Source organism: Mesorhizobium australicum (assembly GCF_900177325.1).
Classification (GTDB): domain Bacteria; phylum Pseudomonadota; class Alphaproteobacteria; order Rhizobiales; family Rhizobiaceae; genus Mesorhizobium_A; species Mesorhizobium_A australicum_A.
On the sequence record NZ_FXBL01000004.1, the window covers coordinates 333,630 to 444,188 of the forward strand.

Here is a 110,559-nt window from a genome sequence, read left to right on the forward strand (position 1 = left end):
TCACGGCCTTCGGCTTCCCCGACCAGCAGTCGCGCACGACGCACTTCGCCGTGCATATCCCCTGGGCCATGGGTCTGATCGGCACGCGCTCGCTGACCACCGAGATCCCCGGCATCGAGGAGCTGGTCGAACATGCCGAGGTTCGCATCCGCCAGGGCATCGTTGCCTACGACGCGCTGCAGAAAATCCGCGAGGCGGGCAGCACCACGGCGATCCCCGACGACGTGCGGACCGCCTTCGAGGACAACGGCATGGACCTCGGCTATGCGCTGCTGCTGAAGCGTTATGTCGACGATCCCCGCCAGGCGAGCGACGACCAGGTCGCGCAGGCGGCATGGGATACGGTACCGAATGTGCCGACCCTGTTCTGGACCTTCCGCATCATGGTCGGCCTCGGCTTCAGCTTCATCCTGCTGATGGCGGTCTTCTTCTATCTTTCGGCCCGCCACCGCCTGGACCGCTACCCATGGCTTTTGTGGGTCGCCGTTCTTGCGATCCCGCTGCCGTGGATCGCGGCCGAGTGCGGCTGGATCGTCGCCGAGGTCGGACGACAGCCCTGGATCATCGAGGGCGTGCTGCCGACAGCGGCCGCCGTGTCGAGCCTCGGCGCCACGACGGTGCTGATCACCATCCTCGGCTTCGCGGCGATCTACACGGTCCTGTTCATCATCGAGATGTCGCTGATGATCGCGGCGATCCGCAAGGGACCCGAAGATGACCACCAGCCGGAGCCGGCGATCGCCCCTCCCTCCCTTGTTCCCGCGGAGTGACCAGCCATGATCCTGCATGATCTCATCGACTATCCGACGCTCCGCGTCATCTGGTGGGTGCTGCTCGGCGTTCTCTTGATCGGCTTCGCCGTGATGGACGGCTTCGACCTCGGCACCGGCACGCTTCTTCCCTTCGTCGCGCACAACGATCTCGAGCGCCGCGTCGTCATCAACGCGGTCGGGCCGGTCTGGGAAGGGAACCAGGTCTGGCTGATCCTCGGCGGCGGGGCGATCTTCGCCGCCTGGCCGCCGCTCTACGCAGTGTCCTTCTCGGGTTTCTATCTGGCGATGTTCGCGATCCTCTTCGCACTCATCCTGCGACCGGTCGCCTTCAAATATCGGTCGAAGCGCGAGAGTGCTGCGTGGCGTTCGCGCTGGGACTGGGCGCTGTTCATCGGCGGCTTCGTTCCTGCGCTCGTCATGGGCGTCGCTGTGGGCAATGTCCTGCAGGGTGTGCCGTTCCACTTCGGGTCCGACCTGCGCATCTTCTACGATGGCACGACACTGTTCGAACTGCTCAACCCGTTCGGCCTGCTCTGCGGCCTGCTGTCCGTCGCCATGCTGGTCATGCACGGCGCGGCGTGGCTGGTGCTGAAGACGACGGACGAGGTGGCCGCCAGGGCGCGCGCCTATGGCAGCATCGCCGCGCTCGTGACGATCGCTCTGTTCGCGATCGGCGGGCTGTGGCTCTGGGCCGGTATCGACGGCTACCGCCTCACGAGCGCGGTCTTCACGGATGGACCGTCAAACCCGCTCGCCAAGACAGTGGAGCAGGGGCCCGGCATCTGGTTCGAGAATTACGCGGCCCATCCGTGGATGATGGTCGCCCCGGCGCTTGGATTCGGCGGCGCGGCGCTCGCGCTTCTGCTGCTGCGCCTGCGACGCGAGGTGCTGACGCTCATTGCGAGCGCGCTGTCGATCCTCGGCATCATCTCGACCGTCGGCCTGTCGATGTTCCCGTTCATCCTGCCGTCCTCGGTCGATCCGCGGTCGAGCCTGACGGTCTGGGACGCCTCGTCGAGCCATCTCACGTTGTTCATCATGCTCGTCGTCACGGTGATCTTCGTACCGATCATCGTCGCCTATACGAGCTGGGTCTATCGCGTCCTGTGGGGCAAGGTCGACGCGGACGGGATCCGTGACGGCACCGGCCACGCCTACTGAGGGAAAGGAGTTCGTCATGTGGTATTTCGCCTGGCTGCTCGGCCTGCCGCTTGCTGCCGCCTTCGCTGTGCTCAATGCGATGTGGTACGAGCTGATGGAAGACGAGGCGCAGAAACGCGCCTCCGCCGACAAGCCGAACTGAGATTTCGCCCTGGGATACCCGGCTGGCGCGGACGAGCTTGCCGTCCGCGCTACCGCGCCGGTTCGATATGCTGGATCAGCAGCTTCTCCAGCCAGTCGACAAAGACCTGCATGCGCCGAGAGATGTGCTGTCTGTGAGGATAGAGCAGCGTCATCGGCATCGGCTCGGCGCGAAAGCCGGGCATGACCTCGACCAGTTCGCCGCTGCGCAGATGCTGCCTCACGTCATAGGCCGGGATCTGGATCAGTCCGAGGCCGGCGAGGCAGGCGGAGATGTAGGCCTCGGCGCTGTTGACGGTGACGCGGCCGCGCACTGGCCGGCTGCGCGGCATGCCGTCCTCCTGCCATCCCCAGTCCTCAAGCCGGCCCGTCGAGGGTGAGGCGTAGTTCACCGCGAGGTGCGAATCGAGATCGTCCGGCGAGCGCGGCACGCCATGCCGGTCAAGATACGTGGGGGCTGCGACATTGATCAGCTCCAGAATGCCCAGCGGCCGCGCGATCAGCCCGGAATCGGAGAGCGGCCCGACCCGTAGCACGCAGTCGACGCGCTCTTCCACCAGGTCGACGGACCGGTCGGTCACGCCCAGGTCGACGTCGATGTCCGGATAGTCGTCCAGAAAGGCCGGCAGGGCGGGCGCGATGATCAGCCGGCCGATCCGGCCGGGCACGTCGATCTTCAGCCTGCCGGAGGGCTTGGAACTCGTCTGCCGGAAGAGATTCTCCGTTTCCTCTACGTCGCCGATAACCCGCAGGCAGCGCTCGTAGAAGGCGGTGCCATCCAGCGTCGGCGACACCCGGCGCGTCGTGCGGTGCAGCAGGCGCGCGCCGACGCGCCCCTCCAGTTCGAGGATCGCGGCGGAGACCGACGACCGCGGCAGGCCGAGCGTGTCGGCCGCGCGGGTGAAGCTCGAACACTCGACCACTCGGGCGAAAACGCGAAAAAGGTCGATGCGGTCCATGGATTGTTCGTTCCTGCTGTCAAGTCATTTCAAAATGAACGTCTTTATAAAGAAAAGCTAGACGATAGCTTATCGACGGAAAGCTTGAAGGCAAGCTTGAGAAACGGAGAATGCCATGACGGACCACGCCATCAAGGACAAGACAGTCATCATCGCCGGCGGCGCCAAGAATCTTGGAGGTCTGATCGCCCGCGATCTTGCCGCCAACGGCGCCGCGGCGATCGCGATCCATTACAACAGCGCAGCGACCAAGGCCGACGCGGAAGCGACGGTGGACGCGGTGAAGAAACACGGCGCCAAAGCCGTTGCGCTGCAGGCCGATCTGACGACGGCGGCGGCAGTGGAGAAGCTGTTCGCCGATGCGGTCTCCGCAGTCGGACGCCCGGACATCGCCATCAACACCGTCGGCAAGGTGCTGAAGAAGCCGATCGTCGACATTTCCGAGGCCGAGTATGACGAGATGAGCGCGGTCAACGCCAAGTCGGCATTCTTCTTCATCAAGGAAGCCGGCAAGAGCCTGAATGACAATGGCAAGATCTGCACGCTCGTGACCTCGCTGCTGGGCGCGTTCACGCCGTTCTATGCCTCCTATGCCGGCACCAAGGCCCCGGTAGAGCATTTCACCCGTGCGGCCGCCAAGGAGTTCGGCGAGCGTGGCATCTCCGTCACGGCCATCGGGCCCGGTCCGATGGACACCCCGTTCTTCTACGGCCAGGAGACGCCGGAGGCACAGGCCTACCACAAAACGGCCGCGGCGCTCTCCGGATTCTCCAAGACGGGCCTGACGGACATCGAGGACATCGTTCCCTACATCCGTTTCCTCGTCTCGGACGGCTGGTGGATGACCGGCCAGACGATCCTGGTCAATGGCGGCTACACGACGAAATAAGAGTGGCCGCCGCGATTGGTCGTGATTTCTGACAACTGATGTCAGCATGGCCGACTTTATCGTCCGGTTTGCGCATCTGATAACTCCAAGCATTGCAATCGCCGCTCTACCCCGGTCTCGTCCAGGTGGAGCGGCGCCGCACATGGCCATTCCCGGTCGTGGATGCGTGAATAAGAGGTTTGAAATGCGTCGATTGATCATAGCTCTGTTTGCCGGCCTGTTGAGCCTTCAGCCCGTCGCGCCCGCGCTTGCGCAGACTGCTGCCGAGGTGGACAATTCGCTCGACGGACTGTTCGGTGAGCATAAATCCTATCGCGCCTTCTTTGAGAAGTTGCAGTCGGCGGTCGCGGCCGGCGACAAGCAGGCCATCGCTGGAATGGTCGACTATCCGTTCCACGGCAGGATTGCCGGCAAGGCGGTGAGGATCCGCGACGCGGCGCATTTCGTCGCCGACTACGACAAGATCGTCACGGACAAGGTGAAGAAAGCGGTCGCGAACCAGACCTATGCGACGCTGTTCGCCAACTGGCAGGGCGTATGTATAGGGGACGGCGAAGTCTGGTTTTCCGGGGTCGGCGATGCGAATGTCATCCGGATCACGGCGATCAACGACTGATCCCGCGATCCGCAATCAGGAGAACATGACATGATACGCGTCCTAACCGCCGCCGGCGCTCTAATCGCACTCGGTTACATGGCCTTGCCTGCACAGGCGCAGTCGACGGTCAAATGCGTGTCGCGCAACTATCAGTACGGCGAGTGCTGGGCCGGTCCGCTCAAGCAGCCGCAGCTGATCCACCAGGTCTCAAGCAGCGCGTGCATCCTGAACCGGAGCTGGGGATACAATCCGCAGTCCGGCTATATCTGGGTGGCCAACGGCTGTGCCGGCGTCTTCGCTGATGTCGGCGGATACCACTATGGCCGCGGCGGCAAGGTCGATCCCGGCGCCCGCACCTATGACGAGCATGGTCACGACGTAGGCGCTGCGGTTGGCGCCGCAGTCATCGGTGCGATCGTCGGTGGCATCGTGGCGGGCAATCATCATGGCCATCAGCACACCACCAGCAATGTGCGCGAGGACGACGGCTACAATGGCTGCCACGGGATCGGCTGCATGGTCACCCCGCCGGACGACAACGACACCATCGACACCAGGCCGCAGTTCGACGCGCAGGGCGAGCCGAACTTCGACACTCACGGCAACTATCAGGGCTGCCACGGCGTCGGATGTCTTGTCGACGACCCGGACAGCACCGACGACAGCGACCAGTAACGCCTGCGCCCAGCTGGGTGACAAGCCTTGCCGGGGCCGCGTTGCGGCCCGGCGCAGCGGGGACAGGAGCCCGGCGACGCATCATGCATACGCTGACGATGATCCTCGCCGGTCTTGCGCTGCTCGGCGTTTTCATGCTGCTGGGTCGCCGGAGAGGGCCGGGTGGCGCCGCGGCGGCGGCCTGGATTTTCCTGCCGGTCTGGCTTGTGGTCGCCTGCGTCAACATGTGGGTTGGCGTCTCCCGCGCCGGCTACACGTTTGCCGAGGAACTGCCGATCCTGTTGCTGATCTTCCTCCTCCCGGCGTGCCTGGCGATCTTCATCGCGTCCTATCTGCCCAGGGAATAAGTTTCGTCACCCAAGGTCCAGCAGGAGATATGTTCATGCCCTTGCCGTCCGTACTCCAGGCCGCGATCGATGCGATCAACGCGGCCGACACAGACGCGTTCGTCGCGGCCTTCGCCGCGAACGGCGTCATCAACGACTGGGGCCGCGTCCTCAGGGGGCACGAGGGCGTGCGGTCCTGGGCCCGTTCCGATGCGATCGGCGCCGGTGCGAAGATGACCGTGGTAGAGGCGACCACCACCGGCAACACCACCCACATCGTCTTCGACTGGAAGAGTCGCGTCTTCAACGGTCGCAGCCAGGCCTATGTCACGATCGTCGACGGCCTGATCACCGAGTTCCGCATTCCGGCGAATTGACCTCATAGGGCCTGCCGGTTCACAAATCCCTGTCTTCCACCAACAGCCAGTCCACACATGAGCAGTTCCGGCACTTCAAGTCATCATCCGCTTCTACGTCGCCGCGATGGCCATCACGCCCGCGTGCGGTTCGAAGAGCTGTTCTTCGATCTCGTTTACGTCTTCGCGGTGACGCAGCTCAGCCACGAACTGCTGCACAATCTGACGTTCACCGGCGTGGTCGAGACGCTGATCCTCTGGTTCGCCGTATGGCTCGGTTGGCAATACACCTGCTGGGTCACAAACTGGTTCGATCCGGCGACGCCACGGATTCGCGGGCTGCTGTTTGTCGTGATGCTCGCGGGTCTTGTGATGTCGGCCTCGCTCGATGGCGCCTATGCCGAGCGCGGGCTGATCTTCGCGTGCGCCTATGTTGCCATACAGGTCGGCCGGACCGCCTATATCGCGTGGGAACTTGGCCCGGACCATCCGCTCTCGGCCAACTATCGACGCATGCTCGGATGGCTCGTCATCTCCGCCGTGTTCTGGATCGCCGGCGGTCTGACGGAGCATTGGACGAGGGTGGGTCTGTGGGCGATCGCCGTCGCGTGCGAATATTTCTCCCCGATGTTCGGCTTCGCGTTGCCGGGGCTCGGACGCTCGTCCACCCGCGACTGGACGATCGAGGGCGGCCACCTCGCAGAACGATGCCAGCTTTTCGTGATCGTGGCCCTCGGAGAGACGTTGTTGGCGACCGGCGTGACGCTGACTGGCACCGAGGTTTGGGATGTCCCGATCCTGTCGGCGATGCTCGCCACGTTTCTTGGCACCTTGGCGATGTGGTGGCTGTATTTCGGCACATCGAGCGAGGATGCCACCGAGACGATTACGCACTCCGAGGATCCCGGCCGGATCGGCGCCTACTTCCACTACGCTCACGCCATCCTGGTCGCGGGCATTATCGCGACGGCGGTTGGAAACGATCTCGTGCTTTCCCACCCGCATGAGCATCCGAAACTGGCCTATGCACTGGTTCTTTCGGCAGGGCCGGTGATCTATCTGCTCGGCGGTGCGGTCTACAAGAAGGTGGTCTACGGTGTCTTGCCCCTCTCGCACATTGCGGGGGTCGCGGTGCTGGCGGCGCTCGTTCCCGTCGCGCAGACGGTCGATCTTCTGACGATGGGATGGCTCACCACGCTCGTCATGCTTGCCGTCGGCATTTGGGACAGTCGTTCGAGGCGCGCCAGACAGTCCGGGATCTGACGGTCACGGATCCGAGGCGATGAGGTCTCCGAGCGCCTTCACGGCGACCTCGTAGCCGCGCGGCCCTAACCCCGCGATCACCGCCGTCGCGACCTTCGACACCAGCGAGGTGTGATAGATCTCCTCGCGGCGGTGGATGTTCGAGATGTGCAGCTCGATGATCGGGCGGGGAAACATCTTGAGCGCGTCGAGCAGCGGGATCGAGCGGAAGCTGAGGCCCGCCGGGTTGATCACGATGCCCGCTCCCTCATCGATCGCCTCGTGCACCCAGTCGACGAGTTGATGCTCCGCATTGGTCTGGTGGAAGCGGAGCGGCCGATCTCCCGCAGCGTGCCGGCACATCGCCTCGATTTCGGCGAGCGTCGTCGTCCCGTAGATTTCCGGTTCGCGCTTGCCGAGGCGGTTCAGGTTCGGGCCGTTCAGGACGTAGATCGGCTTCATTGGCTTATCCCTGATATCCAAAGAGCCGCGGCAGCCACAGCACCGCGTCTGGCACGAAGGTAATGACAGCGAGAACGAAGATCATCGCGAACAGGAACGGTATCGTATCGCGTACGATGTCGCGCAACGGCACTTCGGCGATGCGGGTCATGATGAAGAGAAGCAGTCCGTAGGGCGGTGTGATCAGCCCGAGCATGATGTTGAGCACCACCATCACCCCAAAGTGCACCATGTCGATCCCCAGCGCCTGAGCCGTCGGGATAAGAACCGGCACGATCACCAAAAGTATCGTTGTTCCTTCGAGAATGCATCCGAGCAGAAGGAGCAGGACATTGACGAGAATCAGAAAACCGGTCGGCGACAGGTTCCAGGCAAGCAGCAGGGCCGAAAGAGACTGCGGAATGTTCTCGATGGTGACAACATAGTTGAACACCATGGCCCCTGCGAGCAGCATGCCGATCGAGGCCGTGGTACGGGCGCTGTTCAGCAGCGCGCGATAGAACTCCTGCGGCGAGACGCTGCGATAGATCGCAACCGAAATGAGGAGCGCATACCCGGCCGCGACGCCCGCTGCTTCGGTAGGCGTCATCACGCCGCCGCGGATGCCGACGAGCAGAACGACCGGCAACAGGAGTGCCGGGAACGCTCGAAGTGTGATTCCCGGTATCTCGCGCAATGGCACCGGCTTTTCCACTGGGAAGTTCTTGCGACGGGCATCTACCGCGACGATTGCCATCTGTGCGAGGGCGAGCAGCAGGCCTGGAATGATGCCTGCGATAAAAAGGAAGCCGATCGAGGCATCGGAAACAAGCGCATAGATGACGAGCGGGATCGACGGCGGGATAATCGGCCCGATCACCGAGGTTACGGCTGTCAGCGCGGCGGCGTAGCTCGCGGGGTATTTGCCGTCCTTGGTCATCAATTGCTGCATCATCTTGCCGGTTCCGGCCGCGTCGGCGATCGCTGATCCGGACATGCCCGCGAAGATGATCGACTGCAGCACGTTCACCTGCGCCAGGCCGCCGCGGAACCGGCCGACCACGGCGTTGCAGAAGTTCAGCAGGCGATCCGTCATCGATCCGGCATTCATGATCTCGGCGGCGAGGATGAACATCGGCACCGCCAGCAAAAGGTAGCTGGTGTAGAGGCCGTTGAGCAGCTGCTCGGCCGCGGTGCCCATGTCCAGTCCGGCCAGCCAGAGATAGAGGATCGAGCCGGCGATCATCGCATGGCCGATCGGCAGGCCGAGGAAGGCGAGCGCCGTGATCGCTACGAGCGACAGCGAGAAGGGACTGGTGAAGTTCATACGCCGGAGCTCGCCTTGGTGGGATCGAATTCGTCCGGCGCGTCGCCCTTGAGCGCGTGGAAGCCTAGCCAGAGATAGCGCGCTATCACGGCGAGAACGAAAACGATGTAGATCGAGAACAGCCAGTCGAAGCGGATCTTGAGATAGGCGGTGTGTTCCACCTTCATGAAGGTCACGTAATCGAAGACCGCCGGAAACGAGCAGCCGTAAAGCCCGATCAGGGCGGCAGCCGAAGCCAGTGTCATGAACCGACGTGCCCGTGGGCCCACGGCGCTATAGATCAGATCGAACCTTATCTCCTCTTCCTCGCGAACGACGAACGCGGCGCCGAAGAGCACGACCCAGATCCACAGGACGACGGTGAGTTCATTGCTCCATCCAGTCGGCCAGTTGAGCACGTACCGAAACACCACCTGCAGAAGAAAGGCGATGAACATGACGCCGATCATCAGCGCGATGAAGTTCTCGCCGCGCCGATAAAGCCACGCGCCCCAAGACGCCCATCCCTTGGCCATCAATCCGTTCTCCCGAGAATGAGGCCGCCAGGGACATCCTTGGCGGCCTCGTGATCGACCTTCACAGAGCGTTGATCTTGTCCACCATGCCGGCCGGCCATTCCTTCGCCTGCTCGGACGCCAGATACTGCTCTTGGACATGCTTGCGGAAGGCGGCGACGTCGGGCTCGTAGATCTTCAGCCCCTTCGCCTTGAAGCTCTCGGCGAGTTCCTTCTCGCGGGCCAGATGCTTCTCGGTCGAGAAGTCGATCGCCTTGTCGGCCGCCGCCTGGAACTTCGCCTGCTTCTCCGCGCCCATCTCGTCCCACACCTTTTTCGAGACCGTAAGCAGGTCGTATCCGACGAGGTGCGAGGTCAGGACGATCTGCGTCATCACCTCATAGAACTTCATGTTCTCTACGTTCGGCAACGGGTTGTCCTGCCCGTCGATCGCACCGGTCTGGAGGCCGGTATAGACCTCGGCATAGGCCATCGGCGTCGGGTTGGCGCCGAGCGCTGTGCCAAGGAACTGCCAGGCGTCGCCACCGGGCATGCGCAGCTTGATACCGGCCATGTCGGCAGGCGTCTTGATCTCCTTGTCGACCTTGAGCCCCACCTGGCGCACGCCGAAATAGGTCGGGCCCAGCACCTTCACGCCGAGCTGGTCCTCGGTCAGTTTCTTCATCTCGGCGCCGGCCTCGCTGGCGAAGAACGCCTTGAGGTGGGCCGCGTCGCGGAACAGGTAGCCTGCCGTGAGGATCGACCAGGCGGGGATCTGCTTCGAGATGTCCTGCGGCGCGATGTTGCCCATCTCGAGATTGCCGCGCTGCAGGGCGACGAGCTCGGTGCCCTGCTTGAACAGGTTGCCGCCGTAGTAGCCTTCGAAGGTGAAGTCCTCCGCGATCGCCTCCGCGAACATCTTCATCATCTCGGCGCGGATGTCCTGCTCCGAGAAGACGGCCGAGAAGCGCAGCTTCGGCTTGTCCTGCGCCCAGGCGGGCAATGCCGTCGCGGTGGCCGCCAGGCCGGCGCCGATGATGAACCGGCGGCGTGTGGTCTGAAATGTCATGTTTCTTCCTCCCTTTCTGCTGGTTAAGTGCTAGAGTGCATTGATGCGGTCGATCATTCCTTCCGGCCAATCCTTGGACAGTGTCGATCCGAGGTATTTTTTGTTCGAGTAGGCCCGGAAGGCCTCGATGTCGGGCGTGTAGACGTCCAGTCCGGCGCCCTTGAAGAAGTCGATCAGTTCGGCCTCCTGCTTGACGTATTCCTGGTCGCTCCACGCGAAGGCTTCGTCCGCCGCGGCCTGCATCGCCTTTTGCTGCTCGGGCGTGAGCGAATCGAACAGTTTTGCGTTGATCATCAGCAGGCCGAAGCCGACATTGTGCCCGGTCAGCACGATCTGGTCGGTCACCTCGTAGAACTTCATCAGCTTGTCGTTCGGCAGCGGATTGTCCTGCGCGTCGATCGCTCCGGTCTGCAGCGCGGTGTAGACTTCCGCATAGTCGACCGCGACGGGATTTGCGCCGATCGATTCGCCCAGGAACTGCCATGCTTCGCCGCCCGGCATGCGCAGCTTGATGCCCGCCAGATCCTCGGGCTTCGAAATCTTCTTGTCGCCCTTGAGGTTGAGATGGCGCGTGCCGTAGTAAGCCGGCGCCAGCACCACCACGCCCATCTCTTCGCGCGCCATCTTCTTGAACTCGGCGCCGATCTCGCTGTCGAAGATCGCCTTCAGGTGCTTGGCGTCGCGAACGAGATAGGCGGCAGTCAGGATCGAGAAGGCGGGAACCTGCTTGGCGAAGTCAGAGGGCGGCATCAGCGCCATTTCGAGGTTGCCGCGCTGCACGGCCACGATCTCGGTGCCTTGCTTGTAGAGCGTCGAGCCGAAGTAAGGCTCGAAGACAAAATCAGTCCCAAGCTTCTTCGCGAAGATCTCGACCAGGGCCTTCGAGCGCGGCGCATCCGCCGTGGTCGAATCGGCGAAGCGCAGCTTGATCGGCTCGGCCATCGCGGCCCCGGCCGTTGCAAGCATGCCGATCGCCGTTGCGGCCCCCAGAAGAGCGCGGCGCGTGAATGTGGATGTCATCAAGATCCTCCCTCGTATGTCTCAGCCGAAGCGATGCTCCGGAATGCCTTGTCCCACGCCCTCGATCGCGAACAGGCCGCCGGCCATCGGCTCGGAGGCAAGCTGCGCCGCGTCGAGGAATTTCCATGCGCTCGTGACATAGAGCGTCTTCAGATCCCGCCCGCCGAAGCAGAGGCAGGTCGGATTGGTGACCGGCATCGGAATGACGCGGTCGATCGCCCCATCCGGCCGATAGCGCACCACGCGACCGCCTGCGAAAAAGGCGGCCCACAGGCAGCCGTCCACGTCGACGCAGGCGCCGTCCGGACGATCGCCGGTTGCCGTGTAGTCGGCAAAGATGCGCCGGTTGGTCACGATGCCGTCGTCCAGGTCGAGATCGTAGGCGTAACTCGTATAGCGGCGGGTATCGGTGAAGTAGAGCGTGCGGCCGTCCGGCGAAAAGGCAATGCCGTTCGCGACGATCACGTCGCCCGCCATCCTTGCAACCGCGCCGTCGGGATCGATGCGATAGAGCGAGCCGTTCGGCCGGTGCAGCTGGTTGTCCATCGTGCCGACCCAGAAACGGCCGCGCGCATCCACCCGCCCGTCGTTGAGGCGATTGTCCAGACCAGCTTCCACGCTCGCCAGCGTGCTGCCCCGGCCGGTGGCGTCGTCCCAGAGATAGAGGGTCAGATCCTTGGCAAGGAGCCTGTCGCCCGATTTCGCAAGCGCCTGCGTGCCCGCGAACGTGCCGGGCAGCTCCGTCACCCGATGGTCCCCGGTCGCGGGATCATAGGACTGGAGCCGCGGCTGCTCGATGTCGATCCACCACAGCCTGTTCGTGCGATCGCACCATAACGGCGTCTCGCCGAGCCGGTCGCGGCTTTCGACGACGCATTCGACCTTGGGCTGGCGGACGGCAACCGTCATGCGGCGGCTCCGAAATGTTCGGCCATCGCCGACCGGTCCGCCGCGCGGCCGGTGAACAGCTCGAAGGCGCGGACCGCCTGGTAGACGGCCATCCCGGCTCCAGGCAGCACGCGGCAGCCGAGCGCGCGGGCCGCCCTGAGCAATTCAGTCTCCGCCGGGAAGTAGATGATGTCGGCAACCCACTGACGCTGCGCAAGCAGGCTCACTGCGAAGGGCGTGCCCGGATATTTCGCCATGCCCACCGGCGTGCAGTTCACGATCCCCTCGACGGACTGAACGGCCACGGCATGATCCGTCTCGGTGCGTATGCGCGTGGTTCCATTGGCACTCATCCGCTCGGCAAGTGCGCTTGCGCGTGCGCGGTCATTATCGACGACGATCAGCTCCCCTACACCCAGGTCGATCAGTGCGCGGGCGACCGCGACGCCGGCTCCGCCCGCGCCGAACTGCGCGACGCGGCTCACCGCCGCCCCGGGCAAGCCGTCGCGGAAGCTCTCGGCGAACCCCCAGCAATCCGTATTGTGACCCTTCACACGCCCGGCGCTGAAAACCAGCGTGTTCACCGCGCCGATCGACGCCGCATTGATCGAGAGTTCGTCGACGAAAGGCAGCACAGCCTGCTTGAACGGATGGGTAACGTTCACCCCCGCGAACCCGGCTGTAGCCGCGGCCTGAACAACCTCGCCAAGCGCACTGTCGGGCAGGCCAAAGCGGTCGAAGTCGAGCAGATGATAAACGCAGTCGAGGCCCAGCCGCCTCGCCTCGAGTTCGTGCATGATCGGCGAGCGGGAGAGCTGGATGCCCCTGCCGATAAGACCGATGGTAATGGACCCGTCACGACGAACGCCGCGCGGCCCGGCAAGGGCCCTCAGCATCCCGGCGATGGCGTCGGCGACCGTCGTCACGTCTCTCTCCCTGGACGGATGATGAATCCGCCGGCGGCGCGGCGCCGCTCTTGTCTTTGCCGGACGCGGACCGGTAAATGGCCCGCATCGGATATTGGCGACAATGTACGAACTGGTTAGTTTAGTCAACAACGTCGAAGGAAAGGCGTTCGCACGCATGGAGGGCAAGGCCGCGGGCAGCCGGCGCAGGATCGAAAACGGTCCGACGCGCACGCAGGATCCGGAGGGAACCCGGCGCAACATCCTTGAGATCGCGTCCGAGGAGTTCGCGCTGAACGGGCTGTCCGGGGCGCGGATCGACGAGATCGCAGCGCGGACGCGATCCTCCAAACGAATGATCTATTACTACTTTGGCGACAAGGAAGGCCTCTATCTCGCCGCGCTGGAGAACGCCTACCGCCGCGTGCGCGAGGGCGAGTCCAAGCTCGATACCGAGGGCCTTCCGCCCGTCGAGGCGTTGCGCAGGCTGGTCGAATTCACCTTCGACCATCACCACGAGCATGAGGATTTCATCCGCATGGTGATGATCGAGAACATCCATCACGGAGAGTATCTCGCCGGTTCGGAGGTCATCCGTGGCCTCAACGTAACCGCCATCGACCACATCGCCCGCATCTACCAGCGGGGTCTGGCTGAGGGCGTCTTCCGCCCGGGCATCGACGCGATCGAGCTGCACTGGCAGGTCAGCGCGCTGTGCTTCTTCAACGTATCGAACCGCGCGACGTTCTCGAAGATCTTCGGGCGCGACACAGGTGCCCCGGAGGAGCAGGCCCGCCTCCGCGAGAACACGGTGCAGATGATCCTTCGCTTCGTCGCGGCCTGAATCATCTCTGCAGTTCGCCGTCTTGGCGCTGCAGGCCATTTCTCAGGATGTGAGTGATAGGAAAATTGGTGGAGCCAATCGGAATCGAACCGACGACCTCTTGAATGCCATTCAAGCGCTCTCCCAACTGAGCTATGGCCCCACGCTCCGGCCTTTCGGACCGCGCCGTCTCCGGCGGAGAGCTCGGCAGGATGGGATCCCTGCCGAAGATCGAGGCGGCTTCTAACCCCGCCGCCTCGCAAGATCAAGGCCTCCGCGACACGAATGCCGACTTTGTCGGAATCCGGCCTCCAGGCCTGTAAAATCAGATCTCGTCGTCGTCCTCGCCGCCGACGCCGATGATGTCGGCGACATCGTCGTCCTCTTCCTCCTCGTCCGGCAGGAAGGTGTCGTCGTCCTCGTCGTCGATTTCGACGTCGTCATCGTCGCCAAGATCGGGCAGGTCGTCCGTGCCGCCCTTGGCCTCGTCGTCGGCCTCCTCGAGCGACACCATGTCGGGGGCGTCGTCCTCGGCGTCGAGCTCCTTGTCGGCGACCTCCTCTTCCTCCTCGACCGGGCTCAGCACGGTCGATTCGAAATAGGACCGCGGATAGCTCTTGCCGGTATAAGGCGAGACAATCGGATCGCGGTTCAGGTCATAGAATTTCTTGCCCGTTTCCGGGTCGATGCGCTTGGTACCAAGTTCAGGTTTCGCCACTGTGTCCGCCTCGTGGAAACAGGCCCGGGATTACCCGGACCGCGCCGTGCGGAACTTCGCCCGCAGGATACGCGCCGTAAAAATGAGTTCGGTCCCATATCCACAAGTCGAGCCCCTGTCAAAGCTTATTGAAGGCCGGAATTGCCACAGCCGGCGCCGGAGGGGAACCAGGCCCGGCGCCGCGGGGATGACCGTTTCGCTGGCCCGTGCTAGACAGCCGCCGCGCGGGCCCGTGCCTGCGAAGGGGACAGGAACCGCCCATGACCGACCAACCGTCGCCGCAGCCCGCGACCGCGCGCCGTTCCCAGGCGCTGAAAGGCAGTGTGCGGGTACCGGGCGACAAGTCGATCTCGCACCGTGCGCTGCTGCTCGGCGGGCTCGCCGCCGGCACGACCCGCATTTCCGGCCTGCTCGAAGGCGACGACGTGCTGCGCACCGCCGCCGCGATGCGAGCCTTCGGCGCGAGCGTGGAAGGCGGAAATGGCGAATGGATTCTGCGCGGCGTCGGCAATGGCTGCCTGCTTGAACCGCGGGAACCGCTCGATTTCGGCAATTCGGGCACGGGAGCACGGCTCGTCATGGGACTGGCGGGCGTCTACGACATGCCGACCGCCTTCAAGGGCGATGCCTCGCTGTCGAAAAGGCCGATGGGCCGCGTGCTCGATCCGCTGCGGCTGATGGGTGTTCAGGTCGAGGCGACGCCGGGCGACCGGCTGCCGCTCACCCTGCGCGGGCCGAAGACGGCCGCTCCGATCACCTATCGCGTGCCTGTTCCGTCGGCGCAGGTGAAGTCCGGCGTGCTGCTGGCCGGCCTTAACGCGCCCGGCGTGACGACGGTCATCGAGGCGGCGCCCACTCGCGACCACACGGAAAAGATGCTGCGCGCCTTTGGCGCGAGCCTGGAGGTCGAGACGGATGCCGCCGGACTGCGCCACATCCGCATCGGCGGGCAGGGGCGGCTGACAGGCCAGGCGATCACGGTGCCGGGCGATCCGTCCTCTGCCGCCTTCGTGGTGATCGCAGCGCTTCTCGTGCCCGGGTCCGACGTGCTGGTCGAGAACGTGATGATGAACCCAACGCGAACCGGCCTGATCGACACGCTGCGGGAGATGGGCGCCTCGATCGAGGTCCTCAATGGTCGGGTGGCCGGCGGCGAGGACGTGGCGGACCTGCGTGTCCGCTCTTCCGAGCTGAGGGGCGTCACGGTGCCGCCCGAGCGCGCGCCGTCGATGATCGACGAATATCCGGTGCTCGCCGTCGCGGCCGCCTTCGCCGAGGGTGAGACGTTGATGCAAGGGCTGGAGGAGCTGCGCATCAAGGAATCCGACCGGCTCGCCGCCGTCTCCGCGGGACTGAAGGCCAACGGCGCGGACTGCGAGGAGGGCAAGGACTGGCTGCTCGTGCGCGGTTCGCCCGAGGGACGCGGCCTGGGCGGCGGCATCGTCGAGACCAGCCTCGACCACCGTATCGCCATGAGCTTCCTCGTCATGGGGCTGGCGGCGGAGCAAGCGGTCACCGTTGACGACACAGGCATGATTGCGACCAGTTTCCCGCACTTTCTGGATGTGATGCGGAGCGTCGGGGCGCAGATCGAGTAGACTCGGACAATTTCTCGTCCCGAAATCAAAGGAACAGGTCACGTGAGCACGCAGAAGGTTGCACTGGTGGTCGGCGGTGGATCGGGCATGGGCGCCGCGGCGGCCCGCCGGCTCGCGGCCGACGGATTCGCGGTTGGCATCCTGTCTTCTTCCGGCAAGGGCGAGGCGCTGGCGGAGGAGCTCGGCGGGCTCGGCGTCACCGGCTCGAACCAGTCGAATGACGATCTGAGGCTCTTCGTCGACCTCGCGGTCGCACGCTGGGGCCGCATCGACGCGATGGTCAACAGCGCCGGGCACGGCCCGCGCGCACCGCTGCTCGATATTACCGACGAGCAGTGGCACACGGGTTTCGACGTCTATTTCATGAATGTCGTGCGTTCCGTGCGGCTCGTCGCGCCGGTCATGGTGCGGCAGGGCGGCGGCGCGATCGTCAACATCTCGACCGCCTGGGTGGCGGAGCCGAGCCCGATGTTCCCGACCTCGGCCGTGGCGCGGGCGGGGCTTGCCGCCTATACCAAGCTGTTCGCCGACGAATACGCGGCGAAGAAGGTGCGCATGAACAATGTCCTTCCCGGCTGGATCGACAGCCTGCCGGCCACCGAGGAACGCCGCGCCGGCGTGCCGATGCAGCGCTACGGCACCAGCGAGGAAATCGCCGCCACCATCGCCTTCCTCGTCTCGGACGGTGCGGCATATATCACCGGGCAGAATCTGAGAGTCGACGGCGGCCTGATGCGATCGGTAGGATGACCGGGCAGGGAGACCGGGGCGGTCTCCTCCGCCAGCCCGATCAAGAATGCTGACATGCGGGAAATAGAGCTCAAATTCCTGCTCGAAGAGCCGCCGGCGGCCATTTGGGCGCGCGCAAGGCGCATCGATCCGACCTTCACCCGACCGCGCACGCTGGTCTCTGTTTATTACGACACGCCGGACCGGCGGCTTCGCGAAGCCGGAATCGTGCTGCGGATACGCCGGGACGGCAGGCGGTGGTTCCAGACGGTCAAGGCAGGGCGCAGCACGGTCGGCGGCTTCACCGATGTCCAGGAGGCCGAGACGGCCGCCAGGAGCGAGCGGCCCGACCTGCAATCCATCCCCGACGACAAGCTCAGGGAGAAAGTGATCGAGCTTTGCGAGGGGCGGGAACTGGCGGCGGTCAGCGCCATGCAGTTCAGGCGTTCGAGCGGCGTCGTCGTCCTTCCGGACGCGGCGAAGGTGGAAATATCGACCGATGTCGGCACGATCTCTGCCTCGGATCTCACTGCGCCGTGGCGCGAACTGGAGATCGAACGGATCGAAGGCAGCCCCCGCGCCCTGTTCGACGTCGCAGCCGCGCTTCACCCCGATGGCGGCCTGCACTTTTCCCGATTGAGCAAGTCCGCGCGCGCAAACTTGCTGGCCGAGGAAGGCCGGGTGGAGCCGCCTCCCATTCCGTGTTGCGCGGCAAAGGTTCCGCTGGCTCCGGCGATGTCCGCCGAGCAGGCGGCGCGCAACGTGATGCGGGAGTGCGCCGGCCAGATCGTCGCCAATATCGATGTCGTCCGCGAAACCGACGATCCCGAAGGCCCGCACCAGTTGCGGATCGGGCTGCGGCGGCTGCGCAGCTGGCTGTCGATCTTCCAGCCGCTGGCGCTGAGCGCCGAACTGGCGAGGCTGAGCGACGAGGCGCGCTGGCTCGCCGGCGAGGTCGGGAGCCTGCGCGACCTCGACGTGACTGGGTCGGACATCGTGGGTCCCGAGGCTGAACGCCATCCCGACGAGCCGGCGCTCGCCGCATTGGCGCAACTGGCGGCCTCGCGCGCGGCGTCCCGGCGCGAGGCGTTGAGACGGACGTTGCGGGACCGCCGCGTGCAGGCCTTCGAGCTCGACCTCATCCGATTTGTCGAGCTGCGCGGCTGGATCGAGGAAGGCGACCTCGACCAGTCCGGACGGCTGTCGACGCCCGTCGGAACCTTCGCGTCCGAAGCGCTTGCCCGACGCTGGAAGAAGGTCCTGAAATGCGGCCGTGGGCTGAACAAGCTCGACACCGCGCATCGTCACGAGCTGCGCAAGCAGCTAAAGAAACTGCGCTACGCGATCGAGTTCTTCGCGCCGCCCCACGAGACGAAGCGCTGCGCGAAGATGATGGAGCGGCTGAAGGCGCTGCAGGACGTCTTTGGCGAACTGAATGATACCGTGGTGGCCCATGGCATCCTCGACGATCCCGACTTCGCGACCGCCGCCGACGCGCAAATGCAGCGCGCGATCGGCTGGACGCTCGGAGCGAGTGCCGCGCGCGCCGACCAGGCCTGGACGAGGGCGTCGAAGCTGTGGCGAAAGCTGAGGCGGTCCAGGCCGTTCTGGGATTGAGCGCCGATCCGCTCTTGCGCCCGGCTGCGAGACAGGCTTGATGCCGCTCATGACCAGTCTCCTCATCGCCATCGACGGACCCGCCGCCTCCGGCAAGGGAACGCTCGCCCGCCGCCTGGCGGACTACTATCATCTGCCGCATCTCGACACCGGACTGACTTACCGGGCCGTGGCGTGGGACCTTCTCCGCAACGGCCAGTCGCTCGACGACGAGGCGTCTGCGATCGAGGCGGGCCGGCATGTCGATCTCTCCAATCTCGACAAGCACGCGCTGTCGGCGCACGGCGTCGGCGAGGCGGCGTCGCGCGTGGCGGTGATTCCCGAGCTGCGGCGCATCCTGGTCGACAAGCAGCGCGATTTCGCCCGCCAGCCGGGCGGCGCCGTGCTCGATGGCCGAGACATCGGCACCGTCGTCGCGCCGGAGGCCGACGTGAAGCTCTACATCACAGCTAGCCCCGAAGTGCGCGCCCAGCGGCGCCTGCGCGACATCGAAGGCCGCGGCGGATCGGCGGACGTATCGGAAATCCTCGCCGACATCCGCCGCCGCGATGAGCGCGACATGGGCCGCGCCGACTCGCCGCTGAAGCCCGCGGCCGACGCGCACTTGCTCGATACGTCCGATATGTCTATAGAGGCCGCGTTCCGCGCGGCCCGGGCCATCGTCGATGGCATGCTGGCCAAGCGGAACGGGGCCTGATCCGGCGGCGAGCCTTCCAAAGCGGAAGCCCGACACCCATATCAGGCCGCTGAACCAGCCTGCCAGCATTCTCATGCGCCGGAAACTTGCCGCTCGATGCGGCACAAGGGCTTTGATGCCCGGAACGCCGGCAGGCCATCGCAACACGAACCACGGCGCCTGTCCCGCATCGTCGGGACGTCCAGGAGATCATATGTCAGTTGCAAACCCCTCTCGCGATGATTTCGCGAGCATGCTCGAGGAGAGCTTCTCCGAGAGCCATTCCGCCGAAGGATCCGTCGTCCGCGGCGTTATCACGTCCATCGAGAAGGACATGGCCATCATCGACGTCGGCCTGAAGGTCGAAGGTCGCGTGCCCCTCAAGGAATTCGGTTCCAAGGCCAAGGAACTCAAGGCCGGTGACACGGTCGAGGTCATGGTCGACCGCATCGAGAACGCGCTTGGCGAAGCCGTCCTGTCGCGCGAGAAGGCTCGCCGCGAGGAGAGCTGGGTCAAGCTCGAAGAGAAGTTCAACCGCAACGAGCGCGTCGAAGGCGTCATCTTCAACCAGGTCAAGGGCGGCTTCACCGTCGACCTCGACGGCGCTGTCGCCTTCCTGCCGCGTTCGCAGGTCGACATCCGCCCGATCCGCGACGTCACCCCGCTCATGCACACGCCGCAGCCCTTCGAAATCCTCAAGATGGATCGCCGTCGCGGCAACATCGTCGTGTCGCGCCGCACCGTGCTCGAAGAGAGCCGGGCCGAGCAGCGCTCCGAGATCGTCCAGAACCTCGAAGAGGGTCAGGTGGTCGAGGGCGTGGTCAAGAACATCACCGACTACGGTGCGTTCGTCGACCTCGGCGGCATCGACGGCCTGCTGCACGTTACCGACATGGCCTGGCGCCGCGTCAACCATCCGACCGAGATCCTCAACATCGGTCAGACGGTCAAGGTGCAGATCATCCGCATCAACCAGGAAACCCACCGTATCTCGCTCGGCATGAAGCAGCTCGAGAGCGACCCGTGGGGCGACATCGGCACCAAGTTCCCGATCGGCAAGAAGATCAAGGGAACCGTTACGAACATCACCGACTACGGTGCGTTCGTCGAGCTGGAGCCGGGCATCGAAGGCCTCATCCATGTGTCCGAGATGTCGTGGACCAAGAAGAACGTCCACCCCGGCAAGATCCTGTCCACCAGCCAGGACGTCGACGTGGTGGTGCTCGAGGTCGATCCGGCCAAGCGCCGCATCTCGCTCGGCCTCAAGCAGACGCTCGAGAATCCGTGGGAAGCCTTCGTTCGCAACCACCCGGTCGGCTCGACCGTGGAGGGCGAGGTCAAGAACAAGACCGAGTTCGGCCTGTTCATCGGCCTCGACGGCGACGTGGACGGCATGGTGCACCTCTCCGACCTCGACTGGACCCGTCCGGGCGAGCAGGTCATCGAGGAATACCAGCGCGGCCAGATGGTGCAGGCGCAGGTGCTCGACATCGACGTCGACAAGGAGCGCATCTCGCTCGGCATCAAGCAGCTGGGCCGCGACACCGTCGCGGACTCGGGCGAGATCCGCAAGAATGCGGTGGTCACCTGCGAGGTCATCGGCGTGAAGGATGGCGGCATCGAGGTCCGGCTCGTCGAGAGCGGTCTCGAGAGCTTCATCAAGCGTTCCGACCTGTCCCGCGATCGCGACGAGCAGCGCCCCGAGCGCTTCTCGATCGGCCAGAAGCTCGACGCCCGCGTCATCGCCTATGACAAGAAGACCCGCAAGCTGCAGGTCTCGATCAAGGCGCTGGAAATCGCCGAGGAGAAGGAGGCCGTGGCTCAGTACGGCTCGACCGACTCCGGCGCGTCGCTCGGCGACATCCTGGGTGCAGCACTCAAGGGCCGCAACAACTGATCAGCCGACAAGGCTCGAAACGACAACCCCGCCGGAGCGATCCGGCGGGGTTTTTCTTTGGCGTTGGAAGTTTTCGTCAGAACGTCTTCGCCAGCCGCGCATCGACCGAGTGCGCCCCGCCGCCGCGCACGGCCAGGAAGGCGAAGATCGCGGCCCAGATGATCGACTTCTCGGCGCCCTCGTAGCCTTGGCCGAGCGTCACCCAGTGGAACCACACCGTTACCAGGAGCACGATCATCGCCGCGAAGGCGGCCGCGCGGGTGAACAGGCCGAGCACGATCAGGATGCCGCCGAAGAACTCCGTGGCGGCGAGCAGAGGCGACCAGAACATACCCGGATAGAAGCCGAGGCTCTCGACCATGCCGACCGTTCCGAACGGGTCGACGATCTTGCCGGCGCCGTGGACGATCAGGGTTCCGCCCGCCACGACCCGCAGCAATGTGAAGGCGAGATCGTGCAGCGAGGAATAGACCGGCGCGAGGAAGGGGAGGATCAGGCGGTTGCGCTGCGGGCTCGCGGCATCGGTTATCTCTGTCATGCGGTTCTCCTTGTGTTGCGGTGCACAAATCGCCGCGCCTGTCTGTTGGGTCAAATCAACCGGCCTCAACAGCGCGTGAAAGATGCGTGTGCATCCGACATGGAACCAGGATGTCAGGAGTTGCGTTCCCAAACAGACCGGCGCTTTCGCCGGGACATAGCAAGATCAAGGAGATGCGACATGAATTGGAACCAGGTCGAAGGCAATTGGGAGCAGTTCAAGGGCAAGGTCCAGCAGCAGTGGGGCAAGCTGACGGATGACGATCTCGACGTGATCAAGGGCAAGCGCAAGGAGCTCGCCGGCCGCATCCAGGAGCGCTACGGCAAGGCGCAGGACCAGGCTGAACAGGACATCGATTCCTGGCTCTCGCGCCACTGATCGATCGCATCGAGCGCTTCGGAGCCCCGTCGTCGACGGGGCTCTTTTGCGTCAGGGGAGCTTGGAGCGAATGCGGCGAAGCGTATCGACAGAGACCTCCAGCCCCCGTTTCTCAGCCTTCAGCCGCGCCTTGGCCTTGGTCCTGCCCGGCACATAGAGACCGAAATCGGCCGATAGCCGGTCGATATGCCGGCCGGTTCGTCTCGCAAATCCGTCCGTGAAAAGCTTCGGATCGATCGCAGCCACGAACAGTCCGCTGCCCGGCGAGCGCGCGCCCTGCGTGAATGACGGCGCGTCGAGCGACCAGTTCGAGCCGGACAGTCCAGCCGCCAGCACCTCGACCATCAGCGCGATATTGGCGCCCCGTTCGCCGCCGAACGCCAGAAGCGCGCCCTTCATCGCTTGAGACGGGTCCGAGGTAGGTTTTCCGTCGGGCCCCAGCGCCCACCCTTCGGGGATCGTGTCGCCACGTTCCGCCGCTGCCCGGATGTTGACGAAGGCGGTCGCGCTCGACGCCTGGTCTATCACCAGCAGGCCGGTGCCTTCCAGGGGTGCGGCGAAGGCGATCGGATTGGTGCAGAACACCGGTTTGGTCGTGCCGGAGCCGGCCAGCAAGGCCGGCCCGCTGGTCGCGGCAAGTCCCACCAGCCCGCGTTCGGCCAGGCGTCCGACGAAATAGCCGAGCGCGCCCGCAGTGTAGGCGTTCCTCTGGCTGAAGATAGCGACGCCGAAACTCTCGGCTGCCGCCACCAGATCGTCGAACGCCATGTCGAAGCCGAGATGTGCGGTGCCGCCACCTGCGTCGGACAGGATGACGGCCGGCGCCGGCCGAGAGATCAATGGCGCCGCCGTTCCGTCGATCCGGCCCGCTTCCAGCGCGTCGAGATAGTCGATGAAATGCGCGAGCCCGACCGATAGCTGGCCTTCCGCTTCCGCCGCCACCGCTGCGCGCGCGATCGACTCGGCCGCCGGGGCCGACGCGCCGGCTGCGATCGCCGCATCGATGCAAAGCCGCTCGGCCTCGGCAGGCGAGATACGTTCTGTGATTGGTATATTCATCCGATCCGGACCGGAATTCGCGCTTCCAGCCTTCTGAACAGGAAGATGATGATGCCGGAGATGACGAGATAGACCAGCGCCAGCAGGAGCAGCGGCTCGTAGACGATGAACGTGTCCTGCCGCACTCGCGACGCGACGGCGTAGATATCGACCACGGTGATTGTCGCCACAAGCGGCGTCGCCTTGAGCTGGAGGACGGTTTCCCCGGCAAGCGTCGGCAGCGCGCGATGCATCGCCTGTGGCAGCCAGATGCGGCGGAAGATGGTGAACGGCCGCATGCCATAGGCGCGCGCGGCTTCGAGCTGGCCCTTGGGCACCCCGGCGAAGGCGCCGCGCATCACCTCGCCCTCATAGGCGGCATAGGAGATGGTTAGCGCCAGCACCGCATAGGGCCACGCCTGCCGGAGATACGGCCACAGGTCCGATTGCCGGATCCATGGGAACTGCGGAAAGAGCGAGCCCAGCCCGTAGTAGAGCAGCCACAACTGCAACAGCAGCGGCGTACCGCGGATCACCGTGCAGAAGGCATTGGCCGGCATCGCCAGCCACCACGGCCCGGCGGCTTGAGCGAGGCCGAGCGGGATCGCCAGCAGGATGCCGAGCACGCAGGTGACGGCCAGTATCCAGACGGTGCGCCAGATGCCCTGGATCGCGAGGTCGAAATAGTTCGGCAGCCAGTCCCAGCGCATGAACACCGCCGCTGCCACGACCAGCGCCGCCGCGATGGCCAGGAGCAGGATCCGGTGCGGCTGCAGCCAGGGGCTGCGCGCCGCGAATTCGGCAAAGCTGGCCGCGCGGTCCGTCATCGGGTGCTTCCCGAGATGGACGGCATGCCGCGCCGCGACCAGCGCTCGATCCGGGCGATGATCCGGTTCGAGACCAGCGTCAGCAGCAGGTAGAGGACGCCCGCGGCGACGAAGAAGGTGAAATAGGCCTTGGTCTGGCCCGCAGCCGTGCGCGTCTCCTGCGTCAGCTCGTTGAAGCCGACGATGGCCAGCAGCGCCGTGTCCTTGGTCGCGATCAGCCACAGATTGGCGAGGCCGGGAATGGCGAAGGGCAGCATCGCCGGCAACGTGATCCGCCGCAGCATCAGCAGCGGCGACATGCCGTAGGCGCGCGCCGCCTCGATCTGCCCCTGCGGGATCGACAGGATCGCGCCGCGCAGCACTTCGGTCGAATAGGCGCCCTGCACGACCGCCAGCACCCAGATGCCGGCCACCAGCCCGTTGATGTCGATGCGCTCGTGGCCGACCGCCACGAGAACGCGGTTGATGAGGTCCGTCCCGGCGAAATACAGGATCAGGATCAGCACCAGTTCCGGCACGGCGCGCACGACCGTGGTGTAGACCTCCAGAAGGTCGCGCAGGATCGGCCCGCCATAGAGCTTGCCATAGGCGCCGCCGATGCCGATCGCGAGGCCGAAGCCATAGGCGCCGACGGCGATGATGACCGAGTTCACCAGCCCGCGCAGCAGGTTGCCGCCCCAGCCCGGGGGCTCGAGCGCAAGCAGGTCCAGCGTCGAGACCTGGAGGAGCGGCGTGAAAAGGGTCGCGATCACGGGAGGCCGATCAGGAAAACCGCCCTCTCAGTCAGCTCACCCGCCATACATGTCGAAGTCGAAATACTTCTTCGTGATCTCGGCGTATTTGCCGTTGTCCCGGATCGCCTTGATCGCGGCGTTCAGCTTGTCCTTGAGCTCAGCGTCCTCCTTGCGCAGGCCGGCGCCGACGCCCGGACCGAGGATTTCCAGGTCTTCGGCGACATTGCCCTTGAGGTCGCAGCAGGCCATGCCTTGCTCGGACTTGAGGAAGGCGTCCAGCGCGATGGCGTCGGCCTGGGTGGCGTCGATGCGGCCGGCGGCGAGATCCTGGTTGGCCTCGTCCTGGGTCTGGTATTCCTTGATCTCGGCAGCCTCGGTGAAGTGCTTCTTCACATAGGCCGAATGGGTGGTCGACACCTGCACGCCGATGATCTTGCCCTTGAGCCCGGCCGGATCGGCCGTAAAGCTCTCGCCCTTCGGCCCGATCACCGCCGTCGGCGTGTTGTAGTATTTATCCGAAAAGTCGATCGTCTTCTTGCGCTCTTCGGTGATCGACATCGAGTTCATGATCGCGTCGATCTTCTTGGTCGTGAGCGCCGGGATCAGACCGTCCCACGGAATCGGCGTCAGCTCGCAGGTGAGCTTCGCCTCGGTGCAGATGGCGTCGATGATCTCGACCTCCCATCCGCCCCACTTGCCCGAGGCATCAGCGGACCAGAAGGGCGGATAGGCCTCTGGCGAAAAGCCGACCTTCACCGTCTGCGCCGAGGCAAAGCCCGCCGAGGCTGCGAGCAGGGCCGCTGCGGCGGCCAGTCTGGCGATCATCTTCATGTCATTCTCCCATTCTTTCTGGTTCCCGAAGAGACATCCGCCGGTCCTTCTCAGCCGACCGTCCGGATGAATTGCTTGAGCCGCTCGGATCTCGGCGCGCCGAACACCTGGTCCGGCGGGCCTTCCTCCTCGACGACGCCGTTGTGGAGGAACACCACGTGGGTCGCCACGTCGCGGGCGAATTTCATTTCATGCGTGACGAGGATCATGGTTCGTCCTTCACGCGCGAGGTCGGCGATAACCTTCAGCACTTCGCCGACCAGTTCCGGGTCTAGCGCCGACGTCGGCTCGTCAAACAGCATCACGCGTGGCTGGATGGCGAGCGCACGGGCGATTGCGCCGCGCTGCTGCTGGCCGCCGGAGAGGAAGGCGGGATAGACGTCGCGTTTCTCGGCGAGGCCGACGCGCGCGAGCAGCCGCTCCGCCGTTGCGATCGCCTCCGCGCGTGGCACGCCGAGCACGTGGACGGGCACCTCGACGACGTTCTCCAGCAGCGTCATATGGCTCCAGAGATTGAAGTTCTGGAACACCATGCCGAGCTTCGAGCGGATGCGCTCGATCTGCCGCCGGTCCGCGGGCACGGTGTTGCCGTAGCTGTCGGCCTTGAGGCGGATCTCCTCGGCATTGACGCGGATCGTGCCGCTGGTCGGATTCTCGAGGCAGTTGATGCAGCGCAGCAGCGTCGACTTTCCGGAGCCGCTGCCGCCGATGATCGCCACCACATCGCCGTCGCGCGCCGACAGCGACACGCCCTTGAGCACGTGCAGTTCCCCGAATTTCTTGTGCAGGTTCTCGACGTGAATCGCCTCGGCGGCCGTCTGGCCGGCACCCGTGTGCTCGGCCGAGGCGAGGCTCATCCGCGACGCCCTTTCCCGGGCATCGGGCGTTGCTTGCGTGGGTTTTGCCGTCCCGTCACGCCGACCAACTCTCCGTCCGCAACGCAGCATGGACCGGCGGTCGCGGCTCCGTCAACCGGGGATTGCCCGCCCTTGCGGCATGCATGGGGGCCTGTGTAGAGATTGGGCACGACAGGCGGGAGGTGGTTCCGGTGCAGGAATACGGATCTCAGTCGATGGCGGCCCCGCTGAAACGGGTGCTGATGCGCCGGGCATCGAGCGCGATGCGCCGCGCAGACCCGGCCGAATGGCACTATGGACCGAAGTTCGACCCAACCCGCGCCGCCGCCGAGCACTACGGACTGGTCGACCTCGTGGCGAAGTCGGGCGCGGCGATCGAGTTCCTGCCCGATGACGACGACGGTCTCGCCGATTCCGTCTTCACGCACGACCCCTCGCTGATGACCGACCACGGCGCAGTGATCCTCTCCATGGGCAAGGCGTTGCGAGGCCCGGAGCCTGCGCTTCACGAAGCCGCCTACCGCCGGCTCGGCATCCCGATCCTTGGCCGGGTCGAGGCGCCCGGCACTGTCGAGGGCGGCGATTGCGTCTGGATCGACAGGACGACGCTCGCCATCGGTCGCGGCGTACGGACCAACCAGGAGGGCATTCAGCAGGTCGCGAACCTGCTTGGGCCAAAAGGCATCAGGGTCTACGGCTTCGACCTGCCGTTCTGGCAGGGCGAGGAGGCGTGCCTGCACCTGATGTCGGTGATCAGCCCGCTCGCCGACGACCTCGCTCTGGTCCATTCGCCGCTTTTGCCTGCGCCCTTCTGGCAGATGCTCAAGGCTCGCGGGATCAGGCTGGTCAAGGGCGATCCGGACGAGTTCCGCGACAGCTTCGGCCTCAGCCTCAACGTGCTGCCGACCGCGCCGCGCGAGGTGATCGCCGTCGCCGGTTTCCCGAAGACCAAGGCGGCGATGGAGGCGGCGGGCTGCACCGTCGCCACCTTCGAGGCTACGGCGCTGTGCATCTCCTGTGAGGGAGGCCCGACCTGCCTGACGAGGCCGATATGGCGAGAATGACCGTCGGTCAGGCCCTTATCCACCTGCTGGAAGCTCACGGCGTCGATACCGTCTTCGGCATCCCCGGCGTGCACACGATCGAACTCTACCGCGGCCTCGCCGCCTCGCGCATCCGCCACGTCACCCCACGCCACGAGCAGGGCGCGGCCTTCATGGCCGACGGTTATGCCCGCGCGTCGGGCAGACCCGGCGTCGCCTTTGTCATCACCGGGCCGGGCCTCACCAACGCCATCACGCCGATGGCGCAGGCGCGGGCGGATTCGATCCCCATGCTGGTCGTTTCAGGCGTTAACCGGCTGGACACGCTGGGCAAGGGGCTCGGCCACCTGCACGAACTGCCTGACCAGCGCGGGCTCGCCGAGAAGGTCGCGCTGCTCTCCTTCCGCATCGAGGACGGGGCGGAATTGCCGGCCGTGCTCGCGACCGCCTTCGAGCTTTTCACGACCGCCCGGCCTGGCCCGGTCCATATCGAAATTCCGCTGGACGTCATGGGCCTCCCGGCGCCGGACTTCACCGCGCTTCCGGTCGCCGCGCGGCCGGCGCCGCCCGATCCGGCCGCCGTGGCGCGGATCGCGGCCGGGCTCGCCGGCGCGAAGCGTCCGCTGATCCTGGCCGGGGGCGGCGCGAAGGCCGCCGACGCGGAGCTTCGGCTGCTCGCCGAGCGGCTGGATGCGCCGGTCGTCACCACGGTCAATACCCGCGGCCTTCTGCACCGACACCCGCTCGCCGTGCACGCCAGTCCCAGCCTCAAGTCGATCCGAGCCCTGCTCGCCACGGCCGATGCCGTGCTTGCGGTTGGCACCGAATTCGGCCCGACCGACTACGACATGTATGCCGACGGCGGCTTCGTCATGCCTGAGACGCTGTTCCGCATCGACATCGACCCTGCGCAGCTGTCCCGCCAACCGGCGACGATCATGGCGTTGGGCGATTCTGCCGAGGCGTTGTCGCGCCTCGTGCTGGAGCTCGGCAACGGCCGCTCCCCCGGCGGCGGTGCCGCAAGGGCCGCCGCGGCCCGCGCTGCCGCCTGGGGCGAGATCGGCCCGAAGATGCAGGCGCAGGTCCGCGCCGTCGAGGCGATCCGCGACGCGCTGCCGGGTGCGCTGATCGTCGGCGATTCCACCCAGCCCATCTATGCGGCGAACCTGTTCTACGACCACGACAGGCCGGCTGGCTGGTTCAATGCGGCCACGGGCTATGGCGCGCTGGGATACGGCCCCGCCGCCGCGATCGGCGCGGCGATCGCGCGGCCTGATCTCCCGGTCGTCTGCCTCACCGGCGATGGCGGTTTCCAGTTCACGCTGCCGGAAATCGCCGTCGCCGCGGAAACGGGCGCGGCGGTCGTCTTCGTCGTCTGGAACAATCGCGGCTACCGCGAGATCGAGACCTCGATGCGCGACGCCGGTGTCGAGCCTGTCGGCGTTTCGCCCGCCCCGCCCGATTTCCTCAAGCTCGCCGACGCCTATGGCATTCCGGCCGAGCGGATCGTGTCCGTCGATGGACTTGGGCCCGCATTGCGCCGGGCGCGGGAGGCCGGTGGGCCGAGACTGGTGGAGATCGCGGTGGAATGATGCCGGGATCGGCCGGCCGGCTGGCATTCACGTGCCCCGAGCACCACGGCATTCCGCCGCGCCTTCCTTGTCTTGGCGAGGCCGGCAAAACGGACTAAGACGGCAGCGAATTCGATCCGCTCGCCGCTGCCCGGAGCCTGACATGACCCTGATCACGGAAACGTCGAAACTCGTCACCGTTTTCGGCGGCTCTGGCTTCATCGGCCGGCATACGGTTCGCGCGCTTGCCCGCCGCGGCTATCGCGTCCGCGTCGCGGTGCGCCGGCCCGATCTCGCAGGCCATCTCCAGCCGCTCGGCAATGTCGGTCAGATCCAGGCGGTCCAGGCCAATCTGCGCGTGCGCTGGTCGGTCGACCGGGCGGTCGAGGGCGCCGACCATGTCATCAACCTCGTCGGCATCCTGCATGAGTCCGGTCGCCAGTCGTTCAATGCGGTGCAGGCGTTCGGCGCGCGCGCCGTGGCGGAGGCCGCCCGCTCGGTCGGCGCCAAGATGACGCAGATGTCGGCGATCGGTGCCGACAGCGCGTCCGAATCAGACTATGCGCGGACCAAGGCGCTCGGCGAGGAAGCGGTCCTGTCGACGCTGCCCGATGCCAACGTCATCCGTTCCTCCATCGTCTTCGGGCCGGAAGATGCGTTCTTCAACCGCTTCGCCGCCATGGCCCGCTTTTCCCCGGTCCTGCCGCTGATCGGCGGTGGCACCACGCGCTACCAGCCGGTCTATGTGGTCGACGTCGCCGAGGCGCTGACGCTCACGGTCGACGGAAAGGCAAGTCCGGGCACGACATACGAGCTCGGCGGTCCGGAAGTGCTTACCTTCCGGGAGTGCATGGAGCACATGCTGAAGGTGATCGATCGCAGGCGGATGCTGGTGTCCGTGCCGTGGCCGGTCGCGAGGCTCCAGGGCGCCATCCTCGGCATGCTGCCCAATCCGCTGCTGACGTCGGATCAGGTGAGGCTGCTCCGGAACGACAATGTCGTCTCCGATGCCGCCAATGCCGAGGGCCGCACGCTCTCCGGTCTCGGCGTGGCGCCGGAATCGGTCGATGCGATCCTGTCTTCCTACCTCTGGCGCTATCGCGTGGCCGGCCAGTACACCAAGACGAACCTGGCCTGATCGGAGCCGGAAATCGGCAACGCGCCGACTGTCACCCTCGAATGTCGCCGCATGCGACGGAATTGATCACGGTCGCGTGAAAAACGCTGCATCTGCGCGCTTGCGACTCCAAACACCGTTCTTATATACACCCCAACCCGAGAAGCCGGCGCAGCGATGCGGCGGATCGAGGGAAATCCAGAACTGAGAAGGGGTTGCCTCCTGGAACGCCTCAATGGGTCCTGGCAGCCTGCTAAGCGGAGAAGACACAATGGCTAAAGTCATCGGTATCGACCTCGGCACCACCAATTCCTGCGTGGCCGTCATGGACGGCAAGGAGCCGAAGGTCATTGAAAACGCGGAAGGCGCGCGCACCACGCCTTCGATCGTCGCCTTTACCGGCGATGGAGAACGTCTCGTCGGCCAGCCGGCCAAGCGCCAGGCGGTCACGAACCCCGAAAATACCATCTTTGCGGTCAAGCGCCTGATCGGCCGTCGCTTCGACGATCCGGTCACCGAGAAGGACAAGGGCCTCGTCCCCTACAAGATAGTCAAGGGCGACAATGGCGACGCCTGGGTGGAGGCAGACGGCAAGAAGCAGTCGCCGTCCCAGATTTCCGCCATGACGCTGCAGAAGATGAAGGAGACGGCGGAAGCCTATCTCGGCGAGAAGGTCGAGAAGGCGGTCATCACCGTTCCGGCCTACTTCAACGACGCCCAGCGCCAGGCCACCAAGGACGCCGGCCGGATCGCCGGCCTCGAAGTCCTGCGCATCATCAACGAGCCGACGGCGGCAGCCCTCGCCTACGGCCTCGACAAGAAGAAGTCCGGCACGATCGCGGTCTATGACCTCGGCGGCGGCACCTTCGACATCTCGATCCTCGAGATCGGCGACGGCGTCTTCGAGGTGAAGTCGACCAATGGCGACACCTTCCTCGGCGGCGAGGACTTCGACATGCGCCTGGTCGAATACCTGGCGGCGGAGTTCAAGAAGGAGCAGGGCATCGACCTGAAGAACGACAAGCTCGCTCTGCAGCGCCTCAAGGAGGCAGCGGAAAAGGCGAAGATCGAGCTCTCCTCGTCGGCCCAGACCGAGATCAACCTGCCGTTCATCACGGCGGACGCCTCCGGTCCCAAGCACCTGACGATGAAGCTGACCCGCGCCAAGTTCGAGCAGCTGGTCGACGATCTCGTCCAGCGGACGATCGAGCCTTGCAAGGCGGCGCTCAAGGATGCTGGCATCCGTGCCGGCGAGGTCGACGAGGTCGTCCTGGTCGGCGGCATGACCCGCATGCCCAAGATCCAGGAGATCGTGAAGCAGTTCTTCGGCAAGGACCCGCACAAGGGCGTCAACCCCGATGAGGTGGTGGCACTCGGCGCGGCCATCCAGGCCGGCGTGCTGCAGGGCGACGTCAAGGACGTGCTGCTGCTCGACGTTACCCCGCTGTCGCTGGGCATCGAGACGCTGGGCGGCGTGTTCACCCGCCTGATCGACCGCAACACGACGATCCCGACCAAGAAGAGCCAGGTGTTCTCCACGGCCGAGGATTCGCAGTCGGCGGTGACGATCCGCGTCTTCCAGGGCGAGCGCGAAATGGCGGCGGACAACAAGTTGCTCGGCCAGTTCGACCTGGTCGGCATCCCGCCGGCGCCGCGCGGCGTGCCGCAGATCGAGGTCACCTTCGACATCGACGCCAACGGCATCGTCAACGTCTCGGCCAAGGACAAGGGCACCGGCAAGGAGCACCAGATCCGCATCCAGGCGTCGGGCGGTCTGTCGGACGCCGACATCGAGAAGATGGTCAAGGACGCCGAGGCGAATGCCGAGGCCGACAAGAAGCGCCGTGCGCTGGTCGAGGCGCGTAACCAGGCCGAGGCTTTGGTCCACTCGTCCGAGAAGTCGCTGAAGGAATATGGCGACAAGGTCACGGAGGCTGACCGCACCGCGATCTCCGATGCCATCTCGGCGCTGAAGACCGCGTCGGAAGGCGACGACGTCGAGGACATCAAGGCCAAGACCAATGCGCTGGCCGAGGCGGCAATGAAGCTCGGTCAGGCGATGTACGAGGCTTCGCAGGCCGAAGCGGCTGAGGCCGACGCCCGGGCCGATGCCGAAAAGGCCGGCGACGACGTCGTCGACGCCGACTTCGAGGACCTCGACGACGACAAGAAGAAGTCCGCCTGATCCATTGGGATAGGACGACACGAGCGGCCGGCATCGATTGCCGGCCGCTTTCGTTTGCGACAGGTCTCTTAACGTTAACAGAAGGTTAAGGTCGACCCACCATCCCGGCAGCGCTTATGTTCGGCGCCGAGGCAAGAGGCGGGACGGATGCAGCAGCATTTCAGGATATTCGAGGCCTGGCGCCTGATGGCGGCGCTGCTCATCATGACATGGCATTTTCTCCGCTATGCCCCGCCTGGCCACGAGGCGGTGAGCGCGAGTCTCTATCGGCTGATGCCGCTGATGGAGATGTTCTTCATGATCTCCGGCTTCCTGATCATGCTGCGCTACGGCGACGTGCTGAGGTTCGAGCGCAATGGCTACATGCGCTTCATCATCCGCCGCATCGCCCGCTTCTACCCGCTCTATCTCGTCACGCTCGCCTTCTTCGCCGTGGTGGCGCTCGCCGTGCATTTCGGCCTCGTGCACACGGACTCGCCGGAACGCTATTCGTTCGGCGCGCTCATTCCCAACATCCTGCTGATCCAGGCCTGGGGCGTCACCGACACGCTGACCTACAATTACGTCGCCTGGTCCATGTCGGCGGAGTGGTTCTGCTACCTGCTGCTTCCCGTCATCGTCACGGCCTACAGGGTCGCCGGCAAGACCGGCCTCGCCGTGGTGGCGCTCTTGTCCATTGCCGCGCTCGAATGGGCGGTGGCCGCGGGCCTCATACCGTTCCCCAGCTGGCTGAGGGCCGACACCTGGGGCGCCTACCGCGCCTTTGCGGATTTCGCCATGGGCGCGCTGGTTGCCATTGCCGCGCGCGACAGCCGCTGGAGGCTCATGAGCCACGCGCCGGCATGGATCTGCTTCGGACTGTCGGTGGCCGCCATGGCGATGCTCTTGTCCTCCTACATGATCGTCGGGCTGCTCGGCCTTTCGCTGTTTCTCGCTGCGGTGGCCGAGCGCAACAATCCCGATGGGTCGCGGTTCCTTGCGCCTCTCCATCCGGTCGGCAAGGTGTCGCTCGGCATTTACCTCATCCATCCGGTGATCGAGGCGATCCTGTTCGCCATCGTCTGGCGCAAATTGGTCGAGCCGCTCGGCGTCGTCGATTTCTACACCTTCTGGCTTCTGCCCATGCTCACCGTGATCGCGGTCGCGCTCGCGTCGGAGCGCTGGTTCGAGACGCCGCTCGCCAACCTGATCGGCGCCTGGGCCAAGCGTCGATATCCGCCCACGGGGCAGGTCGGCTCCGAAAAGGTGGCCGTGCAGCCCGGCGCGGCCTGATTCTCCCGCAGAAAACGTGAGAAAACGCCGCGGCCGTGCATCAGGCCTATGGCATCCGCGCGTAGGGCTTACTAAATGCGGGGCCAACACCTCGATTCTTCTGGCCGAATGACGCTCGAACACGGGACACCATGAAAGCGGACTTCTACGAGACTCTCGGCGTCGCCAAAGGAGCCGACGAGAAAGAGCTGAAGGCTGCCTTCCGCAAGCTCGCGATGCAGTTCCATCCCGACCGCAATCCGGGGGATGATGCCTGCGAGGCGAAATTCAAGGAAATCAACGAAGCCTACGAGACGCTGAAGGATCCGCAGAAGCGCGCGGCCTATGACCGTTTCGGCCATGCCGCATTCGAGAATGGTGCCGGCGGGATGAACGGCGGCTTCTCCGGTGCCGGCGGCTTCGCGGACATCTTCGAGGACATTTTCGGCGACATGATGGGTGGCCGCCGCCGCTCCTCCGGCGGGCGCGAGCGCGGAGCAGACCTGCGCTACAACATGGAGATCAGCCTCGAGGAGGCGTTCACCGGCAAGACTGCGCAGATCCGAGTGCCGACGTCGATCCAGTGCTCCGAATGCTCGGGCTCGGGCGCCAAGCCAGGCACTCAGCCGGTCACCTGCGCAATGTGCGGCGGCTCGGGCCGCGTCCGCGCCAGCCAGGGCTTCTTCTCGATCGAGCGCACCTGCCCCACCTGCCAGGGCCGCGGCCAGACGATCAAGGATCCGTGCGGCAAATGTGGCGGCCAGGGCCGCGTCACCGAGGAGCGTTCGCTCTCCGTCAACATTCCGGCGGGCATCGAGGACGGTACCCGCATCCGTCTCGCCAACGAGGGCGAGGCTGGCGCACGCGGTGGGCCCGCGGGCGACCTCTACATCTTCCTGTCGGTGAAGCCGCACGAGTTCTTCCAGCGCGACGGCGCCGATCTCTATTGTAAGGTGCCGATCTCGATGACGACCGCCGCGCTCGGCGGAACCTTCGAGGTGGCGACGCTCGACGGCACGCAGACCCGCGTCAAGGTCACCGAGGGCACCCAGAACGGCAAGCAGTTCCGCCTCAAGGGCAAGGGCATGCCGGTGCTGCGTCAGCCGGCGGTCGGCGATCTCTACATCCAGGTCGCCGTCGAAACGCCCCAGAGCCTGACTAAGCGCCAGCGCGAGCTGTTGGAGGAGTTCGAGCAGATCTCGTCCACCGAGAATTCGCCGCAGTCGAACGGCTTTTTCTCGCGCATGAAGGACTTCTTCGAGTCCTTCGGCCAGTGACACGTCGCTTCATGCGGGCCTGTCCGGCAACTTGTGCATTGCAAGAAAAACGGTCTTTCTTTTGGCGGGTTATGGTCGCATAACCCTGCGTTACGACGACCATGGAGCGGATGCTGATGCGATCGGGCAGCCTGAAGAAGACCATCGGGCAGAAATTCGATGAGGAGCTGAAGTTCTTCCGCGGATGGATCGACAAGCCCCGCGCGGTCGGGTCCATCGTTCCCACCAGCACGGTCACGGCGCGCCGCATGGCGTCCGTCATCAATCCCGACTCCGGCCTTCCGGTGCTCGAGCTTGGGCCTGGCACCGGCGTCATTACGCGCGCCATCCTTGCCCGCGGCGTCAAGCCCGAGAACCTCTGGTCGGTTGAGTATTCCGCCGATTTCGTCGAGCATCTGAAGGAAAAGCTGCCCGGCGTGAATGTGATCCAGGGCGACGCCTTCAACCTCGACGATACCTTGCCGCAAAAGGGAATGGTGTTCGATTCGGTCATCTCCGGCGTGCCGCTGCTCAACTTTCCCGTCGAGCAGCGCGTGCGCTACGTCGAAGATCTTCTCGATCGGCTTCCTCCCGGTCGCCCGATCGTCCAGCTCACCTATGGCCCGCTTTCGCCGGTGCCGCCGCGGCGCGGCAACTATACCGTCGAGCATTTCGATTTCGTGGTCCGCAACATCCCGCCGACGCAGCTTTGGATCTACCGACGCGGGGCACGGGCGTAGAGACTTGATTCCGGTCGCCGTGCCGTTTAGCGGAAGGCGGGCCGGGAGCATGTCATGACGCCGAAAATCCTCGTCTTCGCCGGATCGATCCGCACGGGCGCCTATAGCGGCAAGACGGCCGACGTGGCGCAGGCAGAGCTTGCCCGGCAGGGCGCCGAGGTCACGCGCATTTCGCTCGCCGACTATCCGCTGCCGATCATGGATCAGGATCTCGAAGCGGAGAAAGGCATCCCCGAGAATGCCTACAAGCTCGGCCGCATGATCGCCGCGCATGACGCGGTGCTGATCTGCACGCCTGAATACAACGGCTCGATGCCGCCGCTGCTCAAGAATGCGATCGACTGGGTGAGCCGGATCCGTCGCGACAACGGCAAGCCGATCTCGATTTATCCGGGCAAGGTCGTCGCTATCTGCTCGTCCTCGGACGGGCATTTCGCCGGCATCCGCAGCGCCAACCATCTGCGCGCGGTGCTGTCGCATATCCAGATGGACGTTATCGCGCCGCAAGTCTCGGTGCCCAATGCGGGCGAGGCCTTCGATGCGGACGGCAATTTCAAGGAAGAGCGTCTGAGCAAGGGCATGACGCGACTCTGCGCGGCGCTGATCACCCATGCCCGCCTGCACTCGTCGAGGATGGAGCCATGAACGCGATCGTTCGCACCTCGGTCCGCGACCGGCTGATCGTCGGGCTGGACGTTCCGACCGTGTCCGACGCGGAAAAGGTCGTCGCCGAACTCGGCGACGCCGTATCGTTCTACAAGATTGGCTACCAGCTCGCCTTCGCCGGCGGGCTCGAATTCGCCCGAGACCTTGCCGCCGAGGGCAAGAAGGTCTTCCTCGACATGAAGCTCCTCGACATTGACAACACGGTGGCGAAGGGCGTCGAGAACATCGCCCGCATGGGCATGTCGATGCTCACCCTGCACGCCTATCCAAAGGCCATGCGCGCGGCAGTGGAGGCAGCCAGGGGGTCCGGGCTGTGCCTGTTGGGCGTGACCGTGCTCACTTCAATGGATGAGCAGGACATGATCGAGGCCGGCTACGAATATGATCCGCACACCCTCGTGCTGCGGCGCGCCGAACAGGCGCTGGCGGCGGGCATGGGCGGCATCGTCTGCTCGGCCGAGGAGGCGGCCGCGGTGCGCCGGATCGTCGGCCCGAAGCTTGCGGTCGTGACCCCCGGCATACGTCCCGCCGGCGCGGATCCCGGCGACCAGAAGCGCGTGATGACGCCGGCCGATGCGCTCAGGGCCGGTGCGAGCCATCTCGTGGTGGCCCGGCCTATCGTCGGCGCGCCGGACCGGCGCTCGGCGGCGGAGGCCATCCTGCGGGAGATGGAAAGCCAGGGAGGGATCTGATCATGGCCAAGGGATACTGGATCGCGCGCGTCGATGTGCACGACCCCGAGGGCTACAAGGACTACGTTGCAACCGCCAAGCCCGCTTTCGAGCGCTTCGGCGCCAAGTTCCTGGCCCGGGGCGGCGCCTATACGGCGCTGGAAGGCCAGGCGCGTGGGCGTAACGTCGTCATCGAGTTCGAATCGGTCGATGTCGCGAAGGCGTGCTACAATTCGCCCGAATACCAGGCGGCCAAGGCCATCCGGCAGAAATACGCTACCGCCGAAATGGTCATCGTTGAGGGCGCTTGAACATCCTGCCGAGTGGTCTCGCGATACGGCGCGCCGCCGCGGAGGACATCGACGCGATGCTGACGATCGGCGAGCGGGCCGACCGGCTCTTTGCCGAGCACGGCTTTCCGCAGATCGCCGCGCTGCCGCCGACACCGCGCAGCGAGTTCCACCGCTTCGTCACGGACAATGACGCGTGGCTTGCGCTCTGGCACGACGTGCCGGCGGGTTTCGCAGTGGCTGGCCAAGCCGCCGGCGAATACTGGCTCAAGGAGATCGCCGTGGATCCCGCGCGTGGACGGCGAGGTGTCGGCGGAGCTCTGCTGTCGACGGTGATCGACCATGCGCGAGCCGGAGGCGCCAGCCGGGTCTTCCTCTCCACCTTTCTCGACGTGCCTTTCAACCGGCCTTTTTACGAACGTCGCGGCTTCACGGTGATCGAGCCCGAATCGGCGTCTGCTGGGTTGCGCGAGCAGTTCATGCGCGAGGTGCCGCCGGGCGTCGATCCGGCCACGAGGACCCTCATGGTTTGGCACTCGTGACTATTCGTTAGGCAGTTAACGGCAAAATCCCGCATAAATCGCGCGCAAACTGACCAAAGGTCGTACTTCCACCAGTTGCCTTGGAACGTTTTGCTGCTAGCTTTGTTGCAAGGCAGCATAGCCGCTCCCGGGCCGATTGCGGCGCAGCAAGGGGTTCCATGTTCTATCACCTCTACGAAATGAACCATGCCGCGGTGCAGCCGATGCGCGCCATGGCCGATGCGACCCGGATCCTTTACTCCCATCCGCTCAACCCGTTTGCCCAGACGCCTTGGGGTCGATCTATCGCCGGGCTGGCGGAACTCTTCGAACGCACGACCCGCCGCTATGGCAAGCCGGAGTTCGGCTTGACCTCGACCATTGTCGACTGGAAGCCGGTGGCGGTGACCGAGGAGGTCGTCTGGTCGAGCCCGTTCTGCCGCCTGCTGCATTTCAAGCGTGACCTGCCGAAGGGCCGCAAGCCCGACCGCAAGCTTCTGATGGTCGCGCCGATGTCGGGCCACTATGCCACGCTGCTGCGCGGCACTGTCGAATCCATGCTTCCTTATGCCGAGGTCTACATCACCGACTGGGTGGATGCGCGCACCATCCCGCTCTCGGCGGGGCGGTTCGATCTCGACGACTATGTCGACCACGTCATCGACATGCTGCACGAACTCGGGCCCGACACGCATGTCATGGCCGTGTGCCAGCCCTCGGTTCCGGTGCTCATGGCCGCCGCCGTGATGGAATCGCGCGGTGATCCGATGGCGCCGTCCACCATGGTCCTGATGGGCGGCCCGATCGACACCCGGATCAATCCGACGGCGGTGAACCGGCTTGCGGAAGAGCGCGGCATCGACTGGTTCCGCGAGAATGTCGTCATGACGGTGCCGTGGCCGAACAACGGCTTCATGCGCCAGGTCTATCCGGGCTTCCTCCAGCTCGGCGGCTTCATGGGCATGAACCTCGACCGCCACATAAGCGCACACAAGGACTTCTTCTTCCATCTGGTGAAAAACGACGGCGACAGCGCCGAGAAGCATCGCGAGTTCTACGACGAGTATCTCGCCGTGATGGACCTGACCGCGGAATTCTACCTGCAGACCGTCGACAGCGTGTTCGTGAAGCACCTGCTTCCGAAGGGTGAGATGAAGCATCGGGGCGAGCTGATCGACTGTTCGAAGATCCGCAACGTCGCGCTGATGACGGTCGAGGGCGAGAACGACGACATTTCCGGCGTCGGCCAGACCCAGGCCGCGCACACGCTCTGCCGCAATATCCCCGACGACATGCGGGTACACTATGTCCAGCCGGCCGTCGGACACTACGGCGTGTTCAACGGCTCGCGCTACCGTTCGGAGATCCTGCCGCGCATCGTCGATTTCCAGGCAAGCTTCGGTCGATCGGCGCGCGAGGCCGGCAAGAAGCGCCTAAAGCGCCCGGATATGGCCTGACAGGTGTTGCAACCTGCTCACAGGCTCACGCCAAAGTGACCCTCGAAGGCGTCCGCCCGCTAACCATGGCGGGAAGTGGGCGGGCCGGTCGATTGACTTTGCCAGATTAACGCCCTTAACGTTTCGTTAGTAACTAACGGGCGTACGGGGTTCTCCATGACTGCCTTCCGGGCTGCCGCGACGACGCGCCTGCGCCTCGCAACGGTCGCCCTGTGCATGCTCGCGGCGCCTTCGCTCGCGTCGGCCGCGGCACCGATGGCGACCGGCGGCCTTACCTCGCAGCCGATCGGCCACTACGAGTTCTGCAAGGCCAACCCGGCGGAGTGTTCCATCCGGCCGCGGGACGAAGGTCCGCTGGCGCTGACGCCGGCCCTGATGCGCCAGCTCAAGTCGGTCAATGCCTTCGTCAACCACTCCATCAAGCCGATGAACGACTTCGACATCTATGGCAAGGACGAGGTCTGGGCATATCCGGACCAGATCGGCGCCGGCGATTGCGAGGATTACGTCCTCGAGAAGCGCCGGATGCTGGCCGCGAAAGGCATCTCCCTGTCGAATCTTCTGATCACGGTGGTTCGCAAGCCAGACGGCGAAGGCCATGCGGTGCTTTCCGTCCGCACCAGCCAGGGCGACTACATCCTCGACAATCTCTCCGAGAGCGTGAAGCTTTGGACCGAGACGCCCTATCGCTTTCTCAAGCGCCAGGCCAGCGAGCATACCGGTCGCTGGGTGACCATCCGCGGTGAATCCGCGCCGCTGGTCGGCTCGGTCAAGTAGCGCCCATCTCCTGACGGCGTATTCGAGCGGCGAATTGCGTAAATCAGCGAATTGATCGATAGATTTGCGCGGCGCGATGTCTGTCAGCGCTGGGCGGATCGGGGGGAGACATGAGCGACACGTTTACCGTGACGACGCGACGGGGCTGGTTCAGCCGCATCGCGAGTTCCTTCGTGGGTGTCCTCATCGGCTTCCTGCTGGTGCTGGCGATGATCGTCCTTCTGTTCTGGAACGAGGGCCGGGCGGTTCAGACGGCGCGCTCTCTCGCGGAGGGCGCAGGCGCCGTCATCGACGTTTCCGCGGACACGATCGATCCCGCCAATGAAGGCCGCCTCGTCCATGCCTCCGGTACGGTGGCGACGAGCGAGACGCTTGCCGATCCCGATTTCGGCATCACGGCGACCGGCGTCAGCCTCATCCGTCGCGCCGAGATGTTCCAATGGAAGGAGCAGAGCCGCTCCGAGACGAAGAAGACGCTCGGCGGCGGCGAGGAGACCGTAACCACCTACAGCTACACGAAGGACTGGGTCGACAGCCCGCAGGATTCTTCGAACTTCAAGCAGCCGGACGGTCACCGCAATCCGGAAATGCGCTGGCTGGACAGGACGTTCTCCCTCTCGGAAGCGCAGATGGGCGCCTGGCGGCTCGACGTCCAGACGCTGAGCCGCATGGGCGGGGAGGAGGACCGTCCCGTCACCGCCGCGGACGCGCAGAAGGTGAAGGATACTTTCGGCTGGGGTGACGCCAAGATCGTCCAGTCGCGCATCTATCTCGGCGAGGATCCGAACGCGCCGCAGGTTGGCGACCAGCGCATCTCCTACGAACTCGTTCCTCTCGGGCCGATCAGCGTGGTCGCCAAACAACGGGGCAACGGCTTCGCGCACTACCAGACCTACGCAGGCGATGCGCTCTTCATGGTCGACCGCGGCGTCGTGGCCGCCGGACAGATGTTTGACGAGGCGGTGGCCGAGAATACGTTCATCACCTGGCTGCTGCGCGCGATCGGGCTCCTGCTGCTCGCCGTCGGCTTCGCCCTGGTCATGGGCCCCATCGGCGTCATCTTCGACGTCATCCCCTTCCTCGGCTCTCTGGCGCGGCTCGGCACCGGGCTCGTCGCCTTCGTGCTGGCCATCGCGGTCGGCACCGTGGTGATCGCCGTCGCCTGGTTCTGGTATCGCCCGCTTCTCTCGCTCGGCATCATCGTCATCGGCGCGTTGATCTCATGGCTGCTGGTGCGATACGGCAAGTCGCGCGCGCCCCAGCCTGCGACACCGTCGCCGGCCTGAACCGCAAAGACCAGAAGGCATCCGCATGAGCATTTCCGGCCTGCTTCAGCTCGGGCTCTCCACCATGGTCTTCCTCGCCGCCGCCACCGTGGCCAAGCAGTGGGCGCTGGCGCCGGGTCTGGGCAAGCTTGCAATCACCCTGGTGCTCTATTCGCTCGGCAACCTGATCATGCTGAGGCTGGTACGCGAATTCGGCATGGCATCGTCCTTCAGCCTGTCGGCGGTGATCCAGCTCGTCGCGGTGAACCTGATCGCGCTGGTCTATTTCGGCGAGAAGCTGGCGCCCATCCAGAGCATTGGCGTCGTGCTTGCGATCGTCGCCGTCGCGCTGATCACGCTCGGTCCACAGCTCACCAATCGATAGGCTAGTTCCACATATCACAGATGATGCTTGAAACATCACTTGGTATGCGCTAGATATCATCACGATGGAACCTGATCGACCATGATCACGTCTGCCCAGATGCGCGCCGCGCGTGCGCTCGCCGGTATCGACCAGAAGGCTCTAGCCGAGAAGGCGGGGCTCTCGGTGCCGACCATCCAGCGGATGGAAGCCAGCGAAGGCACGGTGCGCGGTGTCGTGGACAGCCTGACAAAGGTCATCCAGGCCTTCGCCGACCTCGGCGTCGAGATCATAGGCGAAGGGCAGGCGAGTGCGGTCGGCGGCCGTGGTGTGCGGCTCAAGGCGCCCGGCTCGGAAGGCTAGGTTCCCTCCCGGCGGCGATGTCGCCCCGGAACGAAGCGTCGCGACGGCGACCGCCGACCTCCGGCACGGCTTTGACCGCGCCGCCGCCGACGATCCCGTTGCCAGGAGCGAACGGCGGGCGGGACGAAGACATGGCATTCCTGAGCGGTCAGCGGGCGAGCCGCGAGGATCAGCGGCCGAAGGCGACCTTCGCCGAACTGTTCACGCCGAAGCTGGTGACGGTGCTGCGCGAGGGCTACGGCCTGCCGCAACTGCGCGCCGACGCCATCGCCGGCCTCACCGTCGCGATCGTCGCCTTGCCGCTGTCGATGGCGATCGCAATCGCTTCCGGCGTCAATCCGGCCCAGGGCCTCTTCACCGCGATCGTGGGTGGCTTCCTGATCTCGGCCTTCGGCGGCAGCCGGTTCCAGATCGGCGGCCCTGCCGGCGCCTTCATCGTGCTCGTCGCCGCGACCGTTCATGAGCACGGCGTCGACGGCCTGCTGCTCGCCACCTTCATGGCGGGGATCATGCTGGTCGTCATCGGCTACCTGCGCATCGGCGCCTATATCAAATACATTCCCTATCCCGTGACGGTCGGGTTCACCGCGGGCATCGCAGTGATCATCTTCGCCAGCCAGTTGCGCGACATGTTCGGCATCAGCCTTCCCGGCGGCGAACCGGGTGAGATCATTCCCAAGGTCACAGCGCTGTGGGGCGCCAGGGTGTCGGTCACTCCGGCCGCGATCGGTGTCGCCCTGCTCACCGTCATCGTGATCCTTGGCCTCAAGAGGGTGCGCCCGTCCTGGCCCGGAATGCTGATCGCGATCGCGGCCGCTTCCGCGGTGACCGCGTTCTTCGCGTTGCCGGTCGAGACCATCGCGACGCGCTACGGCGGCATTCCGCGCACGCTGCCCTTCCCGCAGCTTCCGGTCTTCAGCACCGATCTCGCGCTGGCGGTGCTGCCCGATGCCGTCTCCTTCGCCCTTCTCGGCGCCATCGAGTCGCTGTTGTCCGCCGTTGTCGCCGACGGCATGACGGGACGCCGGCACCGTTCCAACTGTGAGCTCGTGGCCCAGGGCTTCGCCAATATCGGCAGCGCGATCTTCGGCGGCATGACCGCGACCGGCACCATCGCCCGCACCGCGACGAACGTCCGCGCCGGCGCACACGGCCCGGTCTCGGGAATGCTGCATGCGCTGTTCCTTCTGCTCTTCATGCTCGTGGCCGCGCCGCTCGCCGGCTACATCCCGCTTGCCGCGCTCGCCGGCCTGCTTGCCGTCGTCGCCTGGAACATGGTGGAGAAAGATGCATTCCGCGCGCTGCTGCGCTCCTCCGGCGGCGACGCGCTGGTGCTCTTGGTAACCTTCGCGCTGGTCGTCTTCCGCGACCTCACCGAAGGCATCGTCGTCGGCTTCCTGCTGGGATCGGTCCTGTTCATCGACCGTATGGCCAAGGCGGTCGCGATCGAAGCCCAGGTGCCGGCGGTTGTCGAGGATGTCGCCGACAGTACGGACCGCGCGCTGTACCAGCCTTCCGAGGCAGCGGATCCGGACGTCGTGATCTACCGCATCTCCGGCGCCTTCTTCTTCGGCGCGGCCTCGACCGTGGGGGCTGTGCTCGACCGTATCGCCGACCAGCGCAAAGCCTTCATCCTCGACTGCTCGGCGGTGCCCTTCATCGATTCGACCGCGGCCAACGCGCTCGAAATGGCTGCGGCGAAATCGGCGCGGGCCGGCGTGCGCTTCGTGATCGCCGGCGCGAGCCCACAGGTGCGCCGCATGCTCTACGCGCACCATGTCCGGCCGCCGCAGGTCCGCTTCCGTTCCAGCGTGGAGAAGGCTGTCGAGCAGGTTCACCGGGAGGTGGCTGCGCGGAAGGCCGAGGCCGCCTGACCTCTTGCCTCGTTTCCCCGCACGCCGCTTGAATGCGATCGTCCACTCGTGCGACATCGGTGGCAGCCCGCACGGACACTGTTTGTTTCCGGCGCGGTAGCCACCAAGGAGCGTCATGGACGCCGCCGACTTCGACTGCACCTCCTGCGGCGCATGCTGTGCGACCTCTTCGGAATGGCCGCGCTTCACGCTGGAGGACGACGCGCAGATCGCGCTGATCCCGCCGGAACTGATCTCCGCGGACGAGGGCGGCATGCGTTGCGTGGGCGCGCGCTGCAGCGCTCTTTCCGGAGAGATAGGCAAGACCACCGCATGCACCATCTACGCGGTGCGGCCGGATGTCTGCCACGCCTGTATGCCGGGCGACCCCGAATGTCTGTTTGCGCGGCGCGCCTGGGGCCTGCCGCCGCTTGTCTTGCCCGGCTCCGCCTGAGCGGAACTCTCTTTGCGGCATGGCTTGACATTTAATCAATCGTTTGATTAAATTCTCTGATGTCGCAGCGTCTTGAAAAACCGGAGCCCACCCAGCTGTCGAGCGCGGAGCAGACACGCCTTGCACTCATCCGGGCGGCCCTCACGCTGTTCGGGCGACATGGCTATGATGCGACGACGACGCGCGAGATCGCGGCCGCGGCGCGCGCCAACATCGGCTCGATTGCCTATCATTTTGGCGGCAAGGACGGCTTGCACGCCGCGTGCGCTCAACACATCGTCGAAACGATCCGCAGCGTCGCCGGCGACGCGCTGGAGGTCCCCGAAGTGGCGCCCGACATTTCCCCCGAACAGGCCGGCATGATCCTCGAGGGCGCCCTTTCGCGCATGGTGGCCTTCATCGTGGCGCGCCCGGAAGGTGGCGAGATCGTCCAGTTCATCCTGCGCGAGCTCAATCGCCCGACATCGGCGCTCAACACGATCTACTTCGGTGTCTTCGAACCCGTGCATAAGCGCCTGTGCGCCATCTGGTCCGCCGCGACCGGCGAGGCGCCTGACAGCCAGCGCACGCTGCTCACCGTCTTCACGCTCCTCGGACAGGTCGTCTATTTCCGCATCGGACGCGAGGCCGTCTCCCGGCGCATGAGTTGGAAGGCGATCGGCCCGGCGGAAGCGGACGCGATCGCGGACGTCACGCGCGCCAACCTGCGCGCGATCCTTGCGGCTCGGAGGGCCGAACAGGCATGAGCTTCCTCTGCACAGTCCCGATCCTCGCCTCGCTCCTGCCCGGCTGCGCCGCCGAAGCGCCGCTCGCGGTCGGCTATGTCGAAGGCGAATACGTGCTCCTGGCGCCCAACGATGTGGCGGATGTGCTCACGGTGGCCGTGCGGCGCGGCGAACGCGTCGCCACGGGGCAGGTCGTGGCCGAGCTGGAGAGCGACGACGCCCGCATCTCGGTCGCCCAGGCGACGGCGGCGCTCGATCAGGCCCGAGCCCAGCTTGCGGACTTGAAGCTCGGCAAGCGGCCCGAGGAGATCGCCGTCATAGAGGCGACGTTGGCGTCTGCCGAGGCCCAGGCGCGCGCAGCCTCGCGCGATCTCGCGCGCACTGCCGATCTCGTCAAGCGCGGCGCTGCCACGCCCGCTGCTCTCGACACCGCCCAGACCGCGCTCGAACTCGCCGATGCCTCCGTCGAGCAGGCCAGGGCCAATGTCGCCGTCGCCCGCCTGCCGGCCCGCGAAGAAACCATCCGCGCGGCAGAGAACCAGGTGCGGCAGGCGGAGGCTGCGCTGGAAACAGCGAAATGGCGGCTCTCGAAGCGCCGCATCGTCGCGCAGGCGCCCGGTCGCATCGGCGACGTGATCCGCAATCCCGGCGATGTGGCCGGTCCATCCGCCCCGGTCCTGTCCCTGCTGCCCGACGGGGCGGTCAAGCTCAAGCTCTATGTCGGCGAGGGCCAGTTCTCCGCGCTCGCGGTCGGGCGCAAGCTTGCCGTGCATTGCGACGGATGTCCGGACGACCTAACCGCGACCGTCAGCTACATCTCGCCGGAGCCGGAGTTCACGCCGCCGGTGATCTACTCGCTCGAGCGCCGCCAGAAGCTGGTCTATCTGATCGAGGCACGGCCAGATGCGGGCGCGGAGGCGCTCCAGCCGGGGCAACTGGTCGACGTCGTGTTGCAGGCGCCATGAACGCGATCGAGGTCAGCGGGCTCGTCAAGCGCTTCGGCGACCGGACCGTGGTCGACCACGTATCGATGAGCGTGGCGCAGGGCGAGATCGTCGGCTTCCTCGGCCCCAACGGCTCGGGCAAGACCACGACCATCCGCATGATGTGCGGCCTGCTGACGCCCGACGAGGGCGAGGGTCAGGTGCTCGGCTACGACATCCGCCGCCAGAGCCTGCTGATCAAGCGCGAGGTCGGCTACATGACTCAGAAGTTCTCCTTCTATGAGGACCTGACGATCGCGGAGAACCTCGAATTCGTGGCGCGGCTCTACCGGCTCAAGCCGGTGTCGAAGTTCGTCGACGAGACGCTCGACGATCTTGGCCTCGCAACGCGCCGCGGCCAGCTCGCCGGCACGCTGTCCGGCGGCTGGAAGCAGAGGCTGGCGCTCGCCGCCTGCATCATGCACCGGCCGAAACTGCTGCTCCTCGACGAGCCGACGGCTGGCGTCGATCCGAAGGCGCGGCGGGAGTTCTGGGACGAGATCCACCGGCTGGCCGCGCGCGGCCTCACCGTCCTGGTCTCGACCCACTACATGGACGAAGCGGAGCGCTGCCACCGCATCAGCTACATCTCCTACGGCAAGCTGCTCGCCACCGGCACGGTGGACGAGGTGGTGCGCAAGGCAGGGCTCCTCACCTATGTCGTGCGAGGCCCTGGGCTCGGAGAGATCACCGCCAGGCTGCGCGACGCGCCGGGCGTGGAACAGGTCGCAGCCTTTGGCACCACGCTGCACGTGGTGGGCCTCGACCGGGAAAAGCTCGAAGCCGCGCTCGATACGGTGAAGGCCGACGGTGTCGCGATCGAAGCCGGGGAGACCAGCCTGGAGGACGTGTTCATCCAGTTCATGGCGCGGTCGAAGGACAATATGGCGTAATGATGAGCTTCTTCTCCCTCGGCCGGCTGGGTGCGATGCTCATCAAGGAGTTCATCCAGATGCGGCGCGACCGCATCACCTTCGGCATGATGCTCGGCGTGCCGCTGATCCAGCTCGTCCTGTTCGGCTACGCGATCAACACCGATCCGAAGCAGCTTCCGGCCGCCCTCGTCGCGCTCGGCAGCGACCGCTACACCCGGGCGATCGTGTCCTCGCTGGAGATGACCGGCTACTACCGTTTCGACTACATCGTCGGCTCGGCCGCCGAGGCGGAGGAACTGATGGCCTCCGGCGAAGTCGCCTTCGTGGTGACGATCCCTTCGGACCTTGCGCGCCGGGTCGACCGCAAGGAGCACCCGTCGATCCTGATCGAGGCCGACGCGACCGACCCCGCCGTCGCTTCGGGCGCGATCTCCACCGTCTCGACGGTCGCCTCGCGGGCTCTGCTGCGCGAGCAGGGGCAGGAGCAGGCGGCGGCCGAAGCCGCGCAAGGCCAGCTCGATGTCGTCGTCCACCGCCGCTACAACCCCGAGAGCATCTCGCAGTACAATATCGTGCCTGGGCTGCTCGGCGTCATCCTGCAGATGACCATGGTGATGATGACCTCGATCGCGCTGACGCGCGAGACCGAGCGCGGCACCATGGAAAACCTGCTCGCCATGCCCACCAGCCCGGCGGAGGTGATGCTGGGCAAGGTGCTGCCCTACCTCGTCGTCGGCGCGGTACAGGTCGCCGTCGTGCTGGTCGCGGCCAAGCTGCTTTTCGCCATCCCCTTCGTCGGCAGCGTCTGGCTCCTTCTGCTCGCAGTGCTGTCCTTCGTCTTTGCCCTGGTACTGCTCGGCTACACGATTTCGACCATGGCCAACACGCAGATGCAGGCACTGCAGCTGACCTTCTTCTTCTTCCTGCCGTCGCTGATGCTGTCCGGCTTCATGTTCCCTTTCCGGGGCATGCCGCAATGGGCGCAGACGCTCGGCGAGTTCTTCCCGCTCACCCATTTCCTGCGGGTTGTCCGCGCGATCATGCTCAAGGGCGCCGAGTTCCCGGCCGTGGCCTTCGAGATCGGCATATTGGGCGTGTTCATCGTCGCCTATGCGGGCTTTGCGCTCATGCGCTTCCGGCGCACACTCGACTGAGCGGCCATTCCGCCGCAGCCAACCGCGTTGCAACTCGCTGAACGGTCCATTAGATTAGAATAATTCTAAACTAGACGGTTGCCCTCATGCTTTCCCGTGTCTTCGGCTTCGGCCGCCGGTCGTTCGATTCCCTCAGCGAGCAGGAGATTCTCGCGCTGGCGATCTCGTCCGAAGAGGACGATGCCCGCATCTACCGCGCTTATGCCGACGGCCTGGCGGACGCCTATCCGAACTCGGCGAAAGTGTTCGAGGAGATGGCGGCCGAGGAGGACGGCCACCGCGCATCCCTGATCGAACTGCACCGGGCGCGCTTCGGCGAGCGGATCCCGCTTATTCGCCGGGAACACGTCCGCGGCTATTACGAACGCAAGCCGGACTGGCTGGTGCGGCCGCTCGGCCTCGAGAAAGTGCGCTCCATGGCCGAGGAGATGGAGGCGCAGGCCGAGCGCTTCTACATCGAGGCCGCCAAGCGCACCTCCGACGCCTCGACACGCAAACTGCTCGGCTCGCTCGCGGCGGCCGAGAAGTCGCACGAGACACTCGCCCATCGCCTCGGAGAGGAATACCTGACGGGCGACGCCCGCAAGGAGGAGGATTTCGCCGAGCGGCGCCACTTCATCCTGACCTATGTGCAGCCCGGCCTCGCCGGCCTGATGGACGGTTCGGTCTCCACGCTCGCGCCAATCTTCGCCGCTGCCTTTGCCACCGGCGACACCTGGCAGACCTTCCTCGTCGGCCTGTCGGCTTCCGTCGGCGCCGGCATCTCGATGGGCTTCACCGAGGCCGCGCATGACGACGGCAAGCTCTCCGGCCGCGGCTCACCGATCAAGCGAGGTCTGGCGTCCGGCATCATGACCGCCCTCGGCGGCCTCGGACACGCGCTGCCCTATCTCATCCCCGACTTCTGGACGGCTACGACGGTGGCCGCTGCGGTCGTGTTCGTCGAGCTCTGGGCGATTGCTTTCATCCAGAACCGCTATATGGACACGCCGTTCCTGCGCGCAGCCCTCCAGGTGGTGCTGGGTGGCGGCCTCGTCTTCGCCGCCGGCGTCCTCATCGGCAGCGCATAGAAAAGGGGCCGGCGGCGGCCGGCCCCTGAGATTTGAGACGTGACGCCGGAGCCTATTCAGCCGCCAGCAGGTTGATCTTGCGCTCGGCAAGGCCGGTGAGCTTCTTGTCGGTGGCGATCTCTTCCTTGAGGGTCTTTTCCAGCACGGAGGCGCAGTCGCTGCGGCCGAGCTTGTTCGCCCATTCGACCAGCGTGCCGTAGCGCGTGATCTCGTAGTGCTCCACGGCCTGCGCGGCGGCGATCAGCGCTGCGTCGAGCACCTGCTCGTCGGCCACGTCGCCGGCGATTTCATCGGCTTCCTCGAGGATGCCGTCGATGGCCGGGCAGTTGACCGCGTTGGCCTTCGCCCCGTGCATCTCGAACACCTGCTCAAGCCGCTCGATATGGACCTTCGATTCCTCGAGGTGCTTTTCGAACCCCTGCTTCAGCTCGGTGTTCGTCGCCTTCTTCGCCATCTTCGGCAGGTTCTTCACGATCTGCTTTTCGGCGTAGTAGATGTCTTGCAGCGTGTGGACGAAGAGGTCGTCCATCGTCTTGATGTCTTTCGAAAACAGACCCATTTTCCTGGCCCTTCCTGTTCGTGTTGTTGTGGAGGCAAGGACTGAACGTCCTTTCGAACCGGAGTCTCTCCGGCCTGGCGGAAGAACGTCCGGCAGCCCACCCGGTTCCGGTCAGGATTGTTGCCTTTTCGCAACGCGGTCCATCGGTGTGATGGGATTCGCAGACCTGGCCTCGAAAGGCCGTAATTTTTCCTCTCCGGCGACACGAACGGACGGTTTCTGTCTATTCGTTAAAGGCCGGATTCACCGGGTGTTCACGATCGTTTGCTAAAGTTTGCGGCGTCGGAAGGGACATTCCGAGGACAGGGTTAGGTAAGATGTCTTTCTGGTCAGCCATTGGCCACTACGTGGTGGCCATACGCGAATTCGTTGCGCCCAGCTATCGCCCGGAGCGGCACTATATGCGCGGCCCCGGTCCAGCCTGCGCGCGCCGCATGGGCGGCACCTCGCTCCAGGCACGCGTCACGTTTCACTGAGCATCGGCGGGCAGCGCCTCGCCGTCGGCGCAGGCTCTGATCTCGGCCGGGGGTCCGGCAGTCTCCCCCACACGCACGCATTTGCCGTCGGCGCAGATCTCCCAGCCTCCAGCCGTCGCCCCTGACTGCGCGAGAAGCAGCGCTTCGCGGGGCGCGAGCGTCGGCGTATAGCGCCAGGCGCCGTCCCGCAGAACGGCGCCGTCCGGTATCTCCATCCCCGCGCCGGAGCCCTTCACGCGCGCCTCGACGATCCTGAGGCCGGCGTCAGAGAGCACCCAGTCCTCTTCCCATCGAACCTTCTCGACCGAATGCGTCCAGGCGAGCGTGAAGGCGGAAAGGGCGACCATCACAGTCTTACCGCCCGCGACGAGGCAGACCGGCATCAGGCGGCGCTGGCGGCAGCAGCGCGGCTGCGCCACCAATGCTGCGCAAAGAACACGATCGCCAGGACAAAACCGATCTCGTCGGTCACAGGCAGGGCTGCGACCAGCGTGAAGGCGGCCGCGGCGGCGAGCGCGCGTTCCCACAAGGCCAGCCGCATCCGCAGGAAGCCGATCACGGCGACACCCCAGAGCGCAATGGCGAGCGCCGTCTTGATCACGACATAGCCGACCGCTGGCCAGTAGCCGATTGCGCCCGCCAGCGCGCCTCCCTCCTGCAGCATCAGCGCCGGCGTGTAGACCGCCATGAACGGGATGACGAAGCCGGCCGCCGCGACCTTGATCGCCTCCAGCGAGATCCGGAAGCCGCTTTCCTTGGCGATCGGCGAGGCCGCGAAACAGGCGAGCGCTACGGGAGGCGTCAGGTCGGCAAGGATGCCGAAATAGAAGACGAACATATGGCTGACGATCAGCGGCACGCCGAGGTCGAGCAGCGCCGGTCCGGCGATCGACGAGGTGATGATGTAGTTGGGGATCGTCGGAATGCCCATGCCGAGGAAGATGCAGGTGACCATCGTCAGCAGCAGCGACAGGAACAGCGAATTCTGGCCAACCGAGACGATGAACTGGCCGAACGTATTCGCGACGCCCGTCAGCGTCATCGTGCCGACGATGACGCCGACCACCGCGCAGGCGACGCCGACCGGCAGCGCATTTCGTGCGCCGTCGGCGAGGCTGTCGCGGCAGGCGGCGAGCGTATCGCGCCCTCCCGCCACGACGAGATTGACGAGGATCAGGATCGCCACCGCGCCGACGATCGCGCCGATGCCGAACCGGAAGAAGCTCGCCGCTACGAGGCCGAGCCCGATCCAGAACACGGTCCGCACAGCGGCATTTGGCAATCCGAGCGCGACCGTTGCGCCGAGGATCAGCAGGACCGTCAGCGCCAGGCCCACCGTGCCCGCAAACAGCGGCGTATATCCGGAGAACAGCAGCCAGACGAGCACCGCCAGCGGCAGGATCAGATACCAGCCGTTTTTGAGAGCGGCAGTGGCAGAGGGGAGTTCGGAACGCTTCAGCCCCAGCAGCCCATGCTTGCCGGCTTCGAGATGGACCATCCAGAAGGCCGAGGCGAAGTAAAGGAGAGCCGGGATGATCGCCGCTTTGACGACCTCGTAATACTCGACACCCAGCGTTTCGGCCATGATGAAGGCCACCGCGCCCATCACCGGCGGCATGATCTGGCCGCCCATCGATGCGGTTGCCTCCACACCCCCCGCGAAGGCGGCCCGGTAGCCGAACTTCTTCATCAGGGGGATTGTAAATTGCCCTGTGGTGACCACGTTGGCCACGCCCGAGCCCGAGATCGTGCCCATCAGCGCGGACGAGATCACCGACACCTTCGCCGCGCCGCCGCGCGCGTGGCCGACGAGCCCAAGCGACACGTCCGTGAACAGCTTGATCATGCCCGCCTTTTCAAGGAACGAGCCGAACAGGATGAACAGGAAGATGTAGGTCGCCGACACATAGATCGGGATGCCGTAGATGCCCTCCGTCCCATAGGCCATGTGATCGATAACCTGGGAGAGGTCGTAGCCGCGATGGTCGAATGGCCGGGGCAGGTATTCGCCGAACAGGCAGTAGGCGAGGAACAGGCCGGAGATGATCGGCAGCGCCGGACCCATGACCAGCCAGGCTGCCGCGAACACCGTGGCAAGCGCAACGCATCCGACGACGATGTCGCGTGTCAGGAGGTCGCCTGAGCGCAGGATCAGGCCGTTATATTCCCACCACTGGTAAAGCGCCACGAATACGCCCACGGCGGCGAGGCCCCAAGCCGCCGCGCGCCAGGCGGGCGTTGCATTGCGCGCGGCTGCCGCGAGCGGAAAGGCGAGCAGCAGCAGGAAGCCGACATGCGCGGCGCGCAGGACCTGGCTCGACAGGCTGATCAGATGCGCCGCCGTCGCGATCTGGTACACGGAGAAAACGACTGCGATCCAGAACAGGATCCGGCCCTCCCGCGTCGCCGGAAAGCCGGCGCCGAGAGGATCGTGCATGTCGACCGCCGGCGGGGCGGCGCCTTGGGAAGCTGCAGTGGTCATCGGATGGGCCCCGCGCGTGACGTGGACATGCAGATTGCGGGACCGGCAGCCGTTGATGCTGCCGGTCCGCGCCGGGGCTTACATCAGGCCCTTTTCCTTATAGTAGCGCTCGGCGCCCGGATGCAGTGGCACGGGCATTCCATCCAACGCCTTCTTGATGTCGATCGCCTTGGCTGCGTTGTGCGCGGCGACCATGTCGGGAAGGTTCTCGAACAGCTGCTTGGTCATCTGGTAAGCTGTCTCGTCCGACACGCCGTCATGGGTGATCAGGAAGTTGCCGACCGCGGCCGTTTCCACATCCGCATCCTGTCCCTGATAGGTGCCGGCGGGAATGGTGACGGCGAGATACGGGCTGCCGATCTTCTCGACATCCGCCTTGGGTACGGCCACGACGTTGATCGCCACCGAAGACGCGAGGTCTTTGATCGAGCCGACGCCAAGGCCGGCCGACTGAAGCGTCGCGTCGAGCTGACGGTTCTTGATCAGCTCGACGGATTCGCCGAACGGCAGATATTCGGTCTTGCCAAGATCATCGTAGCTCATGCCCGCCGCCGTGAGGATGGCGCGCGCATTGAGTTCGGTGCCGGACTTCGGCGCGCCAACGGACAGGCTCTTGCCCTTCAGGTCCGCGAGCGTCTTGATTCCCGATTCCTGGCTCGCAACGATCTGGATGTAGTTCGGATAGATCGCCGCGATGCCGCGCAGCTTGTCCAGCTTGCCCGGATAGCCGGCCTCGGTATTGCCCTCCCAGGCGAACTTGACGGAATCGCCGAGCGCGAAGGCGATCTCGCCCTTGCCCTGCTGCAGCAGGTTGAGATTTTCCACGGACGCCTTCGTGGCTTGTACCTGGGTGCGTGCGCCCTCGATCTTGGCGCCATAGATGTTGGCCAGCGCTGCTCCCAGCGGGTAGTAGACGCCGGACGTACCGCCCGCCAGCACATTGATGAACTCGTCCGCCCGCGCGGCCGTGCCGGCGGCCGCCAGCGAGAATGCAAGTGCACCGGCGGCAGCAAGCCGCGCTACGGTGTGTTTCATCGATAAACCTCCCTTTCGATGTGCGCCACGCTGTCCGGGCACGATGCCCTGCATGTTAGCCATCGACGCGCGCTTGCCAACCCTCGCCGTATAATCCCTTCGTCAGGTCTTCTGGCCGGACCAGTTCCCTTCCTCGCCGCTTCGGGGTAGAACGCTTGCGAATGCGTTTGGGAGGAAGCCATGACCGCATCGCCAGCTCGGCCGCAGACTGCCGGCGCTCCGTTCGACCAGGACAAGCTCGACCGGCTCATGGACGAAGCCGGCATCGACGTCCTGCTCGCCACGTCGAAGCACAATGTCCAGTATCTGCTCGGCGGCTATCGCTACATCTTCTTTCACGCGATGGATGCGATCGGCCACAGCCGCTACCTGCCTGTCGCGATCTATGTCAGGGGCAGGCCGGACTACGCCGCCTATGTCGGCAATCGAATGGAAGGCCACGAGCAGCAGGTGAATCCATTCTGGACACCCTCCGTGTTCACCACATGCTGGGGCTCGGTGGATGCCGCCAAACAGGCCGCCGCTCATTTGAAGAAAATTGGTCTGGCCAGATCGAGAATAGGGATGGAGCCGGGCTTTGTTCCACACGACGCCTGGGCCACGCTCCAGTCCGAACTCGGCGAAGCGAGGCTCGTCGACGCCACTGGCATGCTCGAGCGGATGCGCATGATCAAGACGCCGGAGGAACTGGCCAGGCTGCGGCTCGCGTCGGAACTCATCACGGATTCGATGCTCGCCGTCTTCGCCAGCCAGCACGAAGGATCGTCCAAGGGCGACATCGTCGAGCGGCTGCGCCGCGAGGAAACCAACCGCGGCCTCACCTTCGAATATGCGCTCATCACGCTGGGTCCCAGCCACAACAGGGCAGTGTCGCCGCAGACATGGCGCAAGGGCGAGGTGATGTCGCTCGATTCAGGCGGCAACTATCACGGCTACATCGGTGACCTCTGCCGTATGGCCGTTCTTGGCGAGCCCGACCAGGAACTCAGGGACCTGCTCGCGGAGGTCGACGCCGTCCAGCAGGCTGCATTCTCGCGCATCCGGCCGGGTGCCGCGGGTGGCGACATGATCGCCCATGCGGAGAAGGTGCTGAAGGCCTCCGCCGTTGCGCCCTACACGGATTTCTTCGCCCACGGCATGGGGCTCGTCAGCCACGAGGCGCCGTTCCTGATGACCAATCATCCCGTCGCCTATGAGGGCGTGGATGCCGACAAGCCGCTGGAGGCCGGCATGGTGATCTCGGTCGAGACGACGATGCTCCATCCCTCGCGCGGCTTCATCAAGCTGGAGGACACGATCGCGGTGACGGCTGACGGCTACGAGCTGATGGGCGCGCGCGGCCGCGGCTGGAACATCGGCGGCACGGAGTAGCCCGCCTCAGAGCGTGACATCCGCCGCCCTGCTGCGGGCGGCGGTGCGCCGCGCGTTCGGGATATCGTTCGACAGCGCCTTCTCGCGTGCCGCGTCCGTGGAGAAGCCATGGTCGAGCCAGCGCTGCACCAGCCGGCGTTCGAGTTCATCCACCGGCACGTCGAGCCATACAGTCATGTCGAACGCGCCGGCGAGGCCGTTCCAGGGCGTCTCGTCGAGCAGCAGGTAATTGCCCTCGACAAGCAGGATCCGCGTCTCGGCCTGCACGACCGCCGCGCCGGCCCGCGATATCTCGATCGAGCGGTCGAAGACCGGGATCGCAACCTCCGTCTCTCGCGCACGCCGCATCAGCAGGTGGCGGAAGCCCGCGACGTCGAACGTCTCCGGCGCGCCCTTGCGCGGCAGCAGCCCGCGCGCGGAAAGCACCCTGTCGTCGAAGTGGAAGCCGTCCATCGGAACGACCGCGACGCTCTCGCCCGAGGCCTCGATCTGCTGGCGAAGCCGTTCGGCAAGCGTCGACTTGCCGGAGCCCGGCGCTCCCGCAATGCCGACGATCAGCCGTTCGCGCTCGTTGACGCGTTCCGCGATCGCGGCAAGGAGGCCGTCCTCATCCATGCGTCAGGCAAGCCAGGTATCGTAGTCGGAGACGAGCAGGCGCAGCGGCGGTTCGTCCTCCTCGATCTCGGAGAAGCGCGCGATCGGTTCGGAGAAGACGTTGTCCGTCAGGTCGTCGTTGACGGTCGACACCTCGCCGATCAGCACATCCGCCTCTTCGCCCCAGAAGGCGTGCCAGACCCCGGGCAGCAGCGTCACGCTTTCGCCCGGCGACAAGCGCAGGATGCCACCGGCCGGCAGCGTCCGCATTACGCCGTCGGTGGGCACCGACACGTCCTCGCCCCGGTCGATCAGTCCGTCCGGCCCGGAGGCATAGAGCTTCAGCGCCAGCACGCCGCCGCCGCGGTTGATGATGTCTTCCGCCTTGACGTTGTGGCGATGCATCGGCGCCACCTGGTCCTTGCGCGAGATCATGATCTTTTCGGCGTAGAGCATCCCGCGTCCCTTGCGCAGGTCCTCAGCGTCGCCGTTGCGCGCGGTGAAGAGGAAGAGCCCGCGCCGCGCGAAGTCGCCGCGGCCGTAATCGGTGATGTCCCAACCAAGCCTGCGCTCGACAATGCCCGCGATCTCGCCGCGCCGGGCGCGCATCTCGTCCGGTGTCCAGTAGGCGAAAGGCGGCAGGATCTGCCCATGCTCTCGCATGAACGCGTCGCCATTGCGAAGGATGTGGTTGACCTCGGAGCGCTTCATCGATCGTTCTCCCGGCACGCCGGCGGCAGGCTGCCCGCGGCCGTTATCCTAACCTGCAACAGCCTAGCCGGGTCGACCCCAATGGAAAAGCCGGCCGCGTCGCCGCGACCGGCTTTTGCCTGCTCTTTGTCCGCCTACATGCCGGTCGAGTATTTATCGACCAGCGCGCGAGCTTCCGACACCAGCGCCTTGCCGTCCTTGCCCTTGGCGGTCATTTCCGCCTCCCAGGCCTCGACCAGCGGCGCAGCGGCGTCTTTCCAGCGCTGCGTCTCGGCTTCGTCGAGCGTGACGATGTTGTTGCCGAGCTTCTCGGCGATCGCCAGGCCGACCTTGTCCCCGTCGTCCATCACCTTGCCGAAGAAGGCGGCCGTTTCGATGCCGGAATTGTCGTCGATGACCTTCTTCAAATCATCCGGCAGCTTGTCGTACGAAGCCTTGTTCATCGCCACCACGAAGGTCTGCGTGTAGAGGCCGTTCTTGCCGGAGAACCCGGTATGGTTCTTCACCAGCTCGGCCACCTTGAGCGACGGGGTCACTTCCCACGGGATCGTGGTCGCGTCGATCACGCCCTTGGACAGCGCCTCGGTCACGGCCGGCACCGGCATGCCGACCGGCGTGGCGCCAAGTTTCTCCAGCATCTGGTTGATCATGCGCGAGCCGCCGCGCACTTTCAGCCCCTTCATGTCCTCCAGCTTGTTCACCGGATTCTTGGAATGGATCAGGCCTGGGCCGTGCGCATGCCACGCGATGACCTTCCAGTCCTTGAATTCGTCCATGCAGTGCTTTTCGCAGTATTCCTGCACCGCCCGCGAGGTCGCCTCGCCGGTCGTCATCATGAACGGAAGCTCGAACGCTTCCGTCGACGGGAAACGGCCGGGCGTATAGCCGATGACGGTCCAGACGATGTCGACGACGCCGTCCTTGGCCTGGTCGATCAGTTCCGGCGGCTTGCCGCCCAGCGCCATCGCGTCGAACTGGTCGATCTTGATGCGCCCGCCCGACTCCTTCATCACCTTCTCGGCCCAGGGCCGCAGCGCCTTGGCGGGAATCGTCGCCTGTGGCGGCAGCATCTGGTGCAGTTTGAGCGTCGCGTCCTGCGCCCAAGCGGCGCCTGTAATCGTGCCGAGTGCGACCGTTGCGCCCAGCAGCATGCGTGTCAGTCTGGTCATGGCATTCTCCTCCCTGGATAGCGTGATCAGATGGTTGATTGTTATACAAAAGAACGAATTTGGAAATGGCCTCTTTGGATGAAAGGACCGACCCATCGCTTTGCGGTATACAGAAAGCGCGGCATTTGGAATTTCACCCTCCCGGAAGCCATTCTTAGCCGGTCTTACGGCTGATCGCGAGAGGGAGCGGGGAGGGAATTTAGGCGCTCCCGATCGCGCGTCACTTGTCCTGTATACAATGAATTGCCAGGCCGGCCGATGTATGGCAGCTTCCGGCCCGGCTCGGATTGCAGCCATCGAATCCGCGGAGGACACATGCCCACCCCACCCTATCGCGCCGACCATGTCGGCAGTCTTTTGCGTCCCGAGCGGGTCAAGGCCGCGCGCAAGGCCCATTACGAGGACCACACGCTCGACTGGGAAGAGCTGAAGGGAATCGAGGACGAGGCGATCCGCGAGGCCGTGCGCCAGCAGGAGGAGGCCGGTCTGCTGGCCGTGACCGACGGCGAGTTCCGCCGCTCCTTCTGGCACTACGACTTCATGGGCGAACTCAGCGGCTTCGACCTGGAAGAGCGCGACGAAGGCATCCAGTTCCACGGCGTGAAGCTCCGGCCGATCTTCCCGACGATCAAGGAGAAGCTCGACTTTCCCGACGATCATCCGATGCTCGACCACTACCGCTACGTCGCCTCGGTGACGAAGGTTACCCCGAAGATCTCGATTCCGGGGCCGTCGTGCTGTCACTTCCGCGTCGCGAAGGCCGACATCCATCCGAAGGAATATCGCGACGACCCGGAAGCGCTGTTCGCCGATCTGGCGAAAACCTACGCGAAGGCGGTGAAGGCGTTCTACGATGCCGGTTGCCGCTACCTGCAGATGGACGACATTTTCTTCGCCTATCTCTGCGACCCCAAGCATCGGGCTGCGAAGAAGGCTGACGGCCAGGATCCGGACTGGCTGATCGAGCGCTATGCCTGGATGATGCACGAGGCGATCAAGGACCGCCCCGACGACATGCTGATCGCCATGCACATGTGCCGCGGCAACTTCGCCTCCACCTATGCGGCCGAGGGCGCCTACGATCCCGCGGCTGATGCGATCTTCAACCAGACCGGCGTCGACGTCTATTTCATGGAATACGACACCGAGCGCGCCGGCGGGCTCGAGCCGCTGCGCCTGCTGCCGCGCGGCAACAAGCGCGTCCTGCCGGGCTTCATCACCACCAAGACCGGCGATCTCGAAAAGCTCGACGATCTCAAGCGCAAGTTCGACGCCGCCTCGAAATTCGCCGACATCGCCCAACTCGGCATCGCCCCCCAATGCGGATTCGCCTCGACCGAGGAGGGCAACAAGGTGACGGCCGACGACCAGCGCCGCAAGCTCGACCTGGTCGTGAAGACCGCAGAGGCGATCTGGGGCGGCGTCGACAGATAGGCGCGCTGACAGGCCTGCCCCGGTCGCCGGCGTGCCGCAGGACCGCAACCCGCACCTGCCGCGCCGGCGACCGATAGGACGCTGTCGCTGAAGATCCGTCTGCATATCTATGCACCGTACACCGCCATCAGAGCACTGTTTCTCCTGGCGGTCTTGCTTCCGGGAAAGCCCCGCAGCTGAGATGTCTTTTCGGCGTTGAAGGCCCGCTATTGATCGGCTATGAGAGACCGCGAAGCCCTCGCGCTTCTCCCTTGGCTTGCACCCGTAGCTCAGCTGGATAGAGCGTTGCCCTCCGAAGGCATGCGTCAAGTCCGCTGGGTCGCGATTGATGAGAAAAAGTACATAGAAGTTCAAGGACTTACGCAAAGGGTATCCAGCCCTTCACAATCGCGGAAATCCCGCGTAAGCACTGCGTAAGCAGATGCACCCGTAGCTCAGCTGGATAGAGCGTCGCCCTCCGAAGGCGAAGGTCCCGCGTTCGAATCGCGGCGGGTGCGCCACTTCTCCGAACCTACAAACTACGAATCTGGGGGGTCAGAGGTTCGAATCCTTTCGCGGTTTGTTTCCGCCGGGATGATTGCCTGCGGCATCAGGCTAACACGATACAAGCCTTGGTACGTAACGTCGCCTTTCACCAGACATGGCTTCGCCGCAATACTCGGAAGGCGAAGGGCCCGCGTTCGAATCGGCGGGTCGCCACCATCCTCGATGACTTTCCATCGATTGCATCATCGTAGTTGAGAACAAGTGCCGTCTGGTCAATTCGAGGTTATGCTGATCGGCTTCCCAGCATTCTGGAAATGCGGGTGGCGCTTTCTCTGACCAAAATTGTGATCCCGGCGACGTCGAACTCGGGCGATGCCCATTCTGCGAATGCTGTGCTTAGAGCTGCGACGGTTCGCTCCGACGCATCGCGGATCGGGGCGCCGACTGAGACTACTCCGGAAATGTTCTCTCCGGTGATCACGGCGTAGCCCTGGTCTCGCACTTCCTGGATCTGTTTGAGCAGGACCTTGGGATCGGTACATGTCTTGGGCGTCACCTGCTCAAGCCGCTCGCTGCGAAGCAGCCTCTCCACCTCGTCGTCGGCCAAACCTGCGAGCAGCACTTTTCCAAGTGCGGTGCTGTGAAGGTAGGTCTCGCTTCCCGGGACGCTGCGGATAACGATCGGTCCCTCGCTCTGCGCGGAGAGGATATAGACGGCGCGCAGGCCGCGCTGGATACCCAGATAGCCGTTGAGCAGGTGCTTCGTGGCCAGCATGTCGAGTTCCGGCTTGGCTACAGAGATCAGGCGATCCTTCTTGGTCAGGCTCCAGCCGAGGCCCAAGGCCCGGTATCCTATCGAATAGCGGCGCGTCTCCGGATCCTGGGTGACGAAATGGTTGTGCGCCAGCGTGTTGATTAGGCGCTGGACGATTGTGGCGCTGAGTTCGAGTTGCCTCGCGATCTCTCTGATTCCAACCGGAGCAGCCGCCTGGTCGAGGATCAGCAGGATTTCCAGGCCCCGCTGAAGGGACTGGCTGTTTCCAGTGGGCTTCGGGCTCAGTGTCATCAACAGATCCCCTTTTCGCCTCAGGCGGGAACGACGCGCAGAGAGCGATCGGTCGTTGAAAAAAGTTCGAAGCCGTCGTCGGTGAGGAGCCCCGTATCCTCGACCATCATGCCGCCCCAGCCAGGCTCGTAATAGGGCGTCTCCAGGCAGAATGTGGCGCCCGCCTGCAGGATGTCTCCACTCTCCGGCATGATCACCGGCGCCTCGTACACGGCCATGCCGATAGCATGCCCGACATGCTGCCGGCGATATGGTCGCAATCCCTTCGCCTCGACGACAGTCACACTCTTTTCGAACACATCGCGCGCATTCACACCCGGCTTCATCATGTCGATGGCGGCCTGTAGTCCTTCCAGCAGGGCGGCGTAGCGCTCAGCCTGAAGCCTGGTCGGTTCGCCGATGACCGCCGTCCGGGCCATGTCGGACTTGTAGCCGTAGTAGCTGCACCCCGTGTCGAACCGCAGCAGGTCGCCCGCGGCGAGTGGCCGTTCCGTGCTCATGGCATCCGCCAAGGCGCTGCGCAGGCCCCCGACCACAGTGACATTGCGCGGCAGGCCGCCGCCGAGCGACATGTGGGAGGCGACGATCGAGGCCACCTCCTTGTCTGTGACGCCCGGAGCCGCGCCGGCGATGCCTGCCTCGATCGCCCGCTGGGTGATCTGTGTGGTGTATCGGAGAAGTTCGACCTCAAGTGGCAGTTTGCGAGATCGCAAGGCCAGCATCCAAGACGTGGCGTCGGCGACCGTTGCCCCTGCCGTGGTGAGAGCGTCGAGAGCTCCTTTTGACAGGAACGTATGCTCGGCAGCGATGCGTTCAGCCTTCAGCCCGGACAGCGCCGCCAGGAGCCCATCCTCGAAGGTGTCGTGGCGCACCTCGTTATGTGAGGCCGCGGTGCCGCCGCTGAAGAAGAACTTGCCGAAGGTATAGACTTTCTCCGGCCGGATCCCGGCATCGATGGCTGGCGCAAAATCCGCGGCCGGCGCGACGAGCAGCAGGTCGTCCAGCGTGACCAGCGCCGCGTAACTGTAGCGCCGGTTTATCGTCGCCCCCATGCTCTCGTAGCCGCTCGTGTAGAGGACGTTTTCCGGGCTGGCGACGACGAGAAGGTCCTGGCCCTCAGCCTCCATCTTCCGGCGCACCCGGTCGAGTCTCTCTACTGCAAGGTTCGTGATCTGAGTGGCTAGTGAGGTGCCGGTTTGAAGCATGCTTGCGGTTCCCAACTTGAAGGCGGCTTGGCGCGCCGACGCGAGGCGGCGGGCGAGATGCCATTGACAACAGATTCATGCCGACAATACAATAGAAAATCGTAACAGCGTTTCGATAATCGGAACAATGGGAGAAGGCAATGAACAGACGCGGTTTCATCCTTTCCAGCTTCGGTCTGGCCGGGGCAGGTGCATTGGGCTTGCCGAGACTGACCTATGCTCAGACAACGTATCCGGCGCGCCCGACCACGATTCTTGTGCCGTTCGCCGCAGGCGGTGCGGGTGATCTCAGCGCACGCGTGATCGCCGATTTCGCCAGCAGCAGGAAAGGCGACGCCACCGCCGTGGACTTCCGGCCTGGCGCGGGCGCAACGATCGGCACAACCCAGGTGGCCGAGGCGGAAGCCGACGGAACCACGCTTGGCCTCTACTCGGTCAGCCCATTCGCGACCACGCCCCATCTGCAGAAAGTGTCTTACGATCCCCTGACCAGTTTCACCTATGTGGTGGCGCACGTGTTCGTGCCGATCGCCTTCTACGTGAAGGCGGACAGTCCGTTCGCGACCTGGGACGACGCCGTGAAATACGCGGTCGACAATCCCGGCAAGTTCAGGTGGGGCACGGCGGGCGTCCGCGGCGCCGCCCATCTCGCGACTGAGGCGGCCTTCCGTCGCGCCAAGGCTCAAACCACCTTCGTGCCCTTCAAGGGAGGTTCCGAGGCGATCACCGCGCTGCTTGGAGGCCATATCGAGGCGTCGGTATCCTCTGACTACGGCCCTCAACTCGATGCCGGTCAGGTGCGGCTTCTCGCTTCCACGGGAACCGAGAAGATCGCGGGCTTTCCCGACGTGCCGACCTATGGCGAGATGGGTCAGCCTATCGCCGTGGAAGCGACGTACGGGCTGGTCGGTCCGGCCGGCCTCCCCGCCGAGGTCGTTGCCTATTGGAACGACGTGGTGAAGGAACTTCAGGCCGCGCCCGAGTTCGACGACTATCTCAAAGTGGTGAAGGGCGGTAAACTCTACTGGAACAGCGACGAGTTTACCGAACGCGCCAAGGAGGCCTACAGCAGTCTCGGGCAGGCCATCAAGGAACTGGGACTTTAGCGGGTGGCAGGCGCCATCACTCTGATCATCGCGGCCACGGCCGCGATGATCTATGCGGTGCTTCACTATAGTATCTGGACCTTCGGCATGCCCGGCTCAGGGCTGATGCCGAGCATTGCAGCGGCGATAGTGATCGTCGCCTGTCTTTGGGCTGCCGTCGCGGAAACCGCGCAAGAAAATCTCAGCTTCGGGTTGCGACCGCTCGCCTACTGCGTCGGGCTCGTGGCGATCCTCCCGCTGTCCTTGCTCGTGGGGCTCCTTCCGGGGCTCGCAATTGTGGCGGCTGTCATTCTGCGTTTCGTCGAAGGTATGTCGATTCCCCGTTCTGCGCTCATTGCCGCGGGAACAGCGTTTGGTAGTTGGCTGCTGTTTGAGCGCACGCTGATGGTGCCGCTTCCGCACGGCCTGCTTGGGAGCATCTGATGGACCTGTTCGGCGATCTTGCCCTTGGCTTCGGGCAGGCGGTCACACCGTTGAACCTACTGATCGCGCTCGCAGGCTGTGTCGTCGGCACTGCGGTCGGCGTTCTCCCCGGCCTCGGACCGACCGCTACGATCAGCCTGCTGCTGCCGATCTCGGTCTATCTCGACAAGACCAGTGCCGTCATCCTGCTCTCCGGCATCTACTACGGTGCGATGTATGGCGGCTCGATCACTTCGATATTGGTGAAGATCCCAGGCGAGGCCGCAAGCGTCATCACTTGCATCGACGGCTACCAGATGGCGCGGCGCGGTCGCGCTGGAGCCGCCCTTGCCATCGCCGCATTCGGAAGCTTCTTCGCCGGAATCGTCGCGACGCTCGGAATTGCGATTGTCGGACCGGGCGTGGCAGAGTTCGCGCTCGCTTTCGGTCCCATAGAGAAGACCTCTCTGCTCATCCTCGGATTCACGCTAGTGCTAGGCGTCGGGGAAGGGACACGAACCAGGTCGGTTGCCATGATCGGGCTCGGTCTGCTTCTGGCAACCATCGGCGTCGATCTGGTGTCGGGCGACGAGCGCTTCGTGTTCGACGTGCCGCCGCTGCGGGACGGTTTCAACATAGCAATTCTCGCGATGGGCCTGTTCGGCATCAGCGAGGTGTTGCTGATGGCGGAGGAACGGGACGACGGTGCCAAGGCTGCGCGTTCGCCGAAAGGTCTGAAGGAATTGCTCCCCAATAGACGAGAGATCGGTGAATCCGCAGCTCCGGTCGTTCGCGGCAGCCTGCTCGGCTTCTTCCTCGGACTGCTGCCCGGAGGCGGCGGAATGATCGCGAGCTTCGCCAGCTATATGTTGGAACGGAAGATCTCGAAGACCCCGGAGGCCTTCGGCAAGGGCGCTGTCGCAGGCGTCGCCGGACCGGAGGCGGCAAACAACGCCGGGGCGCAGGCGAGTTTCGTACCCCTTCTCTGCCTCGGCATCCCGGCCAACGCGACGATCGGCGTCATCATGGGAGCCCTGCTCATGGCAGGCGTCACGCCGGGACCCCGACTGATCGTGGACCATCCCGAGATGTTCTGGGGCGTCATCGCTAGCATGTTCGTCGGCAACGCCATTCTCGTCGTCCTGAATGTGCCGCTCGTGGGCCTGTTCGTATCACTCCTGCGCGTGCCGCGCGCCGTCATGTCGATCCTGATCCTGTTCTTCTGCGTGATCGGCGCCTACAGCATCAACAACAACATGTTCGATGTTGGGACGATGCTGGCCTTTGGCCTCGTGGGATACGGGTTGCGCAAGACCGGCTTCGACGTAGCGCCGCTGCTACTCGCTTTCGTGCTTGGCCGACTGTTCGAGGAGAGCCTGATGCAGGGCCTCATCATTGGGCATGGCCAAGCGACCGCGTTCCTGACCAGCCCACTGAGCGCCTTCTTCTTGGCGATCGCCTTTCTGATCGTGTTCCTGCCGACGGTGCTTCGCCTGCGCGGCGTCAAAATTTCCTCTTCCGACAATGCCGAATGAGTCATGCTGAAGATCAATCAACATCTGACCGGATTCCAGTGCATCCGATGCGAAGAACTTCATCCCATACACGACTATCATGAAGGATGCCCGAAATGTCAGGCGCAGCATCGCCCGGCCAGCGTCGTCCCGGTCTATGACAAGACGATGCCGGACGTTGTCTGGAGCGGTTCGGGCCGGGGAATGCGACGGTTTTCCCATCGCCTTCCCTACTGTTCCTTCGAAAGTTTGGGAGAGGGCGATACGCCGATTGTAGATTTGCCTCGTCTGGCCGGCGAACTTGGCATGGATCGGCTCTCGATAAAGCTCGAAGGCGCTAATCCCACCGGCTCGCACAAGGACCGCATGAGCGTGCAATTTGTAGCTCGGGCGAAGGACCGGGGGGCGCATGGCGTGGTCGCCGCGTCGAGCGGCAATGCCGGCGCGTCTGTCGCCGCCTATGCCGCCGCTGCCGGCCTGCCCTGCATCATCGTCACGACGCCGGCCATCAGCCCGCCCTGGCGTCGTGCGATCGAGATGACTGGTGCGGAGATCATCTACACCGAGGACAGTCTGGAACGTTGGGCGATCGTGCGTCGAATGGTGCGGGACGAAGGCTATGCGTCGGCGACAAACTACCTCGACCCGCCGGTCGGAAGCGACCCGTGGGGCGTGGACGGCTACAAGACGCTCGGCTACGAACTCGCCGAGGATGAGGCGACGGCCGACATCGAAGCGATCCTTGTGCCGACGGCGCGCGGCGACCTGCTTTGGGGGATCTACCAGGGTCTCGCCGACGCGGTCTCGGCTGGCCGGCGTTCCAGCCAGCCGCGGCTGGTCGCCGTGGAACCCTTTCCGCGGCTCGAAAAGGTACTCGCGGGGCAGGATCTTCGCTCGCACTATCCCGGCAGGTCGCTGCTTGTCTCGATCGGCGGTGCGACGGTCACTTTCCAATCTTGGTTGGCCGTCACAAAGACTCGTGGAGCGGCGGTGTCGGTTGCTGAGGAGTTGGCGCTCGCCGATCAGAGGGTGCTCGCACGGCACGGACTGTTTCTTGAACTGTCTGCCGCAGCGTCACTGACTGGTTTGAGGCGACTGCTACAGGGGGGCGATCAACCGCCGCGCAGCGCACTGCTGATCGCAACCTCGCACGGCTACAAAGAAAGCGCGGGCCACGAGGTCTGAGCGCCTCATCAGCAACCTGTCACCAGTGTCTAGTCATGATGTGAATTCTCGATTGCAGAACGCAACGGATGTGGAGCCATTGCGGCATGAAGGTCCGGCGTAGTACGAGGAGGCGCGCGGCGATGTCTGAATGTGGAAGGTCACATTCGGTACGTCTCATGGAAACGCTGGAATCTCCCAGTTGCATCGTGAGAACGTCCGGTGCCTGACCGCATCCTCGACCTTCGGTTGTTCCGGTATGCCCAGGCTGCGGCCGAGCATGGCAGCTTCCGGCGCGCCGCGGTGGCGTTGAATGTCCTGCAATCGAGTGTGAGCAAGGGTGTCCGGAGTCTGGAATATCGCGTTGGTGCTCCACTATTCGAACGCAGCCATTCAGGTGTCCGGCCGACCCCAGCGGGTGAGCGATTCCTTCAGGAGGTGACCCAGGGATTTGACCACCTCGATCGCGCCATGCAGCGCATCGGCGCGGTTCAGCGCGGCGAGCATGGCGAACTTACTGTCGCTGTGAGCGTGCCCTTTCGTTTGCTTGAGGATGTTCTCGAGCCGTTCCGGGATAGACATCAGGGCGTGTCGGTCGAGATGGTGGAAGGAACTTGCGGCAGCAGCCTGACGCTAATTCTGCAGCGGAAGGCAGACATCGCGTTCGTGACCAAGACTCCCGCTGATGGCGTGTCGCAGTTCCTATTTTTGCGTAACGAGCGTCTGAAGGTCGCGCTGCCGAAGTCGCATCGGTTGGCCCAGGCCCGGGTGCTGATGCTTGAGGAGCTTCGTTCGGAGAAGTTTATCTTCAGCGCCAGCGGCATGGGTCCGGAAGTCGGAGACTATCTGGTCCGTCGCGTGGCCAAATCCGGCGTCGAGCCGGACCTGCATCTGCACCGCGTCGGCTTCTGCGATCTCCTCAGCATGGTCGCGTGCGGCTTTGGCGTGACGATCGTCGTCGGGCAGCTTCCCCGGGCCGCGCCGGAGGAGGTGGTGCTCATCCCGCTAGCCGGCAGGAGTGCGATCGGCATTCATGCCGTCTGGATGGAATCGAACTCCAATCCCGCACTGAGTAGCCTGCTGAGAATCCTGCGCGCGTCTACCTCGCCGTCTCAGCCGACCTAGCGGCCGTTACAGACGTCACGACGTTCCGGACGTCGTACGCGACCGTGCAAAACCGCGATCCGTCGCGATGAAACGCTGCAACATCGGCACGATCAGCCGGCTCGGATCGCCGATTGTCTGCCCCGTTTCGCGAGAGAGCACCTCGGCGTAGCTCGTAAGGTCGCGGTGCAGTGCGGCTGGCAACTCCACGGTGACCTTGATGGGCTTGTCGTCTTTAATCGCGCCGAGCTTGAGTTTCGTCATCAGGCGGCTCCGTAGGGCTCGAGGACCAGGTCTCGCGTGACAATCACACGCACTGGGAAGCCGGGCCGAATAGTGAGGGTCGGCGCGACCTGCAATTGCCGCTGAATGATCTGCTGACCGGCGTCGTTGATCGTGTCCTGAGCGCCGCCGCGGATCGCCTGGATGAGCCGGTCGTCGTCGTCCATCGTCAGTTCCGCGCCGACGGCAAGCAGCGTCGAGAGACCGGCTGCCTTCATCAGATCCCACCAGTGGTAGTCGACGCCGTCCTCCAGGCCGGCATAGCCCGCCGTGTCGGCGCCAGGATGGCGCTCCAGCACGATGGAGCGGCCGTTCGGGAAGATCAGCCGTGACCACACCAGGAGGACGCGACGCTGACCGAAGGCGACGCCATTGTCATATTCGCCGATGAGCCTCGTGCCCTGTGGGACGAGAAGGATGCTGCCGGTGGGACTGTCGAAGATGTGCTGCGTGACCTGCGCGGTGATCTGGCCCGGCAGGTCGGAGCGAATGCCGGTGATGAGTGCGGCCGGGATTACCGAGCCGGCTTGCAGCACGAACGGCGAGGCCGGCGTCGCCACGCGGTCGGGCGCGACGGTGCGGCGATCGACCTCCGCATTGAGGAAGGCGAGCTGTCGATCCTGGTTTCCGGCCCCGAGCGCCGACGGCGTGCCGCCGAGCGAGGGCTGGAAGCCCGGAAGTACCGAAGCCGCGGGAGCCCGGGTCTGGTAGAAGAGCTCGCTGGTTCGTGCCGCTTCCATTTCGGCAAGGCGGCGCTGTTCCTCCGGATCGGCCTGCGGCACGGGGACGACCTCGGCCGGGACGGCTCGCCCCTCGTCGCGGGCGCGGACGATCGGGCCGCCGAGATCGCCGGGAAGCGGCGGGCCGAGCTGGGGAATGCCGCTGTAGTCGTTCGGCAGGCCCTGCAAGCCATCTGCGGTCTGCCGTCGGTCTGTGATGAAGAGTTCGTCCTGGCCCGGCTGCCGATCCGCGGTCTGGAGCGCATAGATCAGCGCACCGCCGATGCCGAGACCGGCGACCAGGCCGAGACCGGCCAGCACGCGGCGCGAGATGCGCGTCACGCGCCGAGCCTCGGCCCGCAGCCGCATCGCGCCGGCAGGCTCCTGCGTCGCGGCGCCCCCCTCGTTCTCCCTCCCTGCGTCGGTCTCGGTCATGTCGAGGGCCTCCCATCGGTTCGCACGATCCTGACGGTCTGCTGCTGCCTGCCGCCGCCGAGCCGCAGTTCCGCGGCCCCGAACAGCCGGTCGACGATCAGGACGTTCTGGTAGATGCGGCTGTTGACGATCTCCGGCTCGCCGTTCGAGCCGATGACAAAGATGGGCGGCATTTCGCCCTGGACGATCCCGCGTGGAAACTCGACATAGACGCGGCGGCCGTCGTCATAGACCGAGACCGGCCGCCAGGGCGGGGTATCGCCGGTCAGCCCGTAGCGATAGTTGCGCGCCGTCTGGGCCGGGATGATCGGCGCGGCAGGAACGCTGGACCGGGATGACGGGACCTGCGGGTAGGCCCAGGCCACCGCCGGCATGTAGGGCTTTTCGCCGGCGCGCAGCTCGATCATGTAGGTTCGGCGGTCGGTTGTGATGACCAGATTGGTGGTGATGTCGGTGCGCGTCGGCTTCACCAGGACGTGGACGCGGCGGGTCACGCCAGACCCGGATTCGGTGTCGCCGATGATCCAGCGCGCCGTGTCGCCCGCCGCGATCGGCCCCGCCCCGGTCAGGCTCTCGCCTGATTCCAGCGCGATGTTGGTGATCTGGCCGGGCGCGGCATAGACCTGATAGAGCGCGCCCTCGCTCCAGGGATAGATCTGGATGGCGTTGTAGTATCCCTCCTTTCGAGGTTCGACCCGCGCTGCGACATTGGCGTTCTCGACGCGGCGGGTCGGCGTGCTCGCCGGATCGCCGCCCTTTGACGGGGTCCAGGTGGGCGGCACGAGGATCGGCCGCTGCGTCGCATCGCCGGTGCTGACGGCGACCGCCGGCAGCGGCGGGACATCGGCATCGTAGCTGATCTGCGGCGGCTTCGGCGCGGTAGCGCAGGCCGCGAGCGTCATCGTGGACAGGACAAGGACGCCAAACGTGGAAGCGGATTTGCGGAAAGCCGGACTATCGGCTCGACGGATTTTCGGTCTGGTCATTGCCCCAGCTCCTTTGACCAGTTGATGGCATTGATGAAGACACCGAGCGGATTGCGGCGCAGGCGCTCGGCATCGCGTGGCGGCTGGATGACGACGGTGAGGATGGCGGTCCAGCGTTCGGTGCCGGCGAGCTGACCGTTCTCGTAGCGACGTTCCGTCCAGGCGACGCGGAACGAGTCCGGCGAGGCGCGGATCACGCTCGAGACCTCGACCGCGACCTGCTGGCGTCCGACGCGAGAGAAGGGATTGGCCGAGCGCGCATAGTCGTTGAGGGCGACAGCACCCCGATCGGTGGTGAACTCATAGGCCTGCAACCAGTTCTGCCGCACGACGATCGCGTCGGCCGGCAGGCCGCGGACCTGCTCGATGAAACGCGCGAGATGGAAGGCGATCTGCGGATCGGTCGGACGATAGTCGGCGGAGGCGGGTTCGACCGCGCGGGCCTCGCCGGCGCGATCCACCTCGACCACCCAGGGTACGACGGTTCCCCGCGCCGATTGCCAGACCAGGGCGCTGGCGAAGCCGGCCGAGAGGATCAGGCAGCCGAAGGCCATGAGCCGCCAGTTCTTCGCCTGGACGCGGGCCGAGCCGATGCGCTCGTCCCAGACCTGGGCGGCGCGCTGATAGGGCGTCTCCGGTTCCGGCGTCTTGCCGTAGTGGGTCGTGGCTCGTTTGAAGAAGGTCATGATTTGTCTCTTTCGGAGAGGCTGACGGAGGCGCCGCCGCCGTGGTTGTCGCCGGAGCGGACCGCGTGGGCCGCGGCCATGACGCCGTGGCTCATCGAGCCGCCGCGCTTCATGCGGCGGGCCCAGCCAGGCGGACCATCGCTCGGGCCGGAAGGCGCTGCGGGCTGGGACGCGCCGCCAACGGTCCCCATCGAGGACGATCCGCCGGTGGCCTCGAAGGCGGCCTTGCCGCCGGCATCGAAGGAGGAGCGGAGGCTGCCGGAGACGCGCGAGGCGGCCCGTTTGAGTGGAGACACCGCGGCTCCGCCCGCGGCGCGCGCGGCGCCGCCGAGCCCCGCGGCAACGCCTGCCGTGCCGCTCTCGCCCGTCGAGGCCAGCGAATAGGCTGCGGTAGCGCCGCCGGCGACGGCGGTGCCGCCGCGCATCGCGGCGCCTCCGGCCGACCAGGCCGCTCGGCCGCCCTTGGCGGCGAGCATGGTTGCGCCACCGGCGGCGACGGCAGCGCCGCCCACGGCAAGGCCGGTCCCGACCGCTGCGCCGGCGCCGAGCTGCGGGCCGCCGGAGACGATGCCGTTGGCGATGCCCGGCCCGAAGATGCCGAGACCGAGCAGCGACAGCGCTGCCAGCACGATCGCCATCGCGTCGTCGATGGTCGGCTGCTCGCCGCCGAAGCCCGAGGTGAACTCGCCGAACAGGGTCGAGCCGATGCCGATGATGACGGCGAGGACCAGGATCTTCACGCCGGAGGAGATGACATTGCCGAGCACGCGCTCGGCCATGAAGGCCGACTGGCTGAACAGGCCGAAGGGGATCAGCACGAAGCCCGCGAGCGTTGTCAGCTTGAATTCTATGAGCGTGACGAACAATTGGACGCTCAAAATGAAAAACGCCAAAAGTACCAGCACCCAGGCGATCAGCAGGCAGATGATCTGGAGGAAATTCTCGAAGAAGGCCCAGTAGCCGGAGATCTCGGCGATGGCCTGGAGCAGCGGGCGGCCGGCGTCGAGCCCGGTCTGGGCGACGCGGCCGGGGCGCATGAGGTCGGCGACGGAGAAGCCGGTGCCGGAGGCCATCAGGCCGAGTCCGGCGAAGGAGTCGAAAACGATCCGCGCCAGCCCGTTCCAGTTGGAAATCAGATAGGCGAATATGCCGACGAAGATCGTCTTCTTGACCAGGCGCGCCAGGACGTCCTCGTCGGCGCCCCAGGCCCAGAACAGGGCGGCGAGCGTCACGTCGATGACGATCAGCGTCGAGGCGATGAACGCGACTTCGCCGCCGAGCAGCCCGAAGCCGCTGTCGATATAGGAGGTGAAGACTTCCAGGAACCGATCGATGACGCCTGAGCCTCCCATCGCTTAGTCCCTCCTTGCCGACGACAGGAAGCGGCGGCGGTTCTCGTCCCAGGCGGCGAGGCAACCGGCATCGCGCGTCGCGGCCTCGCCGATCTGCTGGCAGCGCCGGAGCGTTTCGCGTAGCGGATCGGCGCGCGGCGTCTCGCTGCGCAGGGTGGGAGACGGTCGAGTGGCGTCCGAGGGGTTCTCGCGCGCTCGGTGGACCGCCGTGGCGGTGACCGCCACGGCCAGCACGATCACCAGAGCAAGGCGGCCGAACATCTTGCCGTCCATCATCACCCCCTGCTCCAGCTCAGTTGTCGCCCGGGAACATCTGCGCGTTGCCGGGCTGGTAGCCGGAGCCGGGCTCGAGGAAGCGTCGGCGCTGCTCGCGGCCCTGCTCGGCGGCCGCAGCCTGCTCGGCCGCCGTGAGGGCGTCGGCGCGGCCGTTGGCGGCAAGCAGCGCGGTGAGATCCGAGAGCTGCTGGGCCTGAAGCGCGAGGATCTGATTGCCGGCCTGGGTCGCCTGCAATGCGCCGGTCGCGCCCTGACTTTCGCCGACGAGATTGGAGAGCTCGGCGCGCTGCGTCTCGATGTTGCCGACGACGCCGGCCTGCACGCGCATGGCGTCCTGCAAGGCGCCGACCGTGTTGCCCCATCGCTCGCGGGCCAGCTCGATGAGCTGCTGGTCGGAAGCGGAGAGGTCCATGTTGGCGTATTGCTGCGAGAAGATCTGGTCGATCTGCTGCACGTCGAAGGCGATGCGCTGGGCTTCCCCCAGGAGCTGCTGCGTCTTCGCGACGGACTGCTGGAGCGATTGCAGCGAGGAGTATGGCAGGCTTGCGAGATTGCGGGCCTGATTGATCAACATCTGGGCCTCGTTCTGGAGACTCTGGATCTGGTTGTTGATCTGCTCCAGGGCGCGGGCCGCCTGCACCACGTTCTCGGCGTAGTTGGAAGGGTCGAAGACGATCCTTCCGAAGCCGAACAGGGCGTAGGCCGGGGTGACGGCGACGGGCGTGAACGCCACCGGCACCGACAGGATGGTGGCGGCGAGCAGTACGGCATGGGTTCGAGAGCGACGGTGGGTCATGGGGAGAGCTCCTCTGTGAGTTGTTTGAGCGCCGGGGTCAGCGCGTCGAGGTTGGTGAGGTCGGGGATGAGATCGGCCGCCCAGTCGAGGTCGTGGGCGCGCAGCCAAGCGGCGAGGAATCCGTCGCGCCCATGCTCTGCCAGCACCGCTTGGATGCGGGCGTGGTCGGACTTGGCGGAGGCGGCGCAGAGCGCCAGCGCCACCTCGCCGAGGCCGAGCTCGAACAGCCGGTTGCCGCGGCGGGACTGCGCGTAATAGTCCCGCTTCGGCATCGCGCGGGCGATGATCTCGATCTGCCTGTCGTTCAGCCCGAAGCGCCGGTAGATCGCGGTGATCTGGGGCTCGATCGCGCGGTCGTTCGGCAAGAGGATGCGCGTGTGGCAGGAGTCGATGATCTCGGCCGCGATCGTGCTCTTCTCAAGTTGGGCCAGCGACTGGGTGGCGAAGATGACCGAGGCGTTCTTCTTGCGCAGCGTGACCAGCCATTCGGCGAGTTGCTTGGAGAAGCCGGGATCGCTGAGCGCCAGCCAGCCTTCGTCGATGATGACCAGCGTCGGTCGTCCGTCGAGGCGGCCGGCGATGCGGTGGAAGAGATAGGCGAGCGCCGCCGGCGCCGCGCCGGTGCCGAGCAGGCCTTCGGTCTCGAAGGCCAGGACCGGGGCGCGGCCGACGCTTTCCGCCTCGGCGTCGAGCAGCCGCCCGTAGGGGCCGCCGACGCAATAGGGCTGGAGCGCCCGTTTCAGGTCATTGGACTGGAGCAGCACCGTCAGCCCGGTGATGGTCCGCTCCTCGACGGGCGCCGAGGCGAGCGAGGTCAGCGCCGTCCAGATGTGCTCCTTGACCTCGGGGGTGACGGACACGCCCTCGCGGGTGAGGATGGCGACGATCCAGTCGGCAGCCCAGGCTCGCTCGGGCGTATAGGTGATGCCGGCGAGCGGCTGGAGCGAGACGGAGGTCTCTGTCCCCTCGGTGAGCTCGCCGCCGAGATCGTGCCAGTCGCCACCCATGGCGAGCGCGGCAGTGCGGATCGAGCCGCCGAAATCGAAGGCGAAGACCTGCGTATGCTCGTAGCGGCGGAACTGGAGCGCCATCAGCGCCAGCAGCACCGACTTGCCGGCGCCGGTCGGGCCGACGACCAGCGTATGGCCGACGTCGCCGACATGGAGAGACAACCGGAACGGGGTCGAGCCTTCCGTTCTGCCGAAGAGCAGCGGGGGCGCCTGGAAGTGCTCGTCCCGTTCCGGCCCCGCCCACACGGCGCTCAGGGGGATCATGTGGGCGAGATTCAATGTGCTGACGGGCGGCTGGCGCACATTGGCGTAGAGATGGCCGGGCAGCGTACCGAGCCAGGCATCGACTGCGTTGATCGTCTCGATCATGCCGGTGAAGTCACGGCCCTGGATGACCTTCTCGACCAGCCGCAGCTTCTCGTCGGCGATCCGCGCATCCGCGTCCCACACGGTGATCGTGGCGGTCGCGTAGGCTTCGCCGGCATAGTCGGCGCCGAGTTCCTGAAGGGCGAGGTCCGCGTCGGCCGCCTTGTTGGCCGCGTCGGTGTCGACCAGCACGGAGGCCTCGTTGGTTAGCACCTCCTTGACGATCGCAGCGATCGACTTGCGCTTGGCGAACCACTGGCGGCGGATTTTCGTGACCAGCCGCGTTGCGTCGGTCTTATCGAGCAGGATGGCGCGTGTGTTCCACCTGTACGGGAAGGGCAAGCGATTGAGCTCGTCGAGAATGCCGGGCGTGGTCTCGGCCGGGAAACCGACAATGGTGAGGATGCGCAGATGGGTGTCGCCCAGACGCGGCTCCAGCCCGCCGGCGAGCGGCTGGTCCGCCAGCAGCGCGTCCAGATACATCGGCGTCTCGGGGACGCGGACGCGGTGGCGCTTGGTCGAGATCGTCGAGTGCAGGTAGGTCAGCGTTTCGGCGTTATCGAGCCAGCGGCATTCGGGCATGAAGCCGTCGAGCAGTGCCAGCATGCGATCGGTGCGATCGACAAAGCCGCGCAGGATCTCCCAGGGGTTGACCCCGGTCTGCTCGCGGCCCTCGTAGAGCCAGGTCTCGGCGCGTGCCGAGTCCTCGGCCGGCGGCAAATAGACGATGGTGAGGAAATAGCTCGACTCGAAATGGCTACCGGCCTCCTCAAAATCGGCCTTGCGCTCCGCATCGACCAGCGCCGAGGCGGCATCGGGGAACGTGCTTCTCGGATAGGTCGCGGCCTCGTGGCGCTGCGCCTCGACGAAGATGCTCCAGCCGGAGCCGAGACGGCGGAAGGCGTTGTTGAGGCGTCCGGCGACGCCGACCAGCTCGGCCGGCACGGAACTGTCGAGGTCAGGCCCGCGGAACTTGGCGGAGCGCTGGAAGCTGCCGTCCTTGTTGAGGACGACGCCCTCGCCAACGAGGGCGGCCCAGGGGAGATAATCGGCGAGCCGGGCGCCGCTGCGGCGATATTCTGCAAGGTTCATCATCGCGCCACCTCACAGGCCGAGATGCGCGGGGATGCGCAGATGCCGGCGCACCACCTCGACGAAGAGCGGATCGCGCCGCGCTGCCCAGACGGCGGCGAGATGGCCGATCGCCCAGAGGAGGATGCCGACCAGCCAGAGCCGCAGGCCGAGGCCGAGCGCGGCCGCCAGCGTGCCGTTGAGGATGGCGACCGAGCGCGGCGCCCCGCCGAGCAGGATCGGCTCGGTCAGGGCGCGATGGATGGGCGCGGTGAATCCGCGAATCTCCTCCATCAGATCACGGCCCCGCCGCCGAAGCTGAAGAAACTGAGGAAGAAGGAGCTGGCCGCGAAGGCGATCGACAGGCCGAAGACGATCTGCACAAGCCGCCGGAAGCCGCCCGAGGTGTCGCCGAATGCGAGCGTCAGGCCGGTCACGATGATGATGATGACCGCGATGATTTTCGCGACCGGCCCCTCGATGGATTCGAGGATCTGCTGAAGCGGTTCCTCCCAGGGCATGGAAGAGCCGGCCGCATAGGCGGCCTGGGTCATGGCGAGGGTGAGCGAGGTGGCGAGCGCGGTCGCCACGAAGCGTGCTCGGGCGAGAAGGGACGTCGATGTCATTGCGAGGCTCCAGTGGGTTCGGGGGTCGGGATGACGGGGAAGAGGTCGTAGTCGCCTGTCGCGCCGAGGCCGGTGACATGGGCGAGCTCGGCGAGGCGGCGGGCCGATCCGCGACCGGAGAGCACGGCGATGACGTCGATGGTCTCGGCGATCAGCGCGCGCGGCACGGTGACCACGGCTTCCTGGATGAGCTGTTCGAGGCGGCGCAGCGCGCCGGTCGCCGTGCCGGCATGGATGGTGCCGATGCCGCCGGGATGGCCGGTCGACCAGGCCTTGAGGAGGTCGAGCGCCTCGGCGCCGCGGACCTCGCCGATCGGAATCCGGTCGGGCCGCAGGCGCAGCGAGGACCGCACGAGGTCGGAGAGCGAGACGATGCCGTCCTTAGTGCGCAGCGCCACGAGGTTGGGTGCGGCGCATTGCAGCTCTCGCGTGTCCTCGATCAACACCACGCGATCGCCGCTGCGGGCGACTTCGGCCAGGAGCGCATTGGTCAGCGTCGTCTTGCCCGTCGACGTGCCGCCGGCGACGAGGATGTTCCGCCGTTCGGCGACGGCCTGGCGCAGCGCATCGGCTTGGGCGCCGGACATGATGTCGGCCGCCACGTAGTCGGCGAGCGTGAAAACCGCGATCGCGGGCTTGCGGATCGCGAAGGCCGGCGCCGCGACGACAGGGGGAAGCAGGCCCTCGAACCGCTCCCCCGTTCCGGGCAGCTCGGCCGAGACGCGCGGCGCGCCGGCATGGACCTCGGCGCCGACATGGTGCGCGACGAGGCGGATGATGCGCTCGCCATCGGCCGGCGCGAGCCGCTCGCCCGTATCGGCGAGGCCTTCGGCGAGCCGGTCGATCCAGAGCCGCCCGTCGGGGTTGAGCATCACCTCGACGATCGCGGGGTCGTCCAGGAAGCGGGCGATGGCCGGCCCGAGAGCGGTGCGCAGCATGCGCGTTCCGCGTTCGACCGCTACCGTCTCTCTGGATGATACAACCACGTCGTCCCCGCTCCGCTGCGGGCGCGCACGACGCGCGGCCCTGGATCGGGGATGAGTAGAAAAGGCAGGAGTGGGCCGGCCGCAACAAGCCTCAAGGGGTCGTCGTACCCTGGCGCAGAATGACAGGGAAACGGCGGGAAGGCCCCGCCGGCGTAAAGCCGCTACGAGCCGTCCGACGTCGAATCGGAGGCGGGCAAAACGTCTTCGGGAATCTCGCTGCGCAGTTTCGGACCCTGTGCGAGTCGCCGGCCGATCGCGGCCACGAAGGCGTCGTAGCGCTTGCCGAACTGCGCCCGCGCGACGGCCTGCGCCGGCTCGGGGAACTGCGGCGTCGTCGTCAGCCAGAAGCGCACGAAGACGGCGAGCGTCTCGACTGATATGCCAAGATCGCGTTCGACCCGGTTGAGGCGGCGGTCGATCTGGTCGAGCCGCTTGGTTATGGCCGCTTCCTGACGCTCGGCCGCGTCAGGCGACAGGAAGGAGGCGATCGCAGCCTCGGCCACGAGCGAGCGGGAGAGATCGCGCCGGGCCGCGTGCTCGACCAGCGCCTTCATCACCTGCGGATCGAGATAGATCGAGAGGCGCTGTTTCTTCCCGATCCTGCCCATGGCGCTGCTCACAGCATGCCGTCGCCGGGATCGAGGTCGGCCTGGCGCGCCACCCGCTGCATCGTGCGGTTGAGATTGCGGGCCAGCACCGCCGCATCGTCGTCGGCGTCACGCTCGGGATCGAACTCGTCCTCAACGGCGGGGGACGGCTGAGCGGCGATCTTGCTGCTGAGCTCGGGCTGCCGGCGCTTCTCGGATTCAGTCGGATCCTCGTCGTCGGTCGAGAACTCGGCGGGAAGTTCGCCGGCCTCGGGGTCGGGACGTTGGGGCAGCGCAAGCATGCTCCAGTGGTCGTCCGCAACTTTTTGAGCGTGCCGGATCGTGGGTGGCGGCAGGATGCGCTCGGTGAGGCGGGCGTCCTCGTAGTAGCGCGCCTTGCGGGCGCGGATGGGGTGAACGCCAGCGACCATGACGATCTCGTCGCTCGGCGGGAGCTGCATCACCTCGCCGGGAGTGAGCAGCGCGCGGGCGGTCTCCTGTCTCGAGATCATCAGGTGGCCGAGCCAGGGTGCGAGTCTGTGCCCGGCGTAGTTCTTCATCGCCCGCATCTCGGTCGCGGTGCCCAGGGCATCGCTCACCCTCTTGGCGGTCCTTTCGTCGTTGGTCGCGAACGACACGCGGACATGACAATTGTCGAGGATGGAGTTGTTGGGACCATAGGCGCGCTCGATCTGATTCAAGGATTGGGCGATCAGAAATGCCTGCATTCGGTATCCGGCCATGAAGGCGAGCGCCGACTCGAAGAAGTCGAGCCGGCCCAGCGCCGGAAACTCGTCGAGCATCAGGAGCAGGCGATGCCGCGAACCCTTGGCGTTGAGGTCCTCGGTCAGGCGGCGGCCGATCTGGTTGAGCAGGAGCCGCACCAGCGGCTTGGTGCGATTGATGTCCGACGGCGGTACGACGAGGTAGAGCGTTGCGGGCCGCTCGCCGCTGACGATATCGGCGATGCGCCAGTCGCAGCGCGACGTCACGGTCGCCACTACCGGATCGCGGTAAAGCCCCAAAAAGCTCATGGCGGTGCTGAGCACGCCGGAGCGTTCGTTGTCCGACTTGTTGAGCAACTCGCGGGCGGCGGAGGCAACCACCGGATGGGGCCCGGCCTCGCCCAGATGCCTGGTCTTCATCATCGCGGAGAGCGTGGCTTCGATCGAGCGCGCCGGATCGGAAAGAAAATTCGCGACCCCGGCGAGCGTCTTGTCCTTCTCGGCATAGAGGGCATGGAGAATGGCGCCGACCAGGAGAGCGTGCGAGGTCTTTTCCCAGTGGTTGCGGCGTTCGAGACTCCCTTCCGGATCGACCAGGATGTCCGCGATGTTCTGGACATCCCGTACCTCCCATTCGCCGCGCCGCACTTCGAGCAGCGGGTTGTAGGCAGAGGAGCCAGCATTGGTCGGATCGAACAGCAGGACTTGGCCGTGCCGCGCGCGAAAGCCGGCGGTGAGTTGCCAATTCTCCCCCTTGATGTCGTGGACGATCGCGGCGCCCGGCCAAGTCAGAAGCGAGGGTATGACGAGGCCGACGCCCTTCCCCGATCGAGTCGGCGCGAAACAGAGCACATGCTCCGGGCCGTCATGGCGGAGGTAGTCGCGCTCGTAGCGGCCAAGCACCACGCCGTCCGGTCCGAGCAGGCCGGCTTGCTTGATTTCAACAGGCGACGCCCAGCGAGCCGAGCCGTAGGTCTCAATGTCGTCGGACTCGCGCGCCCGCAGCACCGACAGGAGGATGGCGACGGCGGTGGAAAGGAAGCCGCCCGATGCGGCGATGATCGCGCCCTCGTGGAAGATGGAACGTGCGTAAGCGTCGTAGGAGAACCACCAGAGAAAGAACGCCGGTGGGTAGTAAACCGGCCAGCCCGCAAGGTCGAACCAGGGTGTGCCGAGTTGGGGCTGGAAGCCCAGCCGCCAAGCCGTCCATTGCGTGGCGCACCAGACCGCAGTCAGCACGATCAGGCCGACGATGATGATCTGGCCCCAGAGGATTTTGGTTCCCGACATAACCTTACTCCTTCACAGGACAGGTCGGGCTCCCTTGGATCAAACTTCAAGGTCAACTGGAAAAGGATCGTGCCGCCGCGCCTTATATCGAAGAATGACCGGTGCTACAGCGCTTCATCACGTAGCTATGCGCGACGTTTTCACGCCACCATCCTGCCCCTTGAAAGCAGTGTGTCATGATTAAACGATCAGTCGCTATAAATTATGGTTGTCTGTTCCCGTGATCACCGCACCGTATCCACCGCCGCCCGGGGTACGAATCAGCAGGCGTTTGCCGGGCGCTATCACGTGCGCGCCCTTGCCGGACAACCGCTGGCCGTCGGACAGGTGGAGTTCGCCTGCCGCTCCCGAATCGCCGCCGTCGCGGCCGCGTGCGGGATGATCGATGCGGTCGAAGGAGGCGAACAGGGTGAACGGCGCATCGCCGGTCGTGCCGATCTCCATGTCCTGGCCCATGCCGCCGCGCCAGCGGCCGTCGCCGCCCGACCCGTCGCGCAGCTCGCGCTTCCAGAAGACGAGAGGCGTCTCGCTTTCGACGATCTCGACGGGAGTGCCGCGCACATTGCTCGGGAAGGAGGTCGCCGAAAGCCCGTCGATCCCGGGGCGCGCACCGCTGCCGCCATTGGTGACGATGGAGATCGCATAGCGTTGCAGGCCGTCGCTGCCGCGGAAGGTCAGGGTCCATTGTGTCGAGGCGCCTTCGGCGGGAACCTTGCCCGGCATCAACTGGTCGACACAGCCGAAGACGACGTCGGGAAGCAGCAGGCCGATGATGTGGCGGCATGCGACGGGGCTCGGCCAGGTCGCGTTGAGGATCGATCCTTCCGGCGCCGAGACCGCGAACTGCGACAGGCCGCCCTCGTTGTTCGGCACGTCGGGGGCGACGGAACAGACGAGCGCATAGGCGGTCATCGCGGTGGTGTAGTTGAGCGGCACGTTGATGCCGTAGCGGGACAGGCCGGTGGTGCCGGTCCAGTCGAAGCTCACGCCCACCTCGGAGATCGTCAGCGTGCCGACCAGCTCCACCGGCGCCTCGAAGCCGTCGATGGTCATGCGGTAGGTCGCGGTTCCGCGCGGCAGGGCGGCGATGCGGGCCTTCACGGCCTCGCGGGAGGAGGAGAGGATGTGGTCGGCCACCTCCTCCAGGTCGTCCAGTTCGGCCTCGTCCATCAGTTCCCTGAGACGCTTCACGGCGACCTCGTTGGAAGCGATGAGGGAATAGATGTCGCCTTCGATCTCGGCGGGAACGCGGGAATTGCTCTTGACTATCCGCATCAGCGTCTCGTCGATGCGGCCGGCGTCGGCGAGCTTCATCACTGGCAGGTGCACGCCCTCGCAGAAGATGTCGGATCCCTCGGCGCTGAGGCCGATGCCGCCGACGTCGGTCATGTGGCCGGTGCAGGCGAAGAGCGCCAGGACGCGCCCGTCGCGGAAGGCGGGCGTGACCACGACGTAGTCGTTGAGATGGCCGGTGCCCTTCCACGGATCGTTGGTGACGAGGATGTCGCCCTCCCTGAGCATGTCGACCGGGAAGGCCTCTATGAAGGAGAACACCGACCGCGCCATGGTGTTGATGTGGCCGGGCGTGCCGGTGACGGCCTGGGCGAGCATGCGGCCAGAGCGGTCGAAGATGCCGGCGGAGAGATCGCCGCATTCGCGAACGATAGAGCTGAACGCCGTGCGCAGCAGGGTCTGAGCCTGTTCCTCCACCAGCGCGATCAGCCGGTTCCAAGCGACTTGGAGCCTGATCGGCGACAGCTTTGCGTTCGCACCCGTCATGGCTGGGCCCCTTCCTTCCGCGTCAACATCAGATTGCCGAGGCCGTCGACCGATCCCCGGAACGAGGCCGGCACGATGGTGCTCGTCTCGTCCTCAACGACAATCGCCGGTCCCTCGAAGCGGGCGCCCGGCTGCAGCTCACTCCGCCATAGGATGAGGTGATCCGTATGGACCTTCAGGCGCGGCTCGAAGACCCGCCGGATGCCTGCGTGCGCGGCTTCCAGCGGCGCGGGCTCGGCGGGAACCGGGCCGGGCCGCCATGTCTGCCGCGACAGCCGGAGCTGCCAGGACAGGACCTCGATCTCCCCGCCGGGGATGATGCGGCCGAACAGCCGCGAATATTCCGCCTCGAAGGCCACGCGCAGTTCATCGGCCGTCGGCTGTGAGGAGGCTACGGAGACTGCGATCTCGTAGCCCTGTCCGGAATAGCGCATCGCGCAACTGAAGCTCGCCGCGAGTTCGTAGTCGAGGGCGAAGGAGGCGACGAGTTCGTCGCCCTTGCGCCGGAGCGATGTGAGGAAGCCGGCGACACGCGCGGCGTCGAACTCGCCGAGGCGCGTCAGCGCCGTCTGGACAACGTCGAAGGCCATCGGGGCGCGCAGGAAGCCGAGCGCGGAGCCCACGCCGGCATTGCGGGGCACGATGAAGCTCGAGATGCCGAGCTTCTCCGCCAGCCGCCCAGCGTGAAGAGGGGCGGCACCGCCGAAGGCGATCATCACATGCTCGGACAGTTCGCGGCCGAGTTCGGCGGCATGCACGCGAGCGGCGTTGGCCATGGTCTCGTCGACGATCTCGACCACGCCGAAGGCGGCCTCAACCGCATCGACAGAGATCGGGTCTCCGACCTCGGCAAGCAGCGCGCGTTCGGCGCCCGCTCTGTCGAGGCGGATGCTGCCGCCGGCGAAATTGTCGGGATCGAGGCGGGACAGGACGAGGTCGGAATCCGTCACCGTGGGCTTGGTGCCGCCGCGGCCGTAGCTCACCGGGCCGGGCTCGGAGCCGGCACTGTGCGGGCCGACGGCGATGCGGCCCAGGGCGTCGATCGAGGCGATGGAGCCGCCGCCGGCGCCGATCTCGACCAACTCGACCACCGGGGTGCGCAGGGGCAGGCCGCTGCCCTTCCTGAACCGCGCCTGGCGGTCGAACTCGAACACCGGGGCGATGTGCGGCTCGCCGTCCTCGATGAAACAGATCTTGGCAGTGGTGCCGCCCATGTCGAAGGAGAGCACTTTCGGCAGGGCCAACTCGCGCGCGATGGACGCGGAGAGAACCGCGCCGCCGGCCGGGCCGGACTCGATCAGCCGGATCGGAATCCGCTTGGCGATGTCGAGCGGAATGATGCCGCCGGCGGACCCCATCAAGAAGGCCGGCGCGGCGATACCCATCTCGTCCAAGCGCGACCTCAGCCTGTCGAGATAGGCCTCGACGAGGGGCTGGACATAGGCGTTGGCGCAGACGGTCGACATGCGCTCGTACTCGCGGATTTCCGGACAGACCTCGCTGGAGATGCTGATCGACAGGCCGGGCAGCAGATCCTTCAGGATCGCCCGGACACGCTCCTCGTGGGCTCCGTTCGCATAGGAATGCAGGAAACCGATCGCCAGGCTCTCGACGTCGAGCGCGCGAAGCTCCGAGGCGACCGAAACCAGTGCCTGCTCGTCGAGCGGTACCAGCACCTCGCCCTTCGCCGAGATCCGCTCGGCGACGGTCAGCCGAAGCTCTCGCGGCACCAGCGGAACCTGCTTGACCAGCATCAGGTCGGTGGCGTCATAGCGCGTCTCGTAGCCGATCTCGAGCGTGTCGCGGAAGCCCTGAGTGGTCAGCAGCGCCGTGCGCGCGCCGCGACGTTCGAGCACGGCGTTTGTCGCCAGCGTCATGCCGTGGACGACGATCGAGACGTCCCGCGCGGCGATGCCGGCCTGGCCGAGCAGGATGCGGATGCCGTCGAGGATCGCGCGCTCGGGCGCGTCATAGGTCGTCAGGGTCTTGTGCGACCAGCGGCTGCCGCGCCCTTCGAGCACGATGTCGGTAAAGGTGCCGCCGATATCCGCGGCGAGGCGAAAGCCTTCGGCATCGTCGGCACGTGTCTCTTTGTCCATCGACTCTTCCACCGATCCATTCCAGCAGGAATTCATAGGTGTAGCCAGCATAGGGCGCGAATGCGAAATGTCGCCGAAGCTATGCATCCGGCGCATAACATGCCGCGCGTCCTGCGGCGAATGGGCCGGAAGCGCTGGCTTTGCGGTTTCGCGGCCCGCATCGCGACATGCATAAGGCAAGCCGCATTTTGCATAGACGGGCAGTCGAAAACCGGTGTCCCCGATGCCGCAGGCCCCGTAACGTCGGCGAGCATCAACCGCACAGGAGACTTCATGCGCGAGGCAATCATGGTCCCGGGAGCCGTCTCGCCCGCGGGCCACTATTCGCATGCCGTCATCGCCAACGGCTTCGTCTTCGTCGCCGGACAGGGGCCGGCCGATCCGGCTACGCGCAAGGTGACAGGCACCTTCCGGGAGCAGGTCCGTCGGACCATCGAGAACATACGGACGATCCTCAACGGCGCGGGAGCCGACCTCGGGGACATGGTGAAGGTGACGGTCTTCCTGTCCGACATCGCCCTGTTCAGGGAATACGACGCGGTCTATCGCGAGATGGTGCCGGAAGGGCCGGCCGCGCGCACCACGGTCGCGGCGATGCTGAACAATATCGACATCGAGATCGACTGCATCGCGGTGCTGCCGCAGAGGCCGTCAGACTGACGCCATCGATGCCGCGACGCGGTCGAGGATAGCGGCGGCCTCCTCAATCTCGGCGTCGCTGACGACGAGCGGCGGGACGAGGCGGATGACATCGTCCATCGCCGGCGCGACCAGCAGGCCGGCATCCCGCAGTCGCCCGGCCATCAGCCAGGGGTCGACGCGGCATTTCAGGCCGCGCATCAGGCCGACGCCGCGCGCCTCGGCGAAGACGGCCGGGTGCTGCCGCACCATATCCTTGAGACGAGCCGCCAGCGCATCTCCCTTCGCGGAGACCGAGGACAGGAAGCCGTCGTCCAGGACGATGTCGAGCACGGCGTCGGCGACGGCCATGCCCAATGGGGCGCCGGCAAGGGTGCCGCCATGCGAGCCGGGGGCTAGGCAATCCGCCACCGCGCGCGTGACGAGGACGCCGGCGAGCGGATAGCCGGCGCCGATGCCCTTGCCCATGGCCAGGATGTCCGGCGCGATGCCGGCATCCTCGTGGGCGAACAGCCTGCCGGTGCGGCCAAGGCCGGTCTGAACCTCGTCGAGGATCAGGAGCAGGCCATGGCGGTCCGCAAGTTGCCGCAGGCCGCGCAGATATTCCGGGGGGGCGGCCACAATGCCGCCATCGCCGAGGATAGGCTCAAGCAGGATCGCCCCGGTCTCGGGGCCGATGGCGGCCTCGACCGCGGCGAGGTCGCCGAACGGGACCCGGTCGAAGCCATCGACCAGCGGCGCGAAGCCGTCGGTGAGCTTGGCCGAGCCGCCGGCGGCGATGGTCGCCAGGGTGCGGCCGTGATAGCCCCTCTCCATCGTGATCACACGCCAGCGGGGACCGTCGCCGCGCGTGTTGAAGTAGCGGCGTACTAGCTTGATGGCGAGATCGACCGCCTCGCTGCCGCTGCTGTTGAAGAACACCGCGTCGGCGAAGGTGGCGTCGACGAGGCGGCGCGCCACCTTCCGCGCGCCGGGAGTCCTGAGCAGGTTCGAGGCGTGCCAGAGCGTCCGCGCCTGACTGGAGAGGGCCTCGACCAGGGCCGGATGACAATGGCCGAGCGCAAGCACGGCGACGCCGCCCATGAAGTCGAGATAGCGTTTCCCGCCGTCGTCCCAGATGCGGACGCCTTCGCCGCGGACGACCTCGACGTCGGCGCGCCGGTAGACGTTGAACAGCACGGAATCGTCTGCGTCGGCCATTCCGGTCCTCAGAGATGGATGTCGATGAGACGGCCGCCGGGCAGACAGGCCTTGCGGCCGAGCGCGCGCAGGATCGCCCAGAGGGTGACCTGGTTGCTGGTCAGCACCGGCTTGCCCACTGCGGCCTCCATCTCGCCGACGAGCTCGAAGGCCCTGAGATCAGTGCAGCTGACGAAGATCGCCTGCGCGTCGGGATGGTCGGCGGCGCGCACGAGGCCGCCGATCTCCTCGCGGCCGATCCTGCGGATCTCGGAGCCCGTCCGCTCCAGCGTCCTCCAGGCAGGAACGCCGAAGCCGCTCGCCTGGAGGAACGAGCATTCGGCAAGCGTGATGTCGCCCGGATAGGGCGCGGCCACCGCGACGCGGGACGCGCCGACCGCCCTCAGCGCATCGAGCATGGCGCCGGAGGTGGTGATCACGGGGCAGCCCGCGCCGCGGCCGATCCTGTCGACGATGTCCTTCAGCACGGCGCCGCCATCGAGGAAGGTGCCGCTGGTGCAGGCATAGGCGACGAGGTCGGGGGCGGCCGAGCCGACGAGGCGGGCCGCGTCGTCGAGCTGGGCGTTCATGCCGCGCAGGTCCTCCGGCGTCGACAGGCGCATGTAGACGCGGGTGGCGAAGAAGCCGATGTCGGACGGCGCCTGCCTGACGAAGTCAGGCTCGGTGGTGGTGTTGAGCGACGGGACGATGAGGCCGACGCGCGGGCCGTCCATGCGGGGATCGGGTGTCATGACTTCGACCGTCCGGGCTGGCTCGAAAAGACGGGCAGCGACCGCACGTCGCCATATGGCTCCACGGTGACGAAATCGCCGCCTAGCTGCTGCACGGCGTCGATCAGGCAGCCGATCATGTCCCGCACCTGCGGGTTCGCGCCCGCGCCCGAATCGACCAGGAAGCCGTAGGTCAGCTTCAGCGGCGTGGAGAGGCGACGCACGACGACGCCTTCGTTCGCAAAGGAGCGCGCCACGACCGGATCGCTAATCGACACGCCAAGGCCTCGCGCGACGAGGGAACAGGCGGTGACGCCGGACCCGGTCTCGACGACCGGCCGGAACACCCCGCCGGACCGCATCAAGGCGAGGTCGATCTGCGACCTGAGCAGCGTGCTGGGCCGCAGCGCGATGAAGGGCTCGGCCGCGAGGTCGGTGATGTCGACGATCTCGCGCTCGGCCAGGGGATGGCCGGCGGGCAGCGACGCGACCAGCTCGGCCTCGGCAAAGGCGATCCGCTCCATGTCGCTCTGCGTGAACGGCAGGGCGACCACGGCGAGATCGACATTGGAGCGCGACATCCACAGGCCGAGCTCGCGCACGCAGATGTCGATGGCGAACTTCACGTCGGCGCGGCCGCGCATCGTCTCGACCGCCGTGGGCACGAGGGAATGCAGGAGGAAGGGTTCGGCGGCGATGATGAGCGGCTTGCCGCGCCGCCCCTTGATGTCCTCGGCGATGCCCTTGAGGCCCTCGAAGTTCATCAGCAGCGGCTCGATGTGCTCGTAGAAGCGCAGGCCGTCCTCGGTCGGGATGAGCCGCCGGCCCTCGCGCGTGAAGAGCTGGAAGCCGAGCGAGGCTTCGAGCCCGGCGATCATGCGGCTGATCTGCGGCTGGGTCCGCAGCACGATGTTGGCGGCGCTGGTGACCGTGCCTGCCTGCATGATCGCCCGAAAGGCCCTGAGCCATTCCAGCCGGATGTCCATGTGCGCTCCTGGAGACATGGCCGGTCCCGGATCAGAAGCGGACAGCCTTCAACCCGTAGAGCCGGTCGATCAGAACAACCACCGCCAGCGTCAGCACGACCGACACCGTCGAAGCGGCGGCCGCCGTCGGATCGAAATCGTAGCGCAGATAGTCGAAGAGCTGAATTGGCAAGGTGGTCGAGCCCACGGGTTTCAGGAGCAGCGAGATGTTCACATTGTCGAAGGAGAGGATGAAGGCGAGCATCCCGCCGGTGACGATGCCCGACTTGATCAGCGGCAGCGTCACGAGGCGGAAGGTGCGGACGGGATTGGCGCCGAGCGTGCGCGCGGCCTCCTCGACCGCCGGAGGCATGTTGTAGAGGGCGGACGTGACACTCAGGAACACCAGCGGCAGCGTCACCACGACATGGCCGATCAGCAGCGGCAGCATATCGCGCGTGCCGGCGAAGAAATGGTTGAAGAAGAAAAGCAGTGCGATGGCTGTGAGCACTTCCGGCAGGAGCATCGGCGCGAGCATGGCGATGCGGAACTGCTCGCGGGCCACCCGCAGGTGGCGGACGTAAAAGAGGGCCGCGGGCGTGGCGATCGCCGTCGCGATCAGCGCCGTGAGCACGCCGACCTGGAGCGACAGCAGGAACGCGTCCATGAAGGACTTCGAGGCGAAGAAGGCCTGATACCAGCGCAGCGAGACGCCCTGCGGCGGGAACGAGAGATATTCCGCCGAATTCAGCGAAGTCAGCACCACGATGACGATCGGCACGAGAAGGAAGACGTAGACGGCCGTGACGGCGGCCAGCAGCGTCGGGGAGAAGGAGCGCTTCATGTCAGCCCCCGCATGCTTCGCTTCATCAGGAGGATGAAGACGAGGATGGCGATCGTCATCGACGCGGCCAGTACCAGCGCCAGCGCCGCGCCGAAGGGCCACAGCAGGCTACCCATGAGCTGCTGCACCATGACGGTGGTCATGGTCTGCACCTGGCCGCCGCCAAGAAGCACCGGAATGACATAGGCGCTGGCGGCGAGCACGAAGACGAGGATGACACCCGACTGGATGCCCGGCATGGTCAGCGGCAGGAGGACGTGGCGGAACACGCTGGCCCTCGACGCGCCCATCGTGCGGGCCGCCTCTTCGAACCGCGGATCGATGTTCTGCACCGAGTTCATGATCGGCAGGATCATGAATGGCAGGAAGACGTGGACGAGGGCGATCACCACGCCGACCCGGTTGTACATCAATTTGTAGGGACCGAGGCCGAGCAGCGACAGAAACTCGTTGACCAGGCCGGTGTTGGACAGGAGCACGATCCAGCCGAAGCAGCGGATGACGACGCCGGTCAGAAGCGGCGACAGGACTAGCGCGTAGAGCAGGCCACGCCAGCGGGTCTGGGTCCGCCCGAGATGGAAGGCGACGGGAAAGCCGAGGACGAGGCAGAACACGGTCGACAGCGCCGCCAGCCAGAACGTGTCGAGCAGCATGCCGAGATAGAGGGAATCGGTCAGGATCTTCACATAGGAGGCCACCGTGAAGCCGGGCCCATAGGCGGCAGTGGTGGACGGCGTCCGGAAGCTCATCAGCAGGATCTCGCCATAGGGCAGGATCACGAACAGCCCGACGAGAAGCAGCGCGGGAAGCCCGAGGAGCAGGGAGAACCGGTGCGCGCCAGATCGGCCGGTCATAGGACGAGCCAGCTCCGGTTCTCGTCGAAGGAGACGCTCACCTGCGTGCCGGGTGTATGGTCGAGGTCGCCGATCGCCTGCGCCGCGACGGGCGTGCCGTCTGCGAGCCTCAGCTTGTAGTCGACGATGTTGCCGAGGAAATGCGCCTCCTCGACGGTGGCGGAAAGACCCGCGGCCGCAGCGGCAGGCGCCAGCCGGACGGCTTCCGGACGGACCATGAGGGAGCCGGCCCCGGCGGATAGTGCCGCCTCCGGATCGCCGCTGCGGGCGCGGAATTCGCCAAAGGGGGTGCGCAGGAGCAGAAGATCGCCGTCGCGGCCCTTCACATCGGCGGCGAAGAGATTTGCCTGGCCGATGAAGCCGGCGACCTCCTTCGTCGTCGGGCGGTGGTAGATGTCCTGCGCGCCGCCGACCTGGTGGATCCGGCCGCCGAACATGACGACGATGCGATCGGACATCGCCATCGCCTCGGCTTGGTCGTGGGTGACGTAGAGGGTCGTGATGCCCACCCGCTGCTGTAGCGAGCGGATGAAGAAGCGCATCTCGTCGCGCAGCTTCGCGTCGAGATTGGCGAGCGGCTCATCGAGCAGAAGGAGCTTCGGCTCGAACACCAGGGCCCGCGCAAGCGCGACGCGCTGCTGCTGGCCGCCGGACATCTGGCGCGGATAGCGGTCCTGCGCGTTGGACAACTGCACCATGTCGAGAACGGAGGCGATGCGCGAGGCAGCGGGTGCGCCGCGGATGCCGCGCATCATCAGCCCGAAGCCGACATTCTCCGCCACCGTCATGTGCGGAAACAGGGCGTAGTTCTGGAACACCATGCCGATCGAGCGCCTTTCGGGCGCGAGATGCGTCACGTCGACATCGTCGAACAGGATGGTGCCGCTGGTGGGATCCTCCAGCCCGGCGACGCAGCGCAGAGTGGTCGTCTTGCCGCAGCCCGAGGGGCCGAGAAGGGAGACGAACTCCCCCTCCCCGGTCTCGAGGTCGACGTTCTCGACGGCCGTGAACGCCTCGAAGCGCTTGGCCAGTGCGCGGATCGCCAGCTTCGTCATATGAGCCTCAGCGGACCGTGCGGTTCCAGCGCTCGGTCACCTGGTCGCGGACCTTGTTGGCCTCTATCCAGTCGAAGGAGACGATCTTGTCCAGATCGTTGGCCGTGAACATCAGCGACTTGGCGAGCTCTTCCGGCAGCACGGTCGAGGTGTTGACCGGGATGTAGGAGAACTCCTCCGCGAGCTTGACCTGCATCTCCTCGGAGAGGACATGGTCGAGGAAGGCGCATGCGGCATCCTCGTTCGGCGCGGCGCGCAGCAGGTCGAAGGTCTGGTCGAACATGAACATGCCTTCCTCGGGCGCGATGAAGGCCACCGGGGCGCCCTTCTTCTGCATGTTGATGGTCTCGCCGAGATCGAGCGGGCAGGCTGCGATCTCGCCGCGCGTCAGCAGGATCGCAAGCGCGCCGGCGAGGTCGCCGGTCGGGAACGGGACCAGCTTCTCGATCTGGGCGAAGCCGGCGTCGAAGTCCAGCGCGTTCGAGCCGTAGATCTGCGAGATCATCATCAGGAACATGTAGCCGGCCGTGTTGGAGATCTGGAACAGGCCGATCTTGCCCTTGAACTCCTCGTTGTCCCACAGGTCCTTCCACGACTTCGGCGGCGCCTTCACCAGGTCCGTGCGGTAGGCGATGCCGATCGGCGAGACCATCGCGGTCACGCCCATGCCGTCGCCGACGACCGCCTTGGGATGGACCTTGGCGAGGTTGGGGACCTTCTGAGCCGGCCACTGCTTGAAGAAGCCTTCCTGCCGCAGCAGCGCCCCGACCAGCTCGTTCATCATGACGTAGGAATAGGCCGGCTTCTCCGGACCGCTGGCGCGCAGGTTCGCCGCCCAGTTCACGCCGAGGCCGACGTCGACCACCGCCTCGGTGCCGGTGGCCTGCTCGAAGGGCGGAAGGAGCGTCTCGCGCCAGAAGCGCTCGTAGCGGCCGCCATAGCTGGTGATGACGAGCTGGCCGGCCGCGGCGGCGACCCGCGGCGAGAGCATTCCGGAGGCCGCGCCCATGGCGGCGAGCGAACCCAGCGCGGCCGACGCGCGCAGCACCTGACGGCGGTTCATGGCATAGGACATCTGAATTCCCCATTTTTGGGACGCAGCGCTGGCGTCCGCTTGTTGGCTTCGGAGCGTCGCTTTTGAGCGATTCTGGCGAGTGCCGTGCCGCCTGCTGCCACGCAAATGGGCACAGGGAGCAGCGAGACTGCTTCTTATGCATCGACGCTATCAACTCGCAGAAACCGGCAACAATGCGTAATCGCGTGCCGCTCATGCGCTTCACGCATGGAGCATTTCGCCTCCGGAGAGACGGATTACCGCGAGGAATGCCAGCCTGTTCGTGCATCCCGACGCCACGGCACGGCCGTTCATGACTATCACGCATGGATCATGCCAAAGAAGGAATTTGAGCGCCCGTCCCGCCCTGCCTAGCATCGTCCCGAACTCACTTCATGGAGAAGACGGTGCCGAACGAAGCCGTTGCCCTTGCGCCCGCCGCCAGATCGCTCACGCCGTTCAGCGACGAGCGGCCGCTGAACATATCGCTGTCGAACGTGCGGAAGGCCTTCCCGATCACGGCGCGCCGGGCTTATCTGAATAATGCCTCGATCTCGCCGGTGAGCGAGCCGGTGCTTCAGGCCGTCGATCATTTCCTGCACGACGTGCGCGACAACGGGCGCAACAACTATCCGGACTGGTGCCGCTATGCGGACACGGCCATCAAGGCCAGGATTGGCCGGCTGATCGGCGCCGAAGCATCTGAAATCGCCTTCGTGAAAAACACCACCGAGGGTCTTGTCAACGTGGCCAACGGCCTCGACTGGCGAGACGGCGACAACCTGCTTCTCCCCGACATTGAATATCCGTCCAACGTCTACTGCTGGATGCAACTCGCGCGGCGAGGTGTCGAGATCAAATGGGTCAAGACACATGACGGTCGCGTCGACCTCGCCGACATCGAGGCCGCGATCGACGCGCGGACGCGCCTGGTATCGATAAGCGCGGTGCAATTCTCGAACGGTTTCCGCCAGGATCTCGCCCCGTTGTCCGAGCTATGCGTCTCGCGCGGCGTCCTCCTCAACGTGGACGCCATCCAGTGGGTAGGCAGCCTGGCGCTCGACCTGTCGCAGATCCATGTCGACTTTCTCTCCTTCGGCGGACACAAATGGCTGCTGGCGCCGATCGGCACCGGCATCTTCTACTGCAATAGCAAGTCGCTCGATCTGCTGACTCCGCCGAGCGTGGGCTATCACAGCGTCGACCGCGGCGAGGCGCACATGGACTATATCCTCGACTTCCGGCCCAATGCCGGCCGGTTCGAGGAGGCGCTGGTCAATTTCCCCGGCATATGGGGACTGGACGCGGCGGTGCGGATGCATCTCGCCGTTGGTCCGCGCGCGGCGGAAGCGCACATCCTGGACCTGACCGACTATGCGGCGGAACGCGTGAGCGGCCGCGGCTGGACGGTGAAGAGTCCGCGCGAGGGCAAGGAGCGGTCCGGCCTGCTGTCCTTCGGGCGCGAGGGGATCGACACAGAAATGGCCGCCACGCGCCTTTGCTCCGAGGGGGTCGACCTCGCAGTGCGAGCGGGCGTGCTGCGCATCTCGCCGAGTATCTACAACAATCGAACGGATATCGACCGGCTCGTAGACACGCTTCCCTCCTGAACGAGCGATCTGATAGCGCACATTTGGTGAATAGAATGCCAGCCTGGGACTTCTGGATCGATCGCGGTGGCACCTTCACGGACGTGATCGGCCGTGCGCCCGACGGCTCGCTGCACCCCCGCAAGCTCCTCTCCGAGAACCCCGAGGCCTATCGCGACGCCGCCGTGCAGGGCATCCGCGACCTGCTCGGCGTCGAAGCGGGCGCGCCGATCCCGCCTGGGCTGATCGGCGAGGTGAAGATGGGCACCACGGTCGCCACCAACGCCCTGCTGGAACGCAAGGGCGACCGCGTGCTGCTGCTGATCACCAAGGGCTTCCGCGACGCATTGCGCATCGCCTACCAGGCGCGCCCCGATATCTTCGCCAAGCAGATCATCCTGCCCGAGCAGCTCTACGAGCGCGTCGTCGAGGTGCCGGAGCGCGTCCGCGTCGACGGCACGCTGGAGACCGCGCTGGACCTCGATGCGGTGCGCGGCGAGGTCGAGGCCGCCAGGGCCGACGGTATCGACGCCGTCGCCATCGTCTTCATGCATGCCTGGAAGTCCCCCGAGCACGAGAAGGCAGCGGAAGCACTCTGCCACGAGATCGGCTTCGCGCAGGTTTCGGCCAGCCACGCGGTCTCGCCGCTCATCAAGCTGGTCGGCCGCGGCGATACGGCCGTCGTCGACGCCTATCTGTCGCCGATCCTGTCGCGCTACGTGCAGCGGGTGGCGGAGGAACTGGGCAGTGACCTCACCTCGCCCTTCGAGGGGGGAGGTCGCGCCGCAGGTGCGAGTGGGGGTGGCGACGGTTTCGCTTCTTCCGCCACCACCCCCACCCCGGACCTACGGTCCGACCCTCCCCGCAAGGGGGAGGGTGAAACGCCCCGCCTGATGTTCATGATGTCGTCGGGGGGGCTCACCGCCGCCGACCTGTTCCAGGGCAAGGACGCGCTGCTGTCGGGTCCGGCCGGTGGCGTCGTCGGCATGGCCGAGACGGCACGGCTCGCCGGCTTCGACAAGGTCATCGGCTTCGACATGGGCGGCACGTCGACCGACGTGGCGCATTACGACGGCGAATACGAGCGCGCCTTCGACACCGAGGTGGCGGGCGTGCGCGTGCGCGCGCCGATGATGCGCATCCACACTGTCGCCGCCGGCGGCGGCTCGATCCTGCACTATGCCAACGGCCGCTTCCAGGCCGGCCCGGATTCGGCCGGCGCCAATCCCGGCCCCGCCTGCTACCGCCGCGGCGGGCCGCTGGCCGTCACCGACGCCAACGTCATGCTCGGCAAGCTGCAGCCGGATTTCTTCCCGGCGATCTTCGGGCCGGAGCAGGACCAGCGGCTCGACGCCGGCGTGGTGCGCGAGCGTTTCGAGGCGCTGGCCGCCGAGATCGGCGACGGCCGCTCGCCCGAGCAGGTGGCCGAGGGCTTCATCACCATCGCGGTGGAGAACATGGCCAACGCCATCAAGAAGATCTCGGTGCAGCGCGGCTACGACGTCACCGAATACCTGCTCAACTGCTTCGGCGGCGCCGGCGGCCAGCATGCCTGCCTGGTTGCCGACGCGCTCGGCATGGAGGCGGTGCTGGTGCACCCCTTCTCCGGCCTGCTCTCGGCCTACGGCATCGGGCTTGCCTCGGTCTTCGCCTCGCGCCAGCAGGCGCTGATCAAGCCGCTGGCCCAGGAGTCGCTCGCCGAGATCGACGCGCTCGCCGAAACGCTGCGCGAAAAGGTGTTCGAGGAACTGGAAGCCCAGGGCGTGCCGGCCGACGACATCACGTGGCGCCCCGTCCTGATGATCCGCTACGACGGCACCGACACCGCACTGCCCGTGAGTTTTTCGTCGCATTCGCTCGACGCCGCCCGCGCCGACTTCGAGGCGGCGCACAAGGCGCAGTTCGGCTTCGTCTACGACGATCGGCCGATGATCGTGGAATCGGTCGACCTGCAGGGCCAGGACGGCCGCGCCACGGGTCGCGACGAGACGAACCGGGAGATGGATGACGCCGATGCGGCGGCGTCCGAAACGCGCCGCATCTACATGGACGGCGACTGGCGCGAGGCCGGCGTCTTCCGCCGCGAGGCGCTCGCCCCCGGCAACCGCGTCACCGGCCCTGCCCTGTTGATCGAGAGCCACCAGACGATCGTCGTCGAACCCGGCTGGCAGGCGCGGATCACGGCGAAGGACCATGTTCTGCTGCGCCGGACGAGCAAGAAGCGCCGCGCGGCGGCCCTCGGCACCGAGGCCGATCCTGTCATGCTGGAGGTCTTCAACAACCTGTTCATGGCCATCGCAGAGCAGATGGGCGTGACGCTTCAGAACACCGCCTATTCGGTCAACATCAAGGAGCGGCTGGACTTCTCCTGCGCCGTCTTCGATGCGACCGGCGCGCTGGTCGCCAACGCGCCGCATATGCCGGTGCATCTCGGCTCCATGGACCGGTCGGTGGAGACGGTCATCCGGCTCAACGCCGGCGACGTGCATCTCGGCGACGTCTTCGCGCTCAACGCTCCCTACAATGGCGGCACGCATCTGCCGGACATCACGGTGGTGACGCCGGTGTTCAGCGACAACGAAGAAAAGATCCTCTTCTGGACAGCGTCGCGCGGCCACCACGCCGATGTCGGCGGCACGGCCCCGGGCTCGATGACGCCGCTGGCGACGACGGTCGACGAGGAAGGCGTGCTGTTCGACAATTTCCGCATCGTCGAACGCGGCCGCTTCCGCGAGAAGGAGCTCGTGACGCTGCTCACCGACCATCGCTGGCCGGCGCGCAACCCCCGTCAGAACGTCGCCGACCTGAAGGCGCAGATCGCCGCCAACGAAAAGGGCGTCGCCGAACTGCGCAAGATGGTCGAGCATTTCGGGCTCGACGTCGTGCAGGCCTATATGGGCCATGTGCAGGACAACGCCGCCGAGAGCGTGCGCCGCGTGCTGGAAAGGTTGCCCGACGAGTCGTCCTGCGAATACCCGACCGACACGGGACAGACGATCAAGGTCCGGATCACGGTCGACCGGCAGGCGCGCTCGGCGAAGGTCGATTTCACCGGCACCTCGGCGGTGGAGAAGAACAATTTCAACGCGCCGGAGCCGGTGGCGCGCGCCGCGGTGCTCTATGCCTTCCGCGTCATGGTCGAGAACAACATCCCGATGAACGCGGGTTGCCTGCGGCCGATCGAGATCGTGATCCCGGACGGCTGCATGCTGCGGCCCAGCTACCCGGCGGCCGTCGTCGCCGGCAATGTCGAGACCTCGCAGCATGTCACCAACGCGCTGTTCATGGCGATGGGCGCGCTGGCCAACAGCCAGGGCACGATGAACAATCTGACCTTCGGCAACGAGACATACCAGTACTACGAGACGATCTGCTCGGGCTCGCCGGCCGGCCGCTTCAACGACGGCACGGGCTTTGCCGGCACGTCAGGCGTCCATGTCCACATGACCAATTCGCGCCTCACCGACCCGGAGATCCTCGAACTGCGCTTCCCGGTGATGCTGGAGGATTTCCACATCCGCGAAGGGTCCGGCGGCAAGGGCAGGTTCGGGGCCGGCGACGGCACGCGCCGCACCATCCGCTTCCTGGAGACGATGGAATGCGCCATCCTGTCGTCGCATCGCGGGGCGCCGCCGCGCGGCGTGGAAGGCGGCGGCGACGGTCAGATGGGCAAGACCGAGGTGCGCCGCCTCGACGGCACGGTCGAGACCCTGAAAGGCTGCGACCAGACGGTGCTGGAGGCCGGTGAGGCGGTGATCGTCACCACGCCGACGGCGGGAGGGTTCGGGCGCACCGAAATCGTAGATAATGGAAAATGATGATCGCCGTCGGACCTATTGTCCGATTCGAACCTGGCGGTCCGCCACCGCCTATGAACACATCGAAGACACCTGGCGAAAGCAAATTTGCCGTTGTTGATCGTGATCGACCGCGTCGAAAGCTTGACGAGCGCACACGCAGGGACCTCACATTCCTAGTCCACGTTTCTTACGATCGAAGCTCCAATCTACACCGGCGCCACCGCGGGCGATGCCGGAAATGTGCTGGCCGAGCTTCTTCTCGAGCGAGGGCGTCCAGGGCACGAGTTGGAAGCCAAGCCCGTCATCGATCATGGCGAAACGGCCCGACGCCAGCGCGAAGCGTTGCCGGTAGGTGCCCGCAACGAACTCTCCCGTCGCCGCCTTGCTGAAGGGCCGGCCGAGATCGGATGCCAGCTTTTCGCCGAGCGCCTCGACCTCACGGCGGCGCAGCGTCTCGAGCAGCCGGCGCGCGAAGATCACCCGGCCGCCCTGGCGCTGGGCGAGGCCTTCCTCGACCAGATGCTCGGCGCGGCGTTCTATCGCCTGCTTCACCTCCCGCCCAAACCCGCCTTCGCCGAGCGCGACCGGATCGCGGCTCACGGCCTGCCGGTCGAGCCATGTCGCCCCGGACGCCGAGACCTGACGCTCGATCGGCAGGTCGGACCGGACGGCGATCGCCACCCTTTGCCGGCCCTTCGCATCCTCGAATTTCCGCAGCTCGACGATCGAGCCCGGCGCGCTGTCGCCCGACGCCTCCAGGTCGGGGAGCCTGACGTGATGGGTGCGGCCGTCGACGCCTTCGATCACTGCGTAGGCGGTTCCGTTCAGTTCGTCGTCGAGGCCGCGCTCGACCAGGCGCCCGATGACGGGCTGGTCGATGCTCTCGCCAGCCAGCACGAAGCTCGCCGCGCCGCGGTCGATACCGCGCTCGCTAAGCGCGCGGTGCATGCGCTTGATGATATCGCCGCGCTCGCCCATCTGCCGCATCGTGGCTTCCGCCTCGTCGGACAGGAACCATTGGCTGTGACCGGCCTGATGAGCGACGCCGAAGATCTCGAGTGTCCGCAGGCGCCCGACCTTGAGCGCGTGATACTCGTCGGGCTGCTCGCCGGCACGCGGGGCGAGATCGATGAAGCCGCTCTTCAAGCCATCGCGTTTGAGCTGGCGGTCGAGACTGGTCCAGCGTTCGGCCTCGACCTGGCGTTCGAGCGCGTGGCGGATGTCCTGGTCGGTGCGCGGGCCGAGCTCCTGAGTGATGAGGTCGCGCGCGCGGTCGCGCATGCCCTCCTTGATGTAGTCGCGCGAGATCACGAGGTTCTCGCCATCGTCGCGCACGCCGCGCAGGATCAGGTGGACGTGCGGATGCTCGGTGTTCCAGTGGGCAATGCCGGCCCATTCGAGCCTGGTGCCGAGATCCTTCTCCATCTGGTCGACGAGATCGCGGGTGAAGGATTCGAGATCGGCCATCTCCAGCACGTCGTCGGGCGAGACGATGAACCGGAAATGATGCCGGTCGTCCTTGCAGCGCTCGGCGAAATCCTCGGCATCAACATCCTCGCCTCCGGGACCGAAGAGTTGGGCCTTCTCCCCGTCCCGGGTGACGCCCTCGCGGCGGAGATAGGACAGGTGGTTCGGCAGATTGCCGCCGCGCAGGTTCATGCGCACCACGCGGGCCTTGATCACTGCGCCGCGCGAGCGCGCCGTGAGCAGGCGATTGGCCTGCACCGATGCGCGTTGCCCGCGCCCGAAGCGCGAGCGATTGCCGGGGCCGATCCTGCCCTGGCGGGACACCGAGCCGCCGGCCTTCTGTGCGGCGGCGAGCGCCTGGGCGACAAAGGGCCTGGCGCGCTGCGCCTTGCTCGATCGGATGCGGCCAGACCGGACGCGGAACTCGCGTTCGTCGCTCATGGCCGAATCCTCGCACATCGCGCCAAGGCGCGGAAAACTATGAGGAAGCGCCTTTCGTGCGATGTAGGCGCTGCAAGCGCACATCGCGCAAATGTCCTGCAAGTCGTTGAAATCCCTCCCCCCGACCGCGGCGCACATCGCGCCCCTTTATCCTGCCATCGTGCGGTTGTGTTGCGGGGTCCCCGCCTTGATGCCCGCCATGCCACGCTGCTGTTCGCCATGACGCAATGGGATGGAGAGCGCCTCATTGCGTCGCACCAGGCTCTGAGCGCGCGACGAACATGCGCTCTGAAGACGGCGGTGTCGCCTCGTCGTCCTGCACCGAATCTACATCCGGGCTGCTGTCGGGCTGCGGCGAACGGGCAGAGGGGCCGCTACCGAGAGGGTCGACGAAGAGCGGTGCGTCGCGCCAGTCGATGGGACGAGAGACGTTCCGGTCCGCGCCATCCGGCAGCGGCTTGCCGCCCAGGAGAGGCGCAAGCGCGGCGACATAGGCGCGGGTCTCGGCCGGCAGCGGGCGGTCGTCTGCGAGGTATTCATCGTAGCGCGCCGGGCCGGCATTGTAGGCCGCGAGCATGCCGCCGACCGTGCCGTAGCGATCGAGCATCTCGCGCAGATATGCGGTGCCAGCGAGGATGTTGTCGCGCGGATCGAACGGATCGGCACCAAGCCGATACCGGCCGCGCAGTTCTTCCCAGGTGTCGGGCATGACCTGCATCAGGCCCATCGCGCCGGCGGAAGAAACCGCGCGAACATCGCGCGCACTTTCGGCCGCCAGCACGGCGCGTATCCACTCCACGGGAATGCGGAAACGTGCCGATGCCTCGGCGACGAAAGGATCGAACCGCGCGTCGATGGTCTGCTCGCTGACCGGCCCATCCTGCGCCTGCACGCAGAGGGCGGGCGCCAGGATCGAGAGGCCGGAAAGGAGAAGGAGGACGACACGACCGTAGCGGCCGTGCCGCCGAACGACCGACATCAGGCTGAACGGTCGCATCGATCAGTCCTGTGGCTTGTCCTGATCGTCGCGCTTCTTCTGGCGCGTCCAGTGCAGGCCCCAGTCGCGACCGTTCTCGTCCGACTGGAACAGGCGCGCGCGGATCGGTTGCGCGAGGGAGGGATCGTCGAGGACGACCGAGATGTAGGCGCCGGCGCGGTCGCCGGTCTGCAACCAGCCCGCGCCGATCTCGATTCCATCTTCGTCGCCGAGTCGAATACGATAGTCCGGAGCGTTCTCGACATCCGCATTGTCGGTCGGAACGAAAACGATCGCGAGGTCGAGCAAGAGCGTGCGAACGCGTCCCGAATAGCCTGTCTGTGTGCGGGTGAACTGACCGATCTGTGCCATGGGAAGTCTCCTCTGTCTGGCGGTTGGGAAGGGCGTCAGGGCTCGTCGTGCTGGTCGCCGACGTGCCAGTGGAAGCGGCCGTCGCCGTCCGCGTCCGTCCAGATCGGGAGCGCACGGGCAGTGACGGAATTGACGGGGAGCGGCCCGAAATACCGGCCGTCGAGACTGTCGGCCGCGTCCCAGTTCATGAGGAAGACCTCGCCGTCGGCGAGCGTCCGGCACCCCTGCCAGACGGGCAGCGGGCGGCCTTGACTGTCGTGCTCGCGGGCCTCGCCATAGGCGTGGTCGAAGGCGACGACGGTGCTCCCGTGGCGGCAGACTGTGTCGCCGGCGACGGCCAGCACCCGCTTGAGCAGCGGCACGCCGCGCGGCAGGTAGCCGCGCTCGGCGAGGAAGCCGGCGAGCGGCTCGGGCGGTTCGACGACGACGAGATCAGGCGCTTCGACGCTGCTCACCGCCGTGAGGCGGTAGAGCCCGATCGGTACGCTGGGCGAGGCGTTCCAGAGGAAGGTGGGGCCGCGGTCACGCCACGGCGGCTCGGCGACGAGCGCGCAGGACACGAGCATGGCGAACGTGACAGCCGCGCGGCTCATGGCGCAACGCTCCGGCGCTTGAGCCATGCGGCGTGGCGCTCGATGGTGTATGCGCGCGGCTCGGTGCCCGTGGCGAAACAATGATGGACGTGACGCCAGTGATCGACCGGCACGGCGCCGGGATTGATGTCCAGGGCGTCGATGGTGTCTATATGCTCAAGCACGCGAGCGACCTTGGGCCAGCCCTCGGCGCGGAGCAGAATCTCGCCGCCGGGCCGCACGAAGGGCAGTGTCTGGAACGGCTCTCCAGACGTGATGGCGCGCACGATATCGATGCGCGACAACACGGTGCCGTAGTCGTTGGCGGCCCAGCGCACGAACGCGAAAAGCGTGTTAGGTGCGAAGCCGACGATACGGCGATGCCGGTCAAGGATCTGCTCGTAGGTTTGGAGACCGAAGCGGATCCAGTATTCGATCCGCTTCTCGCGCCAGGTGAGTTCGACCAGTGTGGTTGAGGGCGGCGGCCCGTCGACCGTCGGCCGCATGCTGAGCGGCAGCGAGGCACGCTGGGTCATTTGCTGCCCCTTTCGTCGGCGGGAAACTCGCGGGCGAAGAGGTCGCGCAGCATGTCGGCGACGGTGATGCCGCGCTCGAAGGCTGCCACCTTGATGCGGCCGCGCAGTTCGGGGGTGACATCGATGGTGAGGCGCGCCGTGTATCCGGCGGCCGCACTGGCGCGCGGTGACGCCTCAGCGGACCTGATCCAGCGATCGGGGTCGCCCGGACGAGCGGTGAAGCGACCATGGGAGGAAGCGCCGGTCACGATGTCGCCGTCCCGACGCGGAGCCGTTCGATCTCGGAGGCGAGCGCGGCGATCTCACGCGCGGCGAGGCCGTCGTCATCGAACTCGCAGGCGAGTTGCCCCGATTGCGCCGCCGTGGCGAACAGCACGCGCTGGCCGATCGTCGCGGCGAGAACGGGCGGATCGTGATCGGCGAGCGTCTCGGCGGTGTCGCGCGCGATGATCGTGCGCGCCCCGCATCGGTTGAGCACGAAGCGGGCGGCGAGCTGCGGCCGGTAGATGCGCGCTTCGGCGAGGAGCGCCAGCATCTCGGCCGAAGCCCAGCCGTCTAGCGGCGACGGCTGCACCGGGATCAGCACGAGGTCGGCGGCGAGCAGCGCCGAGCGCATCAGGCCGGCGACGCGAGGCGGTCCGTCGATGACGACGTGGTCGGCGTCGCGGGCGAGTTCCGGCGCTTCGCGATGCAGCGTGTCGCGCGCCAGCCCGACAACGCCGAACACGCGCGGCGCCCCACTGCGGCTGCGCTGCTGCGACCAGTCGAGCGCCGAGCCCTGCGGGTCGGCATCGACCAGGGTGACGCGCTTGCCGCGCCGTGCCCACTCGCCGGCGAGATGCAGGGCGAGCGTCGTCTTGCCGACGCCGCCCTTTTGGTTAAGGAGCGCGACGATCATCGGCCGCGCTCCCGACGGGAAGGACCGGAAAGGGACGGGTTATCCCCGCACTGCGCGTCCAAATAATAAGATTTAGATTCTTCTTTAGAGTCTTTACAGGCGCTGTTTGCCTCGCCGGACCAGAGGCTTAACTGCGATCCGTGCGCCTGATGTACGGATAGGTTTGCGCCCGATGTACGGATACCGGATGCGCCCGATGTACGGATAGGCGGCTGAGTTGTACACAGCTTTTCCACAGGGCGGATGTGGACAAGTTCATCTCTATCCGCGGTGCATTCGATGGCGAGTGCGTAGCCCGGCAGCGGCTGGCGGCGAGCAATGGCGCGAATGTCGATGGCGAAATCGGAATAGCGCGCGAGCGAACCGCTCTTTGCATGGAGATGCCTCAGTTCGAAGCGCCAGCCACCGACCTGGCGGCCGGCATGCTTGCGCGCGACGCGATAGAGCCAGCGCTCGATGCCGCCAGTGAGTTCGAAGTAGTCCGGGTCGATGGCAAGGACGAGGCGGCGGTCGACGATGCCCTGGTAGAGCCATTCGGGCAGGACGAACTCCATGCCCTCGACGCGGCCGCTGCGCGTCGCCAGTTCTTCCCATTCATTGATCCAGGAGAATTGCTGGCGCCGCCAATGCTCGCCCTGGCGGATGGAGGTGCGGATGACGGTCGATTGCAGGCGCGTCAGCGCGCCCTTGATAAGGAAATAGCTACGTGCGCCTGTCGTGCGGCCGATGCCGTTGAGGAGTTGATAGGGCGTGAAGCGGAAGAAGCGCGAGGTCGGCAGGCCACGATCCTGGGCGGCCAGGATCTGGCTCGCGGCCCAGATCAGCACGTCGGCATCCCAGATCGTCGCCATGCCGTGCTCGGCGACGGCGTAGACCTGCAGTTCGACGTCGCCGGCCTTGTAGTGGATCGGCGCGGCGCGGCGCGACTTCGACAGCGAGAAGAAGGGGTGCGCCATCAGATCGCGCTGATCGCGCGGCGGTACGTCGCCGCTCAGCGCCTCGAAGGGATCGAGTTGTGCGCGCTCGCTGCGCTGGTGCGATGATGCCGTCATCGGATCACCGTTCAGCGAGCGTCAACGCGGCGGGCCGGATGGACCGTGCCGCGGCCGGGATCGGAGGTCGAGGTCTTGGTGCCGCGATCGGCCCAGGCCTGGAGATCCTCGAGCGCATAGACGACGCGGCCGCCGAGTTTCCGATAGGCCGGGCCGGTGCCGTATGTGCGGTGCTTTTCGAGCGTGCGGTCCGACAGACCAAGGAAACGGGCGGCCTCAGGGGTTCTGAGATAGCGCGGCGGCAAGCCGGCGGCATTGGAAGTCATGAGCGGGTCTCCGCGAATGCGATCAGATCGCCGGCGTTGGACGGCGGGCACGGATCACGGTGGCGAAGACGGGGCGCGAAGGGGGATGAGGATGTTTGCGGGGCGAAAATCCTCACCCCTGCTGTCGTCGATTCTCGATTATTCCTTGCGGCGATGACGCAGGAGCTGACGATAGCCGCCGGCAATCATGGCGCGACCGCCATGGACAAGACCGATGATGGTGGCGCGCAGAGGCGAGGTTTTCCAGGGCTCGGCGGTGACGCGGCCGGACCCGAACAGGACGATGGCGACATCGCGATAGCTGGCGCCGTTCAGTCGCCCATCCGTCGCCTGCAACATCAGCCGCTGGCGGCGCCTCTGCTGCGGGGTCAGCCGCCGATCATCGCGAACTGTGCGGCCCTGCAAGGCGCGCAGGAGGCGTTCGATCGCTTCGATCCTGTCGAAGCCGTCGGCATCAAGCGGCACGAGCGCGGCGAGCGCGGCTCCAGTTGGCGCGCCGGGAAGGCGCAACATGCGAATGGCCTGATTGCCGGCAGCGAGCACAATGTGTTCGCCCTGATCGTCCGACCGCGCGGCTGGATCGCGAAGCTCGGAGGTAAGATTGCCGGCCGTCGGCAGCACGATGGGCGACTGCGTGAGCAGCACGGCGCTCGTATCCGCCTCGACGGACCAGAACACGGGACCCTCGCCAGCACTCAGCGACGGCGGGACGAAAAAACTGCAAACCCCACTTCTTGCGGAGCTCTACGCGGGAGGAGGGATCCTCGGCGCGGGCATAGTCCTGCTGATAGTCGCGATTGCGCCTGAGCCATTCCCAGGCGAGTTCGGTCGAATTCAATTCGTCCAGATAGTCGTATGTCTCCGAGGAGCGCCAGCGGGAGGTATCGGGCGTCATCGTTGTTCCTCGTTGCCGCAACGTGGGGCGGGCAGCGTCTCGGAAACCTGACGGCTTGGGAAGACTTAAGGAAAGCACCGGGCGATGCCTGCGGCGCACCGCGGCGTACTATAGCGGTTTCCCGTGAAGCAGCTTGCGATAGCCGTGCTCCGTCATCCAGCGGGCGCGCGCGAGATGGCTGTCGTGCACACGCCGTGCCCGCTCGGGCTCGACCTCTGGATCGATCTCGAAAATCACCGCCACTGCCTCGCGCCAATCCGCTCCGTCGGCCGAGGCGTCAAGCACCCGCATATAGGCTTTCATGTGCGAGCGATCGTAGTCCGTCAGTTCGGCGCTGTCGGGTGGGGCGTCCAGATACTCGGTTGGCGCCATAGTCGTGTTTCTCCCCCTGGTACCGAGCATATATCGACGGGCGGGGTCCTGTAACGATGAAGATGAGCGCTTCATCAGTACCACGCCCGCTCGCGAATCGGAACTATCGTTCCTAGAACGATCGTTCCGACGCTGGTTCTCGTTCTGCCATGGACCTCAAGGAGGTCATGGCGATCAATCTGCGTCGGATACGCCATGACAAGGATATGACGCAGGAAGAACTGGCGGACCGGGCTGGGTTGAGCGCGCGGTATATCGGCGCGATCGAGCGCGCGAACAAATCGGCAAGCGTGACCGTTCTTGGCCGGATTGCCGAGGCCCTTGGGGTAGAAGCAGCCGCATTGATCAAGCGCCCTCGGCAGTGATGGTCTGGTCGCGACGTCAAGGCGGCGTCGGCCTTGCAGCGATGTAGAGAATACTCCGTGGCAGGATTCTCTACAAGGCCGTGTCCTCTCGTGCATGGAGATACGAGAGATACTGGCCCACAATCTGAAGACCTATCGCCGTGCGCAGGGTTTGTCGCAAGAGGAACTGGCGCACCGCGCGGGCATCGACCGGACTTATATCAGTTCGCTCGAGCGTTGTGTTTATGCGGCTGGCATCGATGTCGTTGACAGCCTGGCCAAGGTGCTCGGCGTCGAGGCGTCCGACCTGTTGAAACGCCCGGAACGCGGGGCGTCTCGGCGCCGGTCGTGACTGGCAGTAGCAGTTGATGGCCCCGCCCGGACCAGCCGGGCGGGGTGGTTCTGGAACCTCATTCGCCATTGCGGCGGGTCGGGCGGAACCAGATGAGGCTGTAGCTCTCGCCGTCTTCGTCCTCGACCAGGTTGGCGTAGATCGGGGCGGTGAAGCTGGGGTCGTCAAGCTTGAAGCCCAGGTACGGACGGCCCTCGTTGGACTGCTTGCTCCAGGCGGCGCCGATCTCGGCTCGGCCGACGAAGACCCGGTGGCTGGGGGCGTTCTCGCCGCTGGCGCGGGTGTCGGCTGTGACGCGGACGTTCTTGGCCTGGACCGAGAGGGTGACGATTTCGCCGGTGAATTCGTTGGTGGCGGTCTTCTTGAACGTGCCGATGGTGGCCATGGTAGTTCTCCTTGGTTTCTGGTTCGAGCCCGCACCATGCGGCCTCGATGGCGATCGTCCGGCCGAAGGCGATCGACGGCGCACCCCGCGGGGGCCCGACAGCAGAGGAGGAACTATCTTGTCTCGCGAGGAACCCGGCCTCCTTGCCGGGAGGGGAAGATAGTTTTGACGGCGCTGTTGCGCCTTAGGCGATCGAGGCGAAGCCGCCCTTCGGACAGATCAAGCCAGACAAAGAGGCCGTACTGGAGCGGTCTTGAAGTTGGAAGGAACCGGGGAGAACTGCTCTGGCGACCTGGTGTGCTTGGGACCGTCTGACGGTTTCACTTGCGGGATTGCCTCCCTGCGTCCCAAGCAAGCCCCGTCCGCACCGCCGCCGCTCGAGCGGTGGCGCACTGCCCGGACCACGCGTTCCGGGCATGACGCTGATCCCAGCGCTGGAGCAACCGATGACCAACGCCCCCCGTACGGGCTCCTCGAGTTCGACGGCTCGCTCGTTCACGCCCGCGCTTCCCCACCTTCGAGGTGCGGCGGATGTAGCGCGCGCTGTCGGGCTGCGTTGTCTCGGCCGGTCGCTTCGGTCACGAGGCTCGCGCGACACCCTGTCCGGCTGGTCCGGGCGGGGCCATCATGGTGAGACGCATGAGGGCCGTGATGCCGACTGCGATGGCGCCGGCAACGGCGAAGACCACCTGCCAGGTCTCGGACGGCATGGTCAGCTTCACGATGCCGAAGGTGGCGTGGTAGCCGGCGACGACTGCCGGGGCGACGAAGACCAGCAGCACGAGGAGCTTCAGCCACGCGGGCCGCACCACGAGCAGCAGAAGCTGGAAGAGGCCGAAGGTTGCTGCCGCGGCAAGCGCGCCGACGATAACGCCGCCGAGGCCGCCAGCCCCGGTGCTGTTGGCCCAAAGACCGATGGAGATGCCGGCGAACAGGGGGAGCGCGAAGACGGCGAGATTGAAGAGCAGCCAGCAGAGCGCGACGATGCCGCCGAGCGATACGAGAATGCCGATGATGATCATGGTGGTGGTCTCCGTGGACGATGTCGAACGGTTGCGCCTCCACCACCACCGCGGCGCGCGTTGAAGTGTAGCGCGGCGCGCGCGCGGCGCAAATCACGCGCGTCGTTTCGGTGATGGTGGGGACGGCGCTCACGCGCCGTCCCGCTTCCGGAAGTCGTAGGCGTTGATGCCGAGCTTCCTTGCCTTGTCGGCGAAATTGTCCTGGATGCCGGTGCCCGGGAAGACGATGACCCCGATCGGCAGGATGTCGAGCATGGCATCGTTGCGCTTGAACGGCGCGGCGCGGCCGTGCTTCTCCCAATCGGGCGCAAAGCCGACCTGCGGCACCTTGCGGTTGTCGGCCCATTTGGCGGCGATCAGTTCTGCGCCCTTGGGCGACTTGCCGTGGATCAGAACCATGTCTGGGTGCTTGGCGCGGACCTTGTCGAGCACGTCCCAGACGAGATGATGATCGTTGCAGTCGAGGCCGCCGGTCAGGGCGATTTTCGGACCGGTCGGCAGCATCACCTCGGTATCGGCCTTGCGCCGTGCGGCCAGGAAATCGCGACTGTCGACCAGGGCGGCGGTCAGATGCCGGTGGTTGACCATCGACCCGGTGCGAGGCCGCCAGGCCGAGCCGGTATGCTGCTCGTAGCGGTCAGCGGATTGGTCGCGCATGAGTTCGAAGGCGTCTCGCCGTTCGAGCATGGTCTGGCCCTGGGCGGTGAGCGTCTCGAGTTCGACTGCCTTGATCTCGGTGCCGTCCTGTTCGCGCTGCAGGCGGCGGTGCGCCTGCTCATTGTCGTCCAGTTGCCGCTCGATCCTGAGGACGGCGCGGTGGAAGACATTGCTGACGGACCAGAGCAGGTCGTCGAGGTCGGGTTCGAGGCGGGTGTCGGCCAGGGTGGCGATGAGGGCATCGAAGATGTCGGCCACCGCTCCCGCCACGTGATCGCCATCGGGCAGCGGTCGCGGATCGGGCTCATCGCTGTAGGGGCGCCAGCCATAAAGCTGGAGTTCGGTGAGGACGTGGTCGGTCGGAGACGATGCGCGCTGTGGTTCGGTGTCGTCATGCTCGCTCATGGGGATCTCCCGTCGGCTGGACCGCGACCCTCGCGGCCTTCATGGCGACGAAAGCCCACGGGCGGGACGGCACGGCACCCGGAGCGAAGCGGAGGGCCGGAGCGTCAGCGAAGGATGGCAGAGGCCGGCTATTTTGCCTCGCGATGGAAAGGCGTGCGTCCGGGCGCTGGCCATCGCCAGCAATCGCGCGCCGCCGGAAAATAGCCGGTCGCCGCCATTGCCTGGCCGGCCCGTTTGTGGGCGCGATCGCCCTCTCGAAGGCCGGGTTGCGGCTCTCATCCGGCGCGGTCCACAAGCGATGCAGGCGGCACGGGACCTCGCCCTCGTCCCCTACGGCTCATGCCGCCCGCTTCAGATAGCGCAGCCGATCCTGGCGCATGAGTTGATGTGCGATCGCTGCCCGAAGTGCCTCGAGGCCGACATGGCGGAGATCGTCATTGAAGTCCTCGAGTTCGGGCGACAGCACGATCGCCTCGATCCCGGCCGCGCGTGCGCGTTCGGCGAGCGTGTCACGGGCGGAGTCGCCGGCCGGATCGTTGTCGCGGATGACATAGAGCCGGTGCAAAGTCGGCGGGAACAGGATGGCTCCGAGATGGGCCGCGGAGAGCGCCGCCGCCATGGCCATGTCGGGCAAGGCACATCTCAGAGACAGTGTCGTCTCGATGCCTTCGCCGGCTGCCATGACGCTGGTTGGTACACCGAAGCGGACGGCGTGACCGAGGAGATCGCCCATGGCACGTCGTGGCGTGTCGAGGGGCGCCTTGCCGTCACCGTCAGGGTCGAGCCAGGTCCGGTGCGCGCCAGTCTGATGTCCGCTCAGATCGGTGACCGCGGCGATCATGGCCGGCCAGGTCTCGGTCGGTCCGTGGTCCTCGGGCCGATAGTAGCAGCGCGGGTGGAAGCGAAGCGATCCGGTGCCGTGCAAAATCGGAATGCCGCGTCCCCGCAGATATGATTCCACGAGCGTGCCGGGGATCGGCTGTGACATGGCGAAGAGCCGCCGCGAGGCTTCCGGCGATCCGGTCGGGACCGTTGTCGCGCCGGGGCGCGAAGAACGCCGTTCCGGCTCCGGTCGGGGCATGGCCAGGAAGGTTCTGGCTTCGTCGGCGACGGCCTTGAAGTCGACGAGACCCATGCTCTCGCGGATGATGTCGAGCAGATCGCCGTGCTCTCCGGTCGCGGCGTCCGTCCACTTGCCGGCCGGTCCCTTGGCGGAGGCCCTGAGCCGGACGAACATCGAGCGCCCCGATGCGTTGCGAACATCGCCGACCTGCCAGTAATTGCCGGAGCGACGTCCGTTGGAAAGATAGTGTCGGCACACCGCCTCGGCATGTTCGCCGAGACGGTGCGCGAGTTCGGCGGCATCGTGGCGCGGCATCATGCGGTCTCCCGCTCGCTGACGCGCTCGACCGGCCAGCGTCCGAGCACGCGATCCAGCACGGGGATGCCAGCGACATCGGTCGGCACGAACATCCTGAGCTTCCACGAAATGATCTCATGGTAGAGCCCATAGGCCGTGAGCCGCTCGCGCATCGTGTCGGTGAAGCCGGTCAATTCGATGCGCCAGGCGCCCATGACGCGAACACGGCGCAATTGCAGCCCCTCGGCGAGATCGAGGATCGTGCGCCCGTCCACCAGTGCCGCGAAGGCCTGGTCGGGCGAGAGCGAGGGGACGCCCGTCGTCGTGGCATTGGCCGCCCAGGCCGGTGAGACGCGGCGGCCGATGATGCGCTCGCCGGCATCGGTCTGCAGCCGATAGACCCGCGTTGACTCGTTCGGCAGGCGCCGCCAGATCGGCAGGAGCAGGCCGGTCACCATATGCAGGACGCTGTCGGTAAATTCCGGCACCTCGGCGATTTCGGCCTGCCATGCCGTCGCGAACGTTTCGCGGTCTGCCTCGGTCCAGCGGGTCTCACCCATCGCCTTCAGCGGCAGGTTGTGGGCTTCCATCGGCCGGATCAGGCGGACCCGCCGCTCGATTTCGCCATCATCGAGCATGACGCTGGTGGTCGGGATCTGCACGGCGGCGCGGCCGGACTGCTGGTTGACCAGCAGCATGGCGCGCGGATCGCGGAGGTGGTCGAGCGCGGCGTCGAGCGTCACCGGCCGGTTGCGCTGGCGCTCGGTGATGGTCAGCAGGCGGGTCTCGGCGCCGGTGCGCGGATGGGTGTAGATCACCTCCCGGCCGGTGACGACGAAGCTCTCCGCACGCAGCGTCTCCAGGCCCGCATCATAGGTGCCCGAGGCGATGGCGCCCTCGATCCGGGCCGCGAGCAACTGCTCGAAGGCCTCGAACAACACGCCCTGCAACTCGATGGTGAGCGCCAGCATGCGGTTGAGGAAGGTGGTGATCGGTGGCAGCTCGTCCTTGATGCCCGTGTCGTCCATCAGCTTGAGGCCGGTGGCGGATTGGAAGCGTTCGAGGGAACAGCCTTCGACCTTGCCGCGCACGATGACCGTGTAGAGCTGGCGCAGCGCGTCGCGGGCATACTGCGATTCCAGATTGTCCTCCGGCCGGAACAGGCCCTGGCCGCCGGTCTGCCGCTGGCCGCGGGTGATGGCGCCCAGCGTGTCGAGGCGACGCGCGATGGTCGAAAGGAAGCGCTTCTCGGCCTTCACATTGGTCGAGATCGGCCGGAACAGCGGTGGCTGCGCCTGGTTGGTCCTGTGCGTGCGGCCGAGGCCCTGGATGGCAGTGTCCGCCTTCCAGCCGGCCTCGAGCAGATAGTGCACGCGCAGCCGCCTGTTCCGGGCGGAAAGCTCGGCATGGTAGCTGCGCCCGGTACCGCCGGCGTCGCTGAAGACGAGAACGCGCTTGTGGTCGTCCATGAAGGCCTGCGTTTCGGCGAGGTTGGCCGAGCCGGCGCGAGTCTCGACCACGAGGCGATCGCCGCCGGGCGCAGATCGGGGCTTGCGCACGATGCGCCGCGACCGGCCGGTGACCTCGGCGACGACCTCGACCCCGAAATGCTGGACAATCTGGTCGAGCGCGCCGGGGACGGGCGGCAGGCTGGCGAGTTGGGCGATCAACTCGTCGCGGCGGGCCACGGCCTCGCGACTCTCGACCGGCTGGCCGTCGCGATAGACCGGCCGTGACGACAGATTGCCCTCCGAATCGGTGAATGGCTCGTAGAGCTGCACCGGGAAGGAATGGGCGAGATAGTCGAGGACGTATTCGCGCGGCGTGATGTCGACGCGAACGTCGTTCCATTCCTCGGTCGGCAACTCGCTGAGACGCCGTTCCATCAGCGCCTCGCCGGTCGAAACGATCTGGATGACGGCGGCGTGGCCGTCGGCGAGGTCGCGCGTGATCGAACGGATCAGGGTCGGCGTCTTCATCGAGGTGAGGAGGTGCCCGAAGAAGCGCTGCTTGGTGCTTTCGAAGGCCGAGCGGGCGGCCGATTTGGCCTGCGCATTCAGCGTGCCGGAACTTCCGGTGATGTTGGCCGCCTGCATCGCCGCATCCAGGTTGTTATGGATGATGGCAAAGGCGCCCGCATAGGCGTCGTAGATCCGGACCTGCTCGGGCGTCAGTTCGTGCTCGACCAACTCGTATTCGACGCCGGCGAAGGACAGCGAGCGGGCGGTGTAGAGCCCGAGCGCGCGCAGGTCTCGAGCGAGCACTTCCATCGCTGCGACGCCGCCGGATTCGATCGCCTCGACGAATTCGGCGCGGGTCGAAAACGGAAAGTGCTCGCCGCCCCAGAGGCCG

General features: G+C 65.8%; 114 protein-coding genes, 2 tRNA genes and 1 pseudogene (2 of these 117 running past the window's edge). 53 read left to right on the forward strand and 64 right to left on the reverse strand.

Features of this window, described 5'->3' with window-relative positions; genetic code table 11:
* The 3 genes in view from B9Z03_RS03960 to cydX are tightly spaced (at most 16 nt apart) and all read left to right on the forward strand, a layout consistent with a single transcriptional unit that may run on beyond the window.
* Positions 1–770: the 3' end of a cytochrome ubiquinol oxidase subunit I gene (locus tag B9Z03_RS03960; RefSeq protein WP_085462992.1), read on the forward strand. It extends 808 nt beyond the left edge of the window; only the last 770 of its 1,578 coding nucleotides appear in the window; its start codon lies off the left edge, out of view; its stop codon occupies positions 768–770.
* Between the two features lie 6 nt (positions 771–776).
* Positions 777–1,934 (forward strand): cytochrome d ubiquinol oxidase subunit II, encoded by a 1,158-nt coding sequence (gene cydB / locus B9Z03_RS03965; protein WP_085462993.1) that lies wholly within the window; start codon positions 777–779, stop codon positions 1,932–1,934.
* 16 nt (positions 1,935–1,950) lie between these two features.
* The gene (gene cydX, locus B9Z03_RS03970; protein WP_085462994.1) at positions 1,951–2,076 is read left to right on the forward strand and encodes a cytochrome bd-I oxidase subunit CydX; all 126 of its coding nucleotides are present in this window, start codon (positions 1,951–1,953) and stop codon (positions 2,074–2,076) included.
* Between the two features lie 49 nt (positions 2,077–2,125).
* Here cydX and B9Z03_RS03975 read toward each other — a convergent pair whose 3' ends face one another.
* Positions 2,126–3,034 (reverse strand): LysR family transcriptional regulator, encoded by a 909-nt coding sequence (locus tag B9Z03_RS03975; protein WP_085462995.1) that lies wholly within the window; start codon positions 3,032–3,034, stop codon positions 2,126–2,128.
* 115 nt (positions 3,035–3,149) lie between these two features.
* On the opposite strand from B9Z03_RS03975, the gene B9Z03_RS03980 reads away from it, so the two are divergent.
* The 6 genes from B9Z03_RS03980 to B9Z03_RS04005 all read left to right on the forward strand — a co-directional run bounded on the left by B9Z03_RS03980 (position 3,150) and on the right by B9Z03_RS04005 (position 7,141).
* The gene (locus B9Z03_RS03980) at positions 3,150–3,923 is read left to right on the forward strand and encodes an SDR family oxidoreductase (protein ID WP_085462996.1); all 774 of its coding nucleotides are present in this window, start codon (positions 3,150–3,152) and stop codon (positions 3,921–3,923) included.
* Positions 3,924–3,969: 46 nt separating this feature from the next.
* Positions 3,970–4,539 carry a hypothetical protein gene (locus tag B9Z03_RS03985; RefSeq protein ID WP_244561656.1) on the forward strand — a complete coding sequence of 190 codons (570 nt, stop codon included), beginning with the start codon at positions 3,970–3,972 and terminating at the stop codon, positions 4,537–4,539.
* A gap of 30 nt (positions 4,540–4,569) precedes the next feature.
* Positions 4,570–5,196, forward strand: coding sequence for a DUF3011 domain-containing protein (locus B9Z03_RS03990; protein ID WP_085462998.1), 627 nt, complete (start codon positions 4,570–4,572; stop codon positions 5,194–5,196).
* 83 nt (positions 5,197–5,279) lie between these two features.
* Complete coding sequence (locus B9Z03_RS03995; RefSeq protein ID WP_085462999.1) at positions 5,280–5,543, forward strand: hypothetical protein; 264 nt, start codon at positions 5,280–5,282, stop codon at positions 5,541–5,543.
* Positions 5,544–5,578: 35 nt separating this feature from the next.
* The gene (locus tag B9Z03_RS04000; protein ID WP_210191341.1) at positions 5,579–5,899 is read left to right on the forward strand and encodes a nuclear transport factor 2 family protein; all 321 of its coding nucleotides are present in this window, start codon (positions 5,579–5,581) and stop codon (positions 5,897–5,899) included.
* A gap of 123 nt (positions 5,900–6,022) precedes the next feature.
* Positions 6,023–7,141, forward strand: coding sequence for a low temperature requirement protein A (locus tag B9Z03_RS04005; RefSeq protein ID WP_348528995.1), 1,119 nt, complete (start codon positions 6,023–6,025; stop codon positions 7,139–7,141).
* Between the two features lie 3 nt (positions 7,142–7,144).
* Here B9Z03_RS04005 and B9Z03_RS04010 read toward each other — a convergent pair whose 3' ends face one another.
* The 7 genes from B9Z03_RS04010 to B9Z03_RS04040 form a co-directional block, all read right to left on the reverse strand.
* Positions 7,145–7,582: a type II 3-dehydroquinate dehydratase gene (locus B9Z03_RS04010; RefSeq protein ID WP_085463002.1), complete on the reverse strand. Its 438-nt coding sequence runs from the start codon at positions 7,580–7,582 to the stop codon at positions 7,145–7,147.
* Positions 7,583–7,586: 4 nt separating this feature from the next.
* Positions 7,587–8,888, reverse strand: coding sequence for a TRAP transporter large permease (locus tag B9Z03_RS04015; protein ID WP_085463003.1), 1,302 nt, complete (start codon positions 8,886–8,888; stop codon positions 7,587–7,589).
* Complete coding sequence (locus B9Z03_RS04020) at positions 8,885–9,403, reverse strand: TRAP transporter small permease (protein WP_085463004.1); 519 nt, start codon at positions 9,401–9,403, stop codon at positions 8,885–8,887. The genes B9Z03_RS04015 and B9Z03_RS04020 overlap by 4 nt, the downstream gene beginning before the upstream one ends.
* A gap of 61 nt (positions 9,404–9,464) precedes the next feature.
* Positions 9,465–10,451, reverse strand: a complete 987-nt coding sequence (gene dctP, locus B9Z03_RS04025) for a TRAP transporter substrate-binding protein DctP (protein ID WP_085463005.1) — start codon at positions 10,449–10,451, stop codon at positions 9,465–9,467.
* A 30-nt stretch (positions 10,452–10,481) separates the two neighbouring features.
* A complete protein-coding gene (gene dctP / locus B9Z03_RS04030; RefSeq protein ID WP_085463006.1) occupies positions 10,482–11,471 on the reverse strand; it encodes a TRAP transporter substrate-binding protein DctP in 990 nt (329 codons plus the stop codon).
* A 21-nt stretch (positions 11,472–11,492) separates the two neighbouring features.
* Positions 11,493–12,380, reverse strand: a complete 888-nt coding sequence (locus B9Z03_RS04035) for an SMP-30/gluconolactonase/LRE family protein (protein WP_085463007.1) — start codon at positions 12,378–12,380, stop codon at positions 11,493–11,495.
* On the reverse strand, positions 12,377–13,285 hold the full coding sequence (locus B9Z03_RS04040) for a shikimate dehydrogenase (protein WP_244561657.1): 909 nt from the start codon (positions 13,283–13,285) through the stop codon (positions 12,377–12,379). Before B9Z03_RS04040 ends, B9Z03_RS04035 begins: the two co-directional genes overlap by 4 nt.
* A 157-nt stretch (positions 13,286–13,442) precedes the next feature.
* Here B9Z03_RS04040 and B9Z03_RS04045 point away from each other — a divergent pair, with 157 nt between their 5' ends.
* Positions 13,443–14,108, forward strand: a complete 666-nt coding sequence (locus B9Z03_RS04045; protein WP_085463008.1) for a TetR/AcrR family transcriptional regulator — start codon at positions 13,443–13,445, stop codon at positions 14,106–14,108.
* Positions 14,109–14,174: 66 nt separating this feature from the next.
* Here the strand turns inward: B9Z03_RS04045 and B9Z03_RS04050 are convergent.
* Positions 14,175–14,250, reverse strand: a tRNA-Ala gene (locus B9Z03_RS04050).
* A gap of 162 nt (positions 14,251–14,412) precedes the next feature.
* Positions 14,413–14,805, reverse strand: coding sequence for a TIGR02300 family protein (locus B9Z03_RS04055; RefSeq protein WP_085463009.1), 393 nt, complete (start codon positions 14,803–14,805; stop codon positions 14,413–14,415).
* Positions 14,806–15,065: 260 nt separating this feature from the next.
* Here B9Z03_RS04055 and aroA point away from each other — a divergent pair, with 260 nt between their 5' ends.
* The 5 genes from aroA to rpsA all read left to right on the forward strand — a co-directional run bounded on the left by aroA (position 15,066) and on the right by rpsA (position 21,322).
* Complete coding sequence (gene aroA, locus B9Z03_RS04060) at positions 15,066–16,403, forward strand: 3-phosphoshikimate 1-carboxyvinyltransferase (protein ID WP_085463010.1); 1,338 nt, start codon at positions 15,066–15,068, stop codon at positions 16,401–16,403.
* 42 nt (positions 16,404–16,445) lie between these two features.
* Positions 16,446–17,153 (forward strand): SDR family oxidoreductase, encoded by a 708-nt coding sequence (locus tag B9Z03_RS04065; protein WP_085463011.1) that lies wholly within the window; start codon positions 16,446–16,448, stop codon positions 17,151–17,153.
* A 54-nt stretch (positions 17,154–17,207) separates the two neighbouring features.
* The gene (locus B9Z03_RS04070) at positions 17,208–18,749 is read left to right on the forward strand and encodes a CYTH and CHAD domain-containing protein (protein ID WP_085463012.1); all 1,542 of its coding nucleotides are present in this window, start codon (positions 17,208–17,210) and stop codon (positions 18,747–18,749) included.
* A gap of 49 nt (positions 18,750–18,798) precedes the next feature.
* Positions 18,799–19,446 carry a (d)CMP kinase gene (gene cmk, locus B9Z03_RS04075; protein WP_085467489.1) on the forward strand — a complete coding sequence of 216 codons (648 nt, stop codon included), beginning with the start codon at positions 18,799–18,801 and terminating at the stop codon, positions 19,444–19,446.
* A 193-nt stretch (positions 19,447–19,639) separates the two neighbouring features.
* Positions 19,640–21,322 (forward strand): 30S ribosomal protein S1, encoded by a 1,683-nt coding sequence (gene rpsA, locus B9Z03_RS04080; protein WP_085463013.1) that lies wholly within the window; start codon positions 19,640–19,642, stop codon positions 21,320–21,322.
* A gap of 76 nt (positions 21,323–21,398) precedes the next feature.
* On the opposite strand, the gene B9Z03_RS04085 is transcribed toward rpsA, so the two are convergent.
* The gene (locus B9Z03_RS04085; protein WP_085463014.1) at positions 21,399–21,860 is read right to left on the reverse strand and encodes a DoxX family protein; all 462 of its coding nucleotides are present in this window, start codon (positions 21,858–21,860) and stop codon (positions 21,399–21,401) included.
* Between the two features lie 180 nt (positions 21,861–22,040).
* Between B9Z03_RS04085 and B9Z03_RS04090 the strand changes: the two genes are divergently transcribed.
* Positions 22,041–22,238, forward strand: a complete 198-nt coding sequence (locus B9Z03_RS04090; protein ID WP_085463015.1) for a CsbD family protein — start codon at positions 22,041–22,043, stop codon at positions 22,236–22,238.
* Positions 22,239–22,289: 51 nt separating this feature from the next.
* On the opposite strand, the gene B9Z03_RS04095 is transcribed toward B9Z03_RS04090, so the two are convergent.
* Genes B9Z03_RS04095 through B9Z03_RS04115 form a run of 5 tightly spaced genes read right to left on the reverse strand, consistent with a single transcriptional unit; the run spans position 22,290 to position 26,525 of the window.
* Positions 22,290–23,297, reverse strand: a complete 1,008-nt coding sequence (locus B9Z03_RS04095; protein WP_085463016.1) for an Ldh family oxidoreductase — start codon at positions 23,295–23,297, stop codon at positions 22,290–22,292.
* The gene (locus B9Z03_RS04100; protein WP_085463017.1) at positions 23,294–24,103 is read right to left on the reverse strand and encodes an ABC transporter permease; all 810 of its coding nucleotides are present in this window, start codon (positions 24,101–24,103) and stop codon (positions 23,294–23,296) included. Before B9Z03_RS04100 ends, B9Z03_RS04095 begins: the two co-directional genes overlap by 4 nt.
* Entirely contained in the window at positions 24,100–24,855 is a 756-nt protein-coding gene (locus tag B9Z03_RS04105) for an ABC transporter permease (protein WP_139832155.1), read from the reverse strand. Before B9Z03_RS04105 ends, B9Z03_RS04100 begins: the two co-directional genes overlap by 4 nt.
* 36 nt (positions 24,856–24,891) lie before the next feature.
* Positions 24,892–25,668 carry a transporter substrate-binding domain-containing protein gene (locus B9Z03_RS04110; RefSeq protein ID WP_085463018.1) on the reverse strand — a complete coding sequence of 259 codons (777 nt, stop codon included), beginning with the start codon at positions 25,666–25,668 and terminating at the stop codon, positions 24,892–24,894.
* A gap of 50 nt (positions 25,669–25,718) precedes the next feature.
* The gene (locus B9Z03_RS04115) at positions 25,719–26,525 is read right to left on the reverse strand and encodes an ABC transporter ATP-binding protein (protein ID WP_085463019.1); all 807 of its coding nucleotides are present in this window, start codon (positions 26,523–26,525) and stop codon (positions 25,719–25,721) included.
* A gap of 215 nt (positions 26,526–26,740) precedes the next feature.
* On the opposite strand from B9Z03_RS04115, the gene B9Z03_RS04120 reads away from it, so the two are divergent.
* The 23 genes from B9Z03_RS04120 (at position 26,741) to mbfA (ending at position 49,176) form a co-directional block, all read left to right on the forward strand.
* Entirely contained in the window at positions 26,741–27,589 is an 849-nt protein-coding gene (locus B9Z03_RS04120; RefSeq protein ID WP_085463020.1) for a dimethylarginine dimethylaminohydrolase family protein, read from the forward strand.
* Complete coding sequence (locus tag B9Z03_RS04125; RefSeq protein ID WP_085463021.1) at positions 27,577–29,160, forward strand: 5-guanidino-2-oxopentanoate decarboxylase; 1,584 nt, start codon at positions 27,577–27,579, stop codon at positions 29,158–29,160. The genes B9Z03_RS04120 and B9Z03_RS04125 overlap by 13 nt, the downstream gene beginning before the upstream one ends.
* Positions 29,161–29,302: 142 nt before the next feature.
* Complete coding sequence (locus B9Z03_RS04130; protein ID WP_085463022.1) at positions 29,303–30,277, forward strand: complex I NDUFA9 subunit family protein; 975 nt, start codon at positions 29,303–29,305, stop codon at positions 30,275–30,277.
* Between the two features lie 250 nt (positions 30,278–30,527).
* A complete protein-coding gene (gene dnaK / locus B9Z03_RS04135) occupies positions 30,528–32,441 on the forward strand; it encodes a molecular chaperone DnaK (RefSeq protein WP_085463023.1) in 1,914 nt (637 codons plus the stop codon).
* A 147-nt stretch (positions 32,442–32,588) separates the two neighbouring features.
* Positions 32,589–33,713 (forward strand): acyltransferase family protein, encoded by a 1,125-nt coding sequence (locus B9Z03_RS04140; protein ID WP_085463024.1) that lies wholly within the window; start codon positions 32,589–32,591, stop codon positions 33,711–33,713.
* A gap of 131 nt (positions 33,714–33,844) precedes the next feature.
* Complete coding sequence (dnaJ, locus tag B9Z03_RS04145; protein WP_085463025.1) at positions 33,845–34,969, forward strand: molecular chaperone DnaJ; 1,125 nt, start codon at positions 33,845–33,847, stop codon at positions 34,967–34,969.
* Between the two features lie 116 nt (positions 34,970–35,085).
* On the forward strand, positions 35,086–35,688 hold the full coding sequence (pmtA, locus tag B9Z03_RS04150) for a phospholipid N-methyltransferase PmtA (RefSeq protein ID WP_085467491.1): 603 nt from the start codon (positions 35,086–35,088) through the stop codon (positions 35,686–35,688).
* 54 nt (positions 35,689–35,742) lie between these two features.
* Positions 35,743–36,333: an NADPH-dependent FMN reductase gene (locus tag B9Z03_RS04155; protein ID WP_085463026.1), complete on the forward strand. Its 591-nt coding sequence runs from the start codon at positions 35,743–35,745 to the stop codon at positions 36,331–36,333.
* Positions 36,330–37,046: an orotidine-5'-phosphate decarboxylase gene (pyrF, locus tag B9Z03_RS04160; RefSeq protein WP_085463027.1), complete on the forward strand. Its 717-nt coding sequence runs from the start codon at positions 36,330–36,332 to the stop codon at positions 37,044–37,046. Before B9Z03_RS04155 ends, pyrF begins: the two co-directional genes overlap by 4 nt.
* Positions 37,047–37,048: 2 nt before the next feature.
* The gene (locus B9Z03_RS04165) at positions 37,049–37,336 is read left to right on the forward strand and encodes a DUF1330 domain-containing protein (protein ID WP_085463028.1); all 288 of its coding nucleotides are present in this window, start codon (positions 37,049–37,051) and stop codon (positions 37,334–37,336) included.
* Positions 37,333–37,857, forward strand: a complete 525-nt coding sequence (locus B9Z03_RS04170) for a GNAT family N-acetyltransferase (protein WP_085463029.1) — start codon at positions 37,333–37,335, stop codon at positions 37,855–37,857. The genes B9Z03_RS04165 and B9Z03_RS04170 overlap by 4 nt, the downstream gene beginning before the upstream one ends.
* A gap of 158 nt (positions 37,858–38,015) precedes the next feature.
* A complete protein-coding gene (locus B9Z03_RS04175; RefSeq protein ID WP_085463030.1) occupies positions 38,016–39,293 on the forward strand; it encodes a polyhydroxyalkanoate depolymerase in 1,278 nt (425 codons plus the stop codon).
* A 156-nt stretch (positions 39,294–39,449) separates the two neighbouring features.
* A complete protein-coding gene (locus tag B9Z03_RS04180; RefSeq protein WP_085463031.1) occupies positions 39,450–40,070 on the forward strand; it encodes a transglutaminase-like cysteine peptidase in 621 nt (206 codons plus the stop codon).
* Positions 40,071–40,180: 110 nt separating this feature from the next.
* A complete protein-coding gene (locus B9Z03_RS04185; RefSeq protein WP_085463032.1) occupies positions 40,181–41,356 on the forward strand; it encodes a TMEM43 family protein in 1,176 nt (391 codons plus the stop codon).
* Positions 41,357–41,381: 25 nt separating this feature from the next.
* A complete protein-coding gene (locus tag B9Z03_RS04190) occupies positions 41,382–41,720 on the forward strand; it encodes a hypothetical protein (protein WP_085463033.1) in 339 nt (112 codons plus the stop codon).
* Positions 41,721–41,801: 81 nt separating this feature from the next.
* A complete protein-coding gene (locus B9Z03_RS04195; RefSeq protein WP_085463034.1) occupies positions 41,802–42,062 on the forward strand; it encodes a helix-turn-helix domain-containing protein in 261 nt (86 codons plus the stop codon).
* Positions 42,063–42,193: 131 nt separating this feature from the next.
* A complete protein-coding gene (locus B9Z03_RS04200) occupies positions 42,194–43,936 on the forward strand; it encodes a SulP family inorganic anion transporter (protein ID WP_085463035.1) in 1,743 nt (580 codons plus the stop codon).
* Between the two features lie 115 nt (positions 43,937–44,051).
* Positions 44,052–44,369: a YkgJ family cysteine cluster protein gene (locus B9Z03_RS04205; protein ID WP_085463036.1), complete on the forward strand. Its 318-nt coding sequence runs from the start codon at positions 44,052–44,054 to the stop codon at positions 44,367–44,369.
* 59 nt (positions 44,370–44,428) lie between these two features.
* The gene (locus B9Z03_RS04210; protein ID WP_085463037.1) at positions 44,429–45,115 is read left to right on the forward strand and encodes a CerR family C-terminal domain-containing protein; all 687 of its coding nucleotides are present in this window, start codon (positions 44,429–44,431) and stop codon (positions 45,113–45,115) included.
* Positions 45,112–46,059 (forward strand): HlyD family secretion protein, encoded by a 948-nt coding sequence (locus B9Z03_RS04215; RefSeq protein WP_085463038.1) that lies wholly within the window; start codon positions 45,112–45,114, stop codon positions 46,057–46,059. Before B9Z03_RS04210 ends, B9Z03_RS04215 begins: the two co-directional genes overlap by 4 nt.
* A complete protein-coding gene (locus B9Z03_RS04220; RefSeq protein WP_085463039.1) occupies positions 46,056–46,970 on the forward strand; it encodes an ABC transporter ATP-binding protein in 915 nt (304 codons plus the stop codon). The genes B9Z03_RS04215 and B9Z03_RS04220 overlap by 4 nt, the downstream gene beginning before the upstream one ends.
* On the forward strand, positions 46,970–48,106 hold the full coding sequence (locus tag B9Z03_RS04225) for an ABC transporter permease (protein WP_085463040.1): 1,137 nt from the start codon (positions 46,970–46,972) through the stop codon (positions 48,104–48,106). The genes B9Z03_RS04220 and B9Z03_RS04225 overlap by 1 nt, the downstream gene beginning before the upstream one ends.
* An 86-nt stretch (positions 48,107–48,192) precedes the next feature.
* On the forward strand, positions 48,193–49,176 hold the full coding sequence (gene mbfA / locus B9Z03_RS04230; protein WP_085463041.1) for an iron exporter MbfA: 984 nt from the start codon (positions 48,193–48,195) through the stop codon (positions 49,174–49,176).
* Positions 49,177–49,228: 52 nt separating this feature from the next.
* Here mbfA and B9Z03_RS04235 read toward each other — a convergent pair whose 3' ends face one another.
* A complete protein-coding gene (locus B9Z03_RS04235; RefSeq protein WP_085463042.1) occupies positions 49,229–49,735 on the reverse strand; it encodes a YciE/YciF ferroxidase family protein in 507 nt (168 codons plus the stop codon).
* A gap of 317 nt (positions 49,736–50,052) precedes the next feature.
* Here B9Z03_RS04235 and B9Z03_RS29730 point away from each other — a divergent pair, with 317 nt between their 5' ends.
* Positions 50,053–50,211, forward strand: a complete 159-nt coding sequence (locus tag B9Z03_RS29730) for a hypothetical protein (protein WP_176247419.1) — start codon at positions 50,053–50,055, stop codon at positions 50,209–50,211.
* Here B9Z03_RS29730 and B9Z03_RS04240 read toward each other — a convergent pair.
* The 3 genes from B9Z03_RS04240 to B9Z03_RS04250 form a co-directional block, all read right to left on the reverse strand.
* Complete coding sequence (locus tag B9Z03_RS04240) at positions 50,205–50,630, reverse strand: DUF1850 domain-containing protein (protein WP_348528996.1); 426 nt, start codon at positions 50,628–50,630, stop codon at positions 50,205–50,207. The two genes, B9Z03_RS29730 and B9Z03_RS04240, sit on opposite strands and share 7 nt — an antisense overlap.
* A complete protein-coding gene (locus B9Z03_RS04245; protein ID WP_085463043.1) occupies positions 50,594–52,693 on the reverse strand; it encodes a TRAP transporter permease in 2,100 nt (699 codons plus the stop codon). Before B9Z03_RS04245 ends, B9Z03_RS04240 begins: the two co-directional genes overlap by 37 nt.
* 78 nt (positions 52,694–52,771) lie before the next feature.
* Positions 52,772–53,728 carry a TAXI family TRAP transporter solute-binding subunit gene (locus B9Z03_RS04250; protein WP_085463044.1) on the reverse strand — a complete coding sequence of 319 codons (957 nt, stop codon included), beginning with the start codon at positions 53,726–53,728 and terminating at the stop codon, positions 52,772–52,774.
* Positions 53,729–53,908: 180 nt separating this feature from the next.
* Here B9Z03_RS04250 and B9Z03_RS04255 point away from each other — a divergent pair, with 180 nt between their 5' ends.
* On the forward strand, positions 53,909–55,099 hold the full coding sequence (locus B9Z03_RS04255) for a M24 family metallopeptidase (protein ID WP_085463045.1): 1,191 nt from the start codon (positions 53,909–53,911) through the stop codon (positions 55,097–55,099).
* 6 nt (positions 55,100–55,105) lie between these two features.
* Here B9Z03_RS04255 and B9Z03_RS04260 read toward each other — a convergent pair whose 3' ends face one another.
* The 3 genes from B9Z03_RS04260 to B9Z03_RS04270 form a co-directional block, all read right to left on the reverse strand.
* Positions 55,106–55,714, reverse strand: a complete 609-nt coding sequence (locus B9Z03_RS04260; RefSeq protein WP_085463046.1) for a nucleoside/nucleotide kinase family protein — start codon at positions 55,712–55,714, stop codon at positions 55,106–55,108.
* Between the two features lie 3 nt (positions 55,715–55,717).
* Positions 55,718–56,404: a D-lyxose/D-mannose family sugar isomerase gene (locus B9Z03_RS04265; protein WP_085463047.1), complete on the reverse strand. Its 687-nt coding sequence runs from the start codon at positions 56,402–56,404 to the stop codon at positions 55,718–55,720.
* 134 nt (positions 56,405–56,538) lie between these two features.
* Positions 56,539–57,573 carry a TRAP transporter substrate-binding protein gene (locus B9Z03_RS04270; protein WP_085463048.1) on the reverse strand — a complete coding sequence of 345 codons (1,035 nt, stop codon included), beginning with the start codon at positions 57,571–57,573 and terminating at the stop codon, positions 56,539–56,541.
* Between the two features lie 315 nt (positions 57,574–57,888).
* Here B9Z03_RS04270 and B9Z03_RS04275 point away from each other — a divergent pair, with 315 nt between their 5' ends.
* Complete coding sequence (locus B9Z03_RS04275; RefSeq protein ID WP_085463049.1) at positions 57,889–59,007, forward strand: 5-methyltetrahydropteroyltriglutamate--homocysteine S-methyltransferase; 1,119 nt, start codon at positions 57,889–57,891, stop codon at positions 59,005–59,007.
* 423 nt (positions 59,008–59,430) lie between these two features.
* A tRNA-Arg gene (locus B9Z03_RS04280) sits at positions 59,431–59,507 on the forward strand.
* A 269-nt stretch (positions 59,508–59,776) separates the two neighbouring features.
* Here B9Z03_RS04280 and B9Z03_RS04285 read toward each other — a convergent pair.
* Both B9Z03_RS04285 and B9Z03_RS04290 read right to left on the reverse strand, forming a co-directional pair.
* Positions 59,777–60,559: an IclR family transcriptional regulator gene (locus tag B9Z03_RS04285; RefSeq protein ID WP_085463050.1), complete on the reverse strand. Its 783-nt coding sequence runs from the start codon at positions 60,557–60,559 to the stop codon at positions 59,777–59,779.
* A 20-nt stretch (positions 60,560–60,579) separates the two neighbouring features.
* Positions 60,580–61,764 carry a M24 family metallopeptidase gene (locus tag B9Z03_RS04290; protein WP_085463051.1) on the reverse strand — a complete coding sequence of 395 codons (1,185 nt, stop codon included), beginning with the start codon at positions 61,762–61,764 and terminating at the stop codon, positions 60,580–60,582.
* A 140-nt stretch (positions 61,765–61,904) separates the two neighbouring features.
* Between B9Z03_RS04290 and B9Z03_RS04295 the strand changes: the two genes are divergently transcribed.
* The 5 genes from B9Z03_RS04295 to B9Z03_RS04315 all read left to right on the forward strand — a co-directional run bounded on the left by B9Z03_RS04295 (position 61,905) and on the right by B9Z03_RS04315 (position 67,075).
* On the forward strand, positions 61,905–62,870 hold the full coding sequence (locus tag B9Z03_RS04295; protein ID WP_085463052.1) for a tripartite tricarboxylate transporter substrate binding protein: 966 nt from the start codon (positions 61,905–61,907) through the stop codon (positions 62,868–62,870).
* Positions 62,871–62,873: 3 nt separating this feature from the next.
* On the forward strand, positions 62,874–63,293 hold the full coding sequence (locus B9Z03_RS04300) for a tripartite tricarboxylate transporter TctB family protein (protein ID WP_085463053.1): 420 nt from the start codon (positions 62,874–62,876) through the stop codon (positions 63,291–63,293).
* Positions 63,293–64,807 carry a tripartite tricarboxylate transporter permease gene (locus B9Z03_RS04305; RefSeq protein ID WP_085463054.1) on the forward strand — a complete coding sequence of 505 codons (1,515 nt, stop codon included), beginning with the start codon at positions 63,293–63,295 and terminating at the stop codon, positions 64,805–64,807. The genes B9Z03_RS04300 and B9Z03_RS04305 overlap by 1 nt, the downstream gene beginning before the upstream one ends.
* A gap of 3 nt (positions 64,808–64,810) precedes the next feature.
* Complete coding sequence (locus B9Z03_RS04310) at positions 64,811–65,971, forward strand: threonine synthase (protein ID WP_085463055.1); 1,161 nt, start codon at positions 64,811–64,813, stop codon at positions 65,969–65,971.
* Between the two features lie 201 nt (positions 65,972–66,172).
* Complete coding sequence (locus B9Z03_RS04315) at positions 66,173–67,075, forward strand: LysR family transcriptional regulator (protein ID WP_085463056.1); 903 nt, start codon at positions 66,173–66,175, stop codon at positions 67,073–67,075.
* Positions 67,076–67,090: 15 nt separating this feature from the next.
* Here B9Z03_RS04315 and B9Z03_RS04320 read toward each other — a convergent pair whose 3' ends face one another.
* The 15 genes from B9Z03_RS04320 to B9Z03_RS04390 form a co-directional block, all read right to left on the reverse strand.
* Positions 67,091–67,318, reverse strand: coding sequence for a DUF2274 domain-containing protein (locus B9Z03_RS04320; protein WP_085463057.1), 228 nt, complete (start codon positions 67,316–67,318; stop codon positions 67,091–67,093).
* On the reverse strand, positions 67,318–68,490 hold the full coding sequence (locus B9Z03_RS04325) for a TraB/TrbI/VirB10 family type IV secretion system protein (protein WP_085463058.1): 1,173 nt from the start codon (positions 68,488–68,490) through the stop codon (positions 67,318–67,320). Before B9Z03_RS04325 ends, B9Z03_RS04320 begins: the two co-directional genes overlap by 1 nt.
* Positions 68,487–69,476, reverse strand: a complete 990-nt coding sequence (trbG, locus tag B9Z03_RS04330) for a P-type conjugative transfer protein TrbG (RefSeq protein WP_085463059.1) — start codon at positions 69,474–69,476, stop codon at positions 68,487–68,489. The genes B9Z03_RS04325 and trbG overlap by 4 nt, the downstream gene beginning before the upstream one ends.
* Positions 69,473–70,162, reverse strand: coding sequence for a conjugal transfer protein TrbF (trbF, locus tag B9Z03_RS04335; protein ID WP_085463060.1), 690 nt, complete (start codon positions 70,160–70,162; stop codon positions 69,473–69,475). The genes trbG and trbF overlap by 4 nt, the downstream gene beginning before the upstream one ends.
* Entirely contained in the window at positions 70,159–71,514 is a 1,356-nt protein-coding gene (gene trbL, locus B9Z03_RS04340; RefSeq protein WP_085463061.1) for a P-type conjugative transfer protein TrbL, read from the reverse strand. Before trbL ends, trbF begins: the two co-directional genes overlap by 4 nt.
* Positions 71,515–71,517: 3 nt before the next feature.
* Positions 71,518–71,787 (reverse strand): putative entry exclusion protein TrbK-alt, encoded by a 270-nt coding sequence (trbK-alt, locus tag B9Z03_RS04345; protein WP_085467493.1) that lies wholly within the window; start codon positions 71,785–71,787, stop codon positions 71,518–71,520.
* A 19-nt stretch (positions 71,788–71,806) separates the two neighbouring features.
* Positions 71,807–72,586 (reverse strand): P-type conjugative transfer protein TrbJ, encoded by a 780-nt coding sequence (gene trbJ / locus B9Z03_RS04350; protein WP_085463062.1) that lies wholly within the window; start codon positions 72,584–72,586, stop codon positions 71,807–71,809.
* The gene (gene trbE / locus B9Z03_RS04355) at positions 72,583–75,057 is read right to left on the reverse strand and encodes a conjugal transfer protein TrbE (protein WP_085463063.1); all 2,475 of its coding nucleotides are present in this window, start codon (positions 75,055–75,057) and stop codon (positions 72,583–72,585) included. The genes trbJ and trbE overlap by 4 nt, the downstream gene beginning before the upstream one ends.
* 9 nt (positions 75,058–75,066) lie before the next feature.
* Positions 75,067–75,327: a VirB3 family type IV secretion system protein gene (locus tag B9Z03_RS04360; protein WP_085463064.1), complete on the reverse strand. Its 261-nt coding sequence runs from the start codon at positions 75,325–75,327 to the stop codon at positions 75,067–75,069.
* A complete protein-coding gene (locus tag B9Z03_RS04365; protein ID WP_432417023.1) occupies positions 75,327–75,587 on the reverse strand; it encodes a TrbC/VirB2 family type IV secretion system protein in 261 nt (86 codons plus the stop codon). The genes B9Z03_RS04360 and B9Z03_RS04365 overlap by 1 nt, the downstream gene beginning before the upstream one ends.
* 68 nt (positions 75,588–75,655) lie before the next feature.
* Positions 75,656–76,597 (reverse strand): P-type conjugative transfer ATPase TrbB, encoded by a 942-nt coding sequence (gene trbB / locus B9Z03_RS04370; RefSeq protein ID WP_085463066.1) that lies wholly within the window; start codon positions 76,595–76,597, stop codon positions 75,656–75,658.
* Positions 76,598–76,806: 209 nt separating this feature from the next.
* Positions 76,807–77,253 (reverse strand): ribbon-helix-helix protein, CopG family, encoded by a 447-nt coding sequence (locus B9Z03_RS04375; protein ID WP_085463067.1) that lies wholly within the window; start codon positions 77,251–77,253, stop codon positions 76,807–76,809.
* Between the two features lie 8 nt (positions 77,254–77,261).
* Positions 77,262–79,247: a conjugal transfer protein TraG gene (locus B9Z03_RS04380; protein WP_085463068.1), complete on the reverse strand. Its 1,986-nt coding sequence runs from the start codon at positions 79,245–79,247 to the stop codon at positions 77,262–77,264.
* Between the two features lie 195 nt (positions 79,248–79,442).
* Positions 79,443–81,026, reverse strand: a complete 1,584-nt coding sequence (locus B9Z03_RS04385) for a hydantoinase B/oxoprolinase family protein (RefSeq protein WP_085463069.1) — start codon at positions 81,024–81,026, stop codon at positions 79,443–79,445.
* Entirely contained in the window at positions 81,023–83,125 is a 2,103-nt protein-coding gene (locus B9Z03_RS04390) for a hydantoinase/oxoprolinase family protein (protein WP_085463070.1), read from the reverse strand. The genes B9Z03_RS04385 and B9Z03_RS04390 overlap by 4 nt, the downstream gene beginning before the upstream one ends.
* 273 nt (positions 83,126–83,398) lie before the next feature.
* Between B9Z03_RS04390 and B9Z03_RS04395 the strand changes: the two genes are divergently transcribed.
* Positions 83,399–83,785: a RidA family protein gene (locus B9Z03_RS04395; protein ID WP_085463071.1), complete on the forward strand. Its 387-nt coding sequence runs from the start codon at positions 83,399–83,401 to the stop codon at positions 83,783–83,785.
* On the opposite strand, the gene B9Z03_RS04400 is transcribed toward B9Z03_RS04395, so the two are convergent.
* The 7 genes from B9Z03_RS04400 to B9Z03_RS04430 are packed head-to-tail and all read right to left on the reverse strand — an operon-like array spanning position 83,777 to position 90,467.
* Positions 83,777–84,964 carry an aspartate aminotransferase family protein gene (locus B9Z03_RS04400; protein WP_085463072.1) on the reverse strand — a complete coding sequence of 396 codons (1,188 nt, stop codon included), beginning with the start codon at positions 84,962–84,964 and terminating at the stop codon, positions 83,777–83,779. The two genes, B9Z03_RS04395 and B9Z03_RS04400, sit on opposite strands and share 9 nt — an antisense overlap.
* Before the next feature lie 8 nt (positions 84,965–84,972).
* The gene (locus tag B9Z03_RS04405; RefSeq protein ID WP_139832158.1) at positions 84,973–85,695 is read right to left on the reverse strand and encodes a maleate cis-trans isomerase family protein; all 723 of its coding nucleotides are present in this window, start codon (positions 85,693–85,695) and stop codon (positions 84,973–84,975) included.
* A complete protein-coding gene (locus tag B9Z03_RS04410; RefSeq protein WP_176247420.1) occupies positions 85,692–86,660 on the reverse strand; it encodes a LysR substrate-binding domain-containing protein in 969 nt (322 codons plus the stop codon). The genes B9Z03_RS04405 and B9Z03_RS04410 overlap by 4 nt, the downstream gene beginning before the upstream one ends.
* A 31-nt stretch (positions 86,661–86,691) precedes the next feature.
* A complete protein-coding gene (locus tag B9Z03_RS04415) occupies positions 86,692–87,483 on the reverse strand; it encodes an ABC transporter permease (protein ID WP_085463075.1) in 792 nt (263 codons plus the stop codon).
* The gene (locus B9Z03_RS04420; RefSeq protein WP_085463076.1) at positions 87,480–88,337 is read right to left on the reverse strand and encodes an ABC transporter permease; all 858 of its coding nucleotides are present in this window, start codon (positions 88,335–88,337) and stop codon (positions 87,480–87,482) included. Before B9Z03_RS04420 ends, B9Z03_RS04415 begins: the two co-directional genes overlap by 4 nt.
* A complete protein-coding gene (locus tag B9Z03_RS04425) occupies positions 88,334–89,392 on the reverse strand; it encodes an ABC transporter ATP-binding protein (protein WP_085463077.1) in 1,059 nt (352 codons plus the stop codon). Before B9Z03_RS04425 ends, B9Z03_RS04420 begins: the two co-directional genes overlap by 4 nt.
* Positions 89,393–89,399: 7 nt before the next feature.
* The gene (locus B9Z03_RS04430) at positions 89,400–90,467 is read right to left on the reverse strand and encodes an ABC transporter substrate-binding protein (protein ID WP_085463078.1); all 1,068 of its coding nucleotides are present in this window, start codon (positions 90,465–90,467) and stop codon (positions 89,400–89,402) included.
* 386 nt (positions 90,468–90,853) lie between these two features.
* On the opposite strand from B9Z03_RS04430, the gene B9Z03_RS04435 reads away from it, so the two are divergent.
* Positions 90,854–92,056 carry an aminotransferase class V-fold PLP-dependent enzyme gene (locus tag B9Z03_RS04435; RefSeq protein ID WP_244561658.1) on the forward strand — a complete coding sequence of 401 codons (1,203 nt, stop codon included), beginning with the start codon at positions 90,854–90,856 and terminating at the stop codon, positions 92,054–92,056.
* Between the two features lie 35 nt (positions 92,057–92,091).
* A complete protein-coding gene (locus B9Z03_RS04440) occupies positions 92,092–95,853 on the forward strand; it encodes a hydantoinase B/oxoprolinase family protein (protein WP_085463080.1) in 3,762 nt (1,253 codons plus the stop codon).
* Positions 95,854–96,000: 147 nt separating this feature from the next.
* On the opposite strand, the gene B9Z03_RS04445 is transcribed toward B9Z03_RS04440, so the two are convergent.
* The 12 genes and pseudogenes from B9Z03_RS04445 to B9Z03_RS04500 all read right to left on the reverse strand — a co-directional run bounded on the left by B9Z03_RS04445 (position 96,001) and on the right by B9Z03_RS04500 (position 103,682).
* A complete protein-coding gene (locus B9Z03_RS04445) occupies positions 96,001–97,743 on the reverse strand; it encodes a relaxase/mobilization nuclease domain-containing protein (protein WP_085467494.1) in 1,743 nt (580 codons plus the stop codon).
* Positions 97,744–97,987: 244 nt separating this feature from the next.
* Complete coding sequence (locus B9Z03_RS04450) at positions 97,988–98,740, reverse strand: lytic transglycosylase domain-containing protein (protein WP_085463081.1); 753 nt, start codon at positions 98,738–98,740, stop codon at positions 97,988–97,990.
* Between the two features lie 3 nt (positions 98,741–98,743).
* On the reverse strand, positions 98,744–99,091 hold the full coding sequence (locus B9Z03_RS04455; RefSeq protein ID WP_085463082.1) for a DUF736 domain-containing protein: 348 nt from the start codon (positions 99,089–99,091) through the stop codon (positions 98,744–98,746).
* A gap of 35 nt (positions 99,092–99,126) precedes the next feature.
* Positions 99,127–99,684: a S26 family signal peptidase gene (locus tag B9Z03_RS04460; RefSeq protein WP_085463083.1), complete on the reverse strand. Its 558-nt coding sequence runs from the start codon at positions 99,682–99,684 to the stop codon at positions 99,127–99,129.
* Positions 99,681–100,199, reverse strand: coding sequence for a DUF2840 domain-containing protein (locus B9Z03_RS04465; RefSeq protein ID WP_085463084.1), 519 nt, complete (start codon positions 100,197–100,199; stop codon positions 99,681–99,683). The genes B9Z03_RS04460 and B9Z03_RS04465 overlap by 4 nt, the downstream gene beginning before the upstream one ends.
* Positions 100,196–100,447 carry a ribbon-helix-helix protein gene (locus B9Z03_RS04470; RefSeq protein WP_085463085.1) on the reverse strand — a complete coding sequence of 84 codons (252 nt, stop codon included), beginning with the start codon at positions 100,445–100,447 and terminating at the stop codon, positions 100,196–100,198. Before B9Z03_RS04470 ends, B9Z03_RS04465 begins: the two co-directional genes overlap by 4 nt.
* Positions 100,444–101,097 (reverse strand): ParA family partition ATPase, encoded by a 654-nt coding sequence (parA, locus tag B9Z03_RS04475; protein ID WP_085463086.1) that lies wholly within the window; start codon positions 101,095–101,097, stop codon positions 100,444–100,446. Before parA ends, B9Z03_RS04470 begins: the two co-directional genes overlap by 4 nt.
* Complete coding sequence (locus tag B9Z03_RS04480; RefSeq protein WP_085463087.1) at positions 101,094–102,149, reverse strand: replication initiator protein A; 1,056 nt, start codon at positions 102,147–102,149, stop codon at positions 101,094–101,096. The genes parA and B9Z03_RS04480 overlap by 4 nt, the downstream gene beginning before the upstream one ends.
* 11 nt (positions 102,150–102,160) lie before the next feature.
* Entirely contained in the window at positions 102,161–102,415 is a 255-nt protein-coding gene (locus B9Z03_RS04485) for a helix-turn-helix transcriptional regulator (protein WP_085463088.1), read from the reverse strand.
* Positions 102,416–102,553: 138 nt separating this feature from the next.
* The gene (locus B9Z03_RS04490; protein WP_244561659.1) at positions 102,554–103,093 is read right to left on the reverse strand and encodes a DUF2285 domain-containing protein; all 540 of its coding nucleotides are present in this window, start codon (positions 103,091–103,093) and stop codon (positions 102,554–102,556) included.
* A 97-nt stretch (positions 103,094–103,190) separates the two neighbouring features.
* Positions 103,191–103,310 (reverse strand): annotated as a pseudogene (locus tag B9Z03_RS30600) (transcriptional regulator domain-containing protein); the annotation flags it as partial.
* Positions 103,311–103,418: 108 nt separating this feature from the next.
* Complete coding sequence (locus tag B9Z03_RS04500; RefSeq protein ID WP_085463090.1) at positions 103,419–103,682, reverse strand: DNA -binding domain-containing protein; 264 nt, start codon at positions 103,680–103,682, stop codon at positions 103,419–103,421.
* Positions 103,683–103,831: 149 nt separating this feature from the next.
* Here B9Z03_RS04500 and B9Z03_RS04505 point away from each other — a divergent pair, with 149 nt between their 5' ends.
* Together B9Z03_RS04505 and B9Z03_RS04510 are read left to right on the forward strand one after the other, a co-directional pair.
* A complete protein-coding gene (locus B9Z03_RS04505; RefSeq protein WP_085463091.1) occupies positions 103,832–104,047 on the forward strand; it encodes a helix-turn-helix domain-containing protein in 216 nt (71 codons plus the stop codon).
* A 94-nt stretch (positions 104,048–104,141) separates the two neighbouring features.
* A complete protein-coding gene (locus B9Z03_RS04510; RefSeq protein WP_085463092.1) occupies positions 104,142–104,378 on the forward strand; it encodes a helix-turn-helix domain-containing protein in 237 nt (78 codons plus the stop codon).
* A gap of 58 nt (positions 104,379–104,436) precedes the next feature.
* Here B9Z03_RS04510 and B9Z03_RS04515 read toward each other — a convergent pair whose 3' ends face one another.
* From B9Z03_RS04515 to B9Z03_RS04535, 5 genes are all read right to left on the reverse strand, one after another.
* Complete coding sequence (locus B9Z03_RS04515) at positions 104,437–104,763, reverse strand: DUF736 domain-containing protein (RefSeq protein WP_085463093.1); 327 nt, start codon at positions 104,761–104,763, stop codon at positions 104,437–104,439.
* Positions 104,764–105,341: 578 nt separating this feature from the next.
* Positions 105,342–105,785: a hypothetical protein gene (locus B9Z03_RS04520; RefSeq protein ID WP_085463094.1), complete on the reverse strand. Its 444-nt coding sequence runs from the start codon at positions 105,783–105,785 to the stop codon at positions 105,342–105,344.
* 129 nt (positions 105,786–105,914) lie between these two features.
* Positions 105,915–106,847 (reverse strand): DUF2493 domain-containing protein, encoded by a 933-nt coding sequence (locus B9Z03_RS04525; RefSeq protein WP_085463095.1) that lies wholly within the window; start codon positions 106,845–106,847, stop codon positions 105,915–105,917.
* A gap of 337 nt (positions 106,848–107,184) precedes the next feature.
* Positions 107,185–108,225, reverse strand: coding sequence for a DUF7146 domain-containing protein (locus B9Z03_RS04530; RefSeq protein ID WP_085467495.1), 1,041 nt, complete (start codon positions 108,223–108,225; stop codon positions 107,185–107,187).
* On the reverse strand, positions 108,225–110,559 hold the 3' portion of the coding sequence (locus B9Z03_RS04535; RefSeq protein ID WP_085463096.1) for a strawberry notch family protein. 2,012 nt of this gene lie beyond the right edge of the window; 2,335 of the gene's 4,347 nt are visible here — the last part of the coding sequence; the start codon falls outside the window, past its right edge — the gene reads right to left on this strand; its stop codon occupies positions 108,225–108,227. Before B9Z03_RS04535 ends, B9Z03_RS04530 begins: the two co-directional genes overlap by 1 nt.

Coding starts and splice junctions, on each gene's coding strand:
- parA (WP_085463086.1), bottom strand. CDS start 101,097: ATGATCGTCGCGCTCCTTAACCAAAAGGGCGGCGTCGGCAAGACGACG.
- B9Z03_RS04520 (WP_085463094.1), bottom strand. CDS start 105,785: ATGATCATCATCGGCATTCTCGTATCGCTCGGCGGCATCGTCGCGCTC.
- B9Z03_RS04255 (WP_085463045.1), top strand. CDS start 53,909: ATGACCGCATCGCCAGCTCGGCCGCAGACTGCCGGCGCTCCGTTCGAC.
- B9Z03_RS04500 (WP_085463090.1), bottom strand. CDS start 103,682: ATGGCGCCAACCGAGTATCTGGACGCCCCACCCGACAGCGCCGAACTG.
- B9Z03_RS04220 (WP_085463039.1), top strand. CDS start 46,056: ATGAACGCGATCGAGGTCAGCGGGCTCGTCAAGCGCTTCGGCGACCGG.
- trbB (WP_085463066.1), bottom strand. CDS start 76,597: ATGCTGCGCACCGCTCTCGGGCCGGCCATCGCCCGCTTCCTGGACGAC.
- trbJ (WP_085463062.1), bottom strand. CDS start 72,586: ATGACCCACCGTCGCTCTCGAACCCATGCCGTACTGCTCGCCGCCACC.
- B9Z03_RS04430 (WP_085463078.1), bottom strand. CDS start 90,467: ATGTCCTATGCCATGAACCGCCGTCAGGTGCTGCGCGCGTCGGCCGCG.
- B9Z03_RS04090 (WP_085463015.1), top strand. CDS start 22,041: ATGAATTGGAACCAGGTCGAAGGCAATTGGGAGCAGTTCAAGGGCAAG.
- B9Z03_RS04070 (WP_085463012.1), top strand. CDS start 17,208: ATGCGGGAAATAGAGCTCAAATTCCTGCTCGAAGAGCCGCCGGCGGCC.
- B9Z03_RS04020 (WP_085463004.1), bottom strand. CDS start 9,403: ATGGCCAAGGGATGGGCGTCTTGGGGCGCGTGGCTTTATCGGCGCGGC.
- B9Z03_RS04275 (WP_085463049.1), top strand. CDS start 57,889: ATGCCCACCCCACCCTATCGCGCCGACCATGTCGGCAGTCTTTTGCGT.
- B9Z03_RS04310 (WP_085463055.1), top strand. CDS start 64,811: ATGCTGAAGATCAATCAACATCTGACCGGATTCCAGTGCATCCGATGC.
- B9Z03_RS04420 (WP_085463076.1), bottom strand. CDS start 88,337: ATGACCGGCCGATCTGGCGCGCACCGGTTCTCCCTGCTCCTCGGGCTT.
- cydB (WP_085462993.1), top strand. CDS start 777: ATGATCCTGCATGATCTCATCGACTATCCGACGCTCCGCGTCATCTGG.
- B9Z03_RS04440 (WP_085463080.1), top strand. CDS start 92,092: ATGCCAGCCTGGGACTTCTGGATCGATCGCGGTGGCACCTTCACGGAC.
- B9Z03_RS04100 (WP_085463017.1), bottom strand. CDS start 24,103: ATGACGGACCGCGCGGCCAGCTTTGCCGAATTCGCGGCGCGCAGCCCC.
- B9Z03_RS04260 (WP_085463046.1), bottom strand. CDS start 55,714: ATGGATGAGGACGGCCTCCTTGCCGCGATCGCGGAACGCGTCAACGAG.
- B9Z03_RS04285 (WP_085463050.1), bottom strand. CDS start 60,559: ATGACACTGAGCCCGAAGCCCACTGGAAACAGCCAGTCCCTTCAGCGG.
- B9Z03_RS04120 (WP_085463020.1), top strand. CDS start 26,741: ATGGCGGCCCCGCTGAAACGGGTGCTGATGCGCCGGGCATCGAGCGCG.
- B9Z03_RS03995 (WP_085462999.1), top strand. CDS start 5,280: ATGCATACGCTGACGATGATCCTCGCCGGTCTTGCGCTGCTCGGCGTT.
- B9Z03_RS04380 (WP_085463068.1), bottom strand. CDS start 79,247: ATGTCGGGAACCAAAATCCTCTGGGGCCAGATCATCATCGTCGGCCTG.
- cmk (WP_085467489.1), top strand. CDS start 18,799: ATGACCAGTCTCCTCATCGCCATCGACGGACCCGCCGCCTCCGGCAAG.
- aroA (WP_085463010.1), top strand. CDS start 15,066: ATGACCGACCAACCGTCGCCGCAGCCCGCGACCGCGCGCCGTTCCCAG.
- B9Z03_RS04045 (WP_085463008.1), top strand. CDS start 13,443: ATGGAGGGCAAGGCCGCGGGCAGCCGGCGCAGGATCGAAAACGGTCCG.
- B9Z03_RS04485 (WP_085463088.1), bottom strand. CDS start 102,415: ATGACTTCCAATGCCGCCGGCTTGCCGCCGCGCTATCTCAGAACCCCT.
- B9Z03_RS04130 (WP_085463022.1), top strand. CDS start 29,303: ATGACCCTGATCACGGAAACGTCGAAACTCGTCACCGTTTTCGGCGGC.
- trbL (WP_085463061.1), bottom strand. CDS start 71,514: ATGGGAGGCTCAGGCGTCATCGATCGGTTCCTGGAAGTCTTCACCTCC.
- B9Z03_RS04505 (WP_085463091.1), top strand. CDS start 103,832: ATGGACCTCAAGGAGGTCATGGCGATCAATCTGCGTCGGATACGCCAT.
- B9Z03_RS04425 (WP_085463077.1), bottom strand. CDS start 89,392: ATGACGAAGCTGGCGATCCGCGCACTGGCCAAGCGCTTCGAGGCGTTC.
- B9Z03_RS04270 (WP_085463048.1), bottom strand. CDS start 57,573: ATGACCAGACTGACACGCATGCTGCTGGGCGCAACGGTCGCACTCGGC.
- B9Z03_RS04320 (WP_085463057.1), bottom strand. CDS start 67,318: ATGACGAAACTCAAGCTCGGCGCGATTAAAGACGACAAGCCCATCAAG.
- B9Z03_RS04305 (WP_085463054.1), top strand. CDS start 63,293: ATGGACCTGTTCGGCGATCTTGCCCTTGGCTTCGGGCAGGCGGTCACA.
- B9Z03_RS04375 (WP_085463067.1), bottom strand. CDS start 77,253: ATGGGCAGGATCGGGAAGAAACAGCGCCTCTCGATCTATCTCGATCCG.
- B9Z03_RS04215 (WP_085463038.1), top strand. CDS start 45,112: ATGAGCTTCCTCTGCACAGTCCCGATCCTCGCCTCGCTCCTGCCCGGC.
- B9Z03_RS04095 (WP_085463016.1), bottom strand. CDS start 23,297: ATGAATATACCAATCACAGAACGTATCTCGCCTGCCGAGGCCGAGCGG.
- mbfA (WP_085463041.1), top strand. CDS start 48,193: ATGCTTTCCCGTGTCTTCGGCTTCGGCCGCCGGTCGTTCGATTCCCTC.
- B9Z03_RS04465 (WP_085463084.1), bottom strand. CDS start 100,199: ATGACCCAGCGTGCCTCGCTGCCGCTCAGCATGCGGCCGACGGTCGAC.
- B9Z03_RS04015 (WP_085463003.1), bottom strand. CDS start 8,888: ATGAACTTCACCAGTCCCTTCTCGCTGTCGCTCGTAGCGATCACGGCG.
- trbK-alt (WP_085467493.1), bottom strand. CDS start 71,787: ATGGACGGCAAGATGTTCGGCCGCCTTGCTCTGGTGATCGTGCTGGCC.
- B9Z03_RS04165 (WP_085463028.1), top strand. CDS start 37,049: ATGGCCAAGGGATACTGGATCGCGCGCGTCGATGTGCACGACCCCGAG.
- B9Z03_RS04180 (WP_085463031.1), top strand. CDS start 39,450: ATGACTGCCTTCCGGGCTGCCGCGACGACGCGCCTGCGCCTCGCAACG.
- B9Z03_RS04390 (WP_085463070.1), bottom strand. CDS start 83,125: ATGGACAAAGAGACACGTGCCGACGATGCCGAAGGCTTTCGCCTCGCC.
- B9Z03_RS04325 (WP_085463058.1), bottom strand. CDS start 68,490: ATGACCGAGACCGACGCAGGGAGGGAGAACGAGGGGGGCGCCGCGACG.
- B9Z03_RS04295 (WP_085463052.1), top strand. CDS start 61,905: ATGAACAGACGCGGTTTCATCCTTTCCAGCTTCGGTCTGGCCGGGGCA.
- B9Z03_RS04510 (WP_085463092.1), top strand. CDS start 104,142: ATGGAGATACGAGAGATACTGGCCCACAATCTGAAGACCTATCGCCGT.
- B9Z03_RS04225 (WP_085463040.1), top strand. CDS start 46,970: ATGATGAGCTTCTTCTCCCTCGGCCGGCTGGGTGCGATGCTCATCAAG.
- B9Z03_RS04400 (WP_085463072.1), bottom strand. CDS start 84,964: ATGGCCGACGCAGACGATTCCGTGCTGTTCAACGTCTACCGGCGCGCC.
- cydX (WP_085462994.1), top strand. CDS start 1,951: ATGTGGTATTTCGCCTGGCTGCTCGGCCTGCCGCTTGCTGCCGCCTTC.
- dnaJ (WP_085463025.1), top strand. CDS start 33,845: ATGAAAGCGGACTTCTACGAGACTCTCGGCGTCGCCAAAGGAGCCGAC.
- B9Z03_RS04245 (WP_085463043.1), bottom strand. CDS start 52,693: ATGACCACTGCAGCTTCCCAAGGCGCCGCCCCGCCGGCGGTCGACATG.
- rpsA (WP_085463013.1), top strand. CDS start 19,640: ATGTCAGTTGCAAACCCCTCTCGCGATGATTTCGCGAGCATGCTCGAG.
- B9Z03_RS04525 (WP_085463095.1), bottom strand. CDS start 106,847: ATGAGCGAGCATGACGACACCGAACCACAGCGCGCATCGTCTCCGACC.
- B9Z03_RS29730 (WP_176247419.1), top strand. CDS start 50,053: ATGTCTTTCTGGTCAGCCATTGGCCACTACGTGGTGGCCATACGCGAA.
- B9Z03_RS04265 (WP_085463047.1), bottom strand. CDS start 56,404: ATGAAGCGCTCCGAGGTCAACCACATCCTTCGCAATGGCGACGCGTTC.
- B9Z03_RS04175 (WP_085463030.1), top strand. CDS start 38,016: ATGTTCTATCACCTCTACGAAATGAACCATGCCGCGGTGCAGCCGATG.
- B9Z03_RS04530 (WP_085467495.1), bottom strand. CDS start 108,225: ATGCCGCGCCACGATGCCGCCGAACTCGCGCACCGTCTCGGCGAACAT.
- pyrF (WP_085463027.1), top strand. CDS start 36,330: ATGAACGCGATCGTTCGCACCTCGGTCCGCGACCGGCTGATCGTCGGG.
- B9Z03_RS04195 (WP_085463034.1), top strand. CDS start 41,802: ATGATCACGTCTGCCCAGATGCGCGCCGCGCGTGCGCTCGCCGGTATC.
- B9Z03_RS04085 (WP_085463014.1), bottom strand. CDS start 21,860: ATGACAGAGATAACCGATGCCGCGAGCCCGCAGCGCAACCGCCTGATC.
- B9Z03_RS04415 (WP_085463075.1), bottom strand. CDS start 87,483: ATGAAGCGCTCCTTCTCCCCGACGCTGCTGGCCGCCGTCACGGCCGTC.
- B9Z03_RS04365 (WP_432417023.1), bottom strand. CDS start 75,587: ATGACCCAGGCCGCCTATGCGGCCGGCTCTTCCATGCCCTGGGAGGAA.
- trbG (WP_085463059.1), bottom strand. CDS start 69,476: ATGACCAGACCGAAAATCCGTCGAGCCGATAGTCCGGCTTTCCGCAAA.
- B9Z03_RS04010 (WP_085463002.1), bottom strand. CDS start 7,582: ATGAAGCCGATCTACGTCCTGAACGGCCCGAACCTGAACCGCCTCGGC.
- B9Z03_RS04125 (WP_085463021.1), top strand. CDS start 27,577: ATGGCGAGAATGACCGTCGGTCAGGCCCTTATCCACCTGCTGGAAGCT.
- B9Z03_RS04290 (WP_085463051.1), bottom strand. CDS start 61,764: ATGCTTCAAACCGGCACCTCACTAGCCACTCAGATCACGAACCTTGCA.
- B9Z03_RS04190 (WP_085463033.1), top strand. CDS start 41,382: ATGAGCATTTCCGGCCTGCTTCAGCTCGGGCTCTCCACCATGGTCTTC.
- B9Z03_RS03990 (WP_085462998.1), top strand. CDS start 4,570: ATGATACGCGTCCTAACCGCCGCCGGCGCTCTAATCGCACTCGGTTAC.
- B9Z03_RS04210 (WP_085463037.1), top strand. CDS start 44,429: ATGTCGCAGCGTCTTGAAAAACCGGAGCCCACCCAGCTGTCGAGCGCG.
- dctP (WP_085463005.1), bottom strand. CDS start 10,451: ATGACATTTCAGACCACACGCCGCCGGTTCATCATCGGCGCCGGCCTG.
- B9Z03_RS04235 (WP_085463042.1), bottom strand. CDS start 49,735: ATGGGTCTGTTTTCGAAAGACATCAAGACGATGGACGACCTCTTCGTC.
- B9Z03_RS04205 (WP_085463036.1), top strand. CDS start 44,052: ATGGACGCCGCCGACTTCGACTGCACCTCCTGCGGCGCATGCTGTGCG.
- B9Z03_RS04360 (WP_085463064.1), bottom strand. CDS start 75,327: ATGGAGGAGATTCGCGGATTCACCGCGCCCATCCATCGCGCCCTGACC.
- B9Z03_RS04140 (WP_085463024.1), top strand. CDS start 32,589: ATGCAGCAGCATTTCAGGATATTCGAGGCCTGGCGCCTGATGGCGGCG.
- B9Z03_RS03980 (WP_085462996.1), top strand. CDS start 3,150: ATGACGGACCACGCCATCAAGGACAAGACAGTCATCATCGCCGGCGGC.
- dctP (WP_085463006.1), bottom strand. CDS start 11,471: ATGACATCCACATTCACGCGCCGCGCTCTTCTGGGGGCCGCAACGGCG.
- B9Z03_RS04515 (WP_085463093.1), bottom strand. CDS start 104,763: ATGGCCACCATCGGCACGTTCAAGAAGACCGCCACCAACGAATTCACC.
- B9Z03_RS04155 (WP_085463026.1), top strand. CDS start 35,743: ATGACGCCGAAAATCCTCGTCTTCGCCGGATCGATCCGCACGGGCGCC.
- trbF (WP_085463060.1), bottom strand. CDS start 70,162: ATGACCTTCTTCAAACGAGCCACGACCCACTACGGCAAGACGCCGGAA.
- B9Z03_RS04035 (WP_085463007.1), bottom strand. CDS start 12,380: ATGACGGTTGCCGTCCGCCAGCCCAAGGTCGAATGCGTCGTCGAAAGC.
- B9Z03_RS04200 (WP_085463035.1), top strand. CDS start 42,194: ATGGCATTCCTGAGCGGTCAGCGGGCGAGCCGCGAGGATCAGCGGCCG.
- B9Z03_RS04185 (WP_085463032.1), top strand. CDS start 40,181: ATGAGCGACACGTTTACCGTGACGACGCGACGGGGCTGGTTCAGCCGC.
- dnaK (WP_085463023.1), top strand. CDS start 30,528: ATGGCTAAAGTCATCGGTATCGACCTCGGCACCACCAATTCCTGCGTG.
- B9Z03_RS04410 (WP_176247420.1), bottom strand. CDS start 86,660: ATGGACATCCGGCTGGAATGGCTCAGGGCCTTTCGGGCGATCATGCAG.
- pmtA (WP_085467491.1), top strand. CDS start 35,086: ATGCGATCGGGCAGCCTGAAGAAGACCATCGGGCAGAAATTCGATGAG.
- B9Z03_RS03985 (WP_244561656.1), top strand. CDS start 3,970: ATGGCCGACTTTATCGTCCGGTTTGCGCATCTGATAACTCCAAGCATT.
- B9Z03_RS04460 (WP_085463083.1), bottom strand. CDS start 99,684: ATGAGCCGCGCGGCTGTCACGTTCGCCATGCTCGTGTCCTGCGCGCTC.
- B9Z03_RS04455 (WP_085463082.1), bottom strand. CDS start 99,091: ATGGCACAGATCGGTCAGTTCACCCGCACACAGACAGGCTATTCGGGA.
- B9Z03_RS04395 (WP_085463071.1), top strand. CDS start 83,399: ATGCGCGAGGCAATCATGGTCCCGGGAGCCGTCTCGCCCGCGGGCCAC.
- B9Z03_RS04480 (WP_085463087.1), bottom strand. CDS start 102,149: ATGACGGCATCATCGCACCAGCGCAGCGAGCGCGCACAACTCGATCCC.
- B9Z03_RS04110 (WP_085463018.1), bottom strand. CDS start 25,668: ATGAAGATGATCGCCAGACTGGCCGCCGCAGCGGCCCTGCTCGCAGCC.
- B9Z03_RS04450 (WP_085463081.1), bottom strand. CDS start 98,740: ATGCGACCGTTCAGCCTGATGTCGGTCGTTCGGCGGCACGGCCGCTAC.
- B9Z03_RS04000 (WP_210191341.1), top strand. CDS start 5,579: ATGCCCTTGCCGTCCGTACTCCAGGCCGCGATCGATGCGATCAACGCG.
- B9Z03_RS04445 (WP_085467494.1), bottom strand. CDS start 97,743: ATGAGCGACGAACGCGAGTTCCGCGTCCGGTCTGGCCGCATCCGATCG.
- B9Z03_RS04250 (WP_085463044.1), bottom strand. CDS start 53,728: ATGAAACACACCGTAGCGCGGCTTGCTGCCGCCGGTGCACTTGCATTC.
- B9Z03_RS03975 (WP_085462995.1), bottom strand. CDS start 3,034: ATGGACCGCATCGACCTTTTTCGCGTTTTCGCCCGAGTGGTCGAGTGT.
- trbE (WP_085463063.1), bottom strand. CDS start 75,057: ATGATGAACCTTGCAGAATATCGCCGCAGCGGCGCCCGGCTCGCCGAT.
- B9Z03_RS04405 (WP_139832158.1), bottom strand. CDS start 85,695: ATGACACCCGATCCCCGCATGGACGGCCCGCGCGTCGGCCTCATCGTC.
- B9Z03_RS04385 (WP_085463069.1), bottom strand. CDS start 81,026: ATGACGGGTGCGAACGCAAAGCTGTCGCCGATCAGGCTCCAAGTCGCT.
- B9Z03_RS04115 (WP_085463019.1), bottom strand. CDS start 26,525: ATGAGCCTCGCCTCGGCCGAGCACACGGGTGCCGGCCAGACGGCCGCC.